Here is a 110,604-nt window from a genome sequence, read left to right on the forward strand (position 1 = left end):
CGGACCCGGCGACCGGGGCCCGGGCGACGCCGATCTACCAGACGACGTCGTTCGTGTTCCGGGACACCCAGCACGCCGCCGACCTGTTCTCGCTCGCCGAGCCCGGCAACATCTACACCCGTATCCACAACCCCACCCAGGACGTCTTCGAGCAGCGGATCGCCGCGCTGGAGGGCGGTGTGGCGGCCGTGGCGCTGGCCTCCGGACAGGCCGCGGAGACGCTCGCGATCCTGACACTGGCGAGCTCCGGCGACCACATCGTCTCCAGTACGTCGCTGTACGGCGGCACGTACAACCTCTTCCGGCACACGCTGCCGAAGCTGGGCATCGAGGTGTCCTTCGTGGACGACCCGGACGACTTCGACGCCTGGCGCGCGGCGATCCGGCCGAACACCAAGGCGCTGTTCGCGGAGACGCTGGGCAATCCGCGCGGCAACGTGCTCGACGTGCGGGCGGTCGCGGACGTCGCCCACGAGGCGGGCGTACCGCTGATCGTGGACAACACGGTCCCGACTCCCTATCTGCTGCGGCCCCTTGAGCACGGGGCGGACATCGTCGTGCACTCGGCGACCAAGTTCCTCGGCGGGCACGGCACCACCATCGCGGGTGTCGTCGTGGACGGCGGCACCTTCGACTTCGGGGCGCACGCCGAGCGGTTCCCCGACTTCAACGCGCCCGACCCGAGCTACCACGGCCTGCAGTACTGGCCGGCGCTCGGCCCGGGCGCCTTCGCGATCAAGCTGCGGGTGCAGCTGCTGCGCGACCTCGGCCCTGCCCTGTCTCCGCACTCGGCGTTCCTGCTGCTGCAGGGCGTGGAGACGCTGAGCCTGCGCCTTGAGCGGCACTCGGCGAACGCGCTGGCGCTGGCCGAGTGGCTGGAGCAGCGGGACGAGGTCGCCGCCGTCCACTATCCGGGACTTGAGTCCAGTCAGTGGTACGAGGCGGGGCGGACGTACCTGCCGCGCGGTGCCGGTGCCGTGGTCTCCTTCGAGCTGCGGGACGGCGTCGAGGCGGGCAAGCGGTTCGTCGACGCCGTCGAGCTGTTCAGCCACCTCGCCAACATCGGTGACGTACGCAGCCTGATCATTCACCCGGCTTCCACGACCCACAGCCAGCTGGACGAGGCGCAGTTGGCGGCGACCGGGACCTCGCCGGGTCTGGTGCGGCTGTCGGTCGGCATCGAGAACCTCGCCGATCTCAAGGCCGACCTGGAGGCCGGGTTCCGCGCGGCGAAGGGCGCGGCGTCCTGAACGTCGTACCCGCTACCGAGGTTCCTCTCCTGCCGGCCACCGGGGCCTGGCGGGAGGGGGACCCGCCGGGTCGGCGCCAGTGGTATGTCACACAACACCCGCTGCCGCTGGAGGCGGGCGGTGAACTGCCCGGCGTACGGCTGGCGTTCGAGACCTGGGGACGGCTCGCCCCGGACGGCTCCAACGCGGTGCTCGTGCTGCACGCGCTCACCGGCGACAGCCACGTCGTCGGCCCCGCCGGGCCGGGTCATCCGACCACCGGCTGGTGGGACGGCCTGGTGGGCCCTGGTCTGCCGCTCGACACCGACCGGTGGTTCGTCGTCGCCCCGAACGTGCTGGGCGGCTGCCAGGGCAGTACCGGACCGTCCTCGCTGCGGCCCGAAGGGCGGCGGCGCTGGGGCGGTGCGTTCCCGTTCCTGACGCAGCGCGACCAGGTCGCCGCCGAGACCGAGTTGGCGGATGCGCTGGGCGTCGAGCGGTGGGCGCTGGTCGTCGGCGGCTCGATGGGCGGGATGCGGGCCGTGGAGTGGGCGGTGACGCATCCCGAGCGCACCGGAGCACTGCTGCTGCTCGCCACCACCGCGGCGGCGAGCGCGGAGCAGATCGCCTGGGCCAACATCCAGCTGCACGCCGTCCGCAGCGACCCGCACTGGCGCGGCGGCGACTACCACGACGCCGCCCACGGCCCGCACGCCGGGCTCGGACTCGCCCGCCGCCTCGCCCATGTCACCTACCGCAGCGAGCCGGAACTACAGGTCCGCTTCGGCCGTACGCCCCAGGGCAGCGAGGACCCCTTCAACAGCGGCCGCTACCAGGTCGAGTCGTATCTCGACCACCACGCCGCCAAGCTGATCCGACGCTTCGACGCCGGCAGCTACGTCGTCCTGTCCGAGGCCATGAACGCCCACGACGTCGGCCGCGCACGCGGCGGCACCCGAGCCGCCCTGAGCCGCGTCACCGCCCCCACCCTGGTCGCCGGCGTCGACTCCGACCGCCTCTACCCGCTCGCCCAACAGGCCGAGTTGGCGGCCCTGATCCCGTCCGCGGACCGGCTGAGGGTGATCGAGTCGCCGTACGGGCACGACGGCTTTCTGATCGAGACCGAACAAGTCGCCGGTCTCGTCGGGGAGTTGCTGGTCTGAAGGCTCACCACTCGCGGGTGGCGATCAGTTTCTCCGCGTCCGCGTCCTGGAATCCGTAGGCCCGCGCGACGAACCAGAAGTCCCCGCCGATCTCCTCCCGGGCCACCGTCTCGATCTCACTGCCCGCCGCCTCGAACTCGGCCTCCAGTGCGTTGAACTCCTCGGTTGCTGCCTGGGTCAGGACGTAGAGCGCGCCGAGGTCGGCGGGCCGCTGCGCCTCGATGCGCTCGCACAGCGCCAGGAGGATCGCCCTGCCGCGGTCCAGCACGTGATCGGGGAAGTAGTCGTCCTCGTACAGCACTTCCAGAAAGGCGTGCTCGGTGATCCGCTGATTGCTGATGGGCATGCCAAACCGTACGCCCTGCGCATGGGCCTCCGCCCGCATACTGGCGCCATGGAGTTCGCCGTCTTCATGACCGTGCCAGGGCTCGTCATCCTGCTGACCGTCGTCGCCTTCGCCGATCAGCTCCTGCTGCGGGCCGGGCGGGCCGGGCTGCTTCCGTGGCGCAACAGCGTTCGGCAGGGGCAGATCTCGGCGACCGGCTTCGAGCAGCTCCATGCGAGCTTCTCGCCCGGGAAGCAGAGCGAGCTCAAGGAGCGACAGTCGGCGCTGGTCGTGCGGGACGAAGAGGAGGACGGGGCGCCGCCGAGCCGTACGACGGTGGACCTGGACGGTGGGCGTGCGGTGATCCGGATATCCAGGGGCGGCCGGTAGCGGGCAACCGGCAGACTCTGTGCTCATGGAGTTCTTCTGTTATCACCGTGACCGGACCGGCTCCCTCCCCTTGCGCCACGAGCTGGGGGAAGCGCACTGGTCGTACATGGACCGGTTCGCGAAGGAGCTGATCGCGCGCGGGCCCACCTTCGCCGAGGACGGTGAGACGCCCACCGGCAGTGTGCACATCGTCGACCTGCCGGATGCCGCTGCCGCCCGCGCGTTCGCCTTCGACGAGGTCAACTACCAGGCCGGTGTGTACCGGGACGTGCTGCTGCGCCGGTGGCGCAATGTGCTGGGGCGCACCATGTGGGAGTTCGGCGGGGGCGCCACCGGCGGCAACCGGTACCTGGTGCTCGGCCTCGGCTCCGGGCCCGCCGCCGACCTCGACCTGCCCTCCGAACGGGACGAGCTGATCGCGTACGGGCCGCTGCTGTCCGACGACGGTGACACCTGGCTGGGCACGGCCGTGCTGCTTCGCGCCCCGGACCCGCAGACCGCACGTGCCGTCCTGACCGCGGACCGGTATGCCGAGATCGAGGTCCACGCCTGGGAGTTCGGCGGGCGGCGGTCCTGAGGCGAGGATGCACCGGACGGAGATTGAGATCATTCGGTACGGCACCGACGACCTCCCGGGAGCAGCCATGCCGCACACCGACGCACCGTCCTTCGAACTCCTCCCCGGCGCCGACCGCTCCCCCGTGATCCTGCACGTGCCGCACTCCGCGCGGCACATTCCGCCCGAGGTGCGCTCCGGCATCGTGCTGGACGACGCCGCTCTGGAGCGGGAGTTGGACCACATCACCGACGCCCACACGGAGCAGCTCGCCGAGGCCGCGGGCGGGCTGGCACGCGTGGCTCCCTGGCGGTTCGTGAACCGGGCGTCGCGGCTGGTGGTCGATCCGGAGCGTTTTCCGGACGAGCGGGAGGAGATGCTGTCGGTCGGGATGGGGGCGGTGTACACGCGGACCACGCACCGGGAGACGCTGCGCCCGGCGGACACCGACCCCGAGCCGTTGATCGACCGGTACTTCCGGCCGTACGCGCAGGCGATGACCGACGCGGTGGCCGGCCGTCTGGCGGCCACCGAGCGGGCCGTCGTCATCGATGTGCACTCCTACCCGAGCGCCGCGCTGCCCTACGAGCTGCACGGCGAGGGCCCGCGTCCGCCCATCTGCCTGGGCACCGATCCCTTCCACACGCCGCCCGAGCTGCTGGCCGCGGCCGAGCGGGCGTTCGCGCCGGGCGGTGACACGGGCCTGGACAGCCCGTTCAGCGGGACGTACGTACCGCTGGAGTTCTACGGGAAGGACGCGCGGGTCGGCGCCCTGATGGTGGAGATCCGACGGGACACCTACATGACCGAGCCCGGCGGGCCCGCGGGCCCCGGACTGACCCGGCTGGCCACGGCGCTGGCCGCCCTCGTCGACGCCGTGTCGGGCTGACCTCCGCCTGGAGCACTCCCGCGCGACAGGCGACCGGGCGGGGGCGAGGGTGGGGGCATGACCGAGGAGATCACCGCGCTGACCTCGCAGGCCCCGCCCCCGGTACGGCACTGGCCCGCGCTCGACCTGAACGGGACGGAGTTCGATCCCGTGCTCGCGGAGTTCATGCGCGAGGGCCCGCTGACCCGCATCTGCCTGCCGCACGGCGAGGGCTGGGCGTGGCTGGCGACCCGGTACGAGGACGTGAAGCTGATCACCAATGATCCCCGCTTCAGCCGTGCGGAGGTCACCAGCCGTCAGGTGACCCGGCTCGCCCCCAACTTCGCGCCCCGGCCGGGCTCGCTCGCCTGGGCCGACCAGCCCGACCACAACCGGCTGCGCAAGCCGGTCGCCGGTGCCTTCACCGTGAGCGCGATGAAGCGGCTGCGGCCCCGCGCGCAGGAGATCCTCGACGAACTGGTGGAGGGCCTCCTGCGGGACGGGCCGCCCGCCGATCTGGTCGAGCGGGTGCTGGAGCCCTTCCCGATCACCCTGGTCAGCGAGGTGATGGGGGTGCCGGCCGAAGACCGGGAGCGGGTGCACGCCTGGACGCGGCAGATCATCTCCACCTCCGGCGGCTCCGAGGCCGCCGACCGTGCCAAGAAGGGCATGTACGGGTGGATCGCCGACGCCATCCGTGCGCGGGCGCACAGCACGGCCGAGGACGTGTACTCGCTGCTCGGCGTCGCCGTGCGGCGCGGCGAGATCAGCGAGGAGGAGGCCGTGGGCCTCGCCGGGCCGCTGCAGATCGGCGGTGAGGCCGTCACGCACAACTGCGGCCAGATGCTGTATCTGGTGCTCACGCGGCCGGAGTTGAGGGCGCGGATGCTGGAGCCGGAGGCGCGCGGGCCCGTCCTGGACGAACTGCTGCGCTACATCCCGCACCGCGCCTCGGTGGGCCTGGCCCGCATCGCCCTGGAGGACGTCGACCTGCACGGCCACCGCATCAGCGCGGGCGACCCGGTGTACGTCTCCTACCTCGCCGCCAACCGCGACCCGGAGGTCTTCCCCGACCCGGACCGCATCGACGCCGACCGCGAACCCAAGCCGCACCTGGCCTTCGGCAACGGCACGCACTACTGCACCGGCGCCCTCCTCGCCCGTATGCAGACCGAACTGCTCGTCGACACACTGCTGGACCGGCTGCCGGACCTGCGCCTCGCGGTCCCCGTGGATCAGGTCGTCTGGCGCCGCAAGACCATGATCCGAGGCCCGCAGACCCTGCCCGTCACCTGGTGAGGACCACGGTCCCCGGGTGCCCGGTGCGGGCAGGGTTCCACGTCAGGCCGTCAGCCAGTCCGTGACGACCACACCCTCGCCGGTCCGCAGCCGCAGCGCGAACGGACCGGCCGGGGGTTCGGCGGAGGTGAAGCGCCCCATGTCGTCGGTCGACAGGGGCGAACCCGCCTGCGGGCCTCTGAGCACCTCGATGCGGGCCGACTGCGGCGGCAGCACCTGTCCCATCAGCCCCTGTGCGGTCAGTTCCACGTCGACGGTCACCTCGCCGGCGTGGAACGTCAGCATGCGCGGCACGTCCACCGCTCCCCTGACCGGGATGGCGTCGGTCACCGAGTCGAAGGTCAACTCGGCGATACGGGCGTCGAGATCATGCAGCGCGAAGGCCTCGACGGCGATCTGCCGCAACTCGGCCGGCACCGGATCGAGGATGGCGGCGGCCTGGCGGAGCTCCGCCTCCAGCAGGTCGAGGTCCAATTCGTCGCCGTCGAAGGGCTCTTCACCGTTCACGTTGCTCATGTCACCCATGTCCCTCACACCGCCCCTCGTGCTTCGAGTCGTGCCCGCAGCCGCCGCAGACAGCGCTGGCGCAGCGGTCCGATGCTGCCCACGGCGATCCCCAGCGCCGCGGACACCTCCCGGTAGTTGGGCGGCGGCGAGGCCATCAGGATCCGCAGCAACTGCCTGCACCGGTCGCCGAGTTCCTCGAACTCCTGCCACAGGTGGCGGATCCGCTCGGTCTCGGCGGCCGCCTCCTCCAGGTCGAGGAAGGACTGCTCCGGCGTACGGTCCTCGCTGACGCGGTCGAGCAGCTGCGGATCGTCCGTCGGGGTCAGCCGCCTTAAGCTCTTGAGCACCTTCAGGCACTCGTGCCGTGCTGTGCTCGCCAGCCAGGCGCCGGCCTTCTCCGGTTCGCGGATACGCCCCAGGTGCTGGGCGAAACGGAACCACACGGTCTGGTACACCTCGTGCGCGTCGGCGTCGGAGAGCCGGTGCGAGCGCACGACGGACCACACCAGTGGGCTCAGCCCCTCCACGAGCGCCTTCCAGGCCGCCGCGTCGCCGTCGACGGCGGACTGGACCAACGCGCCGACATCTGCTCGGTCCACGGCCCCACCCCTCGTGTACGACAGGTCATCGTACGCCGTGGAGGGGGCCGTTCCAGACCTCATGCCGGAGTCGCCGGGCCGGGGCGCCAAGTCGGCGGGAGCAGCGCCGGCACGTGCGCCCCGCGCACTTCCGCGTACTCGTTGTTCGCGGCCAGGAGCTGCTTGCGCGCCGCGCGTGCGGCGGACTCCTTGTTGGCCGTCATGTAGGCGGCGACCATGCCCGCGGCCAGCGGGGTGGCGAACGAGGTGCCGCTCCAGTGCGCGTACCCCTCGAACATCACCTGGTCCGCCTTGGTGGCGGTGGGCGTGCCGGCCTCGCTCAACACGCCGGTGTGGCGCGGGTACTGGCAGGTGCACACGTAGGTGAAGCCGAAGCGGCAGGCCTCGTACGTCGAGTGCTGGTAGACGTACGGCACCGGGGCGTCGAAGCCGGTGAGGGCGCTGGTGAGGCGCTCGCCGGGGGCGTACACGTTCACCCACGCGCCGTGGTTGCTGAAGCAGGCACCGTGCTGCCCGTCGGTGCGCAGCGCGCCGACCGACAGGACGACGTCCTGGTAGTCCGGCAGCGAGGCGTAGGCGGCGGGCCAGAACGGGGTGGCGCTGGAGTTGTTGCCCGCCGCCGCGACCAGCAGGGTGCGCTGGTTGCGCAGCTCCTGCATGAAGCTCTCGACGCCGAGGAGGCCGTCGGTGCGGCCGTTGGAGGTGCCGGCGGACAGGCTGATGACGTCCGGCCAGCCGTGCTCGTCGACGGCGTCGAAGAGGCGCTGCCCGAACTCGGACTCCAGGACGGCACCGGCGTCGTTGAGGGTGTTGCGCACCGTGACGTTCGTGTTCGGTGCGACGGCCGCGAGCAGACCGGCGATGAACGTGCCGTGGCCGACGTACTGGAGGAGGTTGCCGCCGGAGTCGGTCTCGGTGCCGTGGAGGTCGCCCTGGACGTGGGCGAGCAGCGGGACCATGCCGTAGTCGTGCGTGAGGCCGTTGTCGATGACGAGGACGCCCACGGCGGTGTCGGCGACGTGGCCGGACTCGGCCGGGGCCGGGTTGGTGCCCCCGGTGAGCGGGGCGGGCACCGGCTCGTCGCCGGGACAGGAGTTGACGGCGATCGACACCACGTGGTTGCGGCTGACCAGCCGGCGCCCCTGGCGCCCTTCGTGCTCGCGCAAGGCGCGCAGGGCGTGCGCGACGGCCCGGTCGCCGCGCCGGTCGCCGTGGCCGGGGTCGCCGACCTGGATGCGGGTGATGCCCGAGCGGTTGGTCTCCGGGCTGACCCGCTGCACCCGGTCGGCGGTCAGTCCGGTCGCCTCGGTGAAGTGGGTGCGCACGGTGTCCTCGACGAGCCGCGCCTCCTCACCGTCGCGGGCCAGGACGACGCCCTTCTCGTAGATGAACTCCGCCGCGTCGTCAGGTCCCATCGCCAGGGAGACGTCGGGCATCGAACGCTGGATCTGGTCGAACTGCTCGTGGAATCGCTGAGGTGCCATGGCGTGTCCTCCCACTGAGGCGACAGTCGTCAATCAGAGTCGCGGAGCCGTTGATTGATACAGCGCCAAACCGGTGTGGGGCGCAACCAGGCCCACTACCATCCTTTGAGTGACAGCGGGAAGCGACTCGGTTCTCGAACTGCTGCCGATGGTGTTCGCCGACCCGGGCGAGGCCCGGGCGCGGGCACAGGGCGTGCTGGAATCCGATCCGTCACCGTGGCGTGCCTCCGTCGCACACCAGGTGATCGGCATCTGGCAGCGGGACTGGGGCGACATGCGGATCGCGCTGCACCATCTGCGCCGCGCCCGCGATCTGGCGGCGCGCGCCCAGGCGCCCGACCGGGAGGCGGACGTGCTGGCCGCGCTCGGCGTGGCGCTGGTGCACGCGGGGCGCACCCGGCAGGGCCTGGAGGCGCTGGAGCGGGGTGTCGCGGTGAGCAGCGGGCACACCCGCGCGCGCGTGCTGTTCCGGCGGGCCTACGCCTCCTGGGTGCTGGGCCGCCACCGGGAGGCCCTGGACGACGTACGCAAGGCGATTCCCGTGCTACGGCAGGCGGACGACGTCATCTGGACGGCACGCGCGCTGACCCTGCGGGCGACGGTGCATCTGGCGCTCGGTGCGGTGGACCGCGCCGACGCCGACTTCGCCGCGGCCGAAACGCTGTGGGACACCACCGGCCAGGACCACGACAAGGCGGACGCGGTGGAGAGCCGGGGCCTTGCCGCCTTCCGGCAGGGCGACGTCCCGGTCGCACTGCGGCTGCTGGACGAGGCCGAGGAGCGGTACGCCAAGCTCGGCACGCCGTCCTTCATGCTCTACATCCGGCGCTGCGAGGTGCTGATGGCCGCCGGGCTCGCCCCGGAGGCGCTGGCCGAGGCGGACACCGCGATCGGGGTCCTGGACGGCATCGGCGGGCAGTCGACGCGCAAGGCGGAGCTGCTGCTGGCCGCGGCGCGCGCGGCCAAGGTGGCGGGCGATCCGCACACGGCGATCGCGCGCGCCGCCCTGGCCGTGCGGCTGTTCGCCGGGCAGCGGCGCCCCTGGTGGGAGACGCACGCCCGGCTGGTGCTGATCGAGGCGCGGCTCGCCGCGGGGCGCGGTTCGGGGCGGCTGGTCGCCGACGCGGCCGCGGTGGCCGAACGGCTGGCGTCCTTCGGCGCGCCGGCCGCACCTGCGGCTTCGCTGCTGGCCGGCCGGATCGCGCTGGGCCTGGGCTGGACCGCGGACGCCGAGCGGCATCTGGCCGTGGCCGCCCGCAGCCGGCACAGCGGGCCGCCACTGGCGCGGATGACGGGCTGGGCGGCGCAGGCGCTGCGGGCCCGGGCCGCCGGTTCGAGCCGGGGCGTACTGGAAGCCTGTCGGCGCGGGCTCGACGTGCTCGACGACCACCGCATGACGCTGGGCGCCTCGGAGCTGCGCGCCCGCGCCACCGAGCAGGGCGCCGAACTGGCCGCGCTCGCCCAGCAGGCCAGCGCCGAATCGGGCGGTCCGCGGCGGCTGTTGATGTGGAGCGAGCGCTGGCGGGCCACCGTGCTGTCCGCACCGCCCACCCGTCCGCCGGCCGATCCGGCGCTGCTCAGCAACCTGACCGCGTTCCGGGAGATCGCGGCCCGTGCGGCGGCCGCCCGCATGGAAGCCCGGCCGATTCCGGCGCTCGAGCGTGAACAGCGGCGTCTGGAGCGGGAGATCCGCTCCCGGACCCTGCACATGCGCGGCGACGCGCCCGGCGACGAGGACCGGTTCGACGTCGGCCGGCTGCTCGAACGGCTGGGCGGGGTGCGGCTGGTGGAACTCGCCGTGCTCGACGGGCGGGTGCAGGTGCTGCTGTGCGGGGACGGGCGGGTGCGGCGGTTCGAGGCGGGACTGCTCGCCGACGCCGAGGTCGAGGCCGAGCATGTGCAGGCCGGGCTGCGGCGGCTGGCCCACCCCGGGGCGGAGGCACGGCTTCCGGTGGTGGAGGCCATGGGCCGCCGCCTGGAGGAGCTGCTGTTCGGCGCGGCCGCCGCACACCTGGGCTCCGGGCCGGTCGTCGTCGTACCGCCGGGTCGGCTGCACCGCGTCCCCTGGGCGCTGCTGCCGTCGCTCCGCGACCGGGTGCTCAGCGTGTCGCCGTCGGCGAGCAGCTGGCTGCGCGCCCGCGAGACCGAGCCGCCGCCCGGCGGCCGGCACGTCCTGGTGCGCGGCCCGGGTCTTGCGACCGGCGGTGCGGAGGTGCCCGAACTCGCCGACCGGTACGGCAGACCGACGCTGCTGGAGCACGACGACGCACGCGTGCCGCGGGTGCTGGAGGAGATCGACGGGGCCACGCTGACGCACATCGCCGCGCACGGCACCTTCCGCGCCGACAGCCCCCTGTTCTCCTCGCTGCGGATGGCCGACGGGCCGCTCATCGTGCACGACTTCGAGCGCCTGGACCGCAGCCCGTACCGGATCATCCTGTCCAGCTGCGACACCGCCCGCCTCGCCTCGGTCGGCGCGGACGAGCTCCTCGGCCTGGTCACCGCGCTGCTCCCGCTCGGCACAGCAGGGGTGGTGGCCAGCAGCGCGCCCGTCAACGACCACGCCGTGGTCCCGCTGATGCTCGCCCTGCACAAGGGCCTGAGCGCGGGCCTGTCCCTGGCGGAGGCGCTGCGCGACGCCCGCGCCGCGCTGCCGGGCGACGCGATGCACCAGGCGACGGGGTGGGCGTTCACGGCGTTCGGGGCGGCGTGAAGGCCGTACGGCCCTCCCGGCCGCCGCGGTGCGCCGGCAGCGTCACAAGTACTGGCCGTCGTCGGCGCCTTTGACCAGCCCCGGCCACACCTTGACCGCCACGACCTTGGCGAAGTCGATCAGCGCGAAGCCGTTCTCCGCGTCGTCCGGGCCGGTCAGCTCGAAGCGCAGCGTACGCCCCTGTTCGAGTGCTTCGTTCAGGGCGCCGACGGCCGACTCCAGCGTCTGGAAATCGCGGCTTCTGACGGCCAGTGCCTCTCCGTTGACCGGCTGGAACCAGATGTGCAACTCCGGGTTCTGCGCCATACGGCCGCTCCTGTGTTCGAGGGGGCAAGGCCACGATGCGCGACCCGCCCGGCCGGCACAAGTGCGCCACCGGTCGTAGGGCATGAGGCGGCGGCCTGACCCCTCCCCCGAATACTGGGGGTCAGACCGCCGGTACATGGGTGCGGCTCAGGCCGGCTGGGCGTCCGGGAGTTCCACGAGCCACGGCAGCGCCGCCCGGTCGCTCGCGCCGAGGCGGGCGTAGGCGCTGTAGAGATGGTTGCCGACGGTGCGTATCGACAGGGTGAGCTGTTCCGCGATCTGGCGGTTGCTCAGACCCGCGGCCGCGAGGGTGACGATCTGCCGCTGGCGGGCAGTGAGTTCGCCCAGGACCAGGCCGGACAGGGCCGGGGTGCGGGCGCCCTGACAGCGGCGGGCCAGCGCGACGGCACGCGTGCGTGACGTGCGCGCGGCACGCGGGTCGCGATGCGCCCGTACGGCCTGGGCGTGCGCCTCGGCGGCGAACAGCAGGAACCCGCGCTCCTCCAGCGCCGCCGCCGCCCGGTCCAGCGCCGGACCGTCCCCGCGGGCCAGCGCGTCCGCGTGCAGGGCGAACACGCCGTCGGCGGGCAGCCGGTCGGCGATCTTCTCGGGAGCGCCCAGGCGTACGGCGTCGTAGAGGGCGTACGCCTCCTGCTCGGCGAATGCTTCGAGCGCCGCGCCCTCCACATCCCCCCGCGCGACGGCCAGCCAGGCGGCGGACCCGCCGAGGTGCGGCCGTCCCCGCACCGCCTCCCGGGCGGCCACCGCGTCCCCCGACTGCGCGGCGGCCAGGGCGAGTTCGGTACGGCAGGACGCGTCCCCCGGTGCGTCCCGCAGCCCCTCCCTCGCCCAGGCCGCCGCCTCCCGCAGCTCCCCCCGAAGCCGCGAGAAACGGGCACGTGCGGCTGCGTACTCGGCAGGTACCGGTGCGCCCTCGTGCGCGAGCCACTCCCCCACGGGCGTCGGCAGCGCCCGTACGTCGGCCTGTTCGATCCGTCGGGTCAGCGCGGCCGACTCGGCGGCGAGGGCCGCGGCGCAGTGGGCCGGGGTGCGGGCCAGCCGCCGTGCCCGCAGCCGGCCGGCCGCGGCGCGCAGCACCGGGCCGTGCACGGGGTGGGCGAGGCGGACGGTGCCGTGGTCGTCGATGCGGATCAGGCCGTCGGCCTCGAGGTGTTCGAGGATCCGCAGGTCGAAGTCGTCCATGTGCTGCGGCAGGGGCTCGCCGAAGGCCAGGCGTTCCAGGGTCCTGCGCTCGTCGGAGCGCGGGCGCTCCAGGGCGTGGATCGTGCGTTCGCGGACGGTCGTCGGCACCGGGACCGGGCCGCGCCAGGCCCATTCGTCCGTGTCCGGGCGCAGGCGGATGAGCAGTCCGTGCTCGCGCACCGCGTCCACCAGGTCGCGCAGCAGCCTCAGGTCTCCCTGGGACAGGTGGTGCAGGCGGTTGAGGGTGAGCTGCTCCAGGCCGGCGCCGACGCCCGCCGCGAGCAGCTGCTCGGTGTCCTCGTGGGGCAGCGGCTCCAGCGCGAGGCGCGGCAGCAGCTCCCCGGTCCACAGCCGCGAGATCGCACCTGGGCACGGGACACCGTCCGCGGCGACGACGATCAGCCGGGTGCGGCCGTGCACGGCGAGCTGGTGCACCAGCGCCGCTGAGGCGTCGTCCAGCAGATGCGCGTCGTCGACCAGCAACAGCCGTACGCCGGAAAGGATTTGGACCGCCCGGTGCAGGGAGACCGTCTCGGGCAGCAGATGGGCGAACACGGCGAAGGGGATGTGCCGGGTCTCGGGCGTCCCTGCGACCCGCATGCGGTCGCCGCCCCGCACGGCCTCGGTGACCAGCCGCGTCTTGCCGCAGCCCGCCGGGCCGGTCACGACGATGCCGTGGTGGCCCGCCGTGAGGGAGCGGCGGATCAGCTCGAGCTCGTCCTCACGTCCGGTGAACCGCCAGGGCAGTTCAAGAGTCTTCGCGTCGCGTTCGAAGGTCGTCACGAGAGTATGAGTGCGAGTACTCATTCCTGATACAGGGGGACTTGAGTAGACCCCGACTCAGGCGCCTGTGACTGTGCTCACGGCAGTCTGTGCGCATGACCGGACGCTACTGCTCCCTCGCGCAGCAGTCGGCCCCTGCTTTCCCTCCGGGGCTGGCCGCCGAGCGGCTGAGTGCGCTCATCGGCGGGCGGCCGATGTGGGTCAACGGCACGGTCCTGCACTACTACTTCTTCGACGGCGGCACCGACGGGTCGGTCATCCCCGTACCGGGAAGCGGGCAGTCCCGCCGGGTGTCGTGGGTCGGCGCCAAGGAGCAGCGGGACGTGGTGCGCGAGAGCTTCCGGGAGTGGCAGGACCTCGGCATCGGCGTGACCTTCGCCGAGGTCGGCGACCGCTCGGAGGCCGAGCTGCGCATCGGGTTCCAGCTCGGCGACGGCTCCTGGTCGACCGTGGGCAAGGACTGCCTGCGGGTCGGGCAGAACGAACGCACCATGAACTTCGGCTGGGACCTGACCGCGCCCGGGGAGCGCGGGACGGCCCTGCACGAGATCGGGCACGCGCTCGGCATGCTGCACGAGCACCAGAGCCCGTTCGCCGGCATCCACTGGGACGACGAGGCCGTCTACGCCGACCTGGCGGGCGCCCCGAACTTCTGGAGCCGCGACAAAACCTTCTTCAACATCCTGCGCAAGCTCGACCCGGACGAGGTCAACGGCTCCGTCTGGGACCCTCAGTCGATCATGGAGTACCCGTTCTCGGGCGGGCTGATCCTGGAGCCGGAGCGGTTCCGCGCGGGCCTGAACCCGCCGGGCACGCTGTCGGCGGCCGACAAGGAGTACGTGCTGCGCTGGTACCCGCCGGCCGACGCCCCGCGCCCGCCGGCCCTGGTGCCCTTCCGGTCCGCGCCGCTCGGGCTCGGCCCGGGCGAGCAGGCCGACTTCACCGTCGAGCCGCCGGAGACCCGCGAGTACACCGTGGGTACCTTCGGCGACAGCGACACCGTCGTCGTGGTCTTCGAGGAGCGGGACGGGGAACCCCGCTACCTCACCGGCCACGACGACGGGGGAACACCGCACAACGCCGCGATCAAGGTCCGGCTCGTCAAGGGCCGCCGCTACTTCGTCCGCGTACGTCTGTACTCCGCGTGGGGTCCGGGGGAGACAGCGGTCATGTGCTGGTGACAGCACGCGCCGCCCACGCGGTCGGCTGGACCCACAGTCCGGCGCCGGGGGAGCGGTTGGGGGACGGTTGCCTTCGGGGGAGGGAAACCGTCCCCCAACCCATGTCGTCCGACGGCAGGTTGGAGGGATGTCGATGCGCAGGTACGTCAAGTGCGTACGGGCACGGCTGATCGTGCTCGTCCTGCTCGCCGGGGGCTTCGCGGCCCTCGCTCCGTACACCGGGGGCGGCTGACGCTCCCGACGACCGGTGGGGGCGCCGACGGGTTGCGAACGACGTGTTTCCGTCTCGCGAACAGGCAGACCGGCACCGGGACATGAGCGTTCTGCCGGCGTGAGCATGACGGCCTCCTGCCCGGAGAGGATCGCGCGGCCTGGCGGCGAGTTGGCCGTGCGGCAGTGCGAGCCGTGGGGCCGCGAGACGTCGTCGTCGATACCGCGGGAGCGTGTCCGGAGGAGTCACACGCCCAACGCCACCGACGTGTCCTTGCTGAACCCCTGCGTGATCACGCCCGACGGGGAGTGGGAGGCCTGGTACCTGGCCCACTGGCTGCCGGGCGCGGTGCGCTACCGGTCCTTCCGGGCGCTGATGAACGACGAGTACGAGACCTTTCACGGGTAGCGAGCCGCCGTGCGGCGGGCCGTCTGCGCCAACTTCGCCCGTACATCCGGAGGTTCGAGCACCTCGACGTCCGGGCCGAAGCCCAGCAGGCGGCGGCAGGCCGCGTGCGGGGAGTCGAAGTGGAGGGTCAGACGGTGCCAGCCGGGCTCCGGGTCCGGGGTCGCGTGGGCGGCCGATGTGGTGTCGTCGAGGACCTCGGGGAGAGCGGCCAGTCCGGTTGTCGAGAGGCGTACGGTGACCGGGAGTTGGTCCAGGCTCGCCTCGAACTCCCTTGTCCACTCGGCCCAGAACGCCGCCAGGTCGAAGTCGGCGGGGCGGGTGAACCCGGTGACGAGGAGCTTCGCTTCCGTGATGCGCGAGGCCCGGTGCGCCCGTGTTTCGCCGTCGGCCCGTGCCACCAGGTACCACACGCCCGCCTTCGCCACGAGCCCCAGCGGGTCCACCGTCTTCGTGGTCGCAGGGCCGTCCCGGCGCCGGTGCGTGATGCGCAGGCGTCTGTCCTGGCGCACCGCGTCGACCAACTCGGCCAGATGCGGGACCAGTTCGGGCGGCTTGAACCAGGCCTGTGTGTCGATGTGGAAGCGGGCGGCCGCGGCGTGCGTACGGTCCCGGCCGGACGCCGGCAGTGCCGCGAGCACCTTGAGCCGGGCCTGAGCGAGCGCGTCGCCGAGCGCGATCCGCTCCAGGGGGCCGCCCGCGGAGACCGCGAGCAGCGCCGTCGCCTCTTCCGCGCTGATGCCGAGCAGCGGACTGCGCCAGCCTTCCATCAACCGGCAGCCGCCACCGGGCCCACCGCTCGCCACGACCGGCACCCCCGCCGCACCCAGTGCCTCCAGGTCCCGGTACACCGTGCGGACCGACACCTCCAGCTCGTCGGCGAGTTGACGTGCCGTCATCTGTCCACGGGACTGCAGGCACAGCAGCAGCGACAGCAGCCGGTCCGCTCTCATCGGGCGATCACTTCCTCACCGTACGACTGACACAGGATGTCAGCCATGGGTTCGTAGTGTCGCTCTCACAGGAACCCGCGACTCTCAGGGAGACCGCACGTGATCAGTGGATACGTCATCGGTGAGAGCCTGCGGCCCGGTGCTGTGTTCCAGCCGCAGGGGCTGCGTCTGCGCAAGGTCGCCCGGATCGACGTCTCGGGGAGTGCGACGGATGCGCAGCCGCAGTTGTGGACGCTCGTCGAGTGGGAGGCCGACGGCGAGGATGTCGCCGGACTTGCGCGGGCTATCGCCGACACGCTCGAGTCGGCCGACGGCTGGTACGCCGACTTCACCGCCGGGGACGAGCGGGTGGTCGTCTTCGCCGGGAAGGTGTTCCGGTATCGGCGCGGCGACGAGGCGGGGCGGGCCGAGGCGGTGGCGTACGGGCGGACGGTGGGGACTCCCGAGCATCAGCTGGACTGGAAGGAATGAGCCCGCCCGGTCGGGCGTGGGTCATTGAAGCGGCTAGCGCTGCTGCCGGATGCGCTGGGCGACCTCGCTGTTCTCGGTCTCCCACCACGGGCGTACGAGGTCGGGCGACTGCGCCTGGCCCTCCGCCGCAGCCGCCGGGACCAGTTCCGTCGCCAGGCGGCGGTCCAGCGCCGCGGTCGTGGCGCGTTCGGTGCGGGCCCACTGGAACAGGATCGCGAGCAGGAAGGGCAGGGCCACCAGCTCGGCGATGCCGATCATCGCGCCGCCGCCGAGCTGCTGGTCGTGCCGCACGTCCGGCGCCCAGGCCGGAGCGTGGTGCAGATACCAGGCGCCGGCGATCAGCGTGCCGTGGGTCATGACCACGATGCCCGGTACGGCGTCGACGATCCCGTCGAGGAACACCAGCGCCGCCCGGACCGGATGGGTGCACCAACTCGGCAGCGCCTCCTCGCAGGTGAGCACCGGCACCACGAACAGGCAGCCGGCGAGCAGCAGATGCAGATACATCAGCTGATGCAGCCAGCCGTCACGCAGGGCCGTCGCGAAATACGGGGTGAAGTACACCGTCAGCTCGGTCGCCAGCACCAGGGCCGTGCTGACCAGCGGGAAGGTGAGCAGCTGCACCAACCGCCCGCTCATCGCCCGCTGCATGCGCCCGGCGGCACGTTCGGGAAGGGCGCGGACGGCCAGCCGCAGCGGGTCGCCCAGTGCCAGGCCGAGCGGGGCGAGCAGGTCGAGCAGGATGTTCTGCACCGCGGCGGGCCAGAACAGTACGTGGTCGTACACGGCGAGGGCCGACATGGTGGCCACGACGAGGGTGCCGAGGCCGAGCACCGCGAAGGCGGCGACGCGGGCGAGGGGCCAGCGTTCGCCGCGGCGCCCGAGCCGCAGCACGCCCCAGCCGTACAGGGCACCCAGCAGCAGCACGAGCAACAGCGCGGGCACGTCCGGTTGCCATGAGGACAGCAGCCGCCCCACGGTGAGTTCCGGCGGACTCGCCATCGCGCACTCCCTCCACGGCATCCGGGGACACCTGACCGAACCCGGCCAGGCACTCTACGCCGCACGCCACCGCACCGATCGCCGTCCGCCCGGCGATCGCCCGTCGTCATACCGGTCTCATACGGAGTCCTTACCGAGACCGACCGGCCGGCCGGTTTCGGCCGAAGATCAGCTACGCTGACCGCCGCATCGGGCACAGCAGGGGGACACATGATCAGGACGCGGCGACTTCTGGTTGCCGGGATGACGGCTGCGCTCGTGGCCGCGCTCGGCGCGTGCGGTGGCGGAGGGGACGATTCCTCCGCGAACGGGAGCGTGGCCCAGCAGGCGCAGCCGAGTCCGGACGTCGTCCACGGCCTCCGGGACACCGTCCGCCACGTGACCCGGAAGACCGCCGACGCCACCCGGGCGCACCTGGTCAAGAGGTGCACGTCCACCACCGAGCGGGTCCGGCACACGTCGCGTTCCGGCTCGGGCACCCGGAAGACGACCCGCGTCTGGTACACGACCGAGCACCACGAGACCTGCAAGAAGGTCCGTCGGGGCACGGAGCGGTACAAGCGGGTCGTCCGGCCGGAGCGGTGGTGCGTGAGCCTGGACGACGTGAACGGCCACAAGTCGCAGGACGACGTCTGGTACCAGGTCGACCGCGAGACCTACGACACCGTCCTGCAGACCGAGCAGCACACCCGCGTGGAGTTCGTCCCGGACCGCACGGGCTGCTGAACCTCACCGCCTTCGGCTGGTGAATGTCACCTCTGTCGCCATTCCTCCGCCAGCAGTTCGTACGACCTCACCCGGTCCGCATGGTCGTGGGTGATCGTCGTGATGAGCAACTCGTCGGCGCCGGTTGCCTCTTGGAGCTGTTCCAGCTGGTCGGCGACCCGGCCGGGGGTGCCGACGAACTGGGTGTCGAGGCGGTCCTGGACGAGGGCCCGGTCCTTGTCGGTCCAGGGGTGGGCCCGTGCCTCCGTCGGCGTCGGGAACTCGATCGCGCCCTCGGCCGTGCGGATGCTGCGCACCCAGGGGCCGTAGCCGGTGGCGAGTTCGCGGGCCGTCTCGTCGTCCTCGGCGACGACGACGTCCGCGGACACGCTGACGTACGGCTTGTCGAGGACGTCGGACGGCTGGAAGAAGGACCGGTAGCCGTCCACCGCCTCCAGGACGGTCGCCGGGCTCACGTGGTAGTTGGCGGCGAAGCGCAGGCCCCGCGCGCCGGCGACCTCCGCGCTCTGGCCGCCGCTGCTGCCGAGGATCCACAGCTCGACGTCGGCGCCCTCGCCGGGCACGACGTGTGCCTCGACGCCTTCCGGGGTGCGGTAGGTGCCGGCCAGCAGGGCGAGGATGTCGTCGATCTGCTCGGCGTAGTCCTGTGATTCGGCGTTCGGGAGCAGGAGCAGCTTGCGTTGCAGGGCGATGCGGGGTGAGCCGAGGAGGCGTTCGAAGGAGAAGCGGGGCGGGATGAGCAGGCCGTTCGGGGCGCGGCCGTCGACGACCGGCGTGCTCGTCGGCCCGCTCGCCTTCTCCCCCGGCGGGCGGCCGCCCGAGCGGCCGAGGCCCAGGTCGAAGCGGCCGGGGTGCAGCGCGTCGATCAGGCCGAACTCCTCCACCGTGGACAGGGCGGTGCGGTGGCCGAGTTGTACGGCTCCCGAGCCGAGGCGGATGGTGGAGGTGGCGGCGGCGGTCAGGGCCAGGACCACCGCGGGCGACGTACCCGCGACGCCGGGGTTGAGGTGGTGTTCGGCGAACCAGTAGCGGGCGTATCCGAGGCGTTCGGTCTGCCGGGCCAGGTCGATGGAGTTGCGCAGGGCGTCCGCGGCCGTCGAGCCGGAGGAGATCGGGACCAGGTCGAGGACGCCGAGGGGGATGTCAGACACGGGCGGCCTCCTCAGTGGTCGACGGGAGCACCGGGCCCCAGTCGAAGGGCGGATCCGGGATGGCCTTGCGCAGTGTCGGCGCCACCGCCGTCTGGAACAGCTCCAGCGAGTCGCGGTGCCGGCTGTCGCTGAGGCCGCTCGCGTCGGCGTGCAGGTGCACCACCGTGTGGCCGAACTGCTCGTGGTAGCGGTGCACCTTGTCGATCACCTGCTGCGGGCTGCCGATCAGCGCCGAGCTGCGTTCGACGAAGTCCTCCAGCGTCTCGAAGACGACCGGCAGACCGGCCTTCTTGAAGAACGCCAGATTGGACTCGAAGATCGGCCGGTACGCGGCCAGCGCCTCCTGGGTGGTCGGTGCGACGTAGATGCCCGCCGTGCCCGCGCCGACCGCGATCCGCGCCGGATCGTGGCCGTAGAACGCCCAGCGTTCGCGGTAGTGGCGGATCAACTCGGCATACGGCTCTATTGGGTTGGTGACGTTCGCCGAGAAGAGCGGGTCTCCGTAGCGGGCGGCGAGGTCGACCGACTCCTTGCTGGTCGCGCTGCCGTGCCAGACCCGCACAGGCTTCTGGTACGGGCGCGGCCAGACTTCCGCGTCCGTCAGCCCGGGGCGGAAGCGGGTCGCCGCGGTGACCTTGTCCTGCCGCCAGATCTGCCGGAACACCTCGTAGCTCTCGGCGTTGCGGTCCCACTGGTCCTCGGGCGTGACGTTGAACAGGTCGCGCTGGGCGGCGCCGTTGCCCTTGCCGATGATCAGGTCGAGGCGGCCGTTGGACAGGTGGTCGAGGGTCGCGTAGTCCTCGTACGCCCGCACCGGGTCGAGGAGACTGAGCGTCGTCACGGCGGTGAACAGCCGGATCCGCTTCGTCAGCGCGGCCACGTGGCTCAGTACGACGGTCGGGGAGGAGGAGATGAACGGCCGCTCGTGCCGCTCCCCCACGCCGAAGCCGTCGAAGCCCAACTCCTCGGCCAGCAGGGCGTTGTCGAGGACCTCGCGGAACCGGTCGTGCGTCGGCTTCTGTACGCCCGTGACCGGGTCCGGGCGGTGCACGATCAGCGTGATCGCGAGGAACTTCACGACGCCGCCCGCTGCTCGTCGCCCACGTGGTCCGGGTGGGCGAGGCCGAGGTGGTCGCGGAGAGTCGGGCCCTCGTACTCCGTGCGGAACACGCCCTGTTCCTGCAGCAGCGGTACGACCTTGTCGGCGAAGACGTCGAGGCCGCTGGGCGTGATGTGCGGGACGAGGATGAAACCGTCGCTGGCGTCGGCCTGGACGTACTCGTTGATGGTCCTGGCGACCGTCTCCGGGGAGCCGATGAAGTTCTGGCGGTTGCCGGTCTCGATGACCAGGTCGCGGATGGACCACTTGTTGGCGGCAGCCAGCTCGCGCCATTCGCGGGCGGTGGCCAGCGGGTCGCGGTACATGCGCACCTGGGCGCGGCCGCGGGAGATGTGCTCGTCGCTCACCACCGGGGCGACGTCCGGCAGCGGGCCCTCCGGGTCGTACGAGGACAGGTCCCGGTTCCAGACGAACTCCAGGTGCTTGATGGCGGTGGCGCCGCTGACCTGCTGGCGGCGCACCTCCTTGGCGAGCTCCTCTGCCTCTTCGTCGGTGTCGCCGAGCACGAAGGTGGCGGCGGGCAGGATCAGCAACTGGTCATGCCGGCGGCCGTACTTGGCGAGGCGGTTCTTGACGTCCGTGTAGAAGGCCCGGCCTCCTTCCAGGGTGGCGTACCGGCTGAAGATGGCGTCGGCGCTGGACGCGGCGAACTCGCGGCCCTCGTCGGAGTCGCCGGCCTGGAAGATGACGGGGCGGCCCTGTGGGGAGCGCGGGACGTTGAACTGGCCGTGGATGTCGAAGTGTTGGCCGGAGTGCACGAAGGAGCCGGCCTTCGCGTCGCGCAGGAAGGTGCCGGTCGCCTGGTCGGCGATGATCTCGTCGCCGTGCCAGGAGTCGAAGAGCTCGTTGGTCGTGGACAGGAACTCCTTGGCGCGGGAGTAGCGCTCGTCCTGCGGGAGGAAGCCGCCGCGGCGGAAGTTCTCACCGGTGAAGGCGTCCCAGGAGGTGACGACGTTCCAGGCGGAGCGGCCGCCGGAGAGATGGTCGAGGCTGGCGAACTGGCGGGCCACCTCGTAGGGCTCGTTGAACGTGGAGTTGATGGTGCCGGTCAGGCCGAGGTGCTCGGTGACGGCGGCGAGGGCGGCGAGGATCGTGAAGGTGTCGGGGCGTCCGACGACGTCCAAGTCGTATATCTTTCCGCCCTGTTCGCGCAGTCGGAGGCCCTCGGCGAGGAACAGGAAGTCGAACTTGGCGCGTTCGGCGGTCTGCGCGAAGTGGACGAAGGAGCTGAACTCGATGTGGCTGCCGGCCTTCGGGTCACTCCACACGGTGGTGTTGTTGACGCCCGGGAAGTGCGCGGCCAGATGGATCTGCTTCAGCGGCTTGCTCATGTCGGTGCGGTCCTTCCGGCTCAGGCGGTGGCGTAGCGGTTGGCGGGGCGGGTCAGGCCCAGCAGGCCGCGCAGGGTGTCGGCCCCGTAGGCGGTGCGGAAGGCGCCGCGGCGCTGGAGTTCGGGGACGAGGCCCTGGGTGACGGCGGGCAGATCGTGTCCGGCGACGGCGGGCCGCAGCCGGAAGCCGCTCAGTCCGGCCTCCGCGAACTCCTGAAGCAGATCGGCGAGTTGGGCGGGCGTACCGGCGAAGATGCGTGCGTCACTGGTGTACGGCTCTCCCGCGAGGGCGTCGAGGCGTCCGCGTCGGTCCTCCGCGGCGCTCTGCTCGTCGTCCAGGAAGACGACCAAGTCACCGAAGACGTGCAGGAGTTCACCCGCTCGCCCGGCCGCCTCCTGCTCGGCGCGGATCTCGGCGACGATCGCGCGGGCCTGCTCGGTGTCGTGCGGGGTGACGTAGCCGACGTCGGCCTGGCGGGCCACCAGCCGGTACGGGACGGTCTGGTGGGCGAGGGAGGTGACGAGGGGCTGGCCCTGCGGCGGGCGCGGGGTGATGGAGGGACCCTTGACGCTGAAGTGCCGGCCCTCGAAGTCGATGTAGTGCAGCTTGTCGCGGTCGACGAAGCGGCCGGTGGCCACGTCACGGATCTCGGCGTCGTCCTCCCAGCTGTCCCAGAGCCGGCGCACGACCTCGACGTGGTCGGCGGCCTCGTCGAAGTGCTCGGTGAGCCGTTCCTGCCCGGCCGGGCTCTGGAGTTCCGCCAGGTCGATCGGCGGGAAGGTGCGGCGGCCGAAGTGGTCGGCCTCGTGCGGGCGGGCGGAGATCTGTACGCGCAGGCCCGCGCGGCCGGTGCTCACGTAGTCGAGGGTGGCGATCGCCTTGGAGATGTGGAACGGCTCCGTGTGGGTGGTGATCACGGTCGGCACGAGGCCTATGTGCCGGGTCAGGGGCGCGATGCGCGACGCGATCAGTACGGCGTCCAGGCGGCCGCGGACCTGGTCGGTGCGGCCGTCCAACTCACCGTAGTGCGAGGACTGCAGGCCCAGCCCGTCCTCGAGGGTGACGAAGTCGAGCAGACCGCGCTCGGCCTCGGCGACCTGGTCGGCCCAGTGTCCGGCGGTGAACAGGTCTCGGGGGCGGGCGACTTGCTCGCGCCAGGAGGCGGGGTGCCAGCCGGTGCCGTCGAGGGCGACGGCAAGGTGCAGATGGGAAGCGGGAGTTGAGGACACGGGGGTGCCTTCCTGGAGGTCCGTACGAGATCGCCGGCCCGCGGAGGTGGGCGAACGGCGGCGGAGGAGCGCAGCGAATGGGGGTCCCCCCGGCCGAAGGCTGGGGGAGGGTCAGGAGCAACAGAGGGCGCCGGCCACGCGCTGAAGGTCGATATGGGGCCGGGAGTGGAGGCGGACAGCGCGGAGGACACGTGTCACGGGTCCCACCTCCGTCCGCTCGATCGCCTTCGACAAGGACAACGGCACGGCTATGCCGTTTCTTCCAGGACGGCGGCCGCGGTCGGCCGTACGAGCGAGACGACCGTATGGCGGCGCAGGGTGAAGCCGATCGACTCGTACAGCCGGATCGCGTTCGCGTTGGTGGCCCTGGCGTGCAGGAACGGCTGCTCGCCGCGCTCCTTGATGCCTGCTGCGACGGCGCGGACCAGGCGGGTGGCCAGGCCCCGGCCCCGGTGGTCCGGGTCGGTGCACACCGCGCTGATCTCGGTCCAGCCGGGTGGGTGGAGGCGCTCGCCGGCCAGGGCGATCAGGCGGCCGTGGTGGCGGATGCCGAGGTAGGTGCCCATCTGGACGGTGCGGGGCAGGTAGGGGCCGGGTTCGGTGCGGGCGACGAGGTCGAGGATCTCGGGCACGTCGTCGGGTCCGAGCCGTACGGCCTCGGGGTCGGGCTCCGCGTGCAGCCCGGTGTCGACGAGCTGGACGCCCTGGCCGGTACGGAGGACCTCCCAGCCGGCCGGGGCCCGGGTCACGCCGCGCACGGATGCGGTGCCGTCCGGGCCGACGAGGGCGGCCAGATCGGCCCACGCGCGCGGGTCGCCGAGGTCGGAGACCGCACAGAAGGGCGCCACGTCGGCCGGGTACCGGGCGGCACGGCCGACACGTTCGGCGAAGTGGGCGTGCGGGCCGTTGAGTGCGGCCCAGGCGGGGTTGTCCAGGATGTGGGAGGAGGTGGCTTCGATGCTGACGGTGGACATCGGGAGGCGGCTCCGGTGCTGATGGCACGGGGTGGGGACCCCGCCGTGAGGTGACGGCGGGGTCCCCGGTCGGGGGCTGTCAGGAGTTGTCGAGCGGCAGGCCGGGCGGGTTGACCTCGGACTTGGCCACGGACTCGTTGGAGAGGTTCCAGGCCGTCAGCCACTTCGCGTACTGGCCGTTCTTGATCAGGTAGTTGATCGCGTCGGCGACCGGCTTGGCCAGGCCGCTGTCCTTCTTGGCGGTGGCCGCGATCAGGCCCTGCAGCGAGGCGCCGGCACCCGAGTAAGTGCCCGCGTTGCGCGTCGGGTTGGGCGTGTTCGCCGACTGGGTGATGTGGTAGGCGATGCCAGGGTTGGGGCCGAAGAAGGCATCGATCTTGCCGCTGTTGAGGGCCAGGTAGGTGCCGTTGCGGTCCGGGTAGTACTTGACGGTGAGCTTCTTGCCCTCGCTCTCCAGCGTCTTCTTCCACTCCAGGAGGATCTTCTCCTGGTTGGTGCCTGCGCCCACGGAGACCGTCTTGCCCGCGAGGTTCTCGTAGTTGCCGTCGAAGTTCCACTTGCTGGACTTGAGCACCTCGAAGCCGAGGTTGTCCTTGCGGTAGGAGGCGAACTCGTACTTCTTCTTGCGCTCCTCGGTGTCGGTGACGTTCGAGAACGCCACGTTCACCTTGCCGCTGTCGATGCCGACGAAGAGGTTCTCCCAGGTGAAGTTCTTCAGCTCGGGCTTCAGGCCGAGCACGGCGGCGACCAGGCGGCCGAAGTCGGGCTCGGCACCGGTCAGGGTCTTCTGGTCGCTGCCGACGTAGGCCAGCGGCGCGAAACCGGACGGCAGGGCGCCGATGCCGATCACCAGCTTGCCGCTGCTCTTCACGGACTTGGGCAGTTCGGCACTGATCGACTTCACCTCGGAGACCTTGAGGGTGGTCTCCTTGGCGGCACCGTTCGAGAGCTGCCCGACGGTCAGGCTCCCGGCGGCGTCGGAGGTCTTGGTGGCGGCGTCGCTGTCACCACCGCAGGCGGCGAGCCCGGTGGCGAGGGTGGCGACGGCGGTCGCCGCGGTGATGCCGCGTATCAGGCTGCGTCGGGTGAAGTGGGTAGACATGGCCGTTCCTTGTCGCTGGAGAAGGTGATGAGGGGCGTGGCGTGGGGGGAGGTCGTGGGGCGCTGCGGGACCGCAGCGGGGCGGGTCAGAGGACCTTGCTCAGGAAGTCCCTGGTCCGCTCGTGCCGGGGCTTGTCGAGGACCTCGGAGGGCGGGCCCTGCTCGACGATCTTTCCGCCGTCGATGAAGACGACCCGGTCGGCGATCTCGCGGGCGAAGCCGATCTCGTGGGTGACGATGACGAGGGTGGTGCCGCTGGTCGCCAAGTCCTTGATGACGGCGAGGACTTCGCCGACGAGTTCGGGGTCGAGGGCGGAGGTCGGCTCGTCGAAGAGGATGACGCCGGGGCGCAGGGCGAGCGCGCGGGCGATGGCCACGCGCTGCTGCTGGCCGCCGGAGAGCTGTCGCGGATAGGCGCCGGTCTTGTCGGCGAGACCGACCCGGACTAGCAACTCGCGGGCGAGCTCCTGGGCTTCGGGCTTGCTGAGCCTGCCGGTGGCGACGGGGGCGGCGGCCACGTTGTCCAGGACCGTCAGGTGCGGGAAGAGGTTGAAGTTCTGGAAGACGAAGCCGATCCGGCCGCGCTGGGTCAGGATGGCCCGCTCGCTCAGTTCCTTCAGCCGCTCGCCGTGCCGCTTCACGCCGATCAGCTCGCCGTTGATGCTGACGTGGCCGATCTCCGGCTTCTCCAGGTGGTTGATGACCCGCAGCAGGGTGGACTTGCCGGAGCCGGACGGGCCGAGGATCACGGTCACCTCGCCCGGACGCACCGTCAGGTCGACGCCGTTCAGCACCCGGTGGGCGCCGTACCACTTGTGCACGTCGTGCACCTCGACGGTGGCGGCCTCGACGTCCGCCAGGGGCTCGAGAGTCTTCGCGGTCATACGGCGGCCTCCCGGCGGATGCGGGCCCGCAGGTCGGCGAGACCGGTGCGGAGCTTCTGCAGCGGCGTCGGCGGCAGGGTGCGGGTGGCGCCCCGGGCGAAGTACCGCTCGACGTAGAACTGGATGACGGAGACGACGCTCGTCAGGATCAGGTACCAGACGGTGGCGACCAGCAGCAGCGGCACGATGTCGCCGGGGTAGGTGGCGCCCATGGACTGCGCGGTGCCGAAGAGGTCGAGCAGCGAGACGTAGAACACCAGCGAGGTGCTCTTGATCAGGCCGATCAGCTGGTTGACGTAGTTCGGAGTGATCGACCTCAGCGCCTGCGGGAAGACGATCTTCGTGAACTGGTAGCTCTTCGGCAGCCCGAGGGCCGACGCGGCCTCGTGCTGGCCCTGGTCGACGGAGAGGATGCCGCCGCGTACGACTTCGGCGGCGTATGCAGCCTCGTTGAGGCTGAGGCCGATGACGGCGATGACCATGTCGGTGGCGAGCTTCGACTCGTCGAAGGAGAAGAAGGCAGGCCCGAAGGGGACGCCGACGCTCAACGTCTTGTACAGGGCGCTGAAGTTGTAGAGAAAGAGCAGCAGCACGATCAGCGGGATGGAGCGCAGCGCCCAGATGTACGTCCAGCTGACGGCGCGCAGCACCGGGCTCTTCGACAGCCGGGCCAGGGCGAGGACGATGCCGCCCAGGAGGCCCAACACGGCGCTGTAGGCGGTCACTTCGAGGGTGATGAGCAGGCCGTCGACGATGTTCGGCCGCAGGATCCAGTACCCGAAGCGGTCCCACTGGTAGAAGGGGTTGGTCGTCAGGCCGTGCACGAACTGGGCCACGAGGACCAGAACGAGGGCGGTGGCGATCCAGCGCCCCGGCCTGCGCAGGGGCAGAACTCGCTGTGCAGCGAGGGGCTTTGACGGGGCGTCGGCGGGCGGCGCCTCGGGGGCGGTGACGGTGAGGCCTGGGGGTTCACTCATGGTGGGCTCCGGCTGAGTCGGTCACCCCGGACCGCGAAGACCGCACGCCACGGCAGGACGCAGCGCACTGGAATGCACGGGACCGGGGGCTGGGCGGACGACGACACGCCGTGCGGGCGGGTGTTCGTCGGGGTGCGGAGGCTGAGGGGAGGTGTCAGCCCCGGCAGCGGGCACAGCCCGGTGCGGTACACAGTGCGCTGTTCACGCGGAGCAGATCGACGGCGCGGTTGGCGGCGAACAGGTTCAGCAGGTTCGCGTACGGCTGTACGCAGCCCTGAGGGCGGCGTGCGGCCGTCCTGGGAGCTGCGTACATGGCGTCACCGTCACTGTTCTGGCCCGTGGGCCTCGCGCTTACCGAAACGTCATCCGGTCCGGTCGTCACCTGGGGCACCCCACCGCGGAGCGAGGGTTGCCGGTCAGCTAGCCAGGGCTTGTCGCTGACGCTCATGACCGTTCTGAGCCGTAATTAAGACAACTGGCCGAACGGATGTCAACGCCGGTCCACTGTGTGGAACGACTCAGGACCTGTTGACCTGCGGTCCGGCCCCGTTTCCGTCGGACGCATGGGCCGCCCAGTCCAGGATCTGGACAGCGGCTCCGGCGGCTTCCAGGCCCTGACAACGGGCGTGGTGGCGCCGGGCGATGCCGTCCAGGTCGAGATGCCTGCCGAAGGCCGGATGGGCGGCCAGGCGGCGGGCGTAGGCCCACAGCACGGGATGGCCGGCGATGCGCTGCACCGCGCCGGCGTCCAGGTGGTTGCGGTGCACGGTGTCGAGTTGGACCAGTGCGACCCACAACTCCACGTCCGCGGCGGTGACTTCGTCGCGGATCATGTACGTGCGTCCGACCAGCCACCGCTCCAGCGCGCCCAGCGTCTCGAGCAGTGTCTCGAGCGCCGCCGCGCGCTCCGACTGCTCGCCGCCGGCCGATCCGGCGCTCTGCGCGGCCTGTTCGATGCCCTGCGCGCACATCCGCTCCACGGCCTCGATCTCCGACTCCGCGCCGCACGGGTACGGCGAGGGGCGGTCACCGCCGAAGCGGCGGGCGAGGTCGCGCATGATGTCCGGGGCATGCGTGCTGACGATGCGTCCGGACCAGTCGTCGCTGAGCACCGGCGCGACCGCCGGACCGGAGTACCGGTGGGCGCTTGCCTCGTACAGCGGCCGCAGGGCCGAGTGGCCGCCCTCGGGGCAGTCGGGGACGGCGGGCAGGACGGTCGCCGGGCAGACGGTGTCCAGTCCCAGCAGGCTGTGGGTGACGGCGATGCGCAGGCCGTCGGGACACGCGGTGGACAGATGGAGTCGGTAGCGGCCGGGTACGGCGTAGTGGCCGCTGCGCGCGTCCCTGCCGATGCGGCCGCGGAAGGCGGGCGCGGGCCGGTCGGACGCGTGTGCGGCCAGCGGTGTGACGGTCATGACTCTCCCCGGGAGCGGGCGCGGACGTACGCGCGGCGGAAGCGACGTCGGGCGAGGGAGCAGGGCTCACCCGTGCGCGCGGTGGGGACGGCACCCCCAGGGGACGCCGTCGGCGCGGGATGGGCGCGGCTCAGCCCTGGCGCCGGATCGCACTGCAGACGCGCTGCAGGTCGATGTGACGGCGGGAGGTGAGAAGGAGAGGCGAACGGCTCACTCGGACGGTGACCGGTGCCAGGCGCCTCATGTTTCCCTACCTATTCACTAGGATTCCCCTCTGGAGTGTCGATCGAGGTGGAGGCCACGTCAAGAGGACCGTCCCGCATCGCGGACAGTCCGCCGGACACCGGCCTCACGGCGGCCGTTCGGACACCGGCATCCCGGACCCCAGCCGCCACATCGTTCCCGGTGCAACCATTCGCGGTCGGAGGCTGTCTGTTGTTGAGGAACTCGCGTTCCCCCGCAGTTCGTCCGTCCGATGCCGATGCTTCACCTCCGAGGACCCCCATGCCCCAGAGCTCTACCGGCCTTCGTCCGCTCCGACAGACCGCCGGTGTCCTCGGTGCCGTCGCCTTGATGGCGCTGGGCGCCGCGCCGGCAGTCGCCGACGACGACACCGGAGCCGTGCTGACTCTGAGCAACATCGCGCCGATCGAGGGGGTGAAGCCGGGCAGCACCTTCGACGTGCCGGCCAGTTTCACCAACAGCGGCACCGGCTCGCTCGACAAGGTCTACCTGTCGTACTCGGTCACCCGCGGCCTGAGCCACACCGAGCTGCCCGCCAACTGCCTTCGCTACGAGGTCGGTTCCTTCGACGAGGCGCCCAGCAAGTCGTACGCGGTCTGCGAGTTCGACCAGACCGTCGAACCCGGCGCCGTCTACGCACCCGAGAAGGCCCTGACGCTGAAGGCGCTCGACCGCGCGCTGTACGACAGGCTTCGGGTGGTCGTCGAGACCACCGACCCCGCCCCCACGGACGGCGCCTCCGAGCCCGTCCGCGGAACCGGCCCCGCGGTCAAACTGGTCAAGCAGCCCGACGCCACCCCGGCCGAACCCGGCTACAGCCAGCACCCCGACTGGGACGCGGTCGACGTCAAGGTCACCGCGGAGAACACGGCCGACTTCCAGGTGACGGGAGCCGACCTGAAGGGCAAGGTCGGGGACACGGTCCCGGTGACGGTGAAGTTCACCAATGCCGGACCGGCCTGGGTACTGCGGGACGGGGACATCCCGGTGACCAAGGTCAGGATCAGGGTGCCCGCCGGCACGACGGTGACCAAGGGGTTCGACTACTGCCACAAGCTCGCCACCGGAAGCTACGAGTGCGGCACCGCCCAGTCCTGGGCGGACGAGGGCGACGTGGAGTCGTACACCTTCAAACTGAGGATCGACAAGGCGGTGTCGGGGGCCAAGGGCTCGGTGAGCCTCGCCGGTGCCGCCCGTCCGTTCGACACCGACAAGGCCAACGACACGGCCGCCATCACGCTCGACGTCGCCGGCAGCGGCGGCTCGACGGGCGGCTCCGGCTCGTCGGGCGGGTCCGGCACCTCGGGCGGTGACGGTTCGACATCTTCGACCGGCGGCTCGGGCTCCACGGGCGGCACCTCCACCGGGGGCGACTCGTCGACGGGCGGCACCTCCGCCCAGTCCGCCTCCGGCAGTGGTGACTTGGCGAGCACCGGCTCCGGCTCGGTCCTGCCCGTCGCGGGCGCGGCGACCGCGGCCGTGGGCATCGGCGCGGGCGCGGTCCTGGTGGCCCGCCGCCGCCGCGCCGCCCGGCGGTAACCCGCCGCTCGTACGACGGCAGAGGTCGGCCGGGGACGACAACTCCCCCGGCTGGCCTTTGCGTTGGCGTCAGCTCGTGCTCACGCCCACGGTCAGCGTGGCCGCGTAGCCGTCGGAGACGCTGTCGCCGAGGGCGGTCACGGTCAGCAGACCGGAGGAGGCGCCGCCGCCGTCGTAGATGGTGTCGTCGTCGAGTGAGGTCTCCTTCGTGGTGTTGTCCGAGTAGGGCGAGATGGCCTGGATCTCCTCGTTGATGTCCGGGTCGAAGAACAGCTGCCCGGTGTGGATGATCTCGCCGCCGGTGTACGAGTCGTCGGTGAGCGTCACGTCCGTGTGGACCCGCATGTGCACAGGGACCGCGCGGGAGACGTAGTGGCCGGGCCAGATGGAGATCAGGCCGACCTGGCCGTTGGAGTCGGTCATCTGCCCGCCGCGCAGGAAGGTGCCGTCGTCCTCCTCGGTGTGCCCGTTGCCGCCGACGAACCCGGAGTACTCGCCGAGCGCGTCGCAGTGCCAGATCTCGACGAGCGCGTCGGCCAACGGGGCGCAGTCATTGGCCTGGTCGACGACGGTGAAGGTGTACCGCACCTCCACGCCCTCCTTGCCCTCCCGGACGTCCTCACGGACCAGGGCGCCTTCGAGGGAGTAAGGACCTTCGGTGACCTCGGCGTTGAGGGTGCACACGCCGCTGCTCGTGGTCGAGGAGGCGGCTGCCTGGGCGCGGGTCGGCCGGGCCTTGGCGGCCGCGGTCGTCTCCGGTGCGGCCGATGCCGAGGCCGCGAGTCCAAGACCTGCGGCCGCGGCCACCGCGCTGCCCGCCGCGATGACATGACGGCGGTTCACGGTGCCGTTGACCTTGCGCTTCGCTTCGTCCTGCCGCTCTGCAGGAAGGTTCTGTGTCATGGACCGGGGAACCTAGGAACGGCGCCTGTCAGGGGTATGGCTCCGGGCTGTCATTTCCATAAGCGTTCCCAGCCAACTGTCGACAGGATAGCGACTATCAACGTCTTCACACCCCTTGACCAAGCAATAGTGCCGACACTAGGAAGGAGGTCGGGCCGCGCCGCGGTCTCGTACGACTTGCTCGTACGACTGCCTCGAGAAGGGGGTCCAGGTGACCGGCAGGCTCTGCGGGAAGGTCGCACTCGTCACCGGCGCGGGTGCCGGGATCGGCCAGGGGTGCGCGCTGCTCTTCGCCGAGCAGGGTGCGACCGTCGTCGGCTGCGACATCGACCCGGCCGCGGCCGAACGCACGCGAAAGGCCGCCGCCGACCGGGGGTTGGCGCTGGAGGTCCTCGCACCCCTCGACATGACCGTCCCCGCCGACGCCCGGCGCTTCGCGGACGAGCCGTACGAACGTCACGGCCGGGTCGACGTCCTGGTCACCGCCGGCGCGATCGCGCCGCACATGGCGACCGCCGCCGACATGGACTTCGATGCGCAGTGGACGCCGACGCTGCGCGGCGAGATCGACGTCGTCTTCCTGCCCGTACGGGCGGTGTGGCCGCATATGGAGGCCGCCGGGGGCGGCTCGATCGTCAACTTCGCCTCGGTGAACGCCTTTCGGGGCAGCGGGACGTTCGGGATGGTCGCGCACTGCGCGGGCAAGTCGGCCGTGCTCGGGCTGACCCGCCAACTCGCCGTGGAGGGAGGCCCGTTGGGCATCCGGGCCAACACGATCTCCCCCGGCATGGTGCGCACACCCGCCACCGAGTCCGTGGGCGCGCACCAAGGCGCCGCCCAGGAAGCGCTGTTGGCCCGGATCCCGCTGGGCCGGGTCGGGACGCCGCAGGACATCGGCTGGTGCGCGGTGTACCTGGCGTCGGAGGAGTCGGCGTGGGTGACGGGCGGCAACTTCCCGGTGGACGGAGGGGTGCTCGCCAAGTGACGTGTCCCTTGAGGCGTCAAGCCACCCGTATTCAGGAGGCGTTACGAAGCCGTACGGCGCCGGCGCGCGGGCTTGCGGCCGCGGCCCTCGGCGTCCTGCTCCAGCTGTTCCTCCACCGCGCGCTGCGCCCGCACCGTCGCCCCCGCGATCAGCGCGGAGGCGAGTTCGCCGTCGCGCTCCTCGACGGCCTGCAGCAGCCGTTCCTGGTCGTCGATGCTGTAGGCGAGGCGGCCCGCCCGGGTCAGGCTCAGGTGCCGCAGCATCAGGGTGCGCAGGGCGAGCGAGTCGAGGATCTGCTTGAGCGTGGCGTTGCCGACGATCTCGGTCATCCGCTCCTGGAGCAGCACATGGCTCCAGAAGTAGGCGTCCACGTCTCCGTCGTCGGCCAGCTTCCGCATCCGCTCGACCCGGGTGCGCAGTTCGGCGAGCTCCTCCTCGCCGGCCCGCTCGACCAGCAGGCCCGCGAGCATCGACAGCAGCTGCTTGCGCACCTGGTAGATGTCCCGGATGTCCTGCAGGGAGGGCGCGGCGACCCGGGGCCGACGGCGCGCCTTCATCTCGACCAGGCCCTCCTGCTCGAGGAGCATCAGCGCCTCGCGCACGGGCGTACGGCTGGTGTCGAACCGGCGTGACAGATCGACGCTGTTGAGGTCCTGCCCGGGCTCCAGCCGCCCCTCGATGATGCCGGCGCCGACCCACTCGGCGATCTGCGCGACCAGCGGCTCGCGCCGGTCCCGCAGCCGCAGGAGGCGCTCCAGCACCAGGTGCGTGTCCTGATCGGTCATGCGGCTTTTCTCCCTGCCTGGTCCCGACTCACAGCCGACGCAACGGTGTCGACACTATCTCACCCTGTCGGGCTTCTGTACCTGGGCACCCTGCTTCCTGTCGACAGACAGCACCATTTAATGGAGGAATCATGAAGCGAGTCCGAACCAGACCCGCGGGCCCCACCAGACGTGCCGTGGTCGGCGGCGCCGCGCTGGCCGCCCTCGCCGCGACCGGCGGCACCGCTCAGGCTGCCGGGACGACTCCGGCGGAACCGTGGGCGCCCGTGCCGGTCCCGGAGCAGGTGCCGGTCACCGAATCCCTGATTCCCGTCTCCGGCGGCGGCAGCCTGTGGTGCTGGGACACCGGCGGCGACGGGGAGGCCGTGGTCCTCCTGCACCCCGGCTCCGGCAGCGGCGAGAGCTGGCCGTACCAGCAGCCGGTGCTGGCCGCGGCCGGCTTCCGCGTGGTGGGCTACTCGCGGCGCGGTGCCTACAAGTCGGTGGCGGGCACCAAGGTGGAGGCCGACACCGCCTCCGGGGACCTGAACACCCTCGCCGACCATCTGGGCCTGGACCGCTTCCATCTGTCCGGCTCGGCGGCGGGCGGCCCGGTGGCGCTCGACTACGCGCTCTCGCACGAGGACCGGCTGCGCAGCCTCACCGTCTCGGGCAGCGTCATGGGCATCATGGACACGGAGTACCAGGAACTGACCGCGGCGCTCCAGCCCGACCCGTTCGGCGACATGCCGGTCGACTTCAAGGAGTTGGGCCCGTCCTACCGCGGCGGCGACCGGGACGGCGTCGCGGCCTGGCTGGAGATCAACGCCCGGGCCCGCACCTCCGACGCCTTCGCACAGTCCCTCGCGCACACGATCACCTGGTCGTCCCTGGAGAGCCTGACGCTCCCCGTCCAACTCATCACCGGCGATGCCGACTTGTACAGCCCGCCATCCCTGATGCGCCTCAACGCCGGGCATTTGCAGGACGTAGGCACCCATGTCGTCCGCGAGGCGGGCCACAACCCGCACTGGGAACAGCCGGCCGCATGGAACGGCCTGCTGATCGAATTCCTCAGGCGGCACCGGGGCGGCCGTTCCTAGGATCTGTCCGGTCCTGTCAGAGCGGGCTGTTGGAATGTGACGGTGACTCAGACGCCTTCCTTCGAGGAACTCCTGTCCCTGATCGAGGACCGCTCCACCGCACTGGGCAAAGCCGCGGCCGCCGCTACCGAACTCGATGTACGCGTCCCCAGCTGCCCGGACTGGTCGCTGCGGAATCTGATCACGCACCTCACCGGGGTGCAGCACTTCTGGGCCGCCGCCGTGGCGGCCGGGCCGAGCGAGCAGCCGCCCACGGTCGCCGAGCCCCCGACGGAACTGCCCGCGGCGACCGCAGCCCTGGTCGCCGCGCTGCGCGATTCCGGGCCCGAAGCGCGGTGCTGGACTGGTGGGGTGTGTCCGGGACACCCATGACGGCGGGCGCGGTGGCCCGCCACCAGGTGCACGAGGCCGCCGTCCACGCCTTCGACGCCCAACTCGCCGCCGGCAGCCCGCAGGCAGTCCCCACCGTCGTCGCCCATGACGGCATCGCCGAGTTCATCGACGTGGAACACGGCACCAGCGGCGCCTGGCCGCACACTCCCGCCCGGATCGGCCTGCACACCACCGAGGGACCGTCCTGGCTGCTCGACCTCACCCCGACCGGCGCTCGTCTGCTCGACAGCCCGGCAGAGGTCGGCGAACGCCTGCACGGCCCGGCGAGCGACCTGTTCCTCGCCCCGTACCGCCGCCTCCCCCTGGAACGCCTGCACACCGAGGGCGACCGCACCGTCCTGCGGCGGTTCCTCGACTGGCCGTCGCTGGACTGAGCCGAGGGAGGAGCGCGGCGGGACTCGGGCTTCTAGACGACGTCGAGCGCGACCAGGAAGCGGGACACCATGTTGTACGCCGCCACGGTCGCCGTCAGTTCGACGAGTTCGGGCTCGGTGAAGTCGGCGCGGAGGGCGTCGAAGAGTTCGTCGGGGACGTCGATGTCGCGGGTCATCGCGTCGGTGTAGGCGATGACCCGGCGGCGGCGGTCATCCAAGTCGGGTTTCTCCTGGCGCAGTTCGGCAAGTTCGGCAACGCCGAGTCCGGCGCGCCGTGCGTCGGCTTCGTGTGCCGTCCACTCGTACGGGGCCCGGTTCAGCACGGCGATCCGGAGGATGGCCAACTCCCGGATGTCCGAAGGCAGTTGCAACCGTTGCCGGATGGCACCCAGGAGGCTGTTCCAGCCGTCGGCAAGCTGCGGGCTGTGCAGCAGCATGCGGTCGAGGGGGTGCAGGTCGCCGCCGCGGCGGGCGCGGATGCGTCGGGCGGTCTCGCCGGTGCCGTCGGTGTCGGGGAGCCTTGCCATGCGGGTTCCTCTCAAGCGGTGTCGGTTCACAGGGGGCGCGGGCAGCGGGCCAACAGGCGTATTGCGTCAGGGCGTTCTACGGTTCCGGCCGTCACCTCGTCGCCGAAGACCATGACCTCGCCGCCGGTGAAGGCGGGCCAGGCCGGCAGCGTGCCCCCGTTCGGGTCGGCCGTCTCGACGAAGCGCGCCCAGGTGTCCGCCATGGTCCGCGCCAGGTCGTGGTCGGTCTCGTTCCAGGGCCAGGGGCGTTGTCCCAAGTTGTCCAGGGCGTAAGGGAGTTCCGCGGTGTGGTGGACGCCGTACGAGGGCAGCCCGTCCCGCGGGGGCGCCAGGTGCAGGTCGTCGGGGAGCGGGGGTGTGCGCGTGAAACGGTACAGCCAGGTCGGTGCCGTGTCCCGATGGATCGTGGCCCAGTGCCACACCGGGTAGGTGAAGCGGCTCTCGCCCGTGAACCGTCGTGCCGTGCGCCGCGCCTCCGTCACGTCCCGCACGGGATACAGCTCGTCCGTGCCCGGTTCGAGCGGGAGGCTGCGCAGGACGTCCGGGGTCGCGTACACGGAGCCCTCGTCGGTGTTGGTGCCCACGAGCAGGGGTACGGCGTGCTGCCGTCCGGCCGTGAAGACGTCGTCGCTGGGTTCGGTCAGGATGCGGCCGTCGACGACGGGCCCGAAGTGGCCCCGCAGCACCAGCTCCACGCCGTCGAGCCGTCGTAGTCCCGCGATGTCCCGGTCGCCGAACGCCTCCGCCCACCGCAGTCCCTGCTTCTGCGCCTCGGCCTGCGCGGGGAGCGGGCCTTCGGCGCGGCCGATGCCCGAGGCGCTCTGCCCGAGGGCCGCCCGGAAGAGGGGCCGGGCCGCCCGCGCCGCCATGAGGTGGCAGATGTGGGCGGCGCCCGCGGAGTTGCCGGCGAGGGTCACCCGGTCGGGGTCGCCGCCGAAGGAGGCGATGTTCTCCCGCACCCAGGTCAGGGCGGCGACGATGTCGAGGAGCCCGTAGTTGCCGGATGCGCCCAGGTCGTCCTCGGCGGCCAGTTCGGGGTGGGCGAGGAAGCCGAGGGCGCCGAGCCGGTGGTTCAACGTCACCACGACGAGGCCGCGACGGGCCATCGCGCGGCCGTCGTGGATCTCCTGGCCGCCGTGGCCGTAACGGTTGCCGCCGCCGTGGATCCAGACCATGACCGGCAGTGCGGCGGCGCGCGAGGGGTCCGGTGTCCACACGTTCAGGTAGAGGCAGTCCTCGCTCATCACCAGTGCCCGCCGGTCGGCGAAGTTGGTCTGGTACATGATCGAGTCGCGGGGCGGCTGGGGTTGGAGGGGCGCGGGCCCGAAGTCGTACGCGCGCCGCTCCCCGTCCCACCGCGCGGCCGGCCGCGGCGGCCGCCAGCGCAGGTCACCCACGGGCGGCTCGGCGAACGGGATGCCGCGGAACACCGCCACCTCCCCGTCGCGCTCCCCCACCAGCCGCCCGGCGACCGTACGGGCGCGGATCACGCCGGGGCCTTGTGCAGCTTGCCGTCCTTCATGATCGCCGCAAGGCGGTGGCGGTCCTGGAGGATGGCGATCTCCTCCAGCGGATCACCGTCGACGAGGACGAGGTCGGCGAGGAACCCCGGCCGGACCAGGCCGAGTTCGGCCCCCATGCCCATCACCTCGCCGCCGTACTGTGTCGCCGCACGCAGCGCCTCGGCCGGAGTGAAGCCGAACCAGTCGACGAAGAGCTCGAGGTCCCGGAGATTGCGCCCGACGGGGTTCCAGGCGAAGCCGTAGTCGCCGCCGGGCACAACGCGGACGCCGCGGCGGACGAGTTCGGGCACCACCTTGCGTACGGCTTCTGCGGTCGCCTCGACCTCCATGCCGGGCTCGGGTTCGCTGCCGGCCTCGTACAGGTTGGCGTGGATGATGCCGGGGGTGGGCGCGACGAAGGCATGGTCACGGGCCGCCTCCAGAAGGTCGAGAGCCTCCTCGTCGGCGAACGTGCAGTGGTAGACGGCGCGGATGCCGTGCCGTACGGCCATCTTGATCGACTCGGCGGCGTGGGCGTGCGCGGTGAGCCAAACGCCGTGCTTCTCGGCGGCCCGGGCCGCGGCCGCGACCTCGTCGTCGGTGAACTGCACGATCCGGGAGGTGCCCTGGACGACCGCGCTCTCCCCGGAGAGCGACAACTTGACGATGTCGACGCCGAGCTCGGCCATGTCGGTGACGAAGCAGGACACCGACCCCGGGTCCGGGGCCCGCCCGTCGACGCCCGGGAAGTCGTAGGCACCGGGCTCGACCATGCCCGCGCTGCCCTCCCAGGAGGCGGCCTTCAGACGCGGGCCGGGCATCCAGCCCTCGGCGAAGGCCTTGCGCGCGGCGACCTCCGTACGGGGCAGCCGGTTGCCGCCGGAGTAGGCGCTGGTGATGCCGTGGTCGAGCAGGACGCGGCCGGCGTGCGCGATGAGCAGGGCCTTCTCCTCGTCGGGTTCGTCGCGGCGCCGCGAGAGGTGTTCGACGGTGGAGCCGAAGCCCAGGTGGGCGTGGGCGTCGACGAGTCCGGGCAGCAGGGTGCCGCCGCCTCCGTCGATCACCCGGGCGTCGGTGCGGAGGTCGTGTGGGATCCGGTCGGCGACCGCGGTGATGCGGTTGCCCTCGACGAGGACCTGGGCCGGGAAGGGGTCGCGTCCGGTGCCGTCGAAGACCTGGACGTCGGTGAACAGGGTGCGGGTCATGACGTCGCCTTCCGGAAGCGGTGCCGCATCTCGCCGACTCCCCCGATACGGCTGACCAGTTCGTCGGCGGGGGTCAGGAACCGTTGGGGGGTGCGCCGGTTGCCGACGCCCGCGGGTGTGCCGGTGAAGACGAGGTCGCCGGGCAGGAGTGTGCAGAACTCGCTGAGGTGGGAGACGAGTCGGGGGATCGGGAAGATCATGTTGGCGGTGCGGTCGTGTTGGACCACCTCGCCGTTGAGTTCGCAGGTGAGCTCCAGGTCGTCGCGGTCGGGGATCTCGTCCAGGCTGACGAGGGCGGGACCGATCGGCCCGAAGCCCGGGTGCGACTTGGCGAGGGAGAACTGGGCGGGGCGGCCCGCGAGTTGGGCGACCCGCTCGGACAGGTCCTGGCCGACGGTGAGGGCGACGACCGGCTCCCAGCCCTTGTCCACCGGTACCCTGCGGGCCTCGCGGCCGATCACCGCGACCAGCTCCAGCTCCCAGTCGACATGGCCGGGCGGGAGCTCGACCGTGGTGTGCGGGCCGGTGAGGCAGGTCGGGAACTTGGTGAAGACGAGGGGTGATTCCGGTTCTTCGTAGCCTGCTTCGGCCGTGTGGGGACGGTAGTTGAGGGCTACGGCGAAGATCTGGCGGGGGATGCCGGGGAGGGGGGCTTCGAGTTCGGCCTCGTCGTAGGGGCGCGCCCCTGTCGCGCTCCGCGACCAGTCGTGCAGTTCGTCCCACCGCTCGAGGACGTGCCCCTCGAAGTCGGCGGGGACTTCGGCGGCTCCCTCCGGGGTCAACACGACCGTGCGGCCTGCAAGTTGAGCGATACGCATCCGGCGATCACACCCACTGCTCAGCGGGCGGCTCGTCACTGCCGTATGCGTCCCGCCATGACACGACCGGGTTGCGCAGTACGCCGATGCCCTCGATCTCCGCCTCCACGACATCGCCGGGCTTGAGGTAGTTGGCGAACGGGTCCGAGGTGCTCGCGGCGACGCCGGCGATCGTGCCGGTGGTGATGAGGTCGCCCGCGCTGTAGGTCTGCGGGGAGTGGTAGGCGACCAGTTGGGGGATCGACACCGACATCCGCGAGGTGTTGGACTTCTGCCGGACGTCGCCGTTGACCCGCAGTTCCATGTCGAGGTCGTGCGGGTCGTCGATCTCGTCCGCGGTGACGATGTACGGGCCGATCGGGCAGAACGTCTCGATGGCCTTGGAGAAGGAGAAGACCCCGGACTCCATCTCCTTGCGCTGGATGTCGCGGGCGGTGATGTCGTTGAAGATCAGGTAGCCGGCGATGTGTTCGGCGGCCTGTTCCGCGGAGAAGAAGCGGCTCGGTTTGCCCATGACGACGGCGAGTTCGAGTTCGTAGTCGAGTTCCCGGGTGAGGTTCGCCGGGTACACGATCGGCTCGTCGGGGCCGATGATCGCGTCGACGTTCTGGAAGAACACGATGCCCTTGTTGACGGGGTGGGACCAGTCGACGCGGACCAGGTCCTCGTGGTGTTCGCGGAAGTTTCCGGCCGTGTGGAAGAACTTCTTCGGCACGATGGGCGCGCGCAGGCGCACGTCGGCGAGCGCGAACGTCCGCCCCGTCTCGCCCACTTGGCCCTCCCGCTCGAAGAACGCGCGGGTCGTGGGCACGTCGAGCTCCACGACGGTGTCGGCGTCGAGCCGGCCCACCAGCCCCGTCTCCGGTCCCGCGTCGAACGTCACCAGCTTCATCAGATCTCCCTAACTGTCGACACTCAGCCTGCCCAGCGCATCGATCAACGTCAAGAGTCGCGCAAAGTGTGGACACAAAAGCCGGGCGTGGCTTACGGTCCGGGCATGCGGACAACGTGGGACTTCACCGGCAGCCGCGCCCTGGTCGCCGGGGCCGGCGGGATCGGTGCGACGGCGGCCCGGGCGCTCGCCGAGGCGGGCGCGGACGTGGTCGTACTCGATGTGGACAAGGAGAAGTTGGCGGGCCTCGCACCGGGCGTGACCGGCCTGTCCGCCGACCTCACCTCGGCCGAGGCCTGCCGTGCCGCGGTCGACGAGGCCGTCCAACTCCTGGGCGGACTCGAGGTGTTCGTCCACGCGGTGGGTGTCAACGACCGCAGACCCGTGCTCCGGACGCCGGACGAGGTGTGGGAGCGGCTGCTCGCCGTCAATCTCACGAGCGCGTTCCGGCTGGGGCGGGCCGCGGGTGCGGTGATGGTGCCTCGCGGGTACGGGAGGATCGTCTATCTCTCGTCTGTGTCCGGCCTGTTGGCCCACGCCGACCATGCCCCGTACGCGGCGACCAAGGGCGGTGTGAACCAGCTGATGCGGGTGATGGCCCGGGAGTGGGCGCCCGACGGGGTCACCGTCAACGCTCTCGCCCCCGGCTACACCGAGACCGACCTCACCCGCGACCACCTCGCCCGGCCCGGCGTCCGGGCCTCCCTGGAGGCGCTGGTGCCCGCCGGTCGCCTCGGCCGGACCGAGGACCTGATCGGCCCGCTGCTGTTCCTCGCCTCCGCCGAGTCCCGGTTCGTCACCGGGCAGGTGCTGTATGTCGACGGCGGACGCACTCTCGTATGAACTGCCCCGTATTCCAAGCTACTTCACGATCGGAGCCCGTATGACGCCCGTCCCCGAACGCTTCAGCGGCAAGACCGTCCTCGTCACCGGGGCGGGTACCGGATTCGGCGCCGAGATCGCGGTGCGGGCGGCGCAGGAGGGTGCGCGGGTCGCCGTCCACTACCGCAGGTCGGCCGCCGGTGCGGAGCAGACCGTCGCCCGTATCAAGGACGTCGGTGGCGAGGCGTTCACCGTGCAGGGCGACATCGCCGTCCATGCCGATGTGATCCGCATGGCCGAGGAGGTGTTCGACCGGTTCGGCGGGCTGGACGTGCTGGTCAACAACGTCGGTGACGTGGCGGGCGAGCAGATGTCCTGGCGGGAGCTCACCGAGGAGTCCATCGACCATGTGCTCGCCGTGGACGTCAAGGGAACCATGCTGTGCGTCCACGAGTTCGGCTCGCGGATGCTGGAGCAGGGGCACGGGGCGATCGTCAACATCGGCTCCACGGTGATCGTGCGCGGGAGTGCGCGAGCTCCGCAGTACGCCGCCGCGAAGTACGGGATCCTCGGGATCACCAAGTCCTATGCGCAGGCGTTTGCGCCGCACGTGCGGGTCAATACGTTCGCCCCCGGGTTCGTCGAGACGGAGACGTTGCTGAAGCGGGCGGACTGGAGGTCGGGGCGGCGGGAGGACATGATCGCCAAGACGCCGATGGGGCGGATTCCGGGGCCTGCGGAGGTTGCGGGGACGGCGCTGTTCCTGGCGACGGATGACGCCTCCCACATGACCGGGGTGTACCTCAACGCCGACGGCGGGTTCAACATGATCGGGGCGTAGGCGCCGCGCGGGCTTGCGGGTGCGTGGGGGCTTGTTGCGCAGTTCCCCGCGCCCCTGAAAGCAAAAGCCCCCGCGCCCCCAAGAAGAAGGGAAGGGTCGGCTGCTCGGCCGATTCTCGGAAAGCTCCGGCCCCCGGGACCTGGTTCGCATCCCGGGGGCCGGTTTCGTGCGCCGTTACGCCACGGTCAGCGTCAGCACTCCCGTGTAGCTGCTGCCCGCCTCGAGTTCCGTCGTCGTGCCGTCGACCTTCAGGGTCACCGTCTTGCCCGACGGGGCCGCAACGGTTGCGTCCGAGGCCAGGGTGAGGCCGCTCAGGTACGACGTTCCGGTGACCGTCCAGGTCGAGCCGGTGCCGAGGGTGACGAGGACGCCGTTGTTGACCACCGGGCTCGTGGTGTTGGAGACCTCGCTGATCTCGCGGTACTCGTCCTTGGTGATGGTGGAGACGCTGTGCTTGGCGGTGCTCGCCGAGATGACGCCCTCGACGGTGGAGCGGGTGAAGGAGAGCGAGAGGTTCTGCCCCTGGAGGCTCGCGTTGCCGCCGCCCCGGACCGAGTTGTAGAAGTCGCCGGTCAGGTCGATGTCGGTGAAGGTGCCCTTCGCGTCGGTCGACTGGGGGCTGGTGGTGACCCAGCTGGAGGACTTCGACGGGGAGCCGGTGGGCTCCGTGTAGGTGCCGATGGTCTCCGAGGACCAGGGTTGGCCCGAGACGGTGACGCTGCTCGGGCGGTCGGTGTCCATCAGCTGGAAGATGACGCCGTTGCCCGCGTCGACGGTGGCGCCGTCCGAGCCGTCGACGGTGACGGTGCCCGCGACCGCCTTGCACATGAACGCGGTCTCGCCGGTGCTGACCTTGGTGCCGCCGTCGATGGTGACCGACCCCGCCGCGTACCACAGGACCATGAAGCGGCCGGCGTCGATCGTCGTCGACTTCTCCGGCAGCGCGCTCAACTCGGCGGAGGTCAGGCCGAGTTCCAGGGAGTCGTTGAGATCGGCCACCGCGTCGGCGGTGCTGTCGCCGTAGTGGGCCGAGGCACCCCAGTGGATGAGGGCGTAGTCGCCCACGTCGAAGGTGCAGCCGAGGAAGTGCTCGGTCACGTTGCCGATGGCGTACGAGCCGTAGCCCTGGCCGCCGGTGTTGGCGATGGTGCTGTTGATGGCGGTGAGGGTGCAGTAGCTGCCGCCGTCGACGGACAGGGCTCCCCACTTCTCGGAGGAGATCGAGGAGTTGATGTACGAGGCCTTGGTGCTCGCGCCGAGCAGGTTGGTGGCGCGGACGTTGCCGGACAGGCCGAGCATCCACGGCACGGTGATCATGTAGCGGGTGTCTCCGGTGCCCGCGCTCGGGTACTCGTCGGGGACGACTCCGTCGGCGCAGTGCAGGGTGGAGTTCTTGACGATCACCTTGGCGCCGGCGTCGGCGATGACCGCGGTGCGGACCACGCCCACGTTGCTGATGTTGGCGCCGTCCAGGACGAGCGTGGTGCCCGATCCGGTGCCGACGACGGAGGCGCCGTAGCCGATGAAGTCGCAGCGGCCGTTGCCGTCGAAGGCGATCGTCGGGTCGGTGAGGGTGTAGCTGCCGCCGCCGGTGACGTAGACCCCGTTGAAGGCTTCGCCGTTGGAGGTGAGCGTGATGCCGGAGGCACCGCTGTCGGTGACGGTGCCGCCGAGCACGTCCGAGGGGACGGACCTGGACTCGTCGACGCCGTCGGCGTCGACGTAGATCGCCTGCCGGAAGGGGAAGGTGAGGGTGGAGTAGGTCAGGTCGTTGGCCTCGGCGACCGTCAGGACGATCGTGCCGGTGTAGGTGCCGGCGGCGATCGCGGTGGCCACGCCTCCGTTGCCGTCGGTGAGTTCGGCCAGCTCGCTGCCGGTCTCCACACCGTTGACGGTGAGGCTGAGGCTGTAGCCGTCGGGGACCGTGATGGCACCGCCCTCCTCGATGGTGAGGCAGCTCGCGGTGGTCGTCCCGGTCAGCTCCAGGGTCTCGCCGGAGGAGACCTCGATGCAGGCGGCGGCCTTCTTCCTGGCCTTGGTGGCGGCGTGCGCGCTCGCGGGGGCGACGAGCGTGGGCGCCATGGCGGCGGCCACCGCCACGAGCAGGGCACGGGGGCGGGCCCGGTAGGTGAACTCGGGCCCGGTCCTGCTGGTGAGTGTCACTCTGAACTCCCTTGTTCTCGGTGTGTTTCCGGTGTTTTCGGGCATGGCTGACCGCCGGGGGGGGTGGCGGTCGGCCGGAGGGGATGCGGACCGTCAGGCGGTCCGGTTGATCAGCTCGATGAGGTTGCCGAACGGGTCCGAGACGAACGCCATCCGGGCGCCCTCCCGCGGCGCGGGACGCGGACCGGTCCGCACGCCCGCGCCCGCGGCGACGAGCCGGGCGAACTCGGCGTCGACGTCCTCGGGGGTGTCGACGGCGAGGCAGAGATGGCCGTAGCCGAGCGTTCCCGCCGCTTGTACGGGGCCGTCGGCGGCCGCGCCCGGGCGGTGCAGCAACTCCACGCGGTAGCCGCTGTCGTGACGGAGCATCACTCCGCGCAGGTCGGTGCCGGGGACGGCGAACGCGCGCTCCTCGGTGAGGTGCAGGGCCGCGCGGTACCACATCACGGCGGCGATCAGATCGGGCACGGAGATGCCGACGTGGTCGAACCGGTGGGTCACTGGCGCGCCACCTCCGACCCCGACCGGCGGGCCGCCTTGGGCTGCGTGGGCACCTTCTCGCCCCGGATCAACGCCAGGACCCTGGTGCGCAGTTCGGCGAACCGGGGATCGGCCCGGGTCGTCAGCTGGTCGCGGTCGGCGCCGAGCGGGATGGTGAGGGTGTCCAGGACGCCGGTCGGTTTGCCGCCGAGGACGATGACGCGGTCGCCGAGGTAGACGGCCTCGTCGATGTCGTGGGTGACGACGACCACGGTGATGCCCAGCTGCCGGCGCAGCCGCAGCGTCAGGTCCTCCAGGTCGAACCGGGACTGCGCGTCGACCGACCCGAACGGCTCGTCCATGAGCAGCACGGGGGCGTCGTAGGCGAGTCCGCGTGCGATGGCGACGCGCTGCTGCATGCCGCCCGAGAGCTGCCAGGGGTACTTGTCGCCGACGTCCGGCAGGCCGACCGACTCCAGGCACTCCAGCGCCCGCCGCTTGCGTACGGCCTTCTTCACTCCCCGGCCCTGGAGCGGGAAGGCGACGTTGTCCCACACGCGCAGCCAGGGCAGCAGTGAGCCCCGGTAGTCCTGGGAGACCACGGCGATGTCGCCGTGCGGTTCGGTCAACCTCACCTCCCCGTACCGGACTTGGCCGCGGGTCGGACGGGTCAGTCCGGCCAGGCAGCGCAGCAGGGTCGTCTTGCCCGCGCCGGACGGGCCGACCACGCACACCGCCTCCCCCGGGTGCACGCGCAGGGTCAGGCCGTCGAGGACCCGGTGCTCCTCGGGCCCCTGTCCGAAGCTCATGCAGAGGTCCTCGACGTACAGGCTCGATCCGCGTGTCATACGACGACTCCGTTGCTCTTGACGCTCTCGGGGCTGGGGGTCGGGACCGGCTTCGGGGAGCGCACCCGGGGCGCGCGCTGGTGGTACCAGCCCAGGAGGCGGTGCTCGACGAGCAGGAGCAGCACGCTCAGGCCGTAGCCGAGGATGCCGATGAGGATGGTGCCGGCCCAGGTCTCGGCGACGTGGAAGCCGGAGCCGCTCTGCAGGATGAAGTTGCCGAGGCCGACGGGCGAGCCGTAGATCTCGCTGACGACCATGAGGACGACGGCGACGGACAGGGCGATGCGGATGCCCGCGAGGATCTGGGGCAGGGCGCCGGGAAGGATCACCCGGCGCAGTCGCAGGGGCCAGGGGATGCGGTAGCCGCGGGCGGTCTCGTGCACGGCGGGGGTGATCGCCTGCACTCCGCTGATGGTGTTGAGCAGGATCGGCCAGACCGAGCCGAGAAAGATCAGGAAGATCTTCGGGCCGGATCCGATGCCGAGGGTGAGGATGATGACGGGCACGAAGCCGACCGTGGGGGTGGCGCGGGCGAAGTCGAGCAGCGGGCCGGTGGCCAGCCGCAGGGTGCGGATCTCGCCGATGACGAGTCCGGCACCCACGCCCACCGCGGTGGCCAGCGCCAGGCCGCACAGGATGTTGCGCAGGCTGAACAGCAGGTCGCCGAAGAGGCCGCCGTGCAGCAGCTCGCGCCACAGGGCGGCGAGGACCTCGGTCAGGGGCGGGAAGTAGAAGCTGGTGCTGCCCGCGGTTGCGAGCAGCAGGACCACGAACACCAGGGCGGGCAGCCAGAGCCCGCGCAGGATCGGTTTCCAGCGCACGCGGCTACTCCTTTCCCGCCTGCGCCGGCGGTCGCCAGCGCAGCAGCCGGTGCTCGGTGAACTGCGCGAGCAGGGTGATCGTGTAGCCGATGGCCCCGGCGGTCAGGATGTACGCGTAGGCCCGGGCGGAGGCGCCCGCCTGCTGCGACTCCATGATCATGTGGCCGATGCCGGGAAGCGTGGTGAGCACCTCCACACCGATCGCCACCAGGACGGACGTTGTCGCCGCCAGCCGCAGCCCCGTCATGATCGACGGAGCTGCGGCCGGCAGGACCACCCGGCGCAGCCGCAGCAACCGCGGGATGCGGTAACCCTGCACTGTCTCGTGCACGGCCTGACTCACGCTGCCGGCCCCATACTGGGCCTGAAGCAGCACCGGGAAGACACAGGCGATGAAGACGACGGTCGCCTTCATGCCGGGGGTGGATCCGAGGACCAGCAGGAACACCGGCAGCAGGGCGATCACCGGGAAGGAGCGGAGGACTTCCAGCAGCAGCCGGGAGGACTCCTCGGCCGCCGCGTACACGCCGGTGACCAGCCCGAGCGGGATGCCCACAAGGATCGCGACGACCAGTCCGGTCACGGCGCCGCGCAGGGTCTCCCCCACCGCCTGCCAGAAGCCGTCGCTGCCGACGAGGTCCCCGAACGCGACGGCCACGGCGCGCGGTCCGGGCAACGCGGTCGAACTCACCACGCCCGCCGCGGCGATCAGCGCCCACAGCGCCAACACGGCGGCCAGCGCGCCGAGTTGCAGCAGTCGGACCTTGGCCATCGCTACTCCCCGGCCGAAGTCGGGGCCTGGTCCCAGTAGATGGCGCTGTCCTTGGGCTCCTTGTCGAGCAGGTCGAACGCGTGCATCTTCGTGATCACCGTGCGCATGACCGTCGTGTTCAGGGTCTTGTCGTAGTAGTTGGTGGCGTGCTTGTCGATGAACGCGGCGGGCACCTGCGTGTACTTCTTGTCGATGGCCCGTACGGCGTCGGGGTGCTGGTTGGCGTACGTGATCGCCTTGGCGACCGCCTCGATGAACTTCTTGGCCGTGTCGCCGTTCTTCGACAGGTACTGCCGGCTGGAGAACAGCAGGCCCTGGACCATGCCGGGCACGTCGTTCATGCCGTTGCCGATGGAGCGCAGTCCGCTGTCCTTGCCGGCGAAGTAGAAGGGGCCGAAGGAGAAGACCGCGTCCGTCTTGCCGGAGGTGGCGGCGTCGGTGAGCGAAGTCGTCGGCAGGGCGACGAACTTGACCTTCGCCGGGTCGCCGCCCGCCTTCTGCACCAGGTACTCGCAGATGAACTGGATGGTGCCGCCGAGCGCGGAGATGCCGACGGTCTTGCCCTCCAGGTCCCTGAACGACTTGATCGAACTGCTCTTCTTGACCAGCAGTCCGTCGGTGGGATCGGTCTTCGTCGTCGCCGACTGCAGTCCCGTCACGATCCGGATCGGCATGTCCTGGGCCGCGCCCTTGAGGAAGCCGGAGCTGTCCGTCATCGCGAACTGGGCCTCACCGTTGAGGACGGACGGCGCGTTCTGGGAGGTGTCCTGGGCGCCCGCCTTGATGGTGACGTCGAGTCCCGCGTCCTTGAAGTAGCCCTGCTGCTGGGCGATGTAGAGCGGTTCGAAGATGGCGCCGTTGGAACGCAGAACGGTGACCTTCGCCTTGCCGTCGCTGGTGGTGGCCGTGGCGGACTCGCCGCCGCAGGCGGTGGCGGTGAGGGATCCGGTGACGGCCAGGGCGGTCAGGATGAGGACGGTACGACGCCGCGGGTTTCTCGAAGTCTCCATGAAACGGCTCTCCCTTGAGCTTCTCGGTACGAACTAGTGCGTCCGCGCGTGACCCGCGGCGGCGTAGGCGGTCGTGGATTCCGCGGGGACCATGTACGTGCGGAACAGGCCCTCGGGGTCGTACAGGGCCCGGATCTCCTCCAGGCGTACGGCATTTGCGGGGCTGAGCCCGTGGTCGAAGCGGTCGGCGAGGTTGTTGTCGGAGAACTGCAGGCCCTTCGACAGGTGCTGCAGTGCGGCCATCTGGCCGTGCGCCCACTGTTCGTGGGCCAGGTCCTCGGCGGGGTCGGTCCAGCCGGTGTTGGGCGAGAGGTAGAGCTTGGCCTGGCTGGACCAGCAGGCGTTGGAGCGCTCCGGGAAACCGCCCCACAGCATCCACAGCACATGGCTGGTGGTGTCGGGGATGGACTCGAACAGTGGCCGGGAGGCGTCCAGGACCTTGTCGACCGGTTCGTCGGTCCAGATCCCGTCCAGCGCCCAGCGCATGCCGGGCGGGGTCATGCGGTCGGCGTAGTCGTACAGCTCGGCCATGGTGGTCTCCTGCGCGACCACCGCGCGGACGGCCCGCTCGCGGAAGGGCGCGTCCTCCAGCGGGGCCAGGAGGTCCTCGCCCGTGTCGCAGAAGGCGGTGGCCGTGACGGACACCGTCTGCCGGTCGAGCCAGGGGGAGAAGCCCACCTTTGCCGAGAACTCGACGGCAGGCTCCAGGAGTTCAAGGGTGTCGTACGACCAGGCGAGCACCTCGTCGAGCATGTCGAGGGGGTAGGTGTGTGCGGTCCGCAGGAGGCGGCGGGGCAGGTCGTGCAGGGCGAGGTGGAAGCGGGTGACGACGCCGAAGAAACCGGGGCCGCTGCCGCGGGCCGCCCAGAGCAGATCGGCGTGGGTGGTGTCGGTGGCGTGCACGAGGGTGCCGTCGGCGAGGACCACGTCGATCGCCTCGATGCTCAGACAGGCGGGGCCGAGGCGGCGCGAGTCCCAGCCGTAGCCGCCGCCCAGGACGAAGCCGCCGATGCCGACGGTGGGGGCGTGCCCGGTGGGGAAGAACAGTCCGTGCGGGGCGAGTTGTCCGAGCAGGGCCGGGCCCTTGACCGCGGGCCCCACGGCGGCCGTCCGCGCCGCCGGGTCGACGGTGATGCCCTGCAGCCGCGAGAGGTCCAGCAGCATGCCGCCGTCCCGCACCCCGTTGCCGACCCAGCTGTGCCCGCCGGAGCGGATGCCGATCGACAGCCCCTCGCTGCGGGCCAGTTGTACGGCGGCCACGACGTCCTGCTCGCTGCCGGCACGCACGATGACGTCGGGATACCGGTCGGGCTTGCGCTCGTTCCACACGGCGTCGAGGCGTGCCTGTTCGTACGCCTCGTCGCCGCGGCGCAGCAGGTTGTCCCGGGACAACTGGACCATGACCGTTCTCCTCACACGGGGTTCGAGTCGGGACACTACTGTCGACACTTGATGGCATTCAAGGGATGTGACAGCGAAATACCTGCCATCTCTGCCGACACTAGTGAGTTGACGGGAAGTCGAAGAGCTCGGCCGGGTTGTCCACCATCAGCCGGCGCAGATGCGCGGGGTCGGGGGCGATGCCCTCGATCAGGTCGACCAGCAGGCCGTCGTCGGGCGCGTCGCCGGTGATGTTGACGTGCGGATAGTCGGTGCCCCACACGACGCGCTCCGGTGCGTACGCGACCAGGTCGGCGGCCAGCGCCACCGCGTCGGCGTACGGCGGCCCCTGCCGGGACACCCGGTCCACCCCGCTGACCTTCACCCACACGTGCCCGCTGTCGAGCAGGGCCCGCAGGCTGCGCAGGGCCGGGCCGTCGTGCCCGGCGGTGAGGTCGACCCGCCCGATGTGGTCGACGACCACCCTGCCGGGCAGGGCACGCACGAGGTCCTCGAGTACGGCGATCTCCTCGCCGCGGACGTGGAGTTGGGCGGCCCAGCCGAGTCCGTCGACCTGTTGGAGGACCGAGTCGATCTCGGCGCGGGTGGGCGGGGTGCGCAGATGGGGCAGGAAGTTGAGCCGGAAGGCCCGGACGCCGGCCCGGTGCAGCTCCTCGATCTCGGCCCGCGTCGTCGTCTCGCCGATCAGGGCCACGCCGCGCAGCCGACCGTCGCCGGACCTGAGCGCGTCCAGCAGCCCGGAGTGGTCGTGGCCGTGGCAGGAGGACTGCACGATCACGGCGCGCTTGAGGCCCAAGTGGCCGTGTAGCGCACGGAGTTGCTCCTTGGGGGCGTCGACGGGCGTGAAGGTGCGGTCGGGGGCGTACGGGAAGACGTCGGCCGGCCCGAGGACATGGCAGTGGGCGTCGCAACTGTCCCGTGGGAGCGCCAGGTTCGGGGTGCGCGGGGCGGGATGCGGGGGCGGGCAGCCCGGCGAGGGCACCAACTGCGGGGCATGGACGGCGGGTTCAGTCACAGCGGGCCGTCATTCCGCCGTCGACGACAATCTCCGTGCCGGTGACGAAGCGGGCCTCGTCGGAGGCGAGGAAGAGTGCCGCGTACGCGGTGTCTCGGCCGTCGCCCATGAACCCGAGCGGGATCCGGGCCTGCCGCTGGGCCAGCAGCTTCGGCACATCGCCGCCCGCGCGCTGCCCGGCGAGCCGGGCCTCCACCATCGGGGTGTGCAACTGGCCCGGCACGACGGTGTTCACGCGGATGCCGTCCGGTGCGTACTGGACGGCGGTGACCCGGGACAGCTGGATGACCGCCGCCTTGGCCGCCGCATAGCCGACCTGCGCGGCGCCCGTCCAGCGCAGCCCGGACGCCGAGGACGTGTTGACGATCGCTCCCCCTCCACCGCGCCGCATCACCGGTACGGCCTGCTTGCAGGCCAGGAAGGCGCTGGTGAGGTTGGTGCGCAGCTGGCTCTCCCAGTCCTCGAGATCGAGGTCGACCACGCCGCCGGGGCGGGAGCCGCCGACGTTGTTGACGAGGATGTCGATCCGCCCGGCGAGGCGCTCGCACTCGGCGAAGTGGTCGGCGACGGCGGCGGGTTCGGTCACGTCCAGCACGGCGGTGTGCACGGTCCCGCCCTCCTCGCGGATCTGCCGGGCGGTGACCTCCAGGGGCTCCTTGTCCCGGTCGGCGAGGAAGACGGTGGCCCCCTCCCGGGCGAAGATCACGGCGGTGGCCCGGCCGTTGCCCCAGCCGGGGCCGACGCTGCCGGCACCGCCGACGACGGCGATCCGGCCCGTCAGGCGGCCGAGCCGTTTGTCGGGCAGGTCTTGAGTCACGGATGCTCCCTCGGTCGTCATAGCGAAACTGTCGACAGTTCTAGCCAGGTGTCGACAGAAAGTAAACATCCAGGCTCTCGGTGCGGGTATATTGCCTTTAGTGTCGACACAGGGTTTGGATGGGTCGCATGGACAAGCCGCCCGTGTTCACCCCCGAGGAGATCGCCCGCTTCCGTGCCGAGCTGGCGGAGCGCCGCGCGCCCGGCGCCCACGAGCCAGGCCGCTGGTCGGTCAGCCCGCTCAACCGCCGTACGGACGTGGCGGGTTCACTGCCTTCGTCGGTACGGCTGCGGGACGCGACGCTGCGTTCGGTGGAGACCCTGCCCGGGGTCGTCGCCTCCGCCGGGGCGAAGGAGGAGTTCCTGCGCCGCCTCGTCGGCAGCGGAGTGCCCGAGGTCGTCACGGCCGGGCTCGGCGGCCGGGACGACGCGGCGCTCAAGGCCGAGGTGGAGCTGGTCAAGGGCGAGAACCCGGACTGCTGGGTGGTGTGCCCGCTGATGCGCTCGCCGGAGGACATCGACCGTGCGGCCGCGGCCGGTCACGACGCCGTGCAGGTGTGGGTGCAGGGCTTCGGCGAGACCTCGCTGGTCTACCAGGCTCCGGTGTACGGGCTGGCGTGGCGCGGCGAGGAGTGGCGCACTGTCGACACCCCGCGCGACCGGGCGGCCGTACTGGCGCGTGCGGCGCGGCTGGTCTCGTACGCCCGGGAGAGCGGCCTGCACGTGATCGTGCCGCTGCTGATGGTCTCGTACGCGACCGAGGAGAGCCACGAGGAGTCGGTCGCCGTGCTGACCGCGGCCGGGGCGGGCGAGCTGACCCTCTTCGACGGGCCCGGCGCGATGAGCCCCGAGGCGTACGCCCACCTGGTCGGGCTCACCCGGGCCATCGCCCCGGACGTCGAGGTCGGCCTGCACCCGCACAACACCTTCGGTCTCGCGGTGAGTTGCGCGGTGGCCGCCGTCCGGGCCGGCGCCACGGCCGTCGAGCTGTCGGTCAACGGCTACTGCGGCGGCCCTGGCAACGCCGACCTCGCGGCGACCGCGCTCGCCTTCGAGGCGCTGTACGGCGTGCACACCGGCATCCGTACCGAGCGGCTCACCGAACTGGCCCGCGCAGGTCAGGAGCTGACGGGCTATCACACCGCCTGGAACCACCCGGTGACCGGCACCCACGCCTTCTGCTGGGGCGGCCTGGACCTCATCACCCAGGAGACGGAGATCGACCCCCTGCTCCACAACTGCCTGGAACCGGCGCTGGTGGGCAATGCCCGCCGGGTTCCCTTCACCCCGGACAGCGGCCCCTACACGCTGGTCGACAAGCTGACGGCCCTGGGCATCGAGCTCGACCGCGAGCAGGTGGACGCCGTCCTCGTCCGCGCCCGGCAGGTGATGGCCCACGAGGGCCGGCTGCTGACGGACGAGGACCTGGCACGGCTTGCGGAGGAGGTGCGGTGAGCGTCGCGCCTGTCTGCGGTCGACGGGCGGGGCGCCCGGCCGCTCTTCCGTCGCAGTGCCCCGGTCACTCTCCTTCGAAGTGGCTTGGTCTGCCGTCCCGTTGGATCAGACGACCGAGCCGCTCGGCCCCGGCGCGGGGCCTCAGTGTCCGGGTGCCGTCGGGTCGGCGCCGGGCCGCCGAGTGCCAGGGTGTGGTCCAGGCGTCCGGTGCGTCGAGGAGGCGGATGCCGAACGTGGGGGCGCCGACGGGCTGAGGGTGGATGGACAGGCGTACGGCATCGGGGTGGTGCTCGGCGAATGGACAGGCGTACGGCATCGGGGTGGTGCTCGGCGATCAGGTCACCCCGGGCGCGGCTGCGCTGGATGACGCCGTAGGCAGCTTCCGGCATGCGCGCACCTCCGCCGCCCGGTCCAGTAGTCGGGGCGAACGCCTGGCGAGTTCCCACCGAGTTGGCGAGGCGTGCAGCGGTCCCCGGGCACGGCGAGGGCGCCGGGCCGACCCGTTGCGGCCGGCACCGTTGCCCTCGTGCCGCGATCAGGCCACCAGTACGGCCGTTGCGTCCTCCAGCGCCGTCGGGGAGCTGCCGTCCTCGTCCAGCAGATCCATCAGGGTCGCCCGGGCGCGGGCCACCCGGGAACGGACCGTGCCGACCGGGCAGTCGCTCACCTCGGCCGCCTCCGCGTAGGGCAGACCGACCAGCTGCGTGAGGATGAACGCCTCGCGGCGCTCGCCCGGCAGCGAGGCCAGCAGATCCAGCAGGGCGACTCCGTCGTCGAAGCCGGGCAGATGCCGCGGCTGGGCCAGCTCGATCGCCAGCTGCCAGTCCGCCACGTCGCACAGACGGGGCCGGGCGGCGGCGTACCGGTAGCTGTCGATCACCGCCCGGCGGGCGATGGACAGCAGCCATGCGCGGGCCGAGGAGCGGCCCTCGAACCGGTGCAGGCTGCCGAGCGCGCGCAGGAACGTGTCCTGCGCCAGGTCGTCGACCGCCTGCGGGTCGGCGCAGAGGTGGGCGACGTACCGCAGGACGTCGCGGTGCAGAGCGCGCACGAAGTGCTCGACGGCGTCCGCGTCACCGCTGCGGGCGGCCAGCGCCCAAGCGGTGATCGACTCGTCGAGCGCCGCCGACGCGTCTCCTTTTTCGGGCAGGGCAGAGGTGATCACCTGGTGTCCTTCTCGGGTCATCCGTGATCCGGACCGGGGCACGCGGGAGTGCGGAGGGTCCGGTGAGTGGGGTGACGGCCCTACGGCGCTCGTACGGGCGTAGGGCCGGAGTCCGAGGCACCCATGGGCAGCCTCGGGAAACCAGCTGTCTCAGACGACAGCCGTCCCCAGCGGTGGCCCCCGAGAGGTGATCGCGTGGACGAGGAGGAGCAGGCGCGGCGCCCGGTCCGAACGGCGCCGGCGCATGTGCGGGCGCGGGCGGTGCGACGGGACCGGCAGGGCGAGCAGCAGCCGCAGCGGCGCCGCCAGCCACCCGGCCACGGCCCGCAGGATGCGGAACGCGGCCCGCTCGCCGTACGCCAGCCACAGTCCGCACAGCAGCGCGGCCAGCAGGTGGGCGGCGAGCATCCCGAACGACGACGAGCCGCCGACGGACTGGCCCGCGCCCTCCATGGGCCCCATGTGATCCATGTGGCTCATGTCCATGTGCCCCATGGACATCGGGCCCATTGAATTCATGGAGTCCATGTTCGCGGAACCCATGTGCCTCGGGCCCATGTGCATCGGGCCCATGCGCATCGGACCCATGTCCACGGCGTCGGCGACGTTGGTCGACGACTGGGCGAGCGAGAATGCCGAGTGCAGGCCGGTCTGGGCGGCGACCACGACGGTCACGATCAGTGGAAGGCCGCGTTCGCGGCCGGCGAGGCACCAGCCCGCCACACCGGTGAGGGCCACGCCCGCGGCCATGGCCCAGGCGGGCACGTCGCGGCCGGACATCATGACGTGGCCCAGGGCGGCGAGCAGCACGCAGACGGCCGCGAACACCGCGGCTCGTATCGTGCGAGAACACCACCCTGCTGTCATGGCGACTCATCCTCGCATCCGGCACCCGGTCGACATGCAGGGGTACGGATAATGGTCCCGCCCCGCACTCAATTCACAGGTTGTGATCCAGACCACGGCGATGTGCGGGAACTCGTCGGCGGTCCGATCCGACGTCTGGACCAGGAGGGGCTGTCGCTCGGGCGGACCACCACCGCGACGGTCCTGATCGCGCCGCTGCGCTCGAAGTGCAGCGTGAACGGTACGAGGTCGCCCGCGCTCCACCGCGCCCCGGCCCGCAGGGTCACGTCCAGGCCCTGCGGCGAGCGCCGATGTGCGGCGGATGGCTCACGCGGGCCCGCCCGGTGGCCAGATTGACGCTCGCCGTGACCCCGTCCGGCTGGCCGAGCTTCTTCGCGACCCGCTGCACGCAGGCCGCGCAGGTCATGCCGTCGACGGTGAGATCGGTCGTCACGAGGGCGGTCACCGAGTCGGCGCTCATCGCGCGCCTCCGTCGCGCATGTTCTGCATGTTCCCCATGTCGCCGGCACCACCGGGGGCCGTTCCGGTGCCGTGCATGCCGGGGGCGACGGGTCCTGCAACGGCTCCGACGGCGTAGGACGCCACGAACATCACGGCCAGCAGCAGGAGGAAGCCGCAGAGCGCGGGCGGGGGTACCGGCCGCCGCGGGGCCGCACCCGCGGCGGAAGAAGGAGGCAGGGACTCGTCCATCACCGGGTCTCCAGATCGCGTCGCACGGCGTCGCTCGGATCGAGCCGCCGCATCAGGAGTCGGACGTGATCACCGTTGGGTTCCCGACCTCCCGGACGAATTCGAGGCAATGGAAGCGGCCGAGGGAGCAGGGGCGCGCACCACCCGCCGGTCACGCCCCCGCCCGGTACCGGGACGCGCGTCTCCCTCCCCAGCGCCGGGTATCTCTCCTGCAGTCCCCGCGGCCGTCGGTTCCGGACACCGGTGTGCCGCAACCCACGACCACGGAGGTACGCAGTCATGACCGACATCAGCGGACTGGAGCCGGTGGCCACGTTCTGCGGAAACTGCGACTGCGGTTGTCCTCAGCTGTTCGTCGACCCGGGCGCCCCGGCCGAGCGCCGGATCGTCCTGACCGACGACTTCGGCCAGCGCGTGCAGATGAGCGCCGACCAGTTCTCCTCACTCGTCGACGACGCCAAGAACGGCAAGCTGGACGGCATCGCCCTGCCCTGACCGCCGCTGCCGGGTGGCTCAGCGCAGTCGGTCCTTGGCCTTGTAGTAGGCGCCGCCGATCGGCAGGAACCAGGCGGTGCCGTTGTAGAAGGGGACGGGGACCTTCGGGAAGCCGAGGCCGCGCAGGGGGTTGGCCTCCGGGTGGCCGTCCATCATCTCGGCGACCGCCCGGCCCATGTACGTGGCCATCTGGACGCCGTGGCCGCAGTAGCCCATGGAGTAGTACAGGCCGTTCGCCTCGCCCGCGTGCGGGATGCGGTCCCAGGAGAAGCCGACGCTGCCGCCCCACACGTAGTCGATCCGTACGTCGCCCAACTGCGGGAAGATCTCCGCCATTTCGTCCTTGAGTACGGCTCCGCTCCTCAGGTCGGAGGCCGGGTTGGAGGGGGCGAAGCGGGCGCGGCCGCCGAAGGCGAGGCGGTGGTCGGGGGTGAGGCGGATGTAGTGGCCGATGTTCTTGGAGTCCACCACCAGGCGGGCGCCAGGGATGAGCTGCCGCGCCCGCTCCTCCCCCAGCGGTTCGGTGACGACGATGAAGCTGCCGACGTTGATCAGCCGCTTGCGGAACCAGGGCAGCGCCTTGTCGGTGTAGGCGTCGGTGGCGGCCATGACCTGGCCGGCGCGGATGGTGCCGTGCAGGGTCTCCACGTGGAAGCCGCCGCCGGGCAGCCGGGTGAGACCGGTGGCCGCGTTGCGCTCGTGGATCTCAGCGCCGGCGCGTTCGGCGGCCTCGGCGAGACCGTGGACGTACTTGCCCACGTGGATGCTCGCGCTGAGCGGGTCGAGCAGGGCGCCGTGGTAGTAGTCGGAGCCGAGTTCGCCGCGCAGCTCGCTGCGGCTCAAGAGCCTGGTCTCGTGGTCGAAGTTCTCGGCCAGGTCGCGCTGGGTGGCCCGCATCGCCTCGAAGTGCTGCGGCTTGTAGGCCACTCCGAGGCGTCCGGCGCGGTGGAAGTCGCAGTCGATGTGTTCCTTCTGCGTCAACTCCTCGACGACGTCGACCGCTTCGCGGAAGGCCCCGTACAACTCCCGGGCGCGCTGCTGCCCGTAGCGCCTGCGGGCCTCGGCGACTCCGATGGTGATGCCCTGGGTGCACATGCTGCCGTTGCGGCCGGAGGCGCCGGAGCCGACCCTGTCCTTCTCGACGAGGACGACGCGGGCTCCCTTACGGGCCGCGTGGTAGGCGGTGGACAGGCCGGTCAGGCCGCCGCCGATCACGACCACGTCGGCCGACTCGGGCAGTTCCCGGCCCGAACGGTCGGGCAGGGGCGGGGCGGTGTCCAGCCAGTAGGGGATCTGCTTCATGGCGGAGGCTCCTGATCAGCAGCCGAGGAGGGCGGGCAGGCCGGACAGGTCGGGCAGTTCGTCGTAGGGCTGGTAGGCGGTGCTGCCGCGGCGGCCGTAGCGGTTGATCCAGACCCGGCGCCTGAGGCCGAGGTCGCGGGTGGGGATGAGGTCGTACTCCCAGCCCTGGGCGGTGTGGATCACCTGGGACGGGTCGACGCCGATGGTCTGGTACGCGTGCTCGAAGGTCTGCCGGTCCGGCTTGTACGCCTTCGCCTGCTGGGCGGTGATGACGTGGTCGAACTCGACGCCGATGTTGGTGATGTTCCGCGCGATGAGCTCGTCGTCGGTGTTGGAGATGATCGCGATCTCGTAGCGGGACTTCAACGCCCGCAGGGCGTCCGGGACTTCGGGGAAGGGCCCGAAGGTGGGGACGGCCTCGACGAGGGCGTCCCCGTCGGACTCGCGGTACTCCAGGCCGTGCAGGCGCATCGCCATCTTCAGGCTGGAGTGCAGGACTTCGTGGTACGGCCGGTACGGCTCGAGCACCGCCTGGAAGCGGATGACGCGGAAGTCGTCGAGGAACTCGTCGACGTCCAGGCCGTCCAGGTCGAGCCGGTCGGCGAGGACCTTCAGGGTGGCCGGGGCGAGCTGGAAGTCGACGAGGGTGCCGTAGGCGTCGAAGGTGACGATCTCTCGCATGAAGTTCAGCCTCGTTTCAGGGGATTCAGACGATTTTCTGGCCGGGGGCGACAACGGCGTCGAGTGCCGCGAGGTCGGTCGCGTCGGGGATCCAGCCGACCGCGGCCGCGTTGGCGGTGACCTGTTCGGGGGTCATGGCGCCGCAGATGACCGAGCCCACGGCGGGGAGGGCGGCGAGTGCGCCGACGGCCACCTGGAGGAGCGTGAGTTCACGTGCGGCGCCGTACGCGGTGAGGGCCTCCACCCGGTCGAGGGCCGCCTCGGTGAGCCAGCCCTGCCGCCAGGAGAGGCGGCTGCCCGGCGGTGGTGGCTCACCGCGCCGGTACTTGCCGCTGAGCAGGCCGTTGGCCAGCGGGTAGTACGGGAGCAGGCCCGTGCCGGTGCGGAGGCAGGCGGGGATCAGGTCGGTCTCGGCGCTGCGGTCGAGGAGGTGGTAGCGGGCCTGGGTGCTGACGAAGGCGTCGGTGAGTTGGTCGGCGGGGAGATTGGAGCAGCCGAGGTGTCCGATCTTGCCTTCCTCCACCAGCTCCAGCAGCGCGGAAATCGTCTCGTCGAGCGGGGTGACGCCGTCCGGCTCGTGGTACTGGTACAGGTCGATCCGGTCGGTGCCGAGGCGGCGCAGAGAGGCCTCGACGGCGTGGCGGATGTAACGGCGGGAACCGCGCGGGCCGTACCTGTCCTCGCCCATCTCCATACCGAACTTGGTCGCGAGGACGACATCGTCCCGATGGCCCTTGAGGGCGGCCCCGAGCAACCGTTCGCCGTCGCCGCGCGAGCCGCCGCGGTCGCCGAACCCTCCGTACATGTCGGCGGTGTCGTACAAGGTGATTCCGACGTCGAGAGCCGCGCGCACAACGGCTTTCGTGTCCCCCTCGTCGAGACGGGAGCCGAAGTTGTTGCCGCCGAGGCCGACCACCGAGACGGTCGGTCCGCGTTCACCCAGCCTGCGATACCTCATGAACCGTTCCCGAAGCCGATGCAGACGTTCTTGGTCTGTGTGTAACTCGCCAGCGCCTCAAGGCCCTTCTCCCGGCCCCAGCCGCTGTGCTTGTAGCCGCCGAAGGGGAGCTCGATGCCGGTGCCGACGCCGGTGGCGTTGACGTAGACCTGGCCGGCGCGGATGCCCTCGGCCATGCGCAGCGCCTTGTCGATGTCCCGGGTCCAGACGTACGAGGCGAGGCCGTACGGGGTGTCGTTGGCGATCCGCAGGGCCTCCTCCGCGTCGTCGAAGTCGATGACCGTGACGACCGGGCCGAAGATCTCCTCGCGGGCGCACCGGGCCTGGTTGGTCAGGCCGGTCAGCACGGTCGGCTCGATGTAGTAGCCGTCGGCGAGTGCGGGGTCGTCGGGCGGGCCGCCGCCGGTGCGGACGATCGCGCCCTCTTCGCGGGCCAGGTCCAAGTAGCCCTGTACACGGTCGCGTTGGCGGGCGGCGACCAGCGGGCCGACGTCCGGATCGTCCGGGCCGGGGCCCAGCCGCAGCGCGGCGGCGTGCGCGACGAGCTTGTCGAGGAACTCCTCGGCGCCGCGCTGGAGCAGGATCCGGGTGCCGGCCGAGCAGGTCTGCCCGGCGTTGCCGAAGGCGGAGCCCGCGACGGCGCCGAGGGCCAGGTCGAAGTCGGCGTCGGCGAAGACCACGACCGGCGACTTGCCGCCCAACTCCACGACGGAGGGCACCACGTTGGCCGCGGCGGCCTGTGCGACCTTGATGCCGGTGGGCACGGAGCCGGTGAAGGTGACCTGGTCGATGCCGGGGTGTCCGGCGAGGGCGGCGCCGGTTTCGGCGTCGCCGGGCAGGACGTTCAACACCCCTGGCGGCAGTCCGCATTCAAGGGCGATACGGGCGATCTCCAGCGGCGTGAGGGGTGCTTCCGGTGACGGCTTCAGCACGACGGTGCAGCCGGCGGCGAGGGCCGGGGCGGAGCCTCTCGCGGTGTTCTGGAGGGGGTAGTTGAAGGGGATGATCTGGCCGGAGACACCGATGGGTTCACGGACGGTGTAGTCGATGAGGCCGGGGCCGAGGGGGATCGTGGAGCCGCTGAGTTTGTCGGCGACGCCCGCGTAGAACTCGTAGTAGCGGGCGGCGGCCTCGACGTCGGCCCTCGCCTGGCTGAGCGGTTTGCCGACGTCGCGGCTCTCCAGGTGGGCGAGGCCCTCGCCCTCGGCGCGGATGGCCCGGGCGATGCGGTTGAGCAGTCGGCCGCGGTCGGCGGCGCGCATCCGGGCCCACTCGGGCGCCGTGAAGGCCGACCGGGCGGCCGCGATCGCCCGGTCCACGTCGGCCGCACCGGCGAGGGCGACTTGGGCGATCACCGTTGCGTTCGACGAATCGAGGACGGTGAAGGTGCGGCCGTCGGCGGCCGGGACCTGCTTGCCGTCGACGAACAACAGCCGAGTGTCCTCACTCACGGCCGGATCTCCCCCTCCACCGCGCCGAAGATGACGACCTCGTCGCCGGGGTGGACGGTGCGGATCCGGCGCACCCAGAGCACGATCCCGTCCTGCGGGGCGCGGACCTCCTCGAGGGTGTCGCCGTAGTGGTCGACGACGTGGGCGATCAGGTCGCCCTGCTTGCAGTTCTCCCCCGGCTCGGCGTGCCCGACGAAGAAGCCGCCGGCCGCGGAGCGGGCGAAGGTGCCGGTGACGGCCGTGTAGGAGTCGCGCAGTGCGGGTGCGCCGTCGGTCATGCCGAGCTGCCGCATGATGTTGCGGACGGAGTCGATGTGCAGCTCGACGGTCGACTCCCGGTACGTGCCACCGCCCGCCTCGATGGTGATTGCCGGCTTGCCCGCGGCGAGGGTGGGGTGGCGGACGGTCCCGCCCCACTTGCCGCCCTTCCAGACCAGCTGGTGTCCGGCGGCCAGGCCGATGTCCGTGGCCAGGTCCTCGTAGCCGCCCTGGACGATGGCCAGCGGGGCGATCTCGCCGAACGTGCCGCCGGTGTGCAGGTCCACGAGGGCGTCGATGGCGGGGACGACCTGCTCGACGAAGGTGGCGGCCAGGCGCAGCGAGTAGGAGCCCTCCGGGTCGCCGGGGAAGATGCGGTTGAGGTTGAGGTGGTCGAGGCCGCTGGAGCGGGCGGCCGCCTCGAAGGCCGGGGTGTTCATGCAGGGGATGCCGACGAGGGTGCCGCGCAGTGTGGTGGGGTCGGTCTCGGCGAGTACGCGGCGGACGGCCTCCTGCCCGTCGTACTCGTCGCCGTGCACGCCCGCGTCCACGCACAGCACCGGACCGGGCTCGGTGCCGTTGACGACGATCAGCGGTATGCCGAGCTGCACGCCGTAGGTGCTGGTGCCGACGGGGAGGAGGCCCTGGGCGCGCTCGCCCGGGGCGACGGTCAACGGACCGATGGAGTACATCAGTTGCTGCCTTTCGGATGCGGGGGTCACAGGCGGGCGGAGGCCTCGTCGAGGGTGTCCGCGATGATGTCGGCGATACGGTCGAGGAGTGCACGGTCGCTGATCAGCGGGGGCGCGATCTGGACCAGCGGGGCGGCGCGGTTGTAGACGCGGGCGAGCAGGCCCGCCTCGCGCAGGCGGCGCGGGATGAGGTCGGCGACGAGGGCGGCGCGGGCGGTGTCGCTGAAGGCGCCGCCGTCGAGATCGCCGACGAGCTCACAGGCGTAGAAGAAGCCGGCGCCGCGGACGTCCCCGACGATCGGCAGGGACGTCAGGGATGCCATCCGGGTCGCGAGGTGGTCCTGGAGGGCGCGGACGTTGTCGAGAATGCGGTCGCGTTCCATGATGTCGAGGCTGCGCAGGGCGATGGCCGCGCTGAGCGGGTGTCCGGCGAAGGTGTAGCCGTGATTGAGGACGGCGCCGGGCCGGTTGAGGACCTCGGTGACCGCGCTGCTGACGAGAGTGGCGCCCATGGGGGCGTAGCCGGCGGTGATGCCCTTGGCGACGGTGACGATGTCGGGGCGGGCGCCGTAGCGGTCGCCGCCGAACCACTCCCCCAGCCGGCCGAAGGCGGTGATGACCTCGTCGGCGACGAGCAGGAAGCCGTGGCGGTCGGCCAGTGCCCGCAGCCCTTCCCAGTAGCCCTCGGGCGGGGTGATGCAGCCGCCGCGGTTCTGCACCGGCTCGGCGATCAGCATGGCGATCGTCTCCGGTCCCTCGGCGAGGATCGCCGCCTCCAACTCGCCCAGCAGATGGGCCGTGAAGGCCGTGTCGTCCGCCAATTCCCCTGCCAGACCGAAGCGGTTGGTGTTGGACACGAACCGGGTCTCGATCGCGGGCGGGCCGTACGGCTCCTTCAGGCCGGGGTCGTCGGTGAGCGAGAGGGCGCCGACGGTCAGGCCGTGGTAGGCGCCACGGCGGGCGATCGCCTTGGTGCGGCCCGGCTCGCCGCGCAGGGCGTGGTAGCGGCGGGCGATCTTCCAGGCGGTCTCGACGGCTTCGGCGCCGCCGCCGGAGAAGAAGGTGTGCTCGATGCCGACGGGAGCGATCCGGGAGAGCCGCTCGGCGAGTTCGATGGCGGTCGGGTGCGCGGAGGCGGACCACAGCGGGCTGAAGCACAGTTCGCGCAGCTGGCGGTCGGCTGCTTCGGCGAACTCGGCGGCGTAGGAGTAGCCGAGCTGGCAGCAGTACAGGCCGGAGAGGCCGTCGATGTGGCGTCTGCCGTCCGCGTCGTCGACGTACGGGCCCTCGCCCCGCCGCACGACGAACAGGTTCTCCCCGTCGGTACCGAGCGAGCCGTTGGGGGTCATGTTCAGCAGCAGGTGCCGGGCCGCGGAGGCGGAGAGTTCGCCGGACGGGGTGCGGGTGCTCGTGGTCATGGGGTCTCGCTTCCGGCGGGCAGGCCCACGGCGGTCTCCGTCGGCAGCAGACCGTCCTGCCGACCGCCGCCGAGCCGGCGCACGACGCCGACCAGGGCGAGGGCCACGACGGCCACGGCGATGAGCAGCGCGCTGACGGCCGTCACGGACGGATCGACGTCGTACTGAAGGACGTTGAACACCTGGACCGGCAGCGTCACGGTGTCCACGGAGGACAGGAACTGGGAGATGAAGAACTCGTCGAAGCTGGTGATGAAGGAGAACACCGCGGCGGCGACCAGTCCGGGCATGGCCAGCGGGAAGGTGATGCGCCGGGCGACGGTCAGCCTGCCCGCGCCCATGCTGGCGGCCGCGTCCTCGAGGCGTTCGTCGATGCCCTTGAGGGTGGCCATGAGGATCATCACGGCGATGGGCGAGGCGAGCACGGTGTGGCCGAGGGCGATGGCGATCGGGCTGCCGAGCATCGCGGCGGGTTCGAAGAGGAGGAACAGGCCGAGGGCGATGACGACTTGGGGGATGACGAGGGGCGCCAGGACCAGGCCGTAGACCGCTGAGCGCAACGGCAGTTCGCTGCGGACGAGGGCGGTGGCCGCGGTCATGCCGAGGACGAGCGAGAAGACGGTGGTCAGCGCGGCGACCAAGGCGCTCAGCGACAGGGCGGCCGGCCATTTGCTGCCCTCGGCGAACAACTGCTTGTACCAGCCGAGCGTCCAGGACTCGGGCGGGAAGGAGCCGAAGGCGTCGTTGCCGAAGGAGGTGACGACGATGAGGACGATCGGCAGGGCCAGGAACAGCAGGACCAGCGTGGAGAAGACAGCCAGAGAGATGCGTCCGGCGAGCGTCGTGCGGAGTCCGATCACGAGGTGGCACCCCGCTTCCGGTACGCCTCGCCCGCCGACTTCAGCAGCCTGAGGAGCAGCAGGCCCGCGAAGGTGAGCAGGAGCAGGATGATGCCGAGCGCGGAGGCGCCGTTCCACTGGTTCTGCTTCATGACCTGCTCGTCGATGAGCGAGGCCACCATGGTCTGCTTCGGGCCGCCCATCAGGGCCGGGGTGAGGTAGTAGCCGAGGCAGAGGATGAAACACAGCACCCCGGCGTTGACCAGCCCGGGGGCCACCAGCGGCAGATAGACCCGGCGGAAGATGGTCACCCGTCCCGCGCCCATGCCGGCCGCGGCGGCGAGCAGCCGCCGGTCGACGCCGCGCATGACGGCGTACAGCAGCAGCACGGTGTACGGCAGCATCACGGAGGTGGTGCCGATGACGACGCCGACCTCGTTGTAGAGCAACTGGAACGGCGCGCCGGGGATATGAAGGCCCGTCAGGACGTTGTTCACGACTCCGTGTTCGCCGAGCAGGATGATCCAGCCGTAGGTGCGCACCAGGGCGCTGATGAAGTGCGGGACGATCACGACCAGCATCACCAGCCCCGCCCACAGGGGCTTGAGCCGGGTCACGGCGGAGGCCAGTACGAAGCCGACGACCAGGCTGAGCAGGGAGGTCTCGGCGGAGATCCGCAGGGTGGTGAGCAGGATCTCCAGGTTGGCGCCCTGGAAGGCGTCGGCGTACCAGTGCAGTGTCCAGCCGCCCTTCTCGCCCTTCAGGCTGAGCAGGAGGGTGCTGAAGATCGGGTAGACGAAGAGGACCAGCAGGTAGACGACGACCGGGGCGGCGTTCAACAGGCCGAAGCGGGTGCGGCGTTCGGAGAGGGCCCGGCGCAGTCGGCTCACCGGTGGGGGTACCACGGCGGGCGCCGGTTTCGTGGTGAGGACGGCCATGCTCACCGCCCGGGTTGCGGGTCGGCGAAGACGCTGACGTCCGCGGGCTCGGCGGTCAGGCCGACGCGTTCGCCGGGGGCCGGGGCGCGTCCGGCGGGGAGTTCGAGCCGCACGGGATCGCCGCCGTCGGCCGGGCGGACGGTGACGCGCACGAGGGTGCCGACGTAGGTGACCGTCTCCACGGTCGCCGTACAGAATCCGTCGCCGGCGGGACACAGGCCGATCCGGCCGGGCTGGATCGCGGCCCGCACCCGTCCGCCACCCGGGTCGGCCTGCGGGCGGGCCTTCAGCAGGCCGCCCGTGTCCAGGCGTACGAGCGTGTGGTCGTCGGACCGCTCCTTCACGTGGCCCGCAAGGAAGTTGGCGGCGCCGAGGAAGTCGGCGACGAACGGGGTGCGCGGGAGCTCGAAGAGTTCCCTCGGGGTGTCGAACTGGTCGATCCGGCCGTCGCGCATCACGGCGATGCGGTCGGAGAGGACGAGCGCCTCTTCCTGATCGTGTGTCACATAGACGACGGTGAGCCCGAGTTCCTGCTGCAGCCGCTTGATCTCGGTCTGCAGCTGGTCGCGCAGCTTCTTGTCGAGGGCGCCCAGCGGCTCGTCCATGAGGATCACCGGCGGCCGGTAGACCAGGGCCCGGCACAGCGCGACGCGCTGCTGTTGGCCGCCGGACAGTTCGCGCGGGCGGCGCCGGGCCATGCCCGCGAGGCCGGCCATGTCCAGGGTGTCGCCGACCCGGCGGCGCAGCTCCGCCTTCGGCACACCGCGCAGTTGCAGCGGGAAGGCGACGTTCTCCCAGACCGACATGTGCGGGAAGAGCAGGTACTGCTGGAAGACGAAGCCGAGACCGCGCTTCTGCGGGGCGAGGCGGGTCACGTCACGGCCGCCCACGACGATGCTGCCGGAGTCGGGGTCGCAGAACCCGGCGATCATCATCAGGGTGGTGGTCTTGCCGGAGCCGGAGGACCCGAGGAAGGTGACGAACTCGCCCGCCGCGATCTCCATGGAGACCTCGTCGACGGCGGTCACCGCACCGTAGGTCTTGCGAAGTCCCTTGACGGAGACGGGCTTTCCGGTGCCGGGTGGTGCTGCCTCCAACTGCTCCGGCCGTATGTCGAGTTCAGGCATGCGTCCACTCCTGCCAGCGCTTGGAGACGGCGTCCTGGTTCTTGATCCACCACTCGACGTCCAGGTCGAAGCCGGACTCCAGGTGCGCGGGCGAACTGGCCAGGTTGGCGGCCGTCTTGACGGAGAGCTTCTTGTAGGCGGCGGGCACGGTGGGGGCCATCGGGTACAACTCGGCGTAGTGCGCCTGCACTTCGGGCCGCAGCGAGAAGTCGATGAGCTGGTAGGCGGCGTCGAGGTTCCCCGCGCCCTTCGCGATGCCGAGGCCGTTGCTCTGCCGGCGGGCTCCGTTCCACTGGTAGGCGAGCGGGGCACCGCCCTTGATCAGGGCGTCGAGGCGGCCGTGCCAGACGCTGGAGGCGACGACCTCCTTGCGGCCGAGCAGGACGCCGGGCAGGGCGCCGGTGTCCCAGAACTTCTTGACGTCGCCCTTGATCGCGTCGAGGGACCTGAAGGCCCGGTCCACGTCCAGCGGGTACAGCTTGTCCGGGTCCACGCCGTCGGCCAGCAGCGCGAACTCCAGCTCGGGCAGGTCGGCGTCGACGGCCTGCAGAGCACGGCTGCCGGGGAAGGCCTTGGTGTCCCAGAAGTCGGCCCAGGAGGACGGCTTCTTCCCGCCGAAGGCATCGGTGCGGTACGCCATCACGCTCGCCCAGTAGTTCTTGCCGACCGCGTTGCCGGTGACCAGGGACTTGGCGATGCCCGCGGTCTTGAAGTTCTTCAGCCGGTCGAAGTCCAGCGTCTCGGTGGCGTCCTCCTTCTTGAACAGCACGAAGTCGGCCATGGAGTCGTCGATGACGTCGAACTGGGGGCGGCCCTGCTTGATCTGGGCGAGCATCTGCGCGTACTCGATGTTCACCACCTCGACCCGGATGCCGGTCTCCTTGGTGAACGGGTCGTAGACCGCCTTCTGGTTGGCGTCACCGTAGGTGCCGCCGCTGTTGCGGACGACGAGCGTCTTGGAGCTCTTGCCGCTGCCGCCGTCGACGGACCGGCTGGTGCCGGTGCCGCATCCGGTGAGCGCGGTGGCGGCGATGCCTGCTGCCACCGCGCCGACTCCGCGCAGGAACACTCTGCGGTCTGTCCGGACACCACGCGGCGGGGCCGCAAATTGATTCGTCACCGGGGGCCTCCTGGTGCTGTGAAACCTGGAATGGGGACGTGGGGGGATGCGTGCGGGTGAGTCGTACGGGGGGGGTGGATTGCGGGGCCGGCCAGGTCAGCGAGGTGCGGCGATGGCGGCCAGTTCGGTGCCGGGAGCGACCGTCAGGCCGTGCATGCCGTAGAAGACGCGTCCGCCGGCCGGTGTGTGGACCTTGTGCTCCCTGCCGTCCGCCGGGTCGATGACGCGGCCGATGACCTGGCCCTGCGTCACGTCGTCCCCGGCGGTGAACTCCGGGTACCACAGGCCGGTGGCCTCGGAGGTGACGCCGGCGACCCAGACCCATTCGCGTACCGGCGCGTCCGCCTCGTCCTTCGGGGCGAGTACGCCGAGTCGGCGCAGCAGGCGGTAGAGGCGGTCGACGAGGTGTCGTGCGCTGTCGGCGTCGCGTTCGCCGAGCTGCCCCGTCTCCACGAGGACGGACGGGACGCCCGCACGGACGGCGGCCGCATGGCTGTTGCCGCCGTCGGCGTTCAGCCCGACGACGACGTCCTCGACGCCGAGCGAGAGCGCCAAGTCCGAGCTCTTGGCGTCGAGTCGGGCGTCACCGGAGAGGCGGTAGCTGGCGAAGTTCCGCAGGACCTCGTCGATGCCTCCGGCGTGCAGGTCGACGAAGGCGTCGGCGCCGTCGAGGAGTCGGGCGAAGAGCCAGGCGGCCAGCCGTTCGGTGGGGCCGCCCTCGGGGTCGCCGGGGAAGACGCGGTTGATGTTCACGCCGTCGAGCGGGGAGACACCGAGGCGGCCCTGGTAGACGGCCGGGGGGTTGGCGACGGGGCAGACGATCAACTGGCCGTGCAGTTCGGCAGGTTCGAGGAGGGCGGCGAGCCGGGTGGCGGCGTCGATGCCGGTGAACTCGCCGCCGTGCACGCCCGCCGTGATCAGGACGCGAGGACCGGGGTGGGCGCCGTTGACCAGGGTCAGCGGGATGTCGACGGTCACGGCGCCGAGGTCGGCGGGGACGGTGCCGCGGGTCTTGGTGCCGGGGGCGGCGTGCAGGGCGCCCACGGCGAGCAGGTCGTCGGTCATCGTCGTCAGGCCTCCGCCCGGTCGAGGGTGGAGATGAAGTCGACGGGCTGGGGCGAAGTGCCGTCGAGCGCCAGGTCGGCGGCGATGTCGCCCATGGCGGGCGAGAGTTTGAAGCCGTGGCCGGAGAACCCGGCGAGCAGCACCACGTTCTCGGCGCCGGGCAGTGGGCCGACGAGCGGGCGGCTGCTCTCCGTGTAGCCCTCCATGTAGACGGAGAGTCGGATCGGGTCGGGGTGCAGGTCGGGCAGGTAGCTGCCGAGGAGTTCGGTGAAGACGTCCAACTCGCTCGGTTCCACGGTCCGTTCGAGCCGGTTCGGGTCGCCGGCCGGGCGGTGCAGCGCGCGGGACAGGCCGAGCTTGACGGAGACGCCGTCCGGGGAGGGCAGGCCGTAGCAGTGGGTGGGCGCGGTGCGGATGAACGCCGGGCGCTCCTCGCCGGACCAGGCGTCGGTGGTGGGCACGTACCAGGCGTTGATGAGCCGCCGGATGTCCACCTCCCAGGGCAGGTCCGGCAGCAGGTCGTTCACCCAGGGGCCGACGGTGACCACGGCCGCGTCGAACCGCTCGCCGCCGGTGTCGGTGCGGACCTCCACGCCGCCGCCGACGGGCACGATCTCGCGGACCGGGGTGTAGCGGTGGATGCGGGCGCCGAGCTCCTCGGCGCGGCGGGCGGCGGTGTGGATCGTCAACTCCGGCCGGATGAAGCCCGCGTGGCGGTCGAGGATCGCCGCGTCGCCGTCGTCGATCCGGAACTGCGGGAAGCGCTTGGCGAGCGCCTCGGCGTCGAGGACCTCGTGGTCGAGGCCGTGCTCGGCGATGGACCGCAGGACGGTGGCCATCTGCTCGTGCTCGGCGGGCCCCATCAGCATGCACCCCGTCAGCCGGCGCAGCTCGCGTCCCGTCTCCCGCTGGAGCTCCTGCCACAGGGCGTCGGCGTGCTTGAGCAGCGGGACGTAGCGGGAGTCCTCGAAGTGCGCGCTGCGGAAGATCCGGGTCTCGCCGCCGCCGGCGCTGCGGTCGTGGCCCGGGGCGAACCGGTCGTAGCCGACGACCTCCGCTCCACGGACCGCCAGCCGCCAGGCGGCCTGACTGCCCATCGTTCCTACACCGACGACGGCAACGCGCTTGCTGGCTGACACGGGGGTTCCTTTCGTACGCCGGGAGGGAGCGCTGGGCGGTCCCTTCACAAGGGGGCGTGCCACAATGTGGAACGCTGTGCTAGAATCTGGCACGAGCTTGGCAGCGGCTTCCGGAGAGCGTCAAGGGGCCGTGTGCGAGGGACCCGCAGAGTTAACGGGGGAAATCCGATGGAAATGAAGAGCGTCACCAGGTCACTGCGCATCCTGGAGGCGGTGGCGCAGCACCAGCCGGTGACCGTGGGGGAACTGACCAAGCTCTTCGGACTGCCCAAGTCGACCGTGCAGCGCACGCTGGTCACGCTGAACGAGGCGGGGTGGCTGCGGGCGAACCGCAAGGACACCACGCGCTGGGAGATCGGCGCGCGGGTGCTCGCCGTCCGGCCGGCGGCGCTGCAGGGGTCGAGCCTGTTCGCAGCCGCGCGGGAGCCCATGATCCGGCTGCGGGACGCCGTGAACGAGACGATTCACCTGTCGGTGCCGGATGCCCTGCAGTGCATGGTGGTCGTGGACCGGGTGGACTCCGATCACGCGGTGCGGACGTTCCACACGATCGGGGACACCTCGCCGCTGCACGCCACGGCGACCGGCCGCGCGATTCTGGCGCACCTCCCGACGGCGGACGTGGACGAGCTCATCTCGCGCGGGCTGGAGAGGTACAGCGAAGCCACGCCGGCCGACGGGGTCGCGCTGCGGGCGGAGTTGGAGCGGGTGCGGGCTGATGGCTATGCCGTCAACCGCAATCAGTACCGGCCCGATGTGTGCGCGGTGGCCGCGGCGATTCTGGACGAGGACGGGGTGCCCCTGGCCGCGGTGGCCGTGTCCATGCCGGACTCACGCTACGAGCCCGAGCGGCTGCCGGAGTTGGGCCGCCTGGTGGTGGACACGGCGGCGGAGATCGCGGCACGGCGGACGGGTGCGTGAGCTGGTGCACGCAGTCGAGTGCGTGCCCCGGCACAGGTGCCATCGTCCATCTCCGGCGTCGCGGCACAGGCAGAAGGGGTGACCGGCAGGGTCGAACAGCACGCGCGCGTTCTCCTGCGGTTGATCCGGCGCCGGCGACGCTCCCAAAGCGACGGCCTCGGCAACCGCCTCGTCCAGGTCGCCCACCTGGAAGTCGAAGTGCATCATCGTCCGCTGCTCACCGTCGGCCGGCGGCCAGGTGGGCGGCCGGTACCCGTCGGCCTGCTGGAAGACGACGTGGACGGATCCCTCGGTCGGGGCGACGACGACCGTCCCGGGCTCCTCCTGCACGATCGGCCACTCCAGCCGTGCCGAATGGAAGCGGGCCAGGACACCCGGGTCCGATCCCGGAAGGAACAGGCGCTAGCTCTTCTGCAGGGTGCGGGACACGCCCGCGATGACGGCCGTCGTCAGTATCCAGCCGAAGGCGATCAGGAGGTAGGACAGCCACTCGAGGGGGCCGTGCGACCAGTACCAGGCCGCGCGCTGGCCCAGGCCACCGATCGGGATCAGCAGGTCGAGTGTGTAGACGAGGGGCTGGAACCGGGGTCCCTCGCCCGCCTTCACAGCTGTGGGAGTGCCTGCGCCGAACGCCAGGGTGCCCAGCAGGGTGAGCAGGAGAAGCCATACGCCGGCCAGCCATGGCCGGTAGCCGTAGCCGACGGTCGCGTCGAGCAACCGCCCCCATGCGCGGGCGGCCGGCTGCAGCGTGCGCCGCCGGTGACGCTGTTTGGCCAGCAGCACCCGGCGGGCGTCGTCGTCGTGGCCGGCCGTGCGGTACCAGCTCGCCAACTGCTCGTAGGGCTGGGGACTGTAGCCGGGGCTGCGTCGTATCCACCGCATGCGGTGGGCCACGGAGTCCGGCCGCCCCACCGCCTCCCGTCGCTCGCCCGCCACCGCCACCCTGATGGAGCCGTAGACGAAGCCCTCCAGCTCCACCACGTCCGGCCAGCTGTGCTCGTTGTCATGCAGGTACGACACCTGCGCGCCCCGCAGATCCACCGTGCCGGACGGTGGACGGGCGAGCGTGAGGTCGAAGTCGACTGCCTGCATGAGCATGCAGACCAGGGCCGGGCCGTCACCGTCGGGCGGACCGTTCAGGACGGCATCCTCGAAGGAGAGGTTGTCCGAGACCCGGGTACCGCGCAGACGTACCGTGCCGTTCGCGGTGAATCCCCTCGAGAATTCGAGTGTGGAGGTCACGGCGTTGTCCAGGGCGAGAGCCACTCCGCGCGGGCCGGGGCGTTCCAGCCGCGCGCCCCGCATGAACAGCCCGCCCAGCAACTGCGCACCCAGCAGCCGGACTTCGCCGTGGGCGACGAATCCGGATCCGCAGAAGACGCCCCCGTCCGTGACCAGGCCGCCGGCCGACAGGGCCCACCCCTCGGGTGCACTCAGCGTGGCCCCGTTGAGGATCATGCCGCCGGTCACATGGGCGTGGGTGAGGGACAGGGCACTGATCTCCCGGTGGAAGGCGGAGACCGTACCGGTCTCGACGGTCGACCGGAGCAGGTCGAGGCGTCCCTCGATGCGGGTCGACCCGGCTTCGAGGCCGGGCACGCGGCTGCCCGTGATCGCGATGGTGCGGGTCTCGGCGCCGAAGAGGTTCACGCCCTCCTCGAACCAGCAGTCCTCGAGCCAGAGGGGGTGACTGATCTGCGCACCGGCCAGGTTGAGGGGTCCGGAGATCCGGGCGCCGGCCAGCGTCAGAGACGCGACCACGCCGGGCTGCGCCGCGTTGGCGTCCAGCAGCAGCGCCGCGATCACGGCGGCCCGAACCGTGCGTTCGGGCCCCCACCGCCCACCGTCGGCAACGCGGTCGTCCTCGGGTGACCCGGTGCGCAGGTCCACCCGGCGCCCTTCGGGGAACGCGTCCCACAACTCACGTTCCGGTCGCGTCAACTCGTCGTAGGAGAGCACCCGTTCAGGGTAGTGATCTTCCGGACGTCACCTCACCGGTATGGCCAGGTACTGGTACTCCAGGAATTCGTCGATCCCGATCCGTCCGCCTTCCCGGCCGAGCCCCGACTGCTTCACGCCGCCGAAGGGCGCCGCCGGGTTGGACACCAGCCCGGTGTTCAGGCCGACCATGCCCACCTCCAGCCTCTCGCTCACCCGCAGCGCTCGGTCGAGGCCCTCGGTGAAGACGTAGCCGACCAGTCCCCAGGGGGTGTCGTTGGCCCGGCTCAGGACCTCGTCCTCGTCGTCGAAGGTGAGGATCGCGGCCACCGGGCCGAAGATCTCGGTGTCCATGAGGCGGCTGTCCGGGGACACGTCCGTGAGGACCGTCGGGGGGTAGAAGCAGCCCGGGCCGTCCGGGGTGGTGCCGCCCACCAGGACGCGGGCGCCTCGGGTCACCGCGTCGGCGACCAGGTCCTCGACCTTGGCTCGGCCCGCCGCGTCGATCAGCGGGCCCACGTCCACGCCGTCCCGGGTGCCCGGGCCCACGACCAGCGCCCCCATGCGGCGGGCCAGGCGCCGGGCGAACTCCTCCGCCACTTCCCGGTGGACGAAGAAGCGGTTGGCGGCGGTGCAGGCCTCCCCCATGTTGCGCATCTTGGCGGTCATCGCACCGTCCACGGCCACATCCAGGTCGGCGTCCTCGAAGACGACGAAGGGCGCGTTGCCACCGAGCTCCATCGATGTCCGTACGACGGTGTCGGCGCACTGGGCGAGCAGGAGCCGGCCGACCTGGGTGGAGCCCGTGAAGGACAGCTTGCGGATACGGCCGCCGCGCAGCAGGGGTTCGCAGACCTCGCCCGCGCGGGACGTGGTGACGACGTTCAGGACGCCGTCCGGCAGGCCCGCCTCCTTCAGGATGCCGGCCAACGCCAGGCTGGACAGGGGGGTTTGGGGGGCCGGCTTCAGGACCATCGTGCAGCCCGCCGCGATCGCCGGGCCGATCTTGCGGGTGCCCATGGCGAGGGGGAAGTTCCACGGGGTGATCAGGAGGCAGGGGCCCACCGGACGGCGGGTGAGCAGCATGCGGTTGCGGCCGTCGGGGAGGGTGCCGTAACCGCCCTCGATACGCACCGCCTCCTCCGAGAACCAGCGGAAGAACTCGGCCGCGTACGCCACTTCGCCCCGCGCCTCGGCCAGCGGCTTGCCCATCTCGGAGGTCATGAGGTGGGCGAGCTCGTCGACACGGGAGAGGATGATCTCGTGGGCGCGGCGCAGGATTTCACTCCGCGCCCGGGGTGCCGTACGGGCCCATGCCTCCTGCGCCTGTACGGCCGCGTCCTCCGCGAGCCGGGCGTCCTTCGGCCCCGCGTCGGCCACATGACAGAGGATCTCGCCGGTCGCCGGGTCGTCGACGGGCATGGTGGCGCCGTCCGCGGCGTCCAACCAGGCGCCGCCGATGAACAGTTGCTTGGGTACGTCGGTCACGGGGTCTCTCCTGGTCGGTCGGCGGCGGGGTCGAGCGGTTCGGCGAGGCGGGCGGCTCGGATGTCGGTCACCGGGCGGACGCCCCGGACGTGCCCGCCTCCACCGCCGCCGCCCACGCCTCGAGCCCCGCGTCGATCCCCGCCTCGTCGATCACCAGCGCCGGGATCATGCGCACGACCTGGTTCCAGGCGCCGCACAGCAGCAGGAGCAGGCCCTCGTCGACGGCGGCCCGTTGTACGCGGGCGGCGGTCTCGGGATCGGGGCTGCCGTCCTCGGTGACGAACTCGCTCGCGAGCATCAGGCCGAGGCCGCGTACGTCCCCGATGGCCGGTGTGCGTCCGGCCACCGCCTCCAGGCCGGTGCGGAGCCGGGCGCCCATCGACTCGGCGTTCTGCACGAGCTTCTCGTCGCGTACGACGTCGAGCGTGGCGCAAGCTGCCGCGCAGGCAACGGCGTTGGCGCCGTACGTGCCGCCCTGCGATCCCGGCCACGCCTTGCCCATCAGCTCCTCGGAGGCGGCGATCCCGGAGAGCGGGAAGCCGCTGGCCAGGCCCTTGGCGGTGACAAGGATGTCGGGGGTGACGCCGAAGTGGTCGTGGCCCCAGAAGCGGCCGGTGCGGCCGACGCCGGTCTGCACCTCGTCGAGGATAAGGAGGAAGCCATGGCGGTCGGCGCGCTCACGCAGGCCTTCCAGGAACGCGCGGGTCGCGGGGACGTAGCCGCCCTCGCCGAGCACCGGCTCGACGACGACCGCGGCGGTGTCGGCGGGCGACGAGATCGTCTGGAGCGTGTAGTCGAGCTCCTGGAGGGCGAAACGGGTGGCGGTCTCCTCGTCCCAGCCGTAGCGGAAGGCCGTCGGGAAGGGGGTGACGACGACTCCGCTCATCAGCGGCGAGAAGCCGGAGCGGAAACGGATGCCGGAGGTCGTCATGGAGGCGGCGGCGACCGTACGGCCGTGGAAACCGCCGTGGCAGACAAGGACGTTGGGGCGTCCGGTGGCCTGACGGGCCAACCGCAGGGCGGCCTCCACGGCCTCGCTGCCGGAGTTGGTGAAGAACAGGCTGTCCAGGCCGGCCGGCAGCACCTCGCCGAGCTTGTCGACCAACCGCCGCAGCGGCTCGTGCAGCACCGTCGTGTACTGGCCGTGGACGAGGGTGCCCACCTGTTCCTGGGCGGCCGCCACGACCGTGGGGTGACAGTGCCCGGTGCTGGTGACGCCGATGCCGGCGGTGAAGTCGAGGTAGCGGCGGCCGTCTTCGCCGTAGAGGTGGTAGCCCTCGCCCCGGACCGCCACCACGGGGGTGGCCTGGCGAAGGTGCGGCGACAGTGCGGTCATGTCGGTCTCCTGACCCGTGCGGGTGTCGGCTGCTCCGTTCTTTCGAGCGTCCCGATGGCCGCGGGCGGCGACAACGCATGAACTGTCCAGCCCGAACCCGGTGTTCGGACGTTGTGTCAGGCATGGCGGGCGGCGCGGTGGTGCAACGGGACACGATTCCCCGCGGCTGGCCGCTCTTGCGCAGGTCAGCACCGCTTGTCACAGTGTCGGGGCAGCCAGGGAGGCCTCATGCGCGAGAACGCCGACACGGCGAGCCGGCCGCTCACCGTCGCCGACGTCCTGGCGCTGCCCGTCCTGGCCGCCGGACAGCCGCAGGTCGTCACCGGGGTGACCCGGCTCGACCGGCCGGTCCGCTGGGTCCACATCACCGAGCTGACGGACCCCGCGTCCTTCCTCAAGGGCGGCGAACTCGTCCTGACCACCGGCATGCCCCTGCCCGACCGGGCCGCGGGCGTGCGCCGGTACGTCGACGAGCTCGCCGACGTCGGCGCCGCGGCCCTGGTCATCGAACTCGTACGGCGCTACCACCGCCCGCCCGACGCCCTCGTCCAGGCCTGCCGCACCCGCGACCTGCCGCTCGTCACCCTCGCCGAGGACGTCAACTTCCTGGAGGTCACCCAGGTCGTCCACACACTGCTGCTCGGCAACCAGGCGGACGCGATGCGCCGCACCCAGCGCATCCACGAGGCGTTCACCGCGCTGACGCTGCGCGGGGCGGGGCCCGAGGAGGTCGTACGCGCCGCGGCGGAGATGAGCGGCCGTACCGTCGTGCTGGAGAACCTGGTCCACCAGGCGCTGATCTGCGAACCGTCCGGCGGCACGGTCGAGGAGGCGCTCACCGGCTGGGAGCAGCGCTCCCGGGCCGTGCCGTCCCGCGACCGCACGGAGGTGTGCGGCCCCGAGGGCTGGCTCACCGCACCCGTCGAGTACCAGGGCGAACGCTGGGGCCGCGTGACCATGCTCCCGGCACCGGCGGCCTTCGGCCCCGAGGACGTCACCGTGCTGGAGCGCACGGCGATGGCCCTGACCATCGCCCGTCTCATCCACACCACGCCGTGGGAACGCGCCGCCCATCGCGACGCCCTGCGCGACCTCGCCGAACAGCGCCATCACTCCCCCGAGGACGCCCGTGCCCGTGTCGCCGCGCTGGGCCTGCCGACCGAGGGCGGCTTCGTCGCCGTAGTGGTGGATCTGCGGACTCGAGGCGATGCGGCCGAGCCGGAGTCCGTACTGTCCGAAGAGCTGCGGACCTCGGGGATGCCCGCGCTGGTCGGCGCGCTCGCCCCCGGCCGGGTCGGCATCCTCCTGGCACTTCGCCACTACCAGCCCTGGCGGCCGACGGTCGAGCGGATCGCCCGCACCGCACTCGGCCTGGCCCCCCGGGCGGTCGTGAGCGTCGGCTCCGAGGTCACCGAACTCCCCGACGCCGCACGGTCCTTCCGCGAGGCCGGCCGCGTCGCCGAGTCGGTCCCGCCCGGCGCGCCTCTCCCCGACGGCCGCTCCTACCACGAGCTGTCCGACATCGGCCTGCGCCGGCTGCTGTACGCGCTGCGCGAGGACGTCCGCGTCCAGGACTACGCGGAACGGCAGCTCGGCCGCCTCGTCGACCACGACTCCCGCCACGGCACGGACCTGCTCACGACCCTGCGCCACTACCTCGACGCGGCGGGCAGCAAGACCACCGCCGCCCGCCGCGGCAACCTGTCCCGCGAGACCGTCTACCAACGCCTGCGCACCATCGAACGCCTCCTCGACTGCGACCTCGAATCGGGCGAACAACGCACCGAACTGCACGTGGCGCTGACGGCGTTGGACGTGATGCGCAGGCGCTGACTCGGCGTCAGCCGAGGCCGAGGGAGGACAGGGCGGTGGTCCAGTCGGTGGCGATGGCGCTGCGCGCGTCGTCGAGAGAGACCGTGCCGTTGCAGACGGCCTTCTTGAGCTTGTTCTCCACGGAGTCCTTGGTGTACGAGGTCTCGTCGCCGTAGTGGGGCTCAGGCCACAGGTTCTCCGGGTCCCTGGGGGCACCGCCGAGCTCCAGCGGGACCAGGTGGTCCTCCTCGTAGTCGGCCTTGCTGGTGTCCGAGTAGCCGTACTCGGCGATCTGCTTGACCTTCAGCGGGTTGGTGTACGACGTGGGGGGCCGTACGGTGGCGGTCCATCCGGACACGCATATCGTCGAGTCGATCGTGTCCTGCGTGACGTCGGGGTTGTAGGCGCCGGGCTGGCAGCTCGGGTCCGGCAGCGGCAGGTACTCCTGCGAACAGCTCGCGGCGTGGGCGGTCGAGCCGGTGCCGATGATGAGACCGGCGACGGCCAGGGTGAGGGACGTGGTGGTGGCGGTGAGTCGGCGCGTGGCACGCATGGGGGTTCTCCCGCGGTAGGCCCGGGGTTCCGGGCAGGCGTGTGCATGACAGCACCACGCGGCTCTATGCGGGTAGAACCGTTGGGCGAAGAATCGGTGAACGAGCCGAACTCTTACCGTCCCATGACGGCCGATTGCCCAACCCCTGGTCCGTTCTTGAGAGTCCGCGGCCCTACGGCCCGCCTAGGATCAACTGCGCCGCCGCGTTCGTATGACTTGCAGGCGGCCGCGGCCGCGGCCACCGCAGGTGCGGCTGCCGCGACGCCCACCGCCGCCGGCTCGGAGCGCTCTGCCCCGCGTGCTCATCGACAGTCGCCACGGGATGTGGACGTTCGCCGTCGACATCCCCGCCCCTCACCACGGCCGGACCGCCGTCCGGCAGGGCGGCTTCACCAGCCACGACGACGCCGAGGCCGCGCTGCGGACGTTTCTGGAGGGCGAGGCCGGCGGATTCAACGCCGACCAGGACCAGCCTTGGCTGGGCCCAGTCGACGTCCGCCGCCTGGCTCCGGTGGGGACCCACTCGCATCGGACTCCGAATCCCTGCTGCAGGAATCAGTCGTTCATCAGTCACCACCGCGGGAGGGGGACGGGCCGCTCGTGCTGGGCAGGCGTTCCAAGTGGCGGCGGGCGAGTTGGACCAGAATTCGGGTCGCCGGCGACAGGTGGGCCTCGGTTCGGGTGATGAACGCGAAGGTCTCGTGCAGCGGGGGGTCCAAGGACGTCCAGTGAAGGCGGTCGCTCCAGCCCAGGGCGTGGGCGACGGGGAGTGAGATGACCGTGTCGCCGACGCCTCGGGCTGCCAGGGCCAGAGCAGAGGCCGGGGACTCCACCTCGACGACAGGGGTGAGCTGAGTGCCCGACTTCTGGGCGCGTTCCAGGAGTTGGCGGCGGGTGGGGTCGGCGTTGCCCCACCGTGTCTCGGGGAGGATCAGCGGTGCTTCGGCCAGCGCCTCGGAGCTCATCGGCCGAGTGGTACGGGAGGGGTCCGCACTGAGGTAGACGGCCTCGCTTGTCCAGACCACGCTGCTCACCTCGAGCCCGCGGTCGTCCACGGGCAGAGCGACGAGCCCGGCCTCCAGGCGCCCCTCGCGGACGGCGTCGGCCACTTCCGAGGAGTTCAGCCCGACGATGCGCACCCGCACTCCGGGGTGACGGGAGCGAAAGTCGGCGATCAGCTCGGTGAGCAGCAGGTGGTGGGCGCTGCTGAAGGTGCCGAAGGCCACTGTTCCACTGGTCAGTTCACGCACGCCGCGTACGCATTCGGCGGCCTCGTGTGCAGCCTCCAGGGCACGCTGCGCTCGGGGCAGGAGCAGTCGGGCGGCCTCGGTCAGCACCAGACGCCGATTGGTCCTGATGAACAAAGGGACGCCGAGTTCGCTCTCGAGCCGCCTGATCTGCTCGGAGAGGCTGGGCTGGGCGATGTACATGGCCTCGGCCGCCGCGGAGAACGAGCCGTGCTCGACGGCGGCCAGGAAATACGTCAGCTGCTGCAGGGTCATGAGGCCAGCCATAGGTTCAGCCTTGGGCAGCCAAGGAATTCGAGGGTTCACCGATGGGTGAAAGGCTCCCCATAATCGCCGCATGGATGGACACGGTCAACTGCGAGGGAGCCTCCCATGACTTCGCCGCGCTACTGCATCATCGGAGCAGGCGCCGCCGGCCTGGCCGCACTCCAGGTGCTCACCGACCGCGGCTTCGCCGTCGACTGCTTCGAACGCACCGACCGCGTCGGCGGACACTGGCACACCGACTACGACTCGCTGCACCTGATCACCTCCCGCGATGTCTCGGGCTTCGACGGCTTCCCCATGCCGGCCGACTACCCCGTCTACCCCAGCCGTGACCAGATGCGGGCCTATCTGGAGAGCTTCGCGGAACACCACGGACTGCACGAGCGGATCACCTTCGGCACCGAGGTCGAGCGTGTGCGACCGGCCGACCCCACCCTCCCTGCCTGCGCCGTCGGCGGGGACGGCTGGATCGTCGAGACCTCCGACGGCGAGACCAGGACGTACGACGCGGTCCTGGTCGCCAACGGCCATCTGACCGACCCTTACATCCCGCACTACGACGGCGAGTTCACGGGCAAGCAGCTCCACTCCTCCGACTACGGCAACACCGAAGACATCGAGGGACACCGCGTCCTGGTGGTCGGCGCCGGCAACTCCGGATGCGATCTCGTGGTGGACGCGGCCCACGCGCGGCTGGACGCGAACATCTCCGTACGACACGGGCAGGTGTTCCAGCCCAAGGCGCTGTTCGGCAAGCCGCGCGCGGAGCTGCACTGGCTGACCAGGCTTCCGGGCTTCGCGCAGGAACGCCTCACGCGCACGCTCGTCAACATCGCCGTGGGACCGCCCACCGCCTACCGGGGGCTCCCCGAGCCCGCCACCCGCAACCTCAACAAGCAGCGCCCGGTCGTGAACAACCTGCTCCTGTACTGGATCCAGCACGGCCGGATCACCGTCCGGCCCGGCATCGAGCGGTTCGACGGCCGCACCGTGCACTTCACCGACGGCTCGGCCAAGGAGTTCGACACGGTCGTCTGGGCCACCGGGTTCAGGACCTCGTTGCCGTTCCTCGACCCCGACCTGCTGACCTGGCGGGACCGCACGCCGCTGCGGGTCGCCGGGCTCACCGTCCCCGTCGGCCTTGAGGGGCTCTACTTCATCGGGCTGGCCGCGCCGCGCGGACCGCAACTGCCCGTGTACTGCGCGCAGGCGAAGCTGGTCGCCCGCTTCCTGGAGCTTCAGCAACGCGGTGACGTCGCGCTGTCCGGGTTCTTCGGCGACCGGCAGACCGCGGACGCGCGGATCGACATCGTGCGGAAGGTGTGGCTCAAGCAGATGGACGCCACACACAAAGCACTCGCGCCGCTCGCGCGCACCATCGCGGGAGGTGCCCCGTGAGCACGAACTCGCAGTCGACCGGTGCGCGGCTGTCCGGAAAGACCGCCATCGTCACGGGCGCGGCACGCGGCCAGGGCGCGTCGCATGCGGGCCGGCTCGCCGCCGAGGGAGCGCGGGTCCTCGCCTGCGACGTGCTGGACGACCTGGGCGAGGCCGAGGCGGCCGGGCTGCGGAAGGCCGGTCTCGACGTGACCTACCTGCACCTCGACGTGATTTCGCCGGGCGGCTGGGCGCGGGCCGTCGCCGTCGCCCGGGACCGCTTCGGCCGCCTGGACGTCCTGGTGAACAACGCCGGGATCATCCACGTGAACCCGCTTCTCGACGAGCGCGTCGAGGACTGGAACGCCACTCTCGCCGTCAACACCACCGGACCGCTGCTGGGCATCCAGGCCGCCGTACCGCTGATGCGGGAGAGCGGAGGCGGATCCATCGTCAACGTCTCGTCGGTCTTCGGGATCGTCGGGGCAGTCGGTTACGTCGCATACTGCGCCAGCAAGGCGGCCCTGGTGGCCCTCACGAAGACCGCCGCGCTGGAACTCGCCGCCGACGGCATCCGCGTCAACGCGATCTGCCCCGGCGGGGTCAGCACTCCCATGAACGAGCACGAGAAGGAGGGCGGCATCGTGCCGCAGACCCCGATGGGCCGTCGCGCCCACGTCCGGGAGATCTCCGGAACGGTCGCATATCTCGCCTCCGACGACTCCAGCTTCACGACCGGAACGGAGATGGTCATCGATGGCGGCTTCCTCGCCCACTGAGCACGCGTCAGGTCAGACATCTTCCACGGCACTCGTCACGGGCGCGGCCAGCGGCATGGGCCTGGCCGTCGCGGAGCGCTTCCTCGCCGAGGGATGGACGGTCCTCGGAGTCGACCGCGACGGCGACGCCCTGGCCAAGGCGGCATCGGACCTGGGCTTCGCCTTCCGGCCCGTCCCGGTGGACATCACCGACCGCGCAGCCCTGTCCACCGCCCTCGACAGGTCGCACGGCCTCTCCGGCGCCACGGGCCTGCGCGCAGTCGTCAACGCCGCCGGGATCTACCCGCCCACCACGCTGGCCGACTTCGACGAAGCCGCCTACCGCCGCATCTTCGACGTGAACGTCCTCGGCACCCTCAACACCATCGCCGAGACGGTGCCGGCGCTGCGTACGGCCGGGGGTGGCGCCGTCGTCAACTTCGCCTCCATCGACGCCCTGGCCGTCTCTCCCGGTCAGCTGCTCTACAGCGCTTCCAAGGCCGCCGTCGTCACGCTGACCCGGTCGCTCGGTGTGGAGCTGGCCGCCGACGGCATCACCGTCAACGCGGTCGCTCCCGGCTGGGTCGACACCCCGGGCACCCGTGCCGGGGGACGTATCGAACAGGCCGTCGCCACCATTCCCCTCGGCCGCGCGGCACGCCCCGAGGAGATCGCCGACTGGGTGTGGAAATTGTGCGACGGCTCGTACATGACCGGCGAAACCCTCGTCATCAGCGGCGGTCTGACCGTCCGGTAGGTCGCGGATCGCTGCCGTCAGGCCTGGGTGCGGACCCCGCCGCGAGCCCGGTGGATCACCGCCCAGGCGGCCGCGGCATCCTGCACCCCCAGGCCGACACTGCCGTAGAACACGATGTCGTCCTCATCGGCGCGGGCGGTCGCACGGCCGACGAGGACCTCGCCCAGAGCGACGAGTTCCCGCTCTGCGATGTCGCCCGACCGCAACGCCGCCACGACCGGCCCGCAATGTCCGGCGGCGGTGGCGGGGTCGTCGACGACGACGGCGCTCGCCCGGACGAGCACGTCGGGGTCGGTCTCGCAGCGCGTGGGTTCGACGGACCCGACGCTCACGACGGTGCAGCCCTTCGCGAGCCAGGAGCCGAGGACGACGGGTGTCGCACTGAGGGTGCACGCGGCGACGACATGTGCGCCCGCGACCGCGTCCTCGGCGCTCCGGACAGCCTGTACGTCGATGCCCAGCTCATCGGCGAGTTGGCCCGCGGCGGCCTGCCGGTTGTGCGGTGTCGGGCTCCAGATCCGCACCGACCGCAGCCGGCGTACCCGGGCGATGGCGCGTACGTGTGCGCGGGCCTGCACGCCGGAGCCGAGGACCGCGAGCGTCGTGGCGTCCCGGCGGGCAAGGGCGTCGACCGCGAGGGCGCTGCCCGCGGCCGTACGCAGGGTCGTCACCGCCGTCCCGTCCAGCACCGCGACGGGGCGGCCGGTCTCCGGGTCGAGCGCGGTGATCAGGGCGTGCACATTCGGCAATCCCCGCGCGGCGTTGCCCGGATTCACGCTGCCGAACTTGCTGACCGCACCGGTGTCCGCCGACAGCCGCGAGGCGTAGCAGAAGACGATCGAGTCGTCGAAGCGGCTGGAGTAGAGGATCTTGTCCGGCAGTTCGGCGCTCCCCTGGCCCAGCGCTGCGAACGCCGCGCGCTGCGACTCGATGGCCGTGTCGGGGTCGAAGAGGGTCTCCACCTGGCCGCGGGACAGGAAGAGGATGTCCTCCGGCATGTGCTCTCGCTTCCTCGTCAGGGTGCGCCGCGTCGCCGCCCCGCAGCGTACCTGCGGCGCACGGACGGCGCGGCGACCGGTCCCGGGTCCGCGTCCGTGTCCGACGCGTCGGGCGCGACCGTGGCGCCGAGCGCCACGCCGCCCGCGACCAGCAGGCTTCCCACCAGCTGTCCGACACCGAACGTTCCCGTCCCCACCAGGGGTGCCGTCAGCGCGGCCGAGACCGGGATCAGCCCGGACAGCAGGGCCATTCCCACCGCCCCGATCCGGTGGATCGCCCCGAACCACAGCACGATTCCCACGACCGTCACGGCCACGATCTGCCACGCCAGCGCCGCCGCCTCCACTCCATCGGGCATCCGCACCCATGCTCGGCCGTCCACCGCCGATCCCAGCGCCGCTGCCTCCACCGAGGCGATCGCGCAGGCGCAGGTGGTGAGGAGCAACGGACCCAGCACCCTGAGCACCGGCACCACGAACAGGGCCATGACCACTTCCCCGGCCATCGCCACCAGCGACCAGACCAGGCCGGCCGCGTCCGTCCGCCCCAACCCCTGGACCACCGCCGCCCCGGCCGCCACCACCAGCGCCCCGCCGGCCACGCGGCCGGAGGGGCGCCGGGACTCCATCAGCGGCACCAGGATCGCCACCACGACCGGCGTACACCCCACGACGACCCCCGGAACGGCGGGCTCCGCCGTGCGTTCGGCGGAGAGCACCGCCACGTTGAAGCCGACCAGGCCCGCCGCCGTCACCACAGTGAGCCTCACCCACAGCCGTGGGGTCAGCCGCCGGACCGGTGTCCAGTTGCGCCGCACACAGAACACGGCCAGCAGCAGGAATCCCAGGGCGTAGCGGACCGCCTGTCCGCCCAGGAACGGATAGTGCGCCATCTTGCTGCTCGCCACGAACGAGACACCGACCAGGACGGCGGAGACGGTACCCATCAGCACGCCGAGTCGGTGCGCTCGCGTCATGGGCGGCATCGTTTGCACGCGAGCGCCTCCCTCAGCCGCCGAGATACGCCTTGACGATCTCCTCGTCCTCGGCCAACTCGTCCGCGGGACCGTGGAGTTTCAGTGCACCGGACTCCAGGACGTAGGCGCGGTCGGCGACTTCGAGTGCGGCCAGCGCGTTCTGTTCCACCAGCAGAACCGTGGTGCCCTGCTGGCGGATCCGGACGATGGTTTCGAAGATGACGTCGACGAGCACCGGAGCGAGGCCCATGGAAGGCTCGTCGAGCAGGAGCAGTTGCGGCTTCGCCATCATCGCCCGTCCGACGGCGAGCATCTGCTGCTCACCGCCGGACATGGTGCCGGCCTGCTGGTGGAGCCGTTCCCTGAGCCGGGGGAAGAGTTCCAGGATCATCTCCCGGTCCTCGGCGATCCCTTCCTTGTCCTTGCGCAGGAACGCGCCCATGTCGAGATTCTCGTCGACGGTCATACGGGGGAAGATGCGCCGGCCCTCCGGGGAGTGGGCGATGCCGCGTCGGACGACTTCGTGATCGGGCACGCCGTTGAGCTTGCGGCCCTGGAAGGTCATCGAGCCTCCCCGGACGGGCAGCAGGCCCGAGATCGCCCGCAGGGTGGTGGACTTGCCCGCGCCGTTCGAGCCGATCAGCGTGACGATCTCGCCCGGGTAGACGGTCAGCGAGAGGCCCTTCACCGCGGCGATGTTGCCGTAGTAGACGTGGATCTCGTCGAGTTCGAGCATCGGTTCGCGCGTGTCGATCACGCCGGCGGCGCCGCTCATGTGGTCTTGCCCCTTCCGGACTTGCCGAGGTACGCCTCGATGACCCGGGTGTCGGACCTGATGTCGTCCGGGCCGCCCTCGGCGATCTTCTCTCCTCTGTCGAGCACGGTGATCCGGTCGGAGACCTGCATGACGACGCTCATGTCGTGCTCGATGAGCAGGACCGAGAGGTCCTTCTCGGCACGCACGCGCTGGACGAACTCGGCGAACCGGCCCGACTCCTGGGGGTTCATGCCGGCACTCGGCTCGTCCAGCAGCAGCACCGTCGGATCGAGTGCGAGCGCCCGTGCGACCTCGAGCCGCCGCTGGTCGCCGTAGGACAGATTGCGTGCGTACTCGCCCGCGACCTTGCCGATGCCGACGAAGTCCAGCAACTCCCGGGCGGTGTCCTGGGCCTGCTTCTCCTCGCGGCGCTGCCGTCGGGTGCGCACGATCGTGTGGAAGGGCCCCGACTTCAGCTTGGAGTGCATGGCGACCTTGATGTTCTCCTCGGCCGTCATCAGTCCGAAGAGCCGGATGTTCTGGAACGTACGGGCCATGCCGAGGGCGGCGATCCGGTGCGGTACGAGATTGGTGATGTCCTTGTCGCCCAGGACCACCCGTCCGCTGGTCGCCCGGTACAGGCCCGTGAGCACGTTGAAGAACGTCGTCTTGCCGGCGCCGTTGGGCCCGATCAGGCTCACCACGGACTGCTCCGGGATGGTGAAGCTGACGTCGTTGACGGCGACGAGGCCGCCGAACTTCACGGTGATGCGGTCGGCGTGCAGTTTCACGTCGGTGACGGCGTCCTGCGGTGCCGTCGGTGAGGTCGTCGTCATGCCTTCTCCCCCAGTCCGTCGGCCACGACGGTCTTCTCCGGCCCCTCGGCCACGGCGGTCTCCTCCGATGCGTCGGACACGACGGTCTGCAGCGGCTCGTCCAACTCGGGGGCGGGCGCCTCCATGTCGGCGTGCAATGACTCCATGTCGGTCCGGCTGGGTTCGTGCAGCACCAGCCTGGTCCGCGACTCGGGCAGGATGCCCTCGCGGCGGAACAGCATCATCAGCACGAGGATGCCGCCGAACAGCAGGTAGTTGTACGACGGGAAGTTGATGTCCGTCCCGAACTGCTCGTTGAAGGACGTCCCGAACTGGGGCAGGCCGGTCGAGTTGACCCAGGCGAGGACGAGGGCGCCGAGCATGACCCCCCAGACGTTGCCCATGCCGCCGAGGACGACCATCGCCAGCAGGGTGATGGAGATCGAGAAGTTGAACCGGTCGGGCAGGACGCCTCCGACATGCGTGGCGAAGGCGACGCCCGCCAGGCCTCCCGCCACCGCGCCGACGGCGTAGGCCGAGAGCTTGGTGCGCATGAGGGGTACGCCCATCATGCTCGCGGCGAGCTCGTCCTCACGGATGGCCAGCCAGGCGCGGCCCAGCCGGCCCTCGCGCAGCCGCAGTGAGATGAAGACGACGACGGCGGCGATCCCCACGAAGATCAGGTACTTCCACACCAGGTCGAACGGCCCGAGTTTGGTGGAGCCGACGCCGATCGGGTCGACCGGGGTGATGCCCTTGGTGCCGTTCGTCAGGTTGAAGCCGCCGATGTCGTCGCCGTTGGTGAAGACCTGCGGGATGATCTCGCCGAAACCGAGCGTCACCAACGCGAGGTAGTCGCTCTTCAGCCGCAGCGTCGGCGCGCCGATGATCACGCCCCACAGCGCACAGAACGCACCGGCGACGAGGAGCACCAGCCAGAAACTGACGTGGATACCGGGAACGGTGCCCAGGGACCCGCCGAAGATATGGACGTTGACCTGGTAGAAGAAGCTGGACATCAGCCAGCCGGCGGTGTAGCCGCCCAGCGCCCAGAAGGCGACGAAGCCCAGGTCGAGCAGGCCGGCGTAGCCGACCACGATGTTCAGGCCGAGCGCGCAGATCACCCAGACCAGCGCCTCGTTGACCGAGGTGAGCGGCAGCCAGTTGCGGAAGAACGTCTGGCCGTCGGGACCCAGGTTCGGGATCCAGTAGTAGTACGCCAGGAACACCAGGAGCGCAGCCGCGGTGTACCCGAGCGGCCAGCGCATGCGGTGCGGTACGGCCAGGCCCGGCTTCCGCCGTGCCCGGCTCGGAGCCTCGGAAGCCATGGCTACACCTTCTCCGTGGTCGGTCGGCCCAGCAGGCCTTCGGGTTTGAAGACCATCAGCAGGATGAGGATGGTGAAGACGACGCTCTGGGACCACCGCTGTCCGAACCCGTAGGGCAGGCCGTCGTTGAACCCCTGGATGACGCCGATGAGCAGGCCGCCCAGCACGGCGCCGGTGATGTTGCCGATGCCCCCGAGGACCGCGGAGGTGAAGGCGATGAGTCCCATCTGGTATCCCAGGTTGTACGCCGTGGTGCCCACGACCTGCTGGTACATGACGCCCGCGGTACCGGCCAGGGCCCCGCCGAGCAGGAACGTGAAGGAGATGGTCCGGTTCACGTTGACGCCCATCAACCGGGCGGCGTCCTGGTCCTGGGCGACGGCCCGCATCGCCTTGCCCTGCCTGGTGCTGGTGACCACCCACCTCAGCAGCAGGAGGACCGGCACGGTCACCACGACGACGGCCAGCAGGCTGTAGTCGACCTTGAAGCCGCCGAACCCGAAGTCTCCTTCGGGCAGAACCGAAGGCCATTGCTTGGGCGTCGAGCCGTTCCACTTCAGGCCGACGAACTGCAGGATGAAGCTCATGCCGACCGCGGTGATCAGCGGGGCGAGCTTGGGAGCCCGCCGCAGGCGCCGGTAGGCCACGAACTCCAGGGTCACGTTGACGCCGCCGCAGAAGGCCATGGTGGCGACCAGCGTGACCAGGAAGAGCACCCAGCCGAGGAGATTCGACTGGTCCGCGCCCATGACGGTGGTCAGGAAGAATCCGCTGAAGAGGGCCCCGAGCATGAACAGGTCGCCGTGGGCGAAGTTGATCAGCTCGATGATGCCGTAGACGAGGGTGTAGCCGAGCGCGATGAGCGCGTAGAGCATCCCGTTGCTGAATCCCTCAGCGCCCGCCGAGAAGAACTGGGACGGTGAGTGGATCAGGTTGACGGCCAGCCAGACGACGACGCCGAAGAGGATGACGTACGTGGCATAGCGTTGGAAGACCGCCTTGCGGTCGATCGTGGAGGGCGCCACGACGCTGGTAGCAGTTGCTGCCATGAAGGTCCTCGCGAGGGGTGAGGTGACGATGCGGGGGACCGGCCGCAAAGCCGGTCCGGGGCGGGCGGCACCCGGTCGGATGCCGCCCGCCCCGCGGGCCTCAGGTCAGCTGGTGACGGGCCACGGCTTCAGGAAGTTCTCGGTGTCGTTCTTGACGTTGATCACCGAGATGTCCAGGACGTCGACGTCACCGGTCTTCGGGGAGATGGTGAGCTTCTTGCCCACGGCCGACACGTCGGCCGGGATGCTGATCCCGCTGCCCGAGAACACCTGGTCCCGGATGCTCTTGCGGGTCCCGTCGGATCCCTCGATCGCCTTCAGCATCACCTGCAGGGCCTCCACCGCGTAGAGCGCGTAGTTGGTGGCCGGGTCGGCGCCGTACTTCTTCTTGTAGGCGTTGAGCAGTTTCGCGCCGACGCCGCCCTGCTCGCGCAGGGTCGTGGTGGTCAGGCCCGCGAAGGTGAGGTACGAGCCCTGGGCCTGCGCCAGCTTGTCGAAGTCCGGGTAACCGCTGAAGCCGTCGGGGGCGATGAGCTTCACCTTGGAGTTGTCGCCGAGGACCTTGACCTTGTCCTTGACCAGCTGGCCGCCGTTGTTGTCGAAGATGCCGCCGAGGTAGACGCAGTCCGGGTTCGTCGCCTTGATGCTGGTGAACAGCGCGGTGTAGTTGGGCTGCTTGAGGTCCCAGGCCTGGTTGCCGAGCACCTTGATGCCCTGCTTCTTCGCCTCGTCCGCGAACGCCTTGGCAACTCCCTGACCGTAAGTCTGGTTGTCATTGAGGACGTAGCACTTCTTGACGCCGAGGTCCTTGGCGGCGAACTGGGCTCCCGCCGCGCCCTGGTAGTCGTCGGTCGCAATGACACGGGCGTAATTGCGCTTTCCGGACGGGAAATACTTCTCCGGCTCGCCCGGGTCCCAGGTCTTTGTCAGACCGGGGTTGGTGTTCGCGTGGGACACCATCAACATGGGGCCGCTCGGGTCCTGGTTCAGAACCGGTACCTCGATCTTCGCACAGCCGGAGTTGTAGGTGCCCATGACCGCGACCTCATCGGAGTTGGCCACGTGGTCCTGCGCGTTCTTGGCGCAAGTCGCGTCGTCCCAGGCGCCCTTGGCGGCCGTCGAGTCGTCGTAGACCTTCAGCTTCACCTTGAACTTTCCGGCTTTGCCGCCTATCTGGTTCAGGTAGAGCTGCATCGCGTTGACCGTCGACTCGGACGCGTCCTTCGACGCTCCCTGGAGCGGCAGGTCCACACCGATGACGAGGGTGCCTCCGCTCGACGAGCCGTCGTCCGCGCTGCCCGAGGCATTGCCTCCGCAGGCGCTCAATGCGAGCCCGGTCACCGCGACCATGGCGAAAATCTTGGCTGATCTGGACATCCCACTCCTCATCACCGCAGGTACCGGGGAATTTGGAGTGCCAGTGTTACGAGAGAACACATTCCAATGTTCTCATTGTGTTTCGGAATTGAACTGTGACCGTACTGCGAAGTAGGCAGAAGGCGCGCCAAAGCAGCGGCCCAGCAGGCGTATTGGGCCGATTTGGTCGAACAATGCAGCTGGCAGGAGTGAATTCGTGCTACGCAGCTGTCACTACTGTCGAAATGCTGTGTACAACCCGGACGACGAGTTGTTTCGGTCGCTTGTTTCCTGCCTTATCCGTCTGCTCGCCACCCTTGAATTGCTCGCGGTTGTACGGCACGGCGGGGGCTCCGCGGCACGCACGGCCTGCCACAGCTTGTATGGCAGAGGACAGTAGGGAATCGACCCAAAGCTGTCAATCCTTGGCATCCCTCTTCCCACCCGTCTCAACTGCCGTGGCACAGCCCGAGAAGGAGGGGTGCCGGATGTTCAGGACGGCATCCCCGTGTCGCTCCACTCCGGCCGCCGGATGCCGTGCAGATTGCGGTAGGCGGCCCGGGCCGGCGGGGTCCAGCCGTCCAGCAGGGCGCTGTCCGGGCGGTGGATCTCGATGCCGAGCGGGCGGCACACGTCCAGGGGGTCGCGGGCGTCGGGGCCCCACAAGGGGACCGACAAGTCGCCGCCGGGGCACGTGGACAGGGCGCACAACAGGTCGGTCTCCGCGAAGAACTCGAAGTAGTCGCCCTCGCGCGCGGGGCAGTCCTTCATGAAGTACTGGTCGTCGGCGTTGAGTCCGGTGCACTGGAAGACGTTCAGCACGTCGTGCACGTCGAACTCGGTCAGGCCGTACGGCAGGACGGCCCCTACGAGGTTCGAGTGACAGTGGAAGTCGAAGTCCTCGCCGGTGAGCATACGGTTGACGTACGGGTCGCAGCGCGTGCCCAGCAGGTCGTGCACGCGACCGCCATCGGCGTCGACACCGTAGTCGGCGAGACTGTCGGCGGTGACCGTGAACAGTGGCCGCAGGAAGGGCAGGTTGGACCACACCCGGTCGTATGTGGAGATGTGCGCCCGTTGCAGTTGGCGGGTCCGGGCTGCCCACATGCGTTCGCGCGGATCGTGGAGGTTCCACACGTTGAGGTCGCCGACCTGCGGTCCCTCGACGGTGACGATGCGACAAAGGTGGCCCTGCGGCACGGTCCAGGCGCGGCCGGAGCGGATCGGTACCTCGAAGGCCTCCACCAGTTCGTGGTCTACGCCGGCGAAGCGGTTGTAGAAGTCGCGGTCGACGTCGAGGGCGCCGCCCTCGGCCGCCCGGTAGGCGGCTGCGGCCTTGGAAGGCTGTGAGGTCATGGGAGCGTGCCTTTCGTCCGGGAGTCCGCGCGCACGGCGTCCAGCACCTGGCGTTCGGAGTCGTCGAGGTAGAGCCGCAGAGCATCCTTCGCCTCCTGGCGGTGACCGCCACGTACGAGATTGCAGATTTCGCGGTCACGGGCCACCCACGGCGCCTGGAACCCGGCCTCGTCGGCCATGACGGCGAAGGCCAGCCTGAGTTGAGCGACGATGACTCGGAAGAAAGCGTCCATGCGGTGGCTGCCCAGCAGTGCGACCAGGGCCTGGTGGAAGCGCAGGGAGGACGTGCCGACCTCGTTCCACGCCTCGGCGGTGACCGCGGCCTCCGCCGCGGCGACCGTCGCCTCCAGCGCGTCGAGCAACGGCTCGGCAGCGAGCGGGCTTTCATCGACGGCGGCCAGCTCGATGGCGCGGCGGACGATGAAGATGTCCCGCACGTCCGTCGCCGAGAGCGTCGTCACCGCCGTGCCCTTGTGCAGCCGCTGCACCACCAGGCCCTCGTCGTGCAGGGTGCGGAAAGCTTCCCGCAGCGTGTTCCGCGACACCCCGAACTCGGCTGCCAGCGCCACGTCCCGCAGGGGCGTGCCAGGCGGCAGCCGCCCCGCGACGATCCGCTCGCGCAAGGCACCGGCCACCCCGGCGAAGCGGCCGACATCCGTGCTGATCTGCGACATGGCGCCAGGGTAGCGCAGAAGTGTTGAACAATAAATACCACGTCACACGGCGGATGCCACCACAAAACACCCTGAATATCCCCCGATTGTTGAACAGTTTCGGGACGAGGCCGCGCCGCTGGACAGGAGAGCCGCATGCCCGACCCGATCCGCACGGTGTCCGGCACCGGTGTCCCCCGCTTCGCCGGATCCGGACCCTTCGCCCGGGTACCCGAGATCGACCGGGTCGGCGACTACGACGTGGCGGTGCTCGGTTCGGCCCCCATGGCCGTGCGCCAGGCGTCCGCCATCTCCGCCCCGGACACCACGTCGAGTTGGGGGACGCGGTCCGCCGGCACCGCCTCGCCCACAATCCGGCCAGCCCGCCGGCCCTGCGGCGGCCGCACGCGCCGGAGCGCGGTCCGCTTCCTCCGGCACTGTCACCAGGCCGACCCTGACATGGCCGACCTGTTCGAGTTCCTCATCGGCACCGGCCTGCGCAAGGACGAGGCCCTCGGCCTGCACTGGGACGACGTCCACCTCACCGAAGGTGTGTTGCATGTGCGGTACACGCTCTCCGCCATCGACAACAACCATCTTGTGATCACCGCGCCCAAGACCTGTTCCAGCAGGAACTTGGTGGCCATCTCACCCCGCGTCGCCGCCGCCCTCCGACACCGAGCCCGCTCCAGGAATCGCACCCACAGAAGCCCGGGCGATCCGTTCGCCGCGCTGGTCTTCTGTCGACCCGACGGTCGGCCGCTGCGGCCGCACTGCGTCCTCGACCGGCTCCGGCAACTGTCCGACGAAGCGGGTGTTCCCCGGGTGACCGGATCGCGTCCCATGAAGTGGTGTAGCCGGGCAGGAGCCCGGAACGCGCGGGTGTCTGCCCGGGGCGTACATCCGCTGGCGGTGCATGCTCCCTGAACAAGGGCAGGCCATCGCGCAAGTCTCCCTGGTGAACGGCCAGTTCAACCGGAGGAGCACGCGATGGCCTTGTCCCAGTCTGAGCTGATGCGGCTGCTTGAGTCACTACGTCGGGCCGACGGAGTTGAAGCAATCAGGGTGGTGTGCGAGCGCATCCTGCAGGAGCTGATCGAGGCCGAGGCCACCGATGTGATCGGTGCACAGCCACGCGAGCACGCCGAGACGCGCAGGACCTGGCGCAATGGACACCGCGAGAGGCTGCTGACCACGCAGGCCGGTGACCTGGACCTGAAGATCCCGAAGGTGCGGAGTGGGTCGTTCTTCCCATCGTTGCTGGAACGCCGGCGGCGGATCGACCGGGCATTGTTTGCTGTGGTGATGGAGGCATACGTGCATGGTGTCTCGACCCGCTCGGTCGACGACCTGGTCAAAGCACTCGGCGCGGACAGCGGGATCTCCAAGTCCGAGGTCTCCCGCATCTGCGGTGAACTGGACGAGGAACTGACCGCGTTCAAAGAGCGGCCGCTGGATCACACCGTCTTCCCCTACGTGTTCCTGGACGCCACCTACTGCAAGGCGAGGGTCAACCACCGGATCGCCTCGCAGGCCGTGGTCATAGCGACCGGGATCTCCGCCACCGGGCACCGCGAGATCCTGGGACTGATGGTCGGCGACAGCGAGTCGAAGCCGTTCTGGACGAAGTTCCTGCGCAGCCTGCGGGCCCGCGGCCTGGACAACGTCCAGCTGGTCATCTTCGACAGCCACAGCGGTCTGGTCGCCGCGATCCGCACCGTCTTCCTCGGTGCGGCCTGGCAAAGGTGTCGGGTTCACTTCGTCCGGGACGTGTTCTCGGTGATCGAGAGGGGTTCCGGGGAGATGGTCGCCGCCACCATCCGCACGATCTTCGCGCAGACCACCGGCGAGCAGGTCCGCACCCAGCTGAACGTGGTCGCGGACATGCTCGGACGGCAGTTCCCGCAGGTCAAGTCGATGCTGCTGGATGCGGCAACGGACATCACCGCGTTCGCTGACTTCCCGTCGGCGCACTGGAAGAAGATCTGGTCGACCAACCCGCTGGAGCGGCTGAACCGGGAGATCAAACGGCGGGCCGACGTCGTCCAGGTCTTCCCCAACCCCGCCGCCCTGGACCGGCTCGCCGCCGCGGTCCTGGCCGAACTCCACGACGAGTGGCAGGTCTTCGACCGCCGCTACCTCTCCGAAGCCTCCATGGCAGAGCTCTTCACCACCAAGCCAACCGAACCCGAACCGCAGATCACCCCACAACCGGAACCAAAACAGCTGCCGTGACTACACCACCCGGCGGGACATGACCCGGCTTGGTGGGCCGGCGTCAGACACCGGTTCCTCTCGTACACCTTCCCGTCTCGCTGACCGGACCCGCACCATCTGGCAGTACTGGCACGTCCCGGCGTTGTCAGGGCTGCTCCCACCCTCCCCGGCGTCTCCCAGATCAGGCTGCCCTCAGCTTCACCCGACCGCTGCGACGGCCAGGAGTCGAAGGTCTCTCACCCCCGCTCGACTTCAAGCGCCTCGTGGCGCACGTGATCCTCGGCCCAGTCATCACCGATCAGCAGCAACAGACCCTCCCCATCCCGTACTTGACGCAGCAGCGCAGCCTGCGGAAGGCACGGCACGCGGCCTAATGGATCCAGTGCTCACGCCCCGTGGGGCGGGCACGCCACCCCATCAGCGGTCGGGCCTCCCGGCCGATCAGCAGGGGCACGGTCTGACATCAGAAGTCAGTGCTTCCGGCGGCGATAGTGCTCACCTGCTGGCGGCTACGGAACCGAGCATTCCCCGATTCCACAGCTCCCATTAGGCGGCACGCTGGCCCTTGGGGCGGGAGGAACGACCGTCGTGACTCAGGGTGGAGCGGCCGGTAGCTGACCGAGCGAGGGGAGTTGCGGGCTCCGCCGGTACCTTGTTCCCTGTGGACGGACAGCTGAGTGACGCGGAACTCGATGAGCTGGTCGAGCACGCCACCGTGGACGCCTACGACGACGAGGAGCAGCTCACCGGCCTCTACACGATGCTCGCGGAGCATCTGGTCGTCCCGTTCAAGACGGTCGTTCTCGGGGTCGAGGTCACCGTGAAGAAGGTGGACCTGCTGCCCGGCAGCCAGATCGTGGCGGTCTGTACGCGAGGCAGGCACCGGCAGGCGATCGGCATTCTCGACCTTCCGTTGCCGGATTCGGCGCCCGAGGGGGCCCAGTGGATCGAGGCCTACCGGCACTGGGGACCGTAAGAGCGCCCGGGTCAGTGGCCGGTCGGTAGCGTCGGCCGGTAGCCCTGATCGGCGAGCCAGGCCCGGGCCCGGCCGTACTGCCGTTCCGCGGAGAACAGCCAGTACCGCTGCAGCTGCGCCGGTGAGGTGGCCAGCATGTCCTTGAAGCGGCGGAACGCTCCTGGGCCCTGGATCGAGATGCCGAGGTAGCGGGCGAGGTCCTGGTCGTCGAGGGTGGTGATGAAGTCCTCCATGTCGCGGTAGGCCTCGCGTGATCCCTCGCATGGGACATGGAGCCACCGCTCGGTGCCTTCGGGTTCGTCCTCGTCCCATGACTCATCGGTGCCGGCGAGGGCGGGTCGGCACTCGCCGGTGTCCAGGTCGATGCGGCCACCGCCCCAGGCCGGGTCGCCTTCGAGCAGACCGGAGAGTTCCTCCAGGTCGACCGACAGCGGCCGCAGCACGCAGTCGGCACCGCCGCCCGCCGTGTCGAGTTGCCGGGCGAGGACCTCGTCGCCGGGCCAGCCCCGTTCGCGCAGGGTGGTGGCGCAGGCGGTCGCTGTCTCCCGGACGCCGGGCACCAACCGGGAAACGGCTGCGGTGAGGGCGTCCCCGCACTGCTGCAGCACCTCGGCCGGGTCGTGCGTACGCAGCAGGGCGAGCAGGGACGGGCCGTTGGCGGTGTGGCACGCGGCGCGGAGTGCCTTCAGCGCGTGGTCGGTCCATGCCTCGGTCATGCCCGCGAGGCTACTACCCCACGTTCTCGGCTGTACTCGACCAGGGGACCCCCATGGCGCGCTGCGAACGCCAGCATCTCCGATGCGACAACGCGCTGGTGAGCACGGCAGACGCTGGTGAGCACGGCAGACGAGTCCCCTTCCAGGCGCCGGCCGCCGACATTCGGGCCCGGAGCCGTGGCCTCGTCGGCACCGTCGGACGGGTGGTCGTACTGGGATGTTTGGTTCGCCGTGGTGTGCGTGGTGGGGTGCGGCGGCGACTGGGACACCCTCGATGAGCGCCTGCCGCGAGAGCGGTCGGGCGGGGTGATGCGCGGGGCGTATCTGGAGCCATTGTGGAGTCATCTACTGGATCTACGGGAGCGTCTTGCAGCGGACGGGCTCGATGCGGCCGAACTGGCCGGACGCGCGGCGCGTGATCCGACGGTCATCGCCCGAGCGTGTGCCAAGGTGTGGAAGCAGACGCTGGAGGGGCGGGCGAAGACGGCGCCTATGCGCCGGAGTCATTCCCGCTCAATCCACACTGCCACCCAGAGCCCACGCCTACCCGGAATCGCCCGCCGGGGCTCACCCTAGGCGCTTGAGTATGACGTCCGGTCAGCTCCCGCCACCTTGCCCGCTGTCCGTCCGAGCAGGCCACCCACCAGCGGCGACGATAGGGTCCGCCGGGTGAGCGAGTACCAGTACTACGAGTTCCAGGCCCTCGACAGGCCGCTCAGCCGCGAGGAGCAGGACCAGCTGCGGGGCGTCTCCAGCCGGGCCCGGATCACCGCCACCAGCTTCACCAACACCTACAACTGGGGGGACCTCAGGGCCAATCCGCGCCGCATGGTCGAGCGCTACTTCGACGCCCACCTGTACGTCACCAATTGGGGCACCCACCGCCTGATGCTCCGCCTGCCCAGGCACGCCCTGAGCCTGCCCACGGTGAAGCCGTACTGCCTCGGCCACCACATCGACGCCTGGACCACCCGCAACCACCTCCTGCTCGACCTCACCAGCGAGGACGAAGGCGGCGACTGGATCGAGGGCGCCGACGACTCATTGGCCGCCCTCATCGGCGTACGCGACGAACTCGCCACCGGGGATCTGCGCCCCCTCTACCTGGCCTGGCTCTCCGCGCTCGCCGCCTGGGAACTCGAGGACGACGACGAAGAGGAGTACTTGTCCTGCCCCGAACCGCCCATCCCGGCTGGCCTCGGCAAATTGACCGCCCCGCAAAGGGCGCTCGCAGACTTCCTGCGTGTGGACGCCGATCTGCTCGCGGCCGCGGCCCAAGCCAGTCCCGCCGCGCCCAAGAAGTCGGCCAAACCCACGAAGAAGGAACTCGCGCCACTGATCACCGCCCTCCCGGAGAAGGAGAAAGACGCCCTGCTCCTGCGGCTCGCCCTCGGCCCCGAACCGCAGCTGCGCACCGAACTCCTGCACCGCCTGCGCGGCACCACCGCCCCCACCGCGATCCCCGGCCGCCGATCCGCCGCCCAACTCCTGGACGCGGCCCACACCCTGCGCACCCAACGCCGACAGCACACCGAACACGAACGAGCCGAAGCCCGCGCCCGGCACCTGACCGCCCTCGCAGGCGAGGCCGAGTCCGCCTGGCAGCGGATCGAGGCACACATCGCCACCAAGAAGACCACCGCCTACGACCAGGCCGTCGCCCTCCTCGCAGAACTGCGCGACGCCTACGCCCACACCGGACGGGACACCGACTTCCACCAGCGCCTGACCCGCCTGCGCGAGGACTACCAACGCCGCCCCGGCCTCATCCACCGCCTCGACCGCCACAGTCTCCGGTAAAGCCCCCGACTGCCGCAGGGTCGAGGAATCCCGGGCAGAACTCCTCAGGGAAGCAGTGTGAACGCAGGAACGTGCTCGGGCACGAGCGCCCGGAAATGCCGGTGGTCGAGCGTCGCGACATCCGTCAGCTTCAGCCGCTCCGCCACAGCGACCACCGAAGCATCCGCCACGCCCAGCGGAAAACCACGGTAGCGGTGCATCAGCTCAGCGATCCGGACCATGTCCTGCGCGTCGGGAAACACCTGCACCAGATCACCGCCAACCACGGACTCCACCAGGTTGACCTCGGCCTCCGCGCCCAGATACTTCCCGACCAGATAACAGCATTCGGTCAGCACATACGGAGTGACCAACAGGTCGCCGTCGTAGGACTCCAGTAGCTCGGCGCACCGCTCGTGATCGGGGTCGTTGCGGTTGAGGAAGGCGACAAGCGGTCCGGTGTCAACGATCAGCATCGTCCTCGCCGATCTCCGCCCGCGCGATGACCTTCGCTCGGGCGCCGAGATCGGTCGCCGGGCCATCGAAGCTCCGCAGTATCCGGAACCGGCTCGGCGCGGGTTTCACAAGACGCAGAGCGTGACGACGCAGCTCCTCCGCCTGCTCGGGCTCCAGTCGATCGATGAGCTCGTGAAGTTCCCTGTAGTCGTACGCCGAGGTCATGGCCGCTTCCTCTCCACCGCGCCGTACGTCCACGATAGCGTTGGCGTCCCGAGCCCGTGACCATGTCAGCATGGCTCCAGATTGATCGTCCGGATCGGGTTCCGCCGAGAGCCCTGCCGCGTCTGCGGCATCCGGGGCCCCGTCTGCCTCGCGCTCTGCGGCACCGCTTGCGGCGTCTCGCTCCCCTGAACCGTCGCTCTCGTCTTCCTTCCTCAGCCGGCTCCCCTCCCCGAACATGGGCAAAAAACACGCCTGCGCGAGCCCGGCCACGTGGAGAGGCAACGGCAGAGACAGGGCGCCGGGTAGTCCAGTGCCTGACGCAGATAGCCCCTGGCGGCGAGCCCGTCGAGGCAGGAGAAACCGGCAGGGATCCGACGCGTTCCGTCGTGTTGTAGAAGTGGGTTTGCGTCGACTCGCCAACCAATCTCGCCAGGCCACGACCCACTCCGACGAAGTCGCTACCCTCGTTCCGCAATCACCCGACTACTGAAGGTCACCACTTTCTTCTCCTGTGTCACGACATCTCACTCAACGTCGTTGTGATCTACGGTTGGGCTCGCACCGCTCACCCAGGGAAGCCGTTGAGGCGGCCATTCAATGTGGCCGAGTCGGACTCTGGCTGTGAGAGCGGTTTCTTGCTCCCCTGGTTGGACGAACACCGGCGGGCGGGGGCGCCGCGCCGCAGGTCGGCCAGGGGGATGGTGAGGCGTGGGTACGTCATCGCGGTGGCCGGGACCTGGTGGTCGTACAGGCTTGGCGGGTGAGTGGACCCGGGTAAGGAAGCGTGCCTCGGCCTGGCGGCCAGACGCGCCTGACTCTTTGGCGCGACTGGACGACGTCGCTGCGGACCACCTGGCTGTACTGCACCGGACTCTCCGCGAAGATCCGGCAGCCTTCGGTCTGTACGAGGCGGCCTGCGCCGCCGGTGAACGACTCACAGCCGCAGCCACAGATGCCGGGGCGCTCAGCCGGGACAGCGACGACTTCGCCGCCCGCTTCACGGCCGCGGTGGGAGGCGAGGGCGGCACGATGGCAGAGGCCGCCGTACGAAGGGCTGCCGCGGCAACTGCCGGGAGGCTTCTGCGGGGACTTGAGCCGCGCCCCGAAGCCAGCGGCACCCCGGGCCGGGGCGGCTTGGCCGGAGATCTGTTCTGCCTCCTCTATCAATGGTTCTTCGCGGATGTGGTGGCCGAGTTCCTGCGCACTGTGATCGCCGAGAAGGTCAAGCTCGTGGTTCCGCTGCTGCCGGCGGTCGATCCCGAGGACCACATTGCCGACTGGGTGGCCGAGCGGGTTCTGCAACTGTTGCCGAATCCGTGCGAGGAGGTAGCGAAGCTGAAGGACGAGGCTGAGCCGGCGCAAGAGGCGATGTCGGCGGTCGAGGATCCGCTGGGCGCTCTGCGCCTCGTGGCAGGGGAGCTCGTTCCGCGGGCGGCGGGGCGGGCGCTGGGGCTGCTCATCGACGCGGCCGGGCAGGAAGACAGCGAATCGGAGAACACACACGGAGAGGAGCCCGCCGCATGACAGAAGAGCAGAGCCGGTTCTTCTGGCTCCTCTATCCGGGCTCCGCAGGTCCACCGGAAGCATGGCGGCCCCTCAGCGACGCCGTGTATTGGGAACGTCTGTCGCGCGCGCCGGACCGCCGTGAGCTGTTCGCCCCGGCCCCGGACTGGGCGGACGATCTTCAGCGGGTGGCGCGCGCCGTCTTCGCCGCGGACCGGTACGCCAACCGCAAGAAAGGCTTCGATCGCTGGACCCGGCACATCGCCCTGTCGGTGCCAGTCTCGGATCCGGGCCGCTGGCAGCGCGCCTTGTCCTCCCTTACCTCGTTACTGGGGACGGTTACAGGAGACCGCTGGGAGCTCTCGTTTCGTCCGTCGGGCGGGGAACTGGTCCGAGGGGGACCGATCTCCTTCCCTGCCGAGCAGTACGCACGTGAAGTCGCCCTATTCTCCGGCGGACTCGACTCCCTCGGCTGGGCGGCCCAGCGCGCCACGGTACGCAGCCCGCACGCCCTGCTCCTTGTCATGTTCGAGGAGCGGAACTTCGAGACGGATCAGGACCGTGTGTACGACGCCGTGTACCGCCTGCGCGAACGCCCCGTACGCCGTCTCGACCAGAGTCAGACGGTTCGCAGCCCACGAGGTGCAGGTATCCGGCTGGAGCGCTCCACACGATCGCGTGGCCTCCTGTACGCAGCGACCGCAGTACACGCTGCGGCGGCGGAGCGCATCCCAGTCGTCCACCTGCCCGAGAACGGACAGCTGGCCCTCAATCCCCCACTCTCCGCCGCTCGGTCGGGGGCCTGCTCGACCCGCTCGGTGCACCCATGGACGCTGCACCACCTCAACGAGGTAATCGCAGAGGTGTCGGGCGGGAATGCGGACGCGGCCTCAGCCTTACGTGTGACAAACCCATTCGAAGCTCTAACGAAGGGCGAAGTGTGCGCGCAGGCGCGGGACGCCGGTTTACCGCAGCAGGTGTTGGAGGCGACACTGAGCTGCGGCGCGCCGCCGGCACGTCAAGCCGATGGCCCCTCGCTCGCTCACTGCGGGCTGTGCTTTCCTTGCTTGGTCCGCCGCTCGGGTCTGCTCCACGCATTTGGAGAGGACCGAACGCCGTACGCCGCCGACCCTTGGGACCGGACCCTGTCCTCCTCCCAGACGAGCAACTGGCGGCAGTTGAAGCGATGGTTGGACACCGAGTGCACGGTTCTGGATCTGGTGGCCGACGCGCCTCTACCTTCGGACGCGCGTCCGGAGGATCTTCTGGAGGTGGTGGAGAGGGGCAGGGACGAGTTACGGACGCTGGTGGCGTGGGCGGACAGCAGGACCGTGCGACAGGCGTCCTGACAACCTGCGGCGTTCAGGCGCGTTGGCGGCATCCACTTATGAAGCCCCTGAAGTCACCATGAGTTGAGAAGCTGCCTCGGACTCGGGAACCGGAACGGTCCAAGGGCTCCGCCACGAACGCGTTGTTCACCGCCCCTCGCTCTCCGACCCAAACGGCACCGCGAACCGTACGATGAAGCCCCCCAACCCCGACACCGCTAGCGCCTCGCCCACCGAAAGGATCAGGAGGCCAGGCGCAGTTTGTCCACCACTCCAGTACGCGACGAGCGCGCTCAGAGGCACGACGCAGAACGCCAGAAGGTCGACGACACATTGAATGATCTTCCGGAACCGGCGGCCGGGATCCTCTCGGTTGGTGAACTCCCACCCGAACGTCTTCTCGACATAGGCCAGTTGAGCTAGACGTGGCCCGAGATCGTTGCGTATGTACCTCCCAATCGCGGTGATCTTCTCGTCGTTTACAAGGTACGTCCACCCGAGCACGACACACACCGGCGGCAAAGCCAGCAGCATCGCCGTCTGCTTCGCCTGCGCCGCAGCGGCAACGACGACCGCGACGACCGTGAGAGTTACATACAGCAGGTTGTCCCGGAACCCGATCCGCGCCTTCTGCTCCTCCTTGATGCTCTGGTATTCGGTTAGCAGCAACCGCCCCAGGGTGACATCCTCCTCCACCATGTCGACCAACCCCTTCCCGGGATATCCAACACGCCCCTCTTGCTAGCCACTTGGCAGTTCCGAAGAAGCGTGTCAAGCACGACTGCCGCCGCGGCCTTCATCGAGATGCAAGATTATTTCAGTGCCCAGACATTCATTCCTCGGGATTTGCCGATCACCGCGCCCGACATCGCCTGCTGCTGGGGGCAGCCGCCCGAGAGCTACCGGGACTGCTGGCTCTGTGACTGCAGCAGCGTCGGCACCAACGCAACTGGCGTGTGGTTGCGTTCAGTCGGCTAGACTGCCGGGCCGCGCGGTCGATGACGGCCGCTGTCCGGGCGGGAATCCTGCGCTCGGAGATCGACGTTTCGGGGACTCGATGGTGAGCACAGGTACCAAAGCAATCGTCGTCCTGACCGCCCTGTCGGGGGAGTACCTGGCGGTCGCCAGGCATCTGAGGGACCTGGAGCGAATCGATCACCCAACGGGCCTGATCTTCGAGCGTGGCGAGCTTCCGGGCACGCCGTGGCAGATCTACATAGCGGAAGCGGGCGAGGGCAACCACGCCGCGGCGACGCTCACCGAACGTGCCATCAGCTGGCTCAGCCCTCGTGCAGTGTTCTTCACCGGCATCGCGGGCGGGCGGAAGAAGGACCTGGCTCTCGGAGACGTCGTCGTCGCCACTCAGGTGTGGGCTTACCAAGGTGGCCGGCAGGAGGCCGACGGTCTCAAAGCGCGGCCGCGGTCCTGGGAGACGACCTTCGAGCTGCAACAGGTCGCGCGTTACGTCGACCGCGGTGCCTGGACCGAGCGCATTTCTCCGCCTCCGGACCCGCTGCCCCGCATTCACCTCAAACCCATCCTGGCCGGTGAGATCGTCCTGGACTCCGCCGGGTCGGAACTGGAGGAGTACCTCGACCGGCACTACAACGGCGCGGCCGCCATCGAGACCGAGGGAGCCGGCTTCGCCAGCGCCGCTCATCTGGCAGGCGGGGTGCCGTTCCTAGTGGTGCGCGGCATCAGCGACCGGGCCAACGGAACCAAGTCGGACTCCGACGCGGCAGGCGGCCAGGAGGCGGCCGCACGTCATGCGGCTGCCGCGACCATGGCGGTCATCGCAGCACTGCCCGCACCGGACAAAAGTGGCAGGCCCGAACGAGATCGCAGCGGGACGGGCGGACAGCAGCAGATCAACCGGGCGGACGGGTCGGGAGTGGTCTATGCAGTTCAGAACGGCAGCCAAACCATCAACCACGGGCCGCAGGGCGGTGACCGGTGAGCGAGGACGCCGAGAAGCTCGGCAGTGGCCAGTCCACGTGCCGCCCGGATGAGCCCGCGCACGTACAGATCAACAGCGCGAGTAACGGCGGCACCGTCTACGCGGTCCAGAACGGCGACCAGATCATCCATCACCACCATGGGCCCGCAGAGCCGGATCCCTGGATGAAACCCGACGACTACCTCCGCAAGGTGAACAAAGGCTCGGTCTACACGCACCGTTGGCGACTCGTCGGGCGCGCACAGACCATGGACAGCCTCGTGTCGTTCGCCAGAAACGAACAAGGACACGTCGCGCTTCTCGTCGGTAGGGGCGGAATCGGGAAGACGAAGATCGTGACGGCTCTGTGCGAGGCGCTGCGCGATGCGGAGCCGGCCATCGAAGTACGTCTGCTCGACTCGCACTCCGCCGTCGGCCCGAGCGGGTTCAAGGAACTGCCGAGCACGGGCAATCTGCTGGTGATCGTCGACGACGCACACGAAGACACCCTCCCTCTGGAAAAGATCGTCTCCGGTGTCCGTAGCGTCAACGGCTCCGCCAACGTGCTGCTCTCCCTGCGGCCCTATGGCATGAACCATGCCCGCCGAGCGCTGGCCCAGGCCGGCCTGCATGCGAGCGAGGCCACCGTCGTCGACATGGGCGACCTGGAGTTCGACGACGCTCTCTCCCTGGCCGGCGAGATCCTGAACGAAGCGGCGCGGCTCCATGCGCCGAGGCTCGCCGCCGCGGCACGGGATTGCCCGCTGCTGATCGTCACCGGCGCGGCCCTGATCAACAGCGGTGACCTGGATCCCCGGAGCTTCGAAGGCGACGAGCAACTCCACCTGGAGCTCACCGACCGGCTCGCCGACGCCCTGACCACCGTTCCGGCATCCTGCCAGGTGCCCGGGGAACTGCTTTCCGCTGTCGCCGCGTTCCAGCCCGTGCGCCTTGCAGAAACGGAGGTCCGTACATCGCTGGAAGCCCTGACCGGGTTTGCCGTTCGACCTCTGCGCGCAGCACTTGGAGACTCTCGAGGACGCCGGGGTGGTGCTGAGCCACGGCCCCACAGTGCGCTTGGTGCCAGATCTGTTGGGCGATGCCCTGCTCGTCAGAGCCGCGCGGCACAGCAGCACCGGGCTTCCCACGGGCTACCTCGTCAGAGCCATGGAGGCAGCCCAAGGCAGTGCGCTGGCCAACCTCGTGGTCAACGCCGGTCGTGTGGACTGGCAACAGGACAGCGGCGCCGGCGGACTGATCGAGCCCCTCTGGGAGCAGATCATGGCAGCGTTCCGTGCCGCAGATGCCCACGAACGGGTGAGTCTCCTGGAAGTTGTCGCTAAGGTCGCCTTCTTCCAGCCGCGGCGCTCCCTTGAGCTGGCCACGTGGGCCATGGGTAATCCCTGCGCTCCCGTCACCGCTGAAGTGGGGTTCGGATTGGCCCACACCTGGACCGATACGGATGTGCGCCATGCCCTAGCCCCCGTCCTCAAGGCCGCTGCCTATCACCTGGAGTTCCTGCCGCAGGCCGCAGCCCTTCTCTGGAACCTGGGCCGAGATGCCCCCCGTCCGATGCCCCAGAATCCCTCGCACCCCATGCGGATTCTGGCGGAGCTCGCCAGCTACACCCGGTGGGGCCCCACCGAATACCAACGGATTCTTATCGCTCAGGTCGAACGCTGGCTGGTCCGCGCACCCGCCGCTCCCTCCGTCCACCAGCCGCTGAGCGTGCTCGCCCCCTTGCTGGCCACGGAGGGGCACGACGAGGTCTGGACGCACGCCACGTGGACCCTGACACTCCGCCGCTACATGCTGGAACCCACCCCTGATGTCCTTGCTATGCGCGACGCAGCCATGGACTTGGCCTTCGCGGAGTTGGGGCACCCGCAACTCGAACGCGCCTCGGCGGCCCGCTCGCTGATCGGAAGCGCACTGAGCCTGCCGCCGGGCGATCTCGGGCCTACGCCGACCGAAGCCGCTCGCCAGCCATGGATCCCTCACCTCGCGAGCACCATCGACCGACTGCACCGGCACGTGAGCGAACACACTCTGGCGCCAGCGATCCTGGTCGCCGTGCGCACCGAGCTACGCTGGCTCGCGCAATACGGCCCCGACGACCTCCGCCGCCCCGCCCTAGCGCTCCTGAACGCGATCCCCACCTCACTGGACAACGAACTCGCCCGAGCACTGCACGGCGGGCCAGCCAACCCGGCCGACTACTCCGACGCCTCGGATTGGCACGCGGCGCAAGAAGCTCTGTTCAGCGACGTGACGGCCACACTCGACGAGTGGACAGACCATCAGATCGCCACGCGCGTCGATGCCTTGCTCAGCGAGAACGACAGCGTCTTCGGCACAGACAGCGGACGGGCCCGACCATTCATCTGGACACTGGTCACCCACCGCCCGTCCGTCGGCGACGCCATCTGTGAACAGGCCATGGCCGCGCCCGAGAGCCCCCTGGCGTCACTGGTGTCGGTCACCCTCGCCGCGCTGGGGAATACCGCAGGCGACCGCGCGGTCCACTGGAGCCAGACGCTCACGGACACGGGGCACACAGAACTCACGCGGGAGGCAGCACACGCCTTCGGCATCCAACGCCGACGCGGCGATCTACTCGACGGCGAGGCGGATCTGCTGCGGAAACTTGCCGCCCACGGAGACAGCATCGTGCGCAGGGCAGCTCTTGGCGCCGTTCACGCCATCGCCTCCGAGCACAAAGACCTAGCCGTCGAACTGCTCACCGCTTCGCTCGCCGCGGAGACGCCGGATATCATCGCGTTCGCCCTGGCCATAGCAGGTCCGCCATACAGCCCGCTGGCCTGGTCGGACCTCGCCAAGGACCAGCAGGAATCGTTCCTCAGCGCCCTGACCAATGCACCGTCCATCGACAGCCACGAGATCGGACTATTCCTCGCCGAACTGGCCCGCACCGAGCCTCTCGCCGTCATCGAACTGCTCGAAACGAGAGTGGAGCGCTACGCGTCCCAGGCAACAGCCGGGCGTTTTCCCCTGCCCTTCCACTGGCAGGTGACACCGCCCTTCCGCGACCACGATGACTTCCCGGCACTACTGCGTCAGATCCGCGACTGGCTCGCCGCCGACCCGGATTCAGCCATCAAGCACTACCTCGGAGCCAACCTCTTTGCGCTCGTCGCCGGCCCCTACGACACCCAGGTCACCGACGTGATCGACGAGTATCTCGACGACAGCGACCCGGTGAAGATCAAGGTCACAGCGGCGATACTGTCCAAGGCCCCCCGGACCCTCGTCTGGGACACCCAGTTCGTACGTCGTTGCCTGCGTGCCGCAGACCGCCACGGAGACACCAGCCTGAACAGCATTAGGGGCGCTCTGCACTCCGCTGTCATCAGCGGAATGCGTTCAGGCACACCCGGAGAGCCCTACCCCGAGGACATCGAGCAACATGCGAAGGCCGCTGAACTAGCCGACGCATGCGCCAAGGGCAGCGTCGAGGGGCAGTTCTACCGCGACCTCGCAGAATCCGCCCTGCACCGTATCCAGCATGAAACAGACGAACTCCCTCCGGACGGCCGCGACTGGTGAGCGCCGCATTCCCGCGACGCCAGCAACCGATCGTCCACAAGGGTGAGTTGGGGACCACGCCGAGTCCCAGATCCTTCGACAAACGACAGTGACCGCAATCTCGTCATTCAAGGCACCGCCCAAAGGGGGCGCCGCTGCTCAACAGCGGCGAACAGTGTCATGTGGTCGTGTCCCCCGTCGTGGTGTAGCCGATCATGGTCCGTCGCTTCCGATTTGAAGCCGTCCGGTACGTGCCGCAGCCAGCCGTCGTGCGATCAACGCTGGTCCCGGCCCGGCAAGCCTCAACAGGGCCTCCGGCGAGGGTGATTCGGGCCGCGACCTGGGGATTCCGCCAGCTTGATCGGCTACACCATTCGGCGGGACACCATCTGTCATGTGACGGCGAGGTGATGGCATCCGCCCACGAGACGCCATGATCCGCCAGCTTCTACGCCGGAGGATGACGCCGCCGTCACCGTGGAGCCACCGCACTCCCCCACCGGAGGTGAGCATCATGGCTCCTCGCTCCCCTGAGCGCGGTCGTCTCTACCGACGGTGCGGCTGCCGCCGCCCCGATGGCCGGCAGTTCGGCGCCAGCTGCCCGAAGCTCAAGGGTCGTTCTCGGCACGGCTCGTGGGCCTTCGCGGTCGGCCTGCCGTCCGCCGACGGCAGGCGCAAGCCGCACTGCCGCAGCGGCTTCCCCACCCGCAAGGACGCGCACGCAGCACTGAAGCACGCCCTGACGCGCGAGGACACCGGACTGAGCTGTCAGGAAGACCTCGCCCTCGCCGTCTACCTGACCGACTGGCTGCGTGCCAAGGAAGAGACGCTCAAGCCCACCACGTTCGTCCGCTACCGCGACTACGTCCGCGCCGACCTCATCCAGGGCATCACCGAGGGAGCCCCGGACGCGGTGCAGGTCAGCGACCGTTTTCACCTGTGGCAGGGGCTGTCGAAGCGGGTCGCGGACATCGCCGCGGCCCACCGCGGCTGCCTGGCCGCCGCGGTACCCGAACCCGAACCGGCCCCACCGCCGCCGGACGAACCGCGCGAGGCGGCCGAGACTCCCGCCCGCCGTCACGCGAAGCGACTGTTCGAGACCGTCCAGGGATACACCGGCACGGCCCGCAGTCTCAGCGCGATAGCCCGCGAACTCGGCTTGAACCGCCGCACCGTGGCCAAGTACGCACGCGCTGCCTGCTGGCAGGAGTGCATACGGCGCACTCCGCCCCGCCGCTCCACGAGCCTCGACCCGTATCTGGAGTATCTGAGGCAGCGGTGGGAGGAAGGCGAGCACACCGCGACCGTGCTGCACCAGGAGATTGCCGCGAAGGGCTACCGCGGCCACTACCAGCGGGTCAAGATGGCCATCGCGCCGCTCCGCCGCGGTCTGCCGATCGACACACCGCGCGAGCGGCCACCCTCGCCCCGCCACGTCGCCCGGTGGATCACCACCACACCGCCCCGGCGCGGCCTGCACGCCACCGAGGCACTCCGTCAGCTGCTGGAACACTGCCCGGAGCTCGACCAAACCCACACTCTGGTAAGGCAGTTCGCGGCCATGCTCGATGCCCGCGACGCCGCCCCGCTGCCGGACTGGCTCGACCACCTCGCGGCCTCCGGCCTGCCTGCCTTGGCGAGCCTGGCCAACGCCATTCGCGAAGACCAGCCGGCAGTCGTGCAGGGCATCACCACCCCGTTCAACTCCGGCGTCAACGAAGGCCGCATCACGGATCTGAAGCTCCAGAAGAGGATCATGGCCGGCCGCGCCGGCGTTCCACTCCTGCGCCACCGCGTCGTCCTCATGGCCCACCTCCGACGCCGCTACCCGTGACGGAGCGTCACCGGCGCACGGTGGCACAGCCCCGTTTCACGGAAATCTTGCCAGGGCCAGAGAAGTCCGTACGCCGACACCACACTCTCCAGTGCGCTCGGCTCCGCCGTGCGTGCCGGCTGATCGCGGACAATCCGTGCCGGCACGCGATGCTGCCGCGGCCGGCGGCGCAGGAGCGGATCTGTTGGAACCCCACCCAGGCGGCTGCGTTCCTGCGGCACAACCATGCCCACTACGGCGACCAGCTGGCCGACCTGTTCGAGCTGCTGCTCGGCACCGGGATGCGCCGCGGCGAGGCCCTTGGCCTGCACTGGACGGATGTCCACCTGCCGGAGAAGACGCTGCTGGTGCGGTGGAACCTCACGGCCGTCAACAACAACCGGCTCTTCCTCGGCCACCCCAAGACCAGGGCGAGCCAGAACTGTGTGAGCCTGTCTCCACGCGTCGTCGCCGCGCTGGAGCGCCAGGCCGCCCTCGCCCGGGCCGGCCAGCCCCCGGGCACCCCCTTGGAAGGCCTGGTGTTCTGCCAGCCGGACGGCTCCCCGCTGCGCCCGCGGGGCATCCTCACCGAGCTGCGCCGACGCTCTGAGGAGATCGGCCTTACCCGGATCGGCATCCACGACCTGCGCCATACCGCCGCCACCATCATGATCAGCTCACGGGTTCCACTGGCCGTGGTCTCCAAGACGCTGCGCCACTCGACGCTGTCCACCACGGTCAACCTCTACGGCCACCTGCTGCCCCACGCCGCCCGCGACGCCGTCACCGCCATCGACAAGGCGCTCACACGCGCCGACCGCAAACACCACCACCAGACCGCCGCAGCGTCACAAGATCGGGCGGCTTGAGAACCGGCCGCCCGGGTGGCCAGGGGTTGCCATCACGCCGCCATCACGTGTCACACGAACGCATCCAGCGGGCCTGCCGTTTCCGGCAAACCCGCTGGTGAACACCGTCGGGACGACAGGATTTGAACCTGCGACCCCTTGACCCCCAGTCAAGTGCGCTACCAAGCTGCGCCACGTCCCGGTGCACTTCCCGCGGCGGACCGCGGGATTGCGCAGGTCAACTTTACCGTACGTACACCGGTGTTCTCACCGGGGCGGTCGCCGCACACGGTGGCCGGGCCGGCCCGGCGGGCCGGGTCGGCCCCGGGGGTCAGTGGAAGGTCCGGGTGTCAGCTGCCGGTGCCCGTCGGGACCGCCTCCGGTTCGGCGTGCTTCGCGTCGGCCACGGCTCGGGACGGACCGGTGAGGCGGCCGCTGCGGGCCGTCGGCACCAGGAGTGCCGCCAGCGCCGCCGCCAGGCACAGCACCGCCAGCAGGGCGAAGCCGTGGGTGTAGCCGGAGGCGTACGGCAGGCCGGAGGGCTGGAGGTGGCCGGTGACCAGGACGCTGGTCACCGCGGCGCCGATGGAGCCGCCGATGGTGCGGATGTTGGCGTTCATGCCGGTCGCGGCGCCGGTCTGGGAGGCCGGGACGCTGCCGACGATCAGGTTGGCCATCGAGGCGAAGGCCAGTCCGATGCCGAGGCCGAACACGCCCGAGACCAGGGCGACTTGCCACTGCGCGGAGTGCCAGAGGGCAAGGAGGCCCAGGGCGAGGGCGCCCAGCGCGGCACCGGTGGTCAGCAGTGCCTTCGCGCCGACGGCCGGTTCCAGGCGGCCGCTGAGGATGCCGGAGCAGAACATCGCCACCAGCATCGGCAGCATCAGCAGCCCGGAGGCCGTGACGCTGGCGCCGAAGCCGTACCCCGCGGCTGCGGGCGTCTGGACGAAGGCCGGCAGGAAGGACCACAGCGAGTACATGCCCGCACCGAACAGCAGCGCGGCGGTGTTGGTGGTCCACACGGCGGGCAGCCGCATCACGCGCAGGTCGATCAGCGGGTTGCGGGAGCGGGCCTCGGCCAGCAGCCACCCGGCGAACAGGACCACGGCCGCGGCGAACAGGCCGATCACACGGGCCGAACCCCAGCCCCACTTGCTCGCCTGGCTCAGCGGCAGCAGCAGGGTCACCAACCAGGCCGACAGCAGGCCGGCGCCGAGCCAACTGACCTTGCCCTCGGCCCTGCTGGGCGACTCGGGAACGTATCGCACGGCGATCAGCACAGTGATCGCGACGACGCCGACCGGGATCCAGAACAGCCAGCGGTAGTCGAGCGCGGACACGATCGGTCCGGCCGCGACGATGCCGACGCCGCCGCCCGCGGCGATCACGGCGGACAGGTTGCTGATGCTGCCGCTGACCTCGGACGGGGCGAACTCGTCGCGGATGATCCCGAAGGAGAGCGGGAAGAGCGCACCGCCTACGCCCTGGACGACCCGGGCGACGATCAGTACGCCGATGGTCGGGGCGAGCGCGGCCAGCAGACAGCCGAGCAGCACGACGAACAGGACGGCGACGAGGGTGCGCTTCTTGCCGATCAGGTCGCCGACGCGGCCGAGGATCGGGGTGAAGACGGAGGCGGACAGCAGGTAGGCCGTCATCACCCAGGTCGCGGTGGACTGGGAGGTGTGCAGCGCGTGCTGGACGGTCGGCAGGGCCGGCGCGATCAGCGACTGCAGCATGGCGAACACACCGGCACCGGTCGCGAGGACCGCGAAGGTGAGACGGGTGGACTTGCGGGGCATGAAAAGGCCTCTCCGAACGAACGGGGTGCGGCCGAGGTTCTCGGGCCACGGTCGTGCGGACCCGTTTCGCCGCTCGAGCGGCACGGGCACGCCGACGGCCGCGGTGAGCGGTCGCGGAAAGGTACGGGGGGCCTCGCACTGCTAAAGTGGAGGCATACCTCCACTGTAGCGGAGGCTCACCTCCGGTTCAACCCGTACCGCCCCGGGAGGCAGCAGTGACGGCTCAGCCGTTCCCCGTCCGCGAGATCGTGGCGTCCCGCCGACCGCACCGGAAGGACGCGGCGCGCAACTACGACGCCCTGCTGGGCGCGGCGCGCGAGGCCTTCGCCGAGCACGGCGCCGACGCGTCCCTGGAGGACATCGCGCGCCGTGCGGGCGTGGGCATCGGCACCCTGTACCGGAACTTCCCGTCCCGCCGCGAGCTGTTCGAGACCGTGTACGCGGACGAGGTCAACGAGCTGGTCCGGGTCGCCGAGGAGGTCGCCGGACTGGAGCCGTGGGAGGCGCTGACCTCCTGGCTCACCCGGTTCACCGGGTACATGGTGACCAAGCGGGCCGTCCGCGAGGCCCTCGACGACGAGTCCGAGATCTTCGAGGCCTGCCGCGAGTCGATGTACGCCGCCGGGGGTCCGCTGTTCGAGCGGGCCCAGGAGGCCGGCGTGGCCCGCAAGGACATGGACTTCGGGGACCTGCTGCGCATGGTCTCGGGCATCACCGGCACGGTCTTCGTCGACGACGCCCAGCGGGACCGGGTGCTGGCGATCGCGCTGGACGGGGTCCGCGCTGCACGCTGACCCGACAACGATCTAGCCAGTTCTTGCGTGACTCAAGTAACTTGACCGCATGTCCTTCCTGGCCCGGCCGGCAGTGGCCGTACTCGTCGCCAAGGCGATGCAACGCATGACGCAGTTCGCCGACGGGCGCCCTTCGGGCCGCGGCTCTGCCGCGGCCTCCCATGCTCGCTTCCCTGAATTCCCGCGCAACACAAGCGAGTTGACGATCCCCACGTCCATCGTCCCCGCTCGCGCCACGGTCTACCGGCCCGCGACCAAGAGCGCCGGGCGGCCGCCCGTGCACGTCAACTTCCACGGTGGCGGCTACGTCATGACGCTGACGGAGCTGGACGACCCGCTGTGCCGCTTCCTCGCCGCCGAGGCGGACGCGGTCGTGATCAACGTGGACTACGCCGTCGCGCCGCAGCATCCGTTCCCGGCGCCGCCCCGGCAGGCGTACGAGGTGGTTCGCTGGGTCGCGGAGAACGGT

At 70.5% G+C, this 110,604-nt stretch carries 108 protein-coding genes, 1 tRNA gene, 3 pseudogenes and 1 riboswitch (2 of these 113 running past the window's edge); of the genes and pseudogenes, 37 read left to right on the forward strand and 75 right to left on the reverse strand.

The window, feature by feature from the left end:
* Window positions 1–1,250 carry the 3' portion of a bifunctional o-acetylhomoserine/o-acetylserine sulfhydrylase gene (locus ABZ880_RS07625; protein ID WP_361258462.1) on the forward strand. Its footprint begins 115 nt before the window's first position, so only the last 1,250 of its 1,365 coding nucleotides appear in the window; its start codon lies beyond the left edge, outside the window; its stop codon occupies window positions 1,248–1,250.
* Window positions 1,247–2,392, forward strand: a complete 1,146-nt coding sequence (locus ABZ880_RS07630; RefSeq protein WP_361259220.1) for a homoserine O-acetyltransferase — start codon at window positions 1,247–1,249, stop codon at window positions 2,390–2,392. Before ABZ880_RS07625 ends, ABZ880_RS07630 begins: the two co-directional genes overlap by 4 nt.
* 4 nt (window positions 2,393–2,396) lie before the next feature.
* Here ABZ880_RS07630 and ABZ880_RS07635 read toward each other — a convergent pair whose 3' ends face one another.
* Window positions 2,397–2,738 carry a DUF5713 family protein gene (locus ABZ880_RS07635; protein WP_361258465.1) on the reverse strand — a complete coding sequence of 114 codons (342 nt, stop codon included), beginning with the start codon at window positions 2,736–2,738 and terminating at the stop codon, window positions 2,397–2,399.
* 48 nt (window positions 2,739–2,786) lie between these two features.
* Here ABZ880_RS07635 and ABZ880_RS07640 point away from each other — a divergent pair, with 48 nt between their 5' ends.
* The 4 genes from ABZ880_RS07640 (at window position 2,787) to ABZ880_RS07655 (ending at window position 5,830) form a co-directional block, all read left to right on the forward strand.
* Window positions 2,787–3,107: a DUF6191 domain-containing protein gene (locus tag ABZ880_RS07640; RefSeq protein ID WP_361258468.1), complete on the forward strand. Its 321-nt coding sequence runs from the start codon at window positions 2,787–2,789 to the stop codon at window positions 3,105–3,107.
* A gap of 25 nt (window positions 3,108–3,132) precedes the next feature.
* Complete coding sequence (locus ABZ880_RS07645) at window positions 3,133–3,684, forward strand: YciI family protein (protein ID WP_361258471.1); 552 nt, start codon at window positions 3,133–3,135, stop codon at window positions 3,682–3,684.
* A gap of 67 nt (window positions 3,685–3,751) precedes the next feature.
* On the forward strand, window positions 3,752–4,552 hold the full coding sequence (locus ABZ880_RS07650) for an N-formylglutamate amidohydrolase (RefSeq protein WP_361258474.1): 801 nt from the start codon (window positions 3,752–3,754) through the stop codon (window positions 4,550–4,552).
* Between the two features lie 57 nt (window positions 4,553–4,609).
* On the forward strand, window positions 4,610–5,830 hold the full coding sequence (locus tag ABZ880_RS07655; RefSeq protein ID WP_361258477.1) for a cytochrome P450: 1,221 nt from the start codon (window positions 4,610–4,612) through the stop codon (window positions 5,828–5,830).
* A gap of 42 nt (window positions 5,831–5,872) precedes the next feature.
* Here the strand turns inward: ABZ880_RS07655 and ABZ880_RS07660 are convergent, their stop codons facing one another.
* The 3 genes from ABZ880_RS07660 to ABZ880_RS07670 are packed head-to-tail and all read right to left on the reverse strand — an operon-like array spanning window position 5,873 to window position 8,420.
* Window positions 5,873–6,346 carry a hypothetical protein gene (locus ABZ880_RS07660; RefSeq protein ID WP_361258480.1) on the reverse strand — a complete coding sequence of 158 codons (474 nt, stop codon included), beginning with the start codon at window positions 6,344–6,346 and terminating at the stop codon, window positions 5,873–5,875.
* Window positions 6,347–6,360: 14 nt separating this feature from the next.
* Entirely contained in the window at window positions 6,361–6,936 is a 576-nt protein-coding gene (locus ABZ880_RS07665) for a sigma-70 family RNA polymerase sigma factor (protein ID WP_361258483.1), read from the reverse strand.
* Window positions 6,937–6,995: 59 nt separating this feature from the next.
* Window positions 6,996–8,420 (reverse strand): S8/S53 family peptidase, encoded by a 1,425-nt coding sequence (locus ABZ880_RS07670; protein ID WP_361258486.1) that lies wholly within the window; start codon window positions 8,418–8,420, stop codon window positions 6,996–6,998.
* A 148-nt stretch (window positions 8,421–8,568) separates the two neighbouring features.
* Between ABZ880_RS07670 and ABZ880_RS07675 the strand changes: the two genes are divergently transcribed.
* Window positions 8,569–11,133, forward strand: a complete 2,565-nt coding sequence (locus ABZ880_RS07675; RefSeq protein ID WP_361259223.1) for a CHAT domain-containing tetratricopeptide repeat protein — start codon at window positions 8,569–8,571, stop codon at window positions 11,131–11,133.
* Between the two features lie 42 nt (window positions 11,134–11,175).
* Here ABZ880_RS07675 and ABZ880_RS07680 read toward each other — a convergent pair whose 3' ends face one another.
* Complete coding sequence (locus ABZ880_RS07680; protein ID WP_361258489.1) at window positions 11,176–11,439, reverse strand: hypothetical protein; 264 nt, start codon at window positions 11,437–11,439, stop codon at window positions 11,176–11,178.
* A 147-nt stretch (window positions 11,440–11,586) separates the two neighbouring features.
* On the reverse strand, window positions 11,587–13,449 hold the full coding sequence (locus tag ABZ880_RS07685) for a LuxR C-terminal-related transcriptional regulator (RefSeq protein WP_361258490.1): 1,863 nt from the start codon (window positions 13,447–13,449) through the stop codon (window positions 11,587–11,589).
* Between the two features lie 71 nt (window positions 13,450–13,520).
* Here ABZ880_RS07685 and ABZ880_RS07690 point away from each other — a divergent pair, with 71 nt between their 5' ends.
* Both ABZ880_RS07690 and ABZ880_RS07695 read left to right on the forward strand, forming a co-directional pair.
* Window positions 13,521–14,606, forward strand: coding sequence for a M12 family metallopeptidase (locus tag ABZ880_RS07690; protein ID WP_361258491.1), 1,086 nt, complete (start codon window positions 13,521–13,523; stop codon window positions 14,604–14,606).
* A 331-nt stretch (window positions 14,607–14,937) separates the two neighbouring features.
* Window positions 14,938–15,225 carry a hypothetical protein gene (locus ABZ880_RS07695; protein WP_361258493.1) on the forward strand — a complete coding sequence of 96 codons (288 nt, stop codon included), beginning with the start codon at window positions 14,938–14,940 and terminating at the stop codon, window positions 15,223–15,225.
* Here the strand turns inward: ABZ880_RS07695 and ABZ880_RS07700 are convergent.
* Entirely contained in the window at window positions 15,216–16,175 is a 960-nt protein-coding gene (locus ABZ880_RS07700) for a YafY family protein (protein ID WP_361258496.1), read from the reverse strand. The genes ABZ880_RS07695 and ABZ880_RS07700 overlap by 10 nt on opposite strands.
* Window positions 16,176–16,274: 99 nt before the next feature.
* Between ABZ880_RS07700 and ABZ880_RS07705 the strand changes: the two genes are divergently transcribed.
* Window positions 16,275–16,646 (forward strand): hypothetical protein, encoded by a 372-nt coding sequence (locus ABZ880_RS07705; RefSeq protein ID WP_361258498.1) that lies wholly within the window; start codon window positions 16,275–16,277, stop codon window positions 16,644–16,646.
* Window positions 16,647–16,679: 33 nt separating this feature from the next.
* On the opposite strand, the gene ABZ880_RS07710 is transcribed toward ABZ880_RS07705, so the two are convergent.
* Window positions 16,680–17,648 carry a cytochrome c oxidase assembly protein gene (locus ABZ880_RS07710; RefSeq protein ID WP_361258501.1) on the reverse strand — a complete coding sequence of 323 codons (969 nt, stop codon included), beginning with the start codon at window positions 17,646–17,648 and terminating at the stop codon, window positions 16,680–16,682.
* A gap of 243 nt (window positions 17,649–17,891) precedes the next feature.
* Between ABZ880_RS07710 and ABZ880_RS07715 the strand changes: the two genes are divergently transcribed.
* Window positions 17,892–18,374, forward strand: a complete 483-nt coding sequence (locus ABZ880_RS07715) for a hypothetical protein (protein WP_361258504.1) — start codon at window positions 17,892–17,894, stop codon at window positions 18,372–18,374.
* A gap of 26 nt (window positions 18,375–18,400) precedes the next feature.
* Here the strand turns inward: ABZ880_RS07715 and ABZ880_RS07720 are convergent, their stop codons facing one another.
* From ABZ880_RS07720 to ABZ880_RS07775, 12 genes are all read right to left on the reverse strand, one after another.
* The gene (locus ABZ880_RS07720) at window positions 18,401–19,525 is read right to left on the reverse strand and encodes an LLM class flavin-dependent oxidoreductase (protein WP_361258507.1); all 1,125 of its coding nucleotides are present in this window, start codon (window positions 19,523–19,525) and stop codon (window positions 18,401–18,403) included.
* Window positions 19,518–20,603 carry an LLM class flavin-dependent oxidoreductase gene (locus tag ABZ880_RS07725; protein WP_361258510.1) on the reverse strand — a complete coding sequence of 362 codons (1,086 nt, stop codon included), beginning with the start codon at window positions 20,601–20,603 and terminating at the stop codon, window positions 19,518–19,520. Before ABZ880_RS07725 ends, ABZ880_RS07720 begins: the two co-directional genes overlap by 8 nt.
* Window positions 20,600–21,976, reverse strand: a complete 1,377-nt coding sequence (locus ABZ880_RS07730) for an NtaA/DmoA family FMN-dependent monooxygenase (RefSeq protein WP_361258513.1) — start codon at window positions 21,974–21,976, stop codon at window positions 20,600–20,602. The genes ABZ880_RS07725 and ABZ880_RS07730 overlap by 4 nt, the downstream gene beginning before the upstream one ends.
* Before the next feature lie 20 nt (window positions 21,977–21,996).
* Window positions 21,997–23,205, reverse strand: coding sequence for an LLM class flavin-dependent oxidoreductase (locus tag ABZ880_RS07735; RefSeq protein WP_361258516.1), 1,209 nt, complete (start codon window positions 23,203–23,205; stop codon window positions 21,997–21,999).
* Between the two features lie 111 nt (window positions 23,206–23,316).
* Window positions 23,317–23,451: a putative leader peptide gene (locus ABZ880_RS07740; RefSeq protein WP_361258519.1), complete on the reverse strand. Its 135-nt coding sequence runs from the start codon at window positions 23,449–23,451 to the stop codon at window positions 23,317–23,319.
* A 2-nt stretch (window positions 23,452–23,453) separates the two neighbouring features.
* On the reverse strand, window positions 23,454–24,179 hold the full coding sequence (locus ABZ880_RS07745; RefSeq protein WP_361258522.1) for a GNAT family N-acetyltransferase: 726 nt from the start codon (window positions 24,177–24,179) through the stop codon (window positions 23,454–23,456).
* 79 nt (window positions 24,180–24,258) lie between these two features.
* Window positions 24,259–25,281, reverse strand: a complete 1,023-nt coding sequence (locus tag ABZ880_RS07750) for an ABC transporter substrate-binding protein (RefSeq protein ID WP_361258525.1) — start codon at window positions 25,279–25,281, stop codon at window positions 24,259–24,261.
* A gap of 85 nt (window positions 25,282–25,366) precedes the next feature.
* Window positions 25,367–26,164, reverse strand: a complete 798-nt coding sequence (locus tag ABZ880_RS07755) for an amino acid ABC transporter ATP-binding protein (protein WP_361258527.1) — start codon at window positions 26,162–26,164, stop codon at window positions 25,367–25,369.
* Window positions 26,161–27,141 (reverse strand): amino acid ABC transporter permease, encoded by a 981-nt coding sequence (locus ABZ880_RS07760; protein WP_361258530.1) that lies wholly within the window; start codon window positions 27,139–27,141, stop codon window positions 26,161–26,163. Before ABZ880_RS07760 ends, ABZ880_RS07755 begins: the two co-directional genes overlap by 4 nt.
* A 154-nt stretch (window positions 27,142–27,295) precedes the next feature.
* Window positions 27,296–27,454, reverse strand: a complete 159-nt coding sequence (locus tag ABZ880_RS07765; protein ID WP_361258533.1) for a hypothetical protein — start codon at window positions 27,452–27,454, stop codon at window positions 27,296–27,298.
* 29 nt (window positions 27,455–27,483) lie between these two features.
* A riboswitch (SAM riboswitch) is annotated at window positions 27,484–27,593 on the reverse strand.
* A 66-nt stretch (window positions 27,594–27,659) separates the two neighbouring features.
* Window positions 27,660–28,556 (reverse strand): glutathione S-transferase C-terminal domain-containing protein, encoded by an 897-nt coding sequence (locus ABZ880_RS07770; protein WP_361258536.1) that lies wholly within the window; start codon window positions 28,554–28,556, stop codon window positions 27,660–27,662.
* Window positions 28,557–28,686: 130 nt separating this feature from the next.
* A complete protein-coding gene (locus tag ABZ880_RS07775) occupies window positions 28,687–28,800 on the reverse strand; it encodes a putative leader peptide (protein WP_361258539.1) in 114 nt (37 codons plus the stop codon).
* Between the two features lie 260 nt (window positions 28,801–29,060).
* Here ABZ880_RS07775 and ABZ880_RS07780 point away from each other — a divergent pair, with 260 nt between their 5' ends.
* Window positions 29,061–30,338 carry a hypothetical protein gene (locus ABZ880_RS07780; protein ID WP_361258542.1) on the forward strand — a complete coding sequence of 426 codons (1,278 nt, stop codon included), beginning with the start codon at window positions 29,061–29,063 and terminating at the stop codon, window positions 30,336–30,338.
* A gap of 69 nt (window positions 30,339–30,407) precedes the next feature.
* Here the strand turns inward: ABZ880_RS07780 and ABZ880_RS07785 are convergent, their stop codons facing one another.
* A complete protein-coding gene (locus tag ABZ880_RS07785; protein ID WP_361258545.1) occupies window positions 30,408–31,241 on the reverse strand; it encodes an intradiol ring-cleavage dioxygenase in 834 nt (277 codons plus the stop codon).
* 211 nt (window positions 31,242–31,452) lie between these two features.
* Here ABZ880_RS07785 and ABZ880_RS07790 point away from each other — a divergent pair, with 211 nt between their 5' ends.
* Window positions 31,453–32,226 carry an SDR family oxidoreductase gene (locus tag ABZ880_RS07790; RefSeq protein ID WP_361258548.1) on the forward strand — a complete coding sequence of 258 codons (774 nt, stop codon included), beginning with the start codon at window positions 31,453–31,455 and terminating at the stop codon, window positions 32,224–32,226.
* Between the two features lie 41 nt (window positions 32,227–32,267).
* Here the strand turns inward: ABZ880_RS07790 and ABZ880_RS07795 are convergent, their stop codons facing one another.
* Complete coding sequence (locus tag ABZ880_RS07795; RefSeq protein ID WP_361258551.1) at window positions 32,268–33,011, reverse strand: GntR family transcriptional regulator; 744 nt, start codon at window positions 33,009–33,011, stop codon at window positions 32,268–32,270.
* 131 nt (window positions 33,012–33,142) lie between these two features.
* Between ABZ880_RS07795 and ABZ880_RS07800 the strand changes: the two genes are divergently transcribed.
* The 3 genes from ABZ880_RS07800 to ABZ880_RS07810 are packed head-to-tail and all read left to right on the forward strand — an operon-like array spanning window position 33,143 to window position 34,860.
* Entirely contained in the window at window positions 33,143–34,093 is a 951-nt protein-coding gene (locus ABZ880_RS07800) for an alpha/beta hydrolase (protein ID WP_361258554.1), read from the forward strand.
* 42 nt (window positions 34,094–34,135) lie between these two features.
* Window positions 34,136–34,465, forward strand: a complete 330-nt coding sequence (locus ABZ880_RS07805; RefSeq protein ID WP_361258557.1) for a maleylpyruvate isomerase N-terminal domain-containing protein — start codon at window positions 34,136–34,138, stop codon at window positions 34,463–34,465.
* Window positions 34,447–34,860, forward strand: coding sequence for a hypothetical protein (locus ABZ880_RS07810; protein WP_361258560.1), 414 nt, complete (start codon window positions 34,447–34,449; stop codon window positions 34,858–34,860). The genes ABZ880_RS07805 and ABZ880_RS07810 overlap by 19 nt, the downstream gene beginning before the upstream one ends.
* A gap of 32 nt (window positions 34,861–34,892) precedes the next feature.
* Here ABZ880_RS07810 and ABZ880_RS07815 read toward each other — a convergent pair whose 3' ends face one another.
* The 5 genes from ABZ880_RS07815 to ABZ880_RS07835 are packed head-to-tail and all read right to left on the reverse strand — an operon-like array spanning window position 34,893 to window position 39,804.
* Complete coding sequence (locus tag ABZ880_RS07815; RefSeq protein WP_361258562.1) at window positions 34,893–35,387, reverse strand: carboxymuconolactone decarboxylase family protein; 495 nt, start codon at window positions 35,385–35,387, stop codon at window positions 34,893–34,895.
* A gap of 26 nt (window positions 35,388–35,413) precedes the next feature.
* Window positions 35,414–36,877, reverse strand: a complete 1,464-nt coding sequence (locus ABZ880_RS07820) for a carboxylesterase family protein (protein ID WP_361258565.1) — start codon at window positions 36,875–36,877, stop codon at window positions 35,414–35,416.
* Complete coding sequence (locus ABZ880_RS07825; RefSeq protein WP_361258568.1) at window positions 36,874–38,094, reverse strand: amidohydrolase family protein; 1,221 nt, start codon at window positions 38,092–38,094, stop codon at window positions 36,874–36,876. Before ABZ880_RS07825 ends, ABZ880_RS07820 begins: the two co-directional genes overlap by 4 nt.
* A complete protein-coding gene (locus tag ABZ880_RS07830) occupies window positions 38,091–38,912 on the reverse strand; it encodes a fumarylacetoacetate hydrolase family protein (protein WP_361258571.1) in 822 nt (273 codons plus the stop codon). The genes ABZ880_RS07825 and ABZ880_RS07830 overlap by 4 nt, the downstream gene beginning before the upstream one ends.
* Window positions 38,913–38,919: 7 nt before the next feature.
* A complete protein-coding gene (locus ABZ880_RS07835; protein WP_361258574.1) occupies window positions 38,920–39,804 on the reverse strand; it encodes a fumarylacetoacetate hydrolase family protein in 885 nt (294 codons plus the stop codon).
* 105 nt (window positions 39,805–39,909) lie between these two features.
* Between ABZ880_RS07835 and ABZ880_RS07840 the strand changes: the two genes are divergently transcribed.
* Both ABZ880_RS07840 and ABZ880_RS07845 read left to right on the forward strand, forming a co-directional pair.
* Entirely contained in the window at window positions 39,910–40,647 is a 738-nt protein-coding gene (locus tag ABZ880_RS07840; RefSeq protein WP_361258577.1) for an SDR family oxidoreductase, read from the forward strand.
* A gap of 40 nt (window positions 40,648–40,687) precedes the next feature.
* Window positions 40,688–41,467 carry an SDR family oxidoreductase gene (locus ABZ880_RS07845; RefSeq protein WP_361258580.1) on the forward strand — a complete coding sequence of 260 codons (780 nt, stop codon included), beginning with the start codon at window positions 40,688–40,690 and terminating at the stop codon, window positions 41,465–41,467.
* A 174-nt stretch (window positions 41,468–41,641) separates the two neighbouring features.
* Here the strand turns inward: ABZ880_RS07845 and ABZ880_RS07850 are convergent, their stop codons facing one another.
* The 9 genes from ABZ880_RS07850 to ABZ880_RS07890 form a co-directional block, all read right to left on the reverse strand.
* Window positions 41,642–43,630 (reverse strand): hypothetical protein, encoded by a 1,989-nt coding sequence (locus tag ABZ880_RS07850; protein WP_361258583.1) that lies wholly within the window; start codon window positions 43,628–43,630, stop codon window positions 41,642–41,644.
* Between the two features lie 93 nt (window positions 43,631–43,723).
* Window positions 43,724–44,131: a VOC family protein gene (locus tag ABZ880_RS07855; RefSeq protein ID WP_361258586.1), complete on the reverse strand. Its 408-nt coding sequence runs from the start codon at window positions 44,129–44,131 to the stop codon at window positions 43,724–43,726.
* Window positions 44,128–44,958, reverse strand: coding sequence for an ABC transporter ATP-binding protein (locus ABZ880_RS07860; protein WP_361258589.1), 831 nt, complete (start codon window positions 44,956–44,958; stop codon window positions 44,128–44,130). The genes ABZ880_RS07855 and ABZ880_RS07860 overlap by 4 nt, the downstream gene beginning before the upstream one ends.
* Window positions 44,955–45,779 (reverse strand): ABC transporter permease, encoded by an 825-nt coding sequence (locus ABZ880_RS07865; RefSeq protein ID WP_361258592.1) that lies wholly within the window; start codon window positions 45,777–45,779, stop codon window positions 44,955–44,957. Before ABZ880_RS07865 ends, ABZ880_RS07860 begins: the two co-directional genes overlap by 4 nt.
* Before the next feature lie 4 nt (window positions 45,780–45,783).
* Window positions 45,784–46,551, reverse strand: coding sequence for an ABC transporter permease subunit (locus ABZ880_RS07870; protein ID WP_361258595.1), 768 nt, complete (start codon window positions 46,549–46,551; stop codon window positions 45,784–45,786).
* Between the two features lie 2 nt (window positions 46,552–46,553).
* Window positions 46,554–47,561, reverse strand: a complete 1,008-nt coding sequence (locus tag ABZ880_RS07875; protein ID WP_361258598.1) for an ABC transporter substrate-binding protein — start codon at window positions 47,559–47,561, stop codon at window positions 46,554–46,556.
* 33 nt (window positions 47,562–47,594) lie between these two features.
* Window positions 47,595–48,962, reverse strand: a complete 1,368-nt coding sequence (locus ABZ880_RS07880) for an FAD-binding oxidoreductase (protein WP_361258601.1) — start codon at window positions 48,960–48,962, stop codon at window positions 47,595–47,597.
* A gap of 100 nt (window positions 48,963–49,062) precedes the next feature.
* Window positions 49,063–49,977, reverse strand: a complete 915-nt coding sequence (locus tag ABZ880_RS07885; protein ID WP_361258604.1) for an amidohydrolase family protein — start codon at window positions 49,975–49,977, stop codon at window positions 49,063–49,065.
* Complete coding sequence (locus ABZ880_RS07890; RefSeq protein WP_361258607.1) at window positions 49,970–50,794, reverse strand: SDR family NAD(P)-dependent oxidoreductase; 825 nt, start codon at window positions 50,792–50,794, stop codon at window positions 49,970–49,972. Before ABZ880_RS07890 ends, ABZ880_RS07885 begins: the two co-directional genes overlap by 8 nt.
* Before the next feature lie 128 nt (window positions 50,795–50,922).
* Here ABZ880_RS07890 and ABZ880_RS07895 point away from each other — a divergent pair, with 128 nt between their 5' ends.
* Complete coding sequence (locus tag ABZ880_RS07895) at window positions 50,923–52,248, forward strand: hypothetical protein (protein ID WP_361258609.1); 1,326 nt, start codon at window positions 50,923–50,925, stop codon at window positions 52,246–52,248.
* 64 nt (window positions 52,249–52,312) lie between these two features.
* On the opposite strand, the pseudogene ABZ880_RS07900 reads toward ABZ880_RS07895, so the two are convergent.
* The 6 genes and pseudogenes from ABZ880_RS07900 to ABZ880_RS07925 all read right to left on the reverse strand — a co-directional run.
* Window positions 52,313–52,625 (reverse strand): annotated as a pseudogene (locus ABZ880_RS07900) (L-tyrosine/L-tryptophan isonitrile synthase family protein); the annotation flags it as partial.
* A 158-nt stretch (window positions 52,626–52,783) separates the two neighbouring features.
* Window positions 52,784–53,413 (reverse strand): sigma-70 family RNA polymerase sigma factor, encoded by a 630-nt coding sequence (locus ABZ880_RS07905; protein ID WP_361258612.1) that lies wholly within the window; start codon window positions 53,411–53,413, stop codon window positions 52,784–52,786.
* A gap of 150 nt (window positions 53,414–53,563) precedes the next feature.
* Entirely contained in the window at window positions 53,564–54,280 is a 717-nt protein-coding gene (locus ABZ880_RS07910) for a hypothetical protein (protein WP_361258615.1), read from the reverse strand.
* 158 nt (window positions 54,281–54,438) lie between these two features.
* Window positions 54,439–54,549, reverse strand: a pseudogene (locus tag ABZ880_RS07915) (copper chaperone PCu(A)C); the annotation flags it as partial.
* Window positions 54,550–54,578: 29 nt separating this feature from the next.
* A pseudogene (locus ABZ880_RS07920) lies at window positions 54,579–54,740 on the reverse strand (heavy metal-associated domain-containing protein); the annotation flags it as partial.
* Window positions 54,737–54,970, reverse strand: a complete 234-nt coding sequence (locus tag ABZ880_RS07925) for a hypothetical protein (protein ID WP_361258618.1) — start codon at window positions 54,968–54,970, stop codon at window positions 54,737–54,739. The gene ABZ880_RS07925 and the pseudogene ABZ880_RS07920, both read right to left, overlap by 4 nt.
* A gap of 279 nt (window positions 54,971–55,249) precedes the next feature.
* Between ABZ880_RS07925 and ABZ880_RS07930 the strand changes: the two genes are divergently transcribed.
* Window positions 55,250–55,465: a hypothetical protein gene (locus ABZ880_RS07930; protein ID WP_361258621.1), complete on the forward strand. Its 216-nt coding sequence runs from the start codon at window positions 55,250–55,252 to the stop codon at window positions 55,463–55,465.
* Between the two features lie 18 nt (window positions 55,466–55,483).
* Here the strand turns inward: ABZ880_RS07930 and ABZ880_RS07935 are convergent, their stop codons facing one another.
* The 12 genes from ABZ880_RS07935 to solA all read right to left on the reverse strand — a co-directional run bounded on the left by ABZ880_RS07935 (window position 55,484) and on the right by solA (window position 68,453).
* Window positions 55,484–56,767, reverse strand: a complete 1,284-nt coding sequence (locus ABZ880_RS07935; protein ID WP_361258624.1) for an FAD-binding oxidoreductase — start codon at window positions 56,765–56,767, stop codon at window positions 55,484–55,486.
* 15 nt (window positions 56,768–56,782) lie between these two features.
* Window positions 56,783–57,448 (reverse strand): haloacid dehalogenase type II, encoded by a 666-nt coding sequence (locus tag ABZ880_RS07940; protein WP_361258627.1) that lies wholly within the window; start codon window positions 57,446–57,448, stop codon window positions 56,783–56,785.
* Window positions 57,449–57,473: 25 nt separating this feature from the next.
* Window positions 57,474–58,406, reverse strand: coding sequence for an aldo/keto reductase (locus tag ABZ880_RS07945; protein ID WP_361258630.1), 933 nt, complete (start codon window positions 58,404–58,406; stop codon window positions 57,474–57,476).
* A complete protein-coding gene (locus ABZ880_RS07950) occupies window positions 58,403–59,857 on the reverse strand; it encodes an aldehyde dehydrogenase family protein (RefSeq protein ID WP_361258633.1) in 1,455 nt (484 codons plus the stop codon). The genes ABZ880_RS07945 and ABZ880_RS07950 overlap by 4 nt, the downstream gene beginning before the upstream one ends.
* Complete coding sequence (locus ABZ880_RS07955) at window positions 59,854–60,807, reverse strand: M14 family metallopeptidase (protein ID WP_361258636.1); 954 nt, start codon at window positions 60,805–60,807, stop codon at window positions 59,854–59,856. The genes ABZ880_RS07950 and ABZ880_RS07955 overlap by 4 nt, the downstream gene beginning before the upstream one ends.
* A gap of 26 nt (window positions 60,808–60,833) precedes the next feature.
* Window positions 60,834–62,225: an aminotransferase class III-fold pyridoxal phosphate-dependent enzyme gene (locus ABZ880_RS07960; RefSeq protein ID WP_361258639.1), complete on the reverse strand. Its 1,392-nt coding sequence runs from the start codon at window positions 62,223–62,225 to the stop codon at window positions 60,834–60,836.
* Window positions 62,222–63,085 carry an ABC transporter permease gene (locus ABZ880_RS07965; protein ID WP_361258642.1) on the reverse strand — a complete coding sequence of 288 codons (864 nt, stop codon included), beginning with the start codon at window positions 63,083–63,085 and terminating at the stop codon, window positions 62,222–62,224. Before ABZ880_RS07965 ends, ABZ880_RS07960 begins: the two co-directional genes overlap by 4 nt.
* Entirely contained in the window at window positions 63,082–64,002 is a 921-nt protein-coding gene (locus ABZ880_RS07970; protein ID WP_361258645.1) for an ABC transporter permease, read from the reverse strand. Before ABZ880_RS07970 ends, ABZ880_RS07965 begins: the two co-directional genes overlap by 4 nt.
* 2 nt (window positions 64,003–64,004) lie before the next feature.
* The gene (locus ABZ880_RS07975) at window positions 64,005–65,129 is read right to left on the reverse strand and encodes an ABC transporter ATP-binding protein (RefSeq protein ID WP_361258648.1); all 1,125 of its coding nucleotides are present in this window, start codon (window positions 65,127–65,129) and stop codon (window positions 64,005–64,007) included.
* Window positions 65,122–66,174 carry an ABC transporter substrate-binding protein gene (locus ABZ880_RS07980; RefSeq protein ID WP_361258650.1) on the reverse strand — a complete coding sequence of 351 codons (1,053 nt, stop codon included), beginning with the start codon at window positions 66,172–66,174 and terminating at the stop codon, window positions 65,122–65,124. The genes ABZ880_RS07975 and ABZ880_RS07980 overlap by 8 nt, the downstream gene beginning before the upstream one ends.
* 171 nt (window positions 66,175–66,345) lie before the next feature.
* Window positions 66,346–67,314, reverse strand: a complete 969-nt coding sequence (locus ABZ880_RS07985; protein ID WP_361258653.1) for a succinylglutamate desuccinylase/aspartoacylase family protein — start codon at window positions 67,312–67,314, stop codon at window positions 66,346–66,348.
* 5 nt (window positions 67,315–67,319) lie between these two features.
* Entirely contained in the window at window positions 67,320–68,453 is a 1,134-nt protein-coding gene (solA, locus tag ABZ880_RS07990; RefSeq protein ID WP_361258656.1) for an N-methyl-L-tryptophan oxidase, read from the reverse strand.
* A gap of 174 nt (window positions 68,454–68,627) precedes the next feature.
* Between solA and ABZ880_RS07995 the strand changes: the two genes are divergently transcribed.
* Window positions 68,628–69,374, forward strand: coding sequence for an IclR family transcriptional regulator (locus tag ABZ880_RS07995; RefSeq protein WP_361259226.1), 747 nt, complete (start codon window positions 68,628–68,630; stop codon window positions 69,372–69,374).
* Here the strand turns inward: ABZ880_RS07995 and ABZ880_RS08000 are convergent.
* The 4 genes from ABZ880_RS08000 to ABZ880_RS08015 form a co-directional block, all read right to left on the reverse strand.
* Window positions 69,285–69,773 carry a VOC family protein gene (locus ABZ880_RS08000; RefSeq protein ID WP_361259228.1) on the reverse strand — a complete coding sequence of 163 codons (489 nt, stop codon included), beginning with the start codon at window positions 69,771–69,773 and terminating at the stop codon, window positions 69,285–69,287. The genes ABZ880_RS07995 and ABZ880_RS08000 overlap by 90 nt on opposite strands.
* Window positions 69,774–69,776: 3 nt before the next feature.
* Window positions 69,777–71,333 (reverse strand): oxidoreductase, encoded by a 1,557-nt coding sequence (locus ABZ880_RS08005; protein WP_361258659.1) that lies wholly within the window; start codon window positions 71,331–71,333, stop codon window positions 69,777–69,779.
* A 27-nt stretch (window positions 71,334–71,360) separates the two neighbouring features.
* Window positions 71,361–72,800, reverse strand: coding sequence for an NAD-dependent succinate-semialdehyde dehydrogenase (locus ABZ880_RS08010; protein WP_361258662.1), 1,440 nt, complete (start codon window positions 72,798–72,800; stop codon window positions 71,361–71,363).
* A gap of 67 nt (window positions 72,801–72,867) precedes the next feature.
* Window positions 72,868–74,136, reverse strand: coding sequence for an aminotransferase class III-fold pyridoxal phosphate-dependent enzyme (locus ABZ880_RS08015; RefSeq protein ID WP_361258665.1), 1,269 nt, complete (start codon window positions 74,134–74,136; stop codon window positions 72,868–72,870).
* 228 nt (window positions 74,137–74,364) lie between these two features.
* Here ABZ880_RS08015 and ABZ880_RS08020 point away from each other — a divergent pair, with 228 nt between their 5' ends.
* Complete coding sequence (locus tag ABZ880_RS08020; protein WP_361258668.1) at window positions 74,365–75,969, forward strand: PucR family transcriptional regulator ligand-binding domain-containing protein; 1,605 nt, start codon at window positions 74,365–74,367, stop codon at window positions 75,967–75,969.
* Between the two features lie 7 nt (window positions 75,970–75,976).
* Here the strand turns inward: ABZ880_RS08020 and ABZ880_RS08025 are convergent, their stop codons facing one another.
* Together ABZ880_RS08025 and ABZ880_RS08030 are read right to left on the reverse strand one after the other, a co-directional pair.
* On the reverse strand, window positions 75,977–76,501 hold the full coding sequence (locus tag ABZ880_RS08025; RefSeq protein ID WP_361258671.1) for a hypothetical protein: 525 nt from the start codon (window positions 76,499–76,501) through the stop codon (window positions 75,977–75,979).
* A 566-nt stretch (window positions 76,502–77,067) separates the two neighbouring features.
* A complete protein-coding gene (locus tag ABZ880_RS08030) occupies window positions 77,068–78,003 on the reverse strand; it encodes a LysR family transcriptional regulator (RefSeq protein WP_361258674.1) in 936 nt (311 codons plus the stop codon).
* Window positions 78,004–78,120: 117 nt separating this feature from the next.
* On the opposite strand from ABZ880_RS08030, the gene ABZ880_RS08035 reads away from it, so the two are divergent.
* From ABZ880_RS08035 to ABZ880_RS08045, 3 genes are read left to right on the forward strand one after another with little or no spacing between them, the layout of a single operon-like run.
* Entirely contained in the window at window positions 78,121–79,413 is a 1,293-nt protein-coding gene (locus tag ABZ880_RS08035; protein ID WP_361258677.1) for an NAD(P)-binding domain-containing protein, read from the forward strand.
* The gene (locus tag ABZ880_RS08040) at window positions 79,410–80,171 is read left to right on the forward strand and encodes a glucose 1-dehydrogenase (protein ID WP_361258680.1); all 762 of its coding nucleotides are present in this window, start codon (window positions 79,410–79,412) and stop codon (window positions 80,169–80,171) included. The genes ABZ880_RS08035 and ABZ880_RS08040 overlap by 4 nt, the downstream gene beginning before the upstream one ends.
* A complete protein-coding gene (locus ABZ880_RS08045) occupies window positions 80,149–80,907 on the forward strand; it encodes an SDR family NAD(P)-dependent oxidoreductase (RefSeq protein WP_361258683.1) in 759 nt (252 codons plus the stop codon). Before ABZ880_RS08040 ends, ABZ880_RS08045 begins: the two co-directional genes overlap by 23 nt.
* Window positions 80,908–80,924: 17 nt before the next feature.
* Here ABZ880_RS08045 and ABZ880_RS08050 read toward each other — a convergent pair whose 3' ends face one another.
* The 9 genes from ABZ880_RS08050 to ABZ880_RS08090 form a co-directional block, all read right to left on the reverse strand.
* On the reverse strand, window positions 80,925–81,905 hold the full coding sequence (locus ABZ880_RS08050) for an ornithine cyclodeaminase family protein (protein ID WP_361258686.1): 981 nt from the start codon (window positions 81,903–81,905) through the stop codon (window positions 80,925–80,927).
* A gap of 17 nt (window positions 81,906–81,922) precedes the next feature.
* Complete coding sequence (locus tag ABZ880_RS08055; RefSeq protein WP_361258689.1) at window positions 81,923–82,882, reverse strand: DMT family transporter; 960 nt, start codon at window positions 82,880–82,882, stop codon at window positions 81,923–81,925.
* Window positions 82,883–82,913: 31 nt separating this feature from the next.
* A complete protein-coding gene (locus ABZ880_RS08060) occupies window positions 82,914–83,657 on the reverse strand; it encodes an ABC transporter ATP-binding protein (RefSeq protein WP_361258692.1) in 744 nt (247 codons plus the stop codon).
* Entirely contained in the window at window positions 83,654–84,475 is an 822-nt protein-coding gene (locus ABZ880_RS08065; protein WP_361258695.1) for an ABC transporter ATP-binding protein, read from the reverse strand. The genes ABZ880_RS08060 and ABZ880_RS08065 overlap by 4 nt, the downstream gene beginning before the upstream one ends.
* Window positions 84,472–85,782 (reverse strand): branched-chain amino acid ABC transporter permease, encoded by a 1,311-nt coding sequence (locus ABZ880_RS08070; protein WP_361258698.1) that lies wholly within the window; start codon window positions 85,780–85,782, stop codon window positions 84,472–84,474. The genes ABZ880_RS08065 and ABZ880_RS08070 overlap by 4 nt, the downstream gene beginning before the upstream one ends.
* Window positions 85,783–85,784: 2 nt before the next feature.
* Window positions 85,785–86,831 carry a branched-chain amino acid ABC transporter permease gene (locus ABZ880_RS08075; RefSeq protein ID WP_361258701.1) on the reverse strand — a complete coding sequence of 349 codons (1,047 nt, stop codon included), beginning with the start codon at window positions 86,829–86,831 and terminating at the stop codon, window positions 85,785–85,787.
* A 105-nt stretch (window positions 86,832–86,936) separates the two neighbouring features.
* On the reverse strand, window positions 86,937–88,208 hold the full coding sequence (locus tag ABZ880_RS08080; protein WP_361258704.1) for a branched-chain amino acid ABC transporter substrate-binding protein: 1,272 nt from the start codon (window positions 88,206–88,208) through the stop codon (window positions 86,937–86,939).
* Window positions 88,209–88,679: 471 nt separating this feature from the next.
* Window positions 88,680–89,543 (reverse strand): DUF1989 domain-containing protein, encoded by an 864-nt coding sequence (locus ABZ880_RS08085; protein WP_361258706.1) that lies wholly within the window; start codon window positions 89,541–89,543, stop codon window positions 88,680–88,682.
* Window positions 89,540–90,217 (reverse strand): GntR family transcriptional regulator, encoded by a 678-nt coding sequence (locus ABZ880_RS08090; protein WP_361258709.1) that lies wholly within the window; start codon window positions 90,215–90,217, stop codon window positions 89,540–89,542. The genes ABZ880_RS08085 and ABZ880_RS08090 overlap by 4 nt, the downstream gene beginning before the upstream one ends.
* A gap of 135 nt (window positions 90,218–90,352) precedes the next feature.
* On the opposite strand from ABZ880_RS08090, the gene ABZ880_RS08095 reads away from it, so the two are divergent.
* The 3 genes from ABZ880_RS08095 to ABZ880_RS08105 all read left to right on the forward strand — a co-directional run bounded on the left by ABZ880_RS08095 (window position 90,353) and on the right by ABZ880_RS08105 (window position 93,389).
* Window positions 90,353–91,123, forward strand: a complete 771-nt coding sequence (locus ABZ880_RS08095; RefSeq protein WP_361258712.1) for a tyrosine-type recombinase/integrase — start codon at window positions 90,353–90,355, stop codon at window positions 91,121–91,123.
* A gap of 63 nt (window positions 91,124–91,186) precedes the next feature.
* A complete protein-coding gene (locus ABZ880_RS08100) occupies window positions 91,187–92,431 on the forward strand; it encodes an IS256 family transposase (RefSeq protein ID WP_361258715.1) in 1,245 nt (414 codons plus the stop codon).
* A gap of 643 nt (window positions 92,432–93,074) precedes the next feature.
* A complete protein-coding gene (locus ABZ880_RS08105) occupies window positions 93,075–93,389 on the forward strand; it encodes a hypothetical protein (protein WP_361258718.1) in 315 nt (104 codons plus the stop codon).
* An 11-nt stretch (window positions 93,390–93,400) separates the two neighbouring features.
* Here ABZ880_RS08105 and ABZ880_RS08110 read toward each other — a convergent pair whose 3' ends face one another.
* A complete protein-coding gene (locus ABZ880_RS08110) occupies window positions 93,401–94,105 on the reverse strand; it encodes a UPF0158 family protein (protein WP_361258721.1) in 705 nt (234 codons plus the stop codon).
* A gap of 669 nt (window positions 94,106–94,774) precedes the next feature.
* Here ABZ880_RS08110 and ABZ880_RS08115 point away from each other — a divergent pair.
* Entirely contained in the window at window positions 94,775–95,905 is a 1,131-nt protein-coding gene (locus ABZ880_RS08115; protein WP_361258724.1) for a hypothetical protein, read from the forward strand.
* 44 nt (window positions 95,906–95,949) lie between these two features.
* Here ABZ880_RS08115 and ABZ880_RS08120 read toward each other — a convergent pair whose 3' ends face one another.
* Both ABZ880_RS08120 and ABZ880_RS08125 read right to left on the reverse strand, forming a co-directional pair.
* A complete protein-coding gene (locus ABZ880_RS08120) occupies window positions 95,950–96,360 on the reverse strand; it encodes a PIN domain-containing protein (protein WP_361258727.1) in 411 nt (136 codons plus the stop codon).
* Window positions 96,347–96,565 carry a hypothetical protein gene (locus ABZ880_RS08125; RefSeq protein ID WP_361258730.1) on the reverse strand — a complete coding sequence of 73 codons (219 nt, stop codon included), beginning with the start codon at window positions 96,563–96,565 and terminating at the stop codon, window positions 96,347–96,349. The genes ABZ880_RS08120 and ABZ880_RS08125 overlap by 14 nt, the downstream gene beginning before the upstream one ends.
* Window positions 96,566–97,384: 819 nt before the next feature.
* On the opposite strand from ABZ880_RS08125, the gene ABZ880_RS08130 reads away from it, so the two are divergent.
* Both ABZ880_RS08130 and ABZ880_RS08135 read left to right on the forward strand, forming a co-directional pair.
* Complete coding sequence (locus ABZ880_RS08130) at window positions 97,385–98,089, forward strand: hypothetical protein (RefSeq protein ID WP_361258733.1); 705 nt, start codon at window positions 97,385–97,387, stop codon at window positions 98,087–98,089.
* Complete coding sequence (locus tag ABZ880_RS08135; protein ID WP_361258736.1) at window positions 98,086–99,417, forward strand: hypothetical protein; 1,332 nt, start codon at window positions 98,086–98,088, stop codon at window positions 99,415–99,417. Before ABZ880_RS08130 ends, ABZ880_RS08135 begins: the two co-directional genes overlap by 4 nt.
* 126 nt (window positions 99,418–99,543) lie before the next feature.
* Here the strand turns inward: ABZ880_RS08135 and ABZ880_RS08140 are convergent, their stop codons facing one another.
* The gene (locus ABZ880_RS08140; RefSeq protein WP_361258738.1) at window positions 99,544–100,095 is read right to left on the reverse strand and encodes a hypothetical protein; all 552 of its coding nucleotides are present in this window, start codon (window positions 100,093–100,095) and stop codon (window positions 99,544–99,546) included.
* Window positions 100,096–100,453: 358 nt separating this feature from the next.
* On the opposite strand from ABZ880_RS08140, the gene ABZ880_RS08145 reads away from it, so the two are divergent.
* The 4 genes from ABZ880_RS08145 (at window position 100,454) to ABZ880_RS08160 (ending at window position 107,560) form a co-directional block, all read left to right on the forward strand.
* Window positions 100,454–101,353, forward strand: coding sequence for a 5'-methylthioadenosine/S-adenosylhomocysteine nucleosidase (locus tag ABZ880_RS08145; RefSeq protein ID WP_361258741.1), 900 nt, complete (start codon window positions 100,454–100,456; stop codon window positions 101,351–101,353).
* Window positions 101,354–102,499: 1,146 nt separating this feature from the next.
* Window positions 102,500–104,899, forward strand: coding sequence for a hypothetical protein (locus ABZ880_RS08150; protein ID WP_361258743.1), 2,400 nt, complete (start codon window positions 102,500–102,502; stop codon window positions 104,897–104,899).
* A 493-nt stretch (window positions 104,900–105,392) separates the two neighbouring features.
* Window positions 105,393–106,712 carry a hypothetical protein gene (locus tag ABZ880_RS08155; protein ID WP_361258746.1) on the forward strand — a complete coding sequence of 440 codons (1,320 nt, stop codon included), beginning with the start codon at window positions 105,393–105,395 and terminating at the stop codon, window positions 106,710–106,712.
* A gap of 149 nt (window positions 106,713–106,861) precedes the next feature.
* On the forward strand, window positions 106,862–107,560 hold the full coding sequence (locus ABZ880_RS08160) for a site-specific integrase (RefSeq protein ID WP_361258749.1): 699 nt from the start codon (window positions 106,862–106,864) through the stop codon (window positions 107,558–107,560).
* A gap of 107 nt (window positions 107,561–107,667) precedes the next feature.
* Here the strand turns inward: ABZ880_RS08160 and ABZ880_RS08165 are convergent.
* Window positions 107,668–107,741 (reverse strand) — tRNA-Pro (locus tag ABZ880_RS08165).
* A gap of 148 nt (window positions 107,742–107,889) precedes the next feature.
* Window positions 107,890–109,341, reverse strand: a complete 1,452-nt coding sequence (locus tag ABZ880_RS08170; RefSeq protein WP_361258752.1) for an MFS transporter — start codon at window positions 109,339–109,341, stop codon at window positions 107,890–107,892.
* A gap of 215 nt (window positions 109,342–109,556) precedes the next feature.
* On the opposite strand from ABZ880_RS08170, the gene ABZ880_RS08175 reads away from it, so the two are divergent.
* Together ABZ880_RS08175 and ABZ880_RS08180 are read left to right on the forward strand one after the other, a co-directional pair.
* On the forward strand, window positions 109,557–110,135 hold the full coding sequence (locus tag ABZ880_RS08175; protein ID WP_361258755.1) for a helix-turn-helix domain-containing protein: 579 nt from the start codon (window positions 109,557–109,559) through the stop codon (window positions 110,133–110,135).
* A 49-nt stretch (window positions 110,136–110,184) separates the two neighbouring features.
* Window positions 110,185–110,604 carry the 5' portion of an alpha/beta hydrolase gene (locus tag ABZ880_RS08180; protein ID WP_361258758.1) on the forward strand. The gene runs 534 nt beyond the window's last position, so only the first 420 of its 954 coding nucleotides appear in the window; its start codon is at window positions 110,185–110,187; the stop codon falls past the right edge of the window.

Source organism: Streptomyces sp. NPDC047043 (assembly GCF_040644055.1).
Classification (GTDB): Bacteria; Actinomycetota; Actinomycetes; order Streptomycetales; family Streptomycetaceae; genus Streptomyces.

Bases quoted from the DNA above. Each gene is read 5' to 3' on its own strand.
- ABZ880_RS07715 (WP_361258504.1), top strand. From the start codon at position 17,892: ATGACGGCTGCGCTCGTGGCCGCGCTCGGCGCGTGCGGTGGCGGAGGG.
- ABZ880_RS07750 (WP_361258525.1), bottom strand. From the start codon at position 25,281: ATGTCTACCCACTTCACCCGACGCAGCCTGATACGCGGCATCACCGCG.
- ABZ880_RS08120 (WP_361258727.1), bottom strand. From the start codon at position 96,360: ATGCTGATCGTTGACACCGGACCGCTTGTCGCCTTCCTCAACCGCAAC.
- ABZ880_RS07765 (WP_361258533.1), bottom strand. From the start codon at position 27,454: ATGTACGCAGCTCCCAGGACGGCCGCACGCCGCCCTCAGGGCTGCGTA.
- ABZ880_RS07845 (WP_361258580.1), top strand. From the start codon at position 40,688: ATGACGCCCGTCCCCGAACGCTTCAGCGGCAAGACCGTCCTCGTCACC.
- ABZ880_RS07875 (WP_361258598.1), bottom strand. From the start codon at position 47,561: ATGGAGACTTCGAGAAACCCGCGGCGTCGTACCGTCCTCATCCTGACC.
- ABZ880_RS07800 (WP_361258554.1), top strand. From the start codon at position 33,143: ATGAAGCGAGTCCGAACCAGACCCGCGGGCCCCACCAGACGTGCCGTG.
- ABZ880_RS08140 (WP_361258738.1), bottom strand. From the start codon at position 100,095: ATGGTGGAGGAGGATGTCACCCTGGGGCGGTTGCTGCTAACCGAATAC.
- ABZ880_RS07730 (WP_361258513.1), bottom strand. From the start codon at position 21,976: ATGAGCAAGCCGCTGAAGCAGATCCATCTGGCCGCGCACTTCCCGGGC.
- ABZ880_RS07960 (WP_361258639.1), bottom strand. From the start codon at position 62,225: ATGACCACGAGCACCCGCACCCCGTCCGGCGAACTCTCCGCCTCCGCG.
- ABZ880_RS08090 (WP_361258709.1), bottom strand. From the start codon at position 90,217: ATGTCGCAGATCAGCACGGATGTCGGCCGCTTCGCCGGGGTGGCCGGT.
- ABZ880_RS07770 (WP_361258536.1), bottom strand. From the start codon at position 28,556: ATGACCGTCACACCGCTGGCCGCACACGCGTCCGACCGGCCCGCGCCC.
- ABZ880_RS07670 (WP_361258486.1), bottom strand. From the start codon at position 8,420: ATGGCACCTCAGCGATTCCACGAGCAGTTCGACCAGATCCAGCGTTCG.
- ABZ880_RS07710 (WP_361258501.1), bottom strand. From the start codon at position 17,648: ATGGCGAGTCCGCCGGAACTCACCGTGGGGCGGCTGCTGTCCTCATGG.
- ABZ880_RS07815 (WP_361258562.1), bottom strand. From the start codon at position 35,387: ATGGCAAGGCTCCCCGACACCGACGGCACCGGCGAGACCGCCCGACGC.
- ABZ880_RS07775 (WP_361258539.1), bottom strand. From the start codon at position 28,800: ATGAGGCGCCTGGCACCGGTCACCGTCCGAGTGAGCCGTTCGCCTCTC.
- ABZ880_RS08020 (WP_361258668.1), top strand. From the start codon at position 74,365: ATGCGCGAGAACGCCGACACGGCGAGCCGGCCGCTCACCGTCGCCGAC.
- ABZ880_RS08125 (WP_361258730.1), bottom strand. From the start codon at position 96,565: ATGACCTCGGCGTACGACTACAGGGAACTTCACGAGCTCATCGATCGA.
- ABZ880_RS08055 (WP_361258689.1), bottom strand. From the start codon at position 82,882: ATGACGCGAGCGCACCGACTCGGCGTGCTGATGGGTACCGTCTCCGCC.
- ABZ880_RS08155 (WP_361258746.1), top strand. From the start codon at position 105,393: ATGGCTCCTCGCTCCCCTGAGCGCGGTCGTCTCTACCGACGGTGCGGC.
- ABZ880_RS07955 (WP_361258636.1), bottom strand. From the start codon at position 60,807: ATGTACTCCATCGGTCCGTTGACCGTCGCCCCGGGCGAGCGCGCCCAG.
- ABZ880_RS07755 (WP_361258527.1), bottom strand. From the start codon at position 26,164: ATGACCGCGAAGACTCTCGAGCCCCTGGCGGACGTCGAGGCCGCCACC.
- ABZ880_RS07660 (WP_361258480.1), bottom strand. From the start codon at position 6,346: ATGAGCAACGTGAACGGTGAAGAGCCCTTCGACGGCGACGAATTGGAC.
- ABZ880_RS07935 (WP_361258624.1), bottom strand. From the start codon at position 56,767: ATGAAGCAGATCCCCTACTGGCTGGACACCGCCCCGCCCCTGCCCGAC.
- ABZ880_RS08085 (WP_361258706.1), bottom strand. From the start codon at position 89,543: ATGACCTCACAGCCTTCCAAGGCCGCAGCCGCCTACCGGGCGGCCGAG.
- ABZ880_RS08080 (WP_361258704.1), bottom strand. From the start codon at position 88,208: ATGTCCAGATCAGCCAAGATTTTCGCCATGGTCGCGGTGACCGGGCTC.
- ABZ880_RS07655 (WP_361258477.1), top strand. From the start codon at position 4,610: ATGACCGAGGAGATCACCGCGCTGACCTCGCAGGCCCCGCCCCCGGTA.
- ABZ880_RS08070 (WP_361258698.1), bottom strand. From the start codon at position 85,782: ATGGCTTCCGAGGCTCCGAGCCGGGCACGGCGGAAGCCGGGCCTGGCC.
- ABZ880_RS07840 (WP_361258577.1), top strand. From the start codon at position 39,910: ATGCGGACAACGTGGGACTTCACCGGCAGCCGCGCCCTGGTCGCCGGG.
- ABZ880_RS07940 (WP_361258627.1), bottom strand. From the start codon at position 57,448: ATGCGAGAGATCGTCACCTTCGACGCCTACGGCACCCTCGTCGACTTC.
- ABZ880_RS07745 (WP_361258522.1), bottom strand. From the start codon at position 24,179: ATGTCCACCGTCAGCATCGAAGCCACCTCCTCCCACATCCTGGACAAC.
- ABZ880_RS08135 (WP_361258736.1), top strand. From the start codon at position 98,086: ATGACAGAAGAGCAGAGCCGGTTCTTCTGGCTCCTCTATCCGGGCTCC.
- ABZ880_RS07675 (WP_361259223.1), top strand. From the start codon at position 8,569: ATGGTGTTCGCCGACCCGGGCGAGGCCCGGGCGCGGGCACAGGGCGTG.
- ABZ880_RS07970 (WP_361258645.1), bottom strand. From the start codon at position 64,002: ATGGCCGTCCTCACCACGAAACCGGCGCCCGCCGTGGTACCCCCACCG.
- ABZ880_RS07870 (WP_361258595.1), bottom strand. From the start codon at position 46,551: ATGGCCAAGGTCCGACTGCTGCAACTCGGCGCGCTGGCCGCCGTGTTG.
- ABZ880_RS07780 (WP_361258542.1), top strand. From the start codon at position 29,061: ATGCCCCAGAGCTCTACCGGCCTTCGTCCGCTCCGACAGACCGCCGGT.
- ABZ880_RS07690 (WP_361258491.1), top strand. From the start codon at position 13,521: ATGACCGGACGCTACTGCTCCCTCGCGCAGCAGTCGGCCCCTGCTTTC.
- ABZ880_RS08160 (WP_361258749.1), top strand. From the start codon at position 106,862: ATGCTGCCGCGGCCGGCGGCGCAGGAGCGGATCTGTTGGAACCCCACC.
- ABZ880_RS08045 (WP_361258683.1), top strand. From the start codon at position 80,149: ATGGCGGCTTCCTCGCCCACTGAGCACGCGTCAGGTCAGACATCTTCC.
- ABZ880_RS07760 (WP_361258530.1), bottom strand. From the start codon at position 27,141: ATGAGTGAACCCCCAGGCCTCACCGTCACCGCCCCCGAGGCGCCGCCC.
- ABZ880_RS07795 (WP_361258551.1), bottom strand. From the start codon at position 33,011: ATGACCGATCAGGACACGCACCTGGTGCTGGAGCGCCTCCTGCGGCTG.
- ABZ880_RS07985 (WP_361258653.1), bottom strand. From the start codon at position 67,314: ATGACCGACGACCTGCTCGCCGTGGGCGCCCTGCACGCCGCCCCCGGC.
- ABZ880_RS07930 (WP_361258621.1), top strand. From the start codon at position 55,250: ATGACCGACATCAGCGGACTGGAGCCGGTGGCCACGTTCTGCGGAAAC.
- ABZ880_RS08100 (WP_361258715.1), top strand. From the start codon at position 91,187: ATGGCCTTGTCCCAGTCTGAGCTGATGCGGCTGCTTGAGTCACTACGT.
- ABZ880_RS07925 (WP_361258618.1), bottom strand. From the start codon at position 54,970: ATGGACGAGTCCCTGCCTCCTTCTTCCGCCGCGGGTGCGGCCCCGCGG.
- ABZ880_RS08145 (WP_361258741.1), top strand. From the start codon at position 100,454: ATGGTGAGCACAGGTACCAAAGCAATCGTCGTCCTGACCGCCCTGTCG.
- ABZ880_RS08065 (WP_361258695.1), bottom strand. From the start codon at position 84,475: ATGACGACGACCTCACCGACGGCACCGCAGGACGCCGTCACCGACGTG.
- ABZ880_RS07635 (WP_361258465.1), bottom strand. From the start codon at position 2,738: ATGCCCATCAGCAATCAGCGGATCACCGAGCACGCCTTTCTGGAAGTG.
- ABZ880_RS08170 (WP_361258752.1), bottom strand. From the start codon at position 109,341: ATGCCCCGCAAGTCCACCCGTCTCACCTTCGCGGTCCTCGCGACCGGT.
- ABZ880_RS08025 (WP_361258671.1), bottom strand. From the start codon at position 76,501: ATGCGTGCCACGCGCCGACTCACCGCCACCACCACGTCCCTCACCCTG.
- ABZ880_RS08110 (WP_361258721.1), bottom strand. From the start codon at position 94,105: ATGACCGAGGCATGGACCGACCACGCGCTGAAGGCACTCCGCGCCGCG.
- ABZ880_RS07645 (WP_361258471.1), top strand. From the start codon at position 3,133: ATGGAGTTCTTCTGTTATCACCGTGACCGGACCGGCTCCCTCCCCTTG.
- ABZ880_RS07975 (WP_361258648.1), bottom strand. From the start codon at position 65,129: ATGCCTGAACTCGACATACGGCCGGAGCAGTTGGAGGCAGCACCACCC.
- ABZ880_RS07945 (WP_361258630.1), bottom strand. From the start codon at position 58,406: ATGAGGTATCGCAGGCTGGGTGAACGCGGACCGACCGTCTCGGTGGTC.
- ABZ880_RS08060 (WP_361258692.1), bottom strand. From the start codon at position 83,657: ATGAGCGGCGCCGCCGGCGTGATCGACACGCGCGAACCGATGCTCGAA.
- ABZ880_RS07825 (WP_361258568.1), bottom strand. From the start codon at position 38,094: ATGACCCGCACCCTGTTCACCGACGTCCAGGTCTTCGACGGCACCGGA.
- ABZ880_RS07830 (WP_361258571.1), bottom strand. From the start codon at position 38,912: ATGCGTATCGCTCAACTTGCAGGCCGCACGGTCGTGTTGACCCCGGAG.
- ABZ880_RS07995 (WP_361259226.1), top strand. From the start codon at position 68,628: ATGAAGAGCGTCACCAGGTCACTGCGCATCCTGGAGGCGGTGGCGCAG.
- ABZ880_RS08035 (WP_361258677.1), top strand. From the start codon at position 78,121: ATGACTTCGCCGCGCTACTGCATCATCGGAGCAGGCGCCGCCGGCCTG.
- ABZ880_RS08095 (WP_361258712.1), top strand. From the start codon at position 90,353: ATGCCCGACCCGATCCGCACGGTGTCCGGCACCGGTGTCCCCCGCTTC.
- ABZ880_RS08030 (WP_361258674.1), bottom strand. From the start codon at position 78,003: ATGACCCTGCAGCAGCTGACGTATTTCCTGGCCGCCGTCGAGCACGGC.
- ABZ880_RS08150 (WP_361258743.1), top strand. From the start codon at position 102,500: ATGGAGGCAGCCCAAGGCAGTGCGCTGGCCAACCTCGTGGTCAACGCC.
- ABZ880_RS07785 (WP_361258545.1), bottom strand. From the start codon at position 31,241: ATGACACAGAACCTTCCTGCAGAGCGGCAGGACGAAGCGAAGCGCAAG.
- ABZ880_RS07895 (WP_361258609.1), top strand. From the start codon at position 50,923: ATGGACAAGCCGCCCGTGTTCACCCCCGAGGAGATCGCCCGCTTCCGT.
- ABZ880_RS07880 (WP_361258601.1), bottom strand. From the start codon at position 48,962: ATGGTCCAGTTGTCCCGGGACAACCTGCTGCGCCGCGGCGACGAGGCG.
- ABZ880_RS08015 (WP_361258665.1), bottom strand. From the start codon at position 74,136: ATGACCGCACTGTCGCCGCACCTTCGCCAGGCCACCCCCGTGGTGGCG.
- ABZ880_RS08075 (WP_361258701.1), bottom strand. From the start codon at position 86,831: ATGGCAGCAACTGCTACCAGCGTCGTGGCGCCCTCCACGATCGACCGC.
- ABZ880_RS07860 (WP_361258589.1), bottom strand. From the start codon at position 44,958: ATGACACGCGGATCGAGCCTGTACGTCGAGGACCTCTGCATGAGCTTC.
- ABZ880_RS07640 (WP_361258468.1), top strand. From the start codon at position 2,787: ATGGAGTTCGCCGTCTTCATGACCGTGCCAGGGCTCGTCATCCTGCTG.
- ABZ880_RS08050 (WP_361258686.1), bottom strand. From the start codon at position 81,905: ATGCCGGAGGACATCCTCTTCCTGTCCCGCGGCCAGGTGGAGACCCTC.
- ABZ880_RS07700 (WP_361258496.1), bottom strand. From the start codon at position 16,175: ATGAGAGCGGACCGGCTGCTGTCGCTGCTGCTGTGCCTGCAGTCCCGT.
- ABZ880_RS07910 (WP_361258615.1), bottom strand. From the start codon at position 54,280: ATGACAGCAGGGTGGTGTTCTCGCACGATACGAGCCGCGGTGTTCGCG.
- ABZ880_RS07680 (WP_361258489.1), bottom strand. From the start codon at position 11,439: ATGGCGCAGAACCCGGAGTTGCACATCTGGTTCCAGCCGGTCAACGGA.
- ABZ880_RS07835 (WP_361258574.1), bottom strand. From the start codon at position 39,804: ATGAAGCTGGTGACGTTCGACGCGGGACCGGAGACGGGGCTGGTGGGC.
- ABZ880_RS07685 (WP_361258490.1), bottom strand. From the start codon at position 13,449: ATGAGTACTCGCACTCATACTCTCGTGACGACCTTCGAACGCGACGCG.
- ABZ880_RS07650 (WP_361258474.1), top strand. From the start codon at position 3,752: ATGCCGCACACCGACGCACCGTCCTTCGAACTCCTCCCCGGCGCCGAC.